Below are 112,276 nucleotides of genomic sequence, written 5' to 3' on the forward strand. Positions count from 1 at the left end.
TCGTCGGCCCGGTCTGCGAGAGCGGCGACACCTTCGCGCTCCAGCGCGCGCTGCCGGCGATGGCGCCGGACGATCTGGTGGCGATCCTGTCGGCGGGGGCTTACGGCGCGGTCATGTCCTCCACCTACAACACCCGCCCGCTGATCCCGGAGGTGCTGGTGAACGGCGACCGGTTCTCGGTCATCCGGCCGCGCGTGCCGGTGGAGGAGCTGCTGGCGCTGGACCGGGTGCCGGACTGGTTGAAGGACTGATCCGCGACGGTCGCCGGTCCGCAATAACGGCTGCACAGAACCACCCATAAGGCGTATGATTCCCCGCTCGAGAAACGGGCGGGGAACATCATGGAGTGGGACGCGGCCTATGCCATTGGTCAGAGCGCGGTGGACGGAGACCACCAGCGCCTGTTCCAGCTGTTCAACCAGTTCAGCGCGGCGATCGCCGCCGGGGAAACACGGGAATCCGCGAACCGCTTCCTGCGCGAGCTGGCCGATTACTCGGCCTATCACTTCCGCCGCGAAGAGGGGCTGATGCACGCGATCGGCTACCCCGACTACGCCAAGCACAAGAAGATGCACGACACGTTTGCCGACTTCGTCCGCCGGCAGTCCGATTCCGGTGTCCACGATCCGGAGGAGGTGCAGTTCCTCCAGAGCTACGTCGAGATGTGGCTGTGCGGCCATATCCTGGTGATGGACAAATGGTTCGGCGAATGGCTCGACGGACGGAGCGGAGCTTCGGGCGCGGCGGCCCCGACCGCTTGAGGACCGGAGCGAACCGCGCCTCTCGGCCGTTGGCCGCCACGCCGCCGGACGAGACATGGCCGGACCAGACATTGCCGGACGAGACATGGCCGGATGGGGCACGGCCGGACAGCTCACAAGCGACACGCCCCGCCTTCCGCGACGAGCCCGACCGCCCGCGGCCGTGAGGCGGAACGGGCGGCGCCCCTGCACCAAACGCCGGGTTGCCTTATTTTGGACATGGCGCAATGTTTCGTTAACCGACCGGCATGCCGGACCGCGACAGACGGCGCAGCCGAGCCTATATCCTGACGATGTTCCGGCGGCGGTTTCCCTTCCCGCCCGGTGCCTGACCTGACGGGAGAGCGGCATGAGCGACAGCAAGGACGGGTTCCGCTTCCCCCCGCGCAAGGAGGCGCCCCCCGCACCCGCACCGCGGGAACCCCGCCTGCGCATGGGACAGGCCCGCGCCGCCCTGCTCTGGGAACGGCTGTGGCCCGCGCTCTGGGCGCCCATCACCATCGCCGGGGCCTTCCTCGCCCTGGCCCTGATGAACGTCTTCCTGCTTCTGCCGGGCTGGCTGCACGCGCTGGTCCTTGTGCTGTTCGTCGCCGCCATCGGCTGGACGGGGTGGCGCGGGCTGCGCGCCTTCCGCCTGCCCGACGAGGACGCCGCCCGCCGCCGGCTGGAGCGCGACAGCGGTCTGGCGCACCGCCCCCTCCACGCGCTGCGCGACACGCCCGCCGGCAACGATCCCGTCGCCGCGGAGCTGTGGCGCCTGCACCAGGAGCGGGTGCGCGCCGCCATGCGGCGGCTGCGCGTCGCCATGCCGCCGTCCGACGGCCTCGCCGCCCGGGACCGCTACGCCCTGCGCGCGCTGGTGGCGCTGGTGCTGGTCGCCGCCGGCGGCGCGACCTGGGGCGACTGGAAGCCGCGCCTGGCCGCCGCCGTCACCCCGCATTTCGGCGGAACGGCCACGGCGTCGGTCGCGACCCTCGACCTCTGGGTGACGCCGCCCGAATACACCGGCCTGCCGCCGGTCTTCCTGAAGTCGGCCAACCCCGCCCACACGCCGAGCCTCGCCGACCCGGTGCCGGTTCCCAAGGGCAGCCTCGTCCTGGCCCGCGTCACCGGCGGCGGCGGCACGCCGTCGCTGGAGGCCGGCACCAAGTCCACCGCCTTCGAGGCGGTCGATTCCTCGACCTTCCAGATCCAGCAGCCCATCGAGGACGGCACCCGCATCGCCGTCACCCAGGGGTCCGGCGTGCTGGGCAGCTGGAACGTGCGGATCATCCCGGACAACCCGCCGACCATCGCCTACGCCAGCCCCCCGACCAAGGGAGAGCGCGGCGCGCTGCGGCTGGACTACACCGCGCAGGACGATTACGGGCTGGCCGAGGCCAAGGCCGTCGTCCGGCTGGACCTGCCGGAGGGCGAGGCCCCGGCGCTCGACCGCAGCCCGCTGGAGCTGCCACTCGCCCTGCCCGGCGTCCGCCCCCGCGAGGCGCGCAACGCCGCCTTCCACGACCTGACCGCCCACCCCTGGGCCGGGCTGAACGTCACCATCCGCCTGACCGCCCTCGACGGCGCCGGCCAGACCGGCAGCACGGAGGACGTGGCGATGGTCCTCCCGGAGCGCGTCTTCAACCACCCGGTCGCCCGCGCCATCGTCGAGGAGCGCAAGAAGCTGACCCTGCGGCCGCAGCAGCTCCGCATCGAGGTCGCCCGCGCCCTGGCCGAGATTTCCTCCCGGCCCAGCCAGTTCGGCGGCGATCTGGTGGCCTTCCTGGCGATGCGCACCGCGGTGAACCGCCTGCTGCTCGACGAGGAGGCGGCCTCCGTCCCCGCCGTCCAGCAACTGCTGTGGGAGACCGCGCTGCGCATCGAGGACGGCGGCCTGTCGCTGGCCGAGCGCGACCTGCGCGACGCCGAACGCCGTCTCGCCGAGGCGCTGGAGCGCGGCGCCGACGACCAGGAGCTGAAGAAGCTGATGGACGAGCTTCAGGCGGCGCTCGACAAGTTCCTCGACGCCATGGAGCAGCAGATGCGCGAGGCGCTGGAGCGCGGCGAGCAGATCCCCATGGTGCCGCCGGAAATGGCCGACCAGATGATGGACCGCCAGGACCTCCAGCGCATGATGGAGCAGATGCGGCAGATGGCCGAGACCGGCGCCCGCGACGCCGCCCGCCAGATGCTGTCCCAGCTCCAGCAGATGATGGAGCAGATGCGCAACGGCGCCATGGCCCAGATGCAGCAGCAGGGCCAGAACGAGGCGGCGCAGATGATGCGCGAGCTTCAGGAGTTGACGCAGCGGCAGCAGCAGTTGCTCGACCAGACCTTCCGCCAGTCGCAGGAGCAGATGGGCCGGCAGGACGGGCAGCAGGGTCAGCAGCAGGGGCCGCGCAACCGCCAGGGCCGTCCGCAGCAGGGGCAGCAAGGCCAGCAGGGCCAGTCCGGCAGCCCGCTGATGCAGCAGCAGGCCGAACAGCAGGAGGCGCTGCGCCGCCAGCTCGGCGAGCTGATGCGCCGCATGGGCGAACAGCAGGGCGGCGAGATTCCCCGCCCGCTGGGCCGCGCCGAACGGGCCATGCGCGACGCCGGCCAGGCGCTCCAGCAGGGGCAGCCCGGCTCCGCCGTGCCCCCGCAGACCCAGGCGATGGACGAGCTTCAACAGGGCATGCAGGCCATGGCCGAGCAGATGATGCAGCAGATGATGGGCCAACAGGGTCCGGCGATGAGCGGGCAGCAGCCCGGTCAGGCGCAGCAGCGCCAGGGCCAGGGCCGCAACCGCGACCCGCTGGGCCGCCGCCCCTCCGGCTTCGGCAACTACAACAACGAGGACGTGAAGATCCCCGAGGAGGCCGAACTCCAGCGCGCCCGCGAGATCCTCGACGAGCTGCGCCGCCGCTCCGGCCAGTATGGCCGCCCGCAGATGGAGCGCGAGTACATCGACCGGCTGCTGAAGCAGTTCTGACCGCCCGCTGAAGCAGTTTTAAGGCGGGGGGACCGGGCGGCTTTACCGGAGAGCGGCGCTGGTGCAGTATCCGCCGCGCAAGGCGCCGCCGCTTGCCCTTCCGGCACGGACGCCCCCGGACACAACGAACGTTTCCTCATGGTCGCGGTCCTTTCGAACCACGGGTCGGGCGGGCTGGCCCCGCAGCGCCCGGAACTGACGCTCGGCAGCAAGTTCCGCATGATCAACTGGGGGCTGGTGCTCCTGGTCTGCATCATCACGTCGGTCGGGGTCGCCCTGCTCTATTCGGCCGCCGGCGGCAACTGGCGGCCCTGGGCGCAGCCGCAGCTCGTGCGCGCCATCCCCGGCCTGATCCTCATGCTGATGATCGCGCTGGTCGACGTGCGGCACCTGATGAAGTCGGCCTACGCCATATTCCTGATCGTGCTCTGCCTGCTGGTGGCGGTGGAGCTGATGGGGCGCATCGGCATGGGCGCCCAGCGCTGGATCGACCTGGGCTTCTTCCAGCTCCAGCCGTCGGAACTGATGAAGCCGGCGCTCACCCTGGCACTGGCCCGCTATTTCCACGGCATCTCGCTCGACCAGATCGGCCGTCCGCTGCTGTTGATCCCGCCGCTGCTGCTGGTCTTCACCCCGGTGGCGCTGGTGCTGATGCAGCCGAACCTGGGCACTTCGCTGCTGCTGATCATGGGCAGCGGCGCCGTCTTTTTCGCCGCCGGGGTGCGCATCTGGAAGTTCCTGTTGGTCATCGGCGGCGGCCTGTCGGCCATCCCCGTCGCCTGGGAGTTCCTGCACGACTACCAGAAGCAGCGCGTCTACACCTTCCTCGACCCGGAGACCGACCCGCTGGGCGCCGGCTACAACATCCTCCAGTCCAAGATCGCGCTGGGTTCGGGCGGTCTGTTCGGCAAGGGCTTCATGTCCGGCTCGCAAAGCCAGCTGATGTTCCTGCCGGAGAAGCACACCGACTTCATCTTCGTGGTGCTGGCCGAGGAGTTCGGGATGGTCGGCGCGCTGATCCTGCTGGCGCTCTACCTGATGCTGTTCATCTACGGCGTGGTCATCGCGCTGAGCTGCCGCAGCCAGTTCGCCCGGCTGGTGGCGGTCGGCATGACCGCGCAGTTCTTCCTCTATGTGATGGTCAACGTGTCGATGGTCACCGGCCTGATCCCGGTGGTGGGCATCCCGCTGCCGCTGGTGTCCTACGGCGGGTCGGCGATGATGACGCTGATGATCGGCGTGGGGCTTCTGCTCAGCATGTCGGTCCACCGCGAGGTCCGCATCCCCAAGAGCGGCGTCACCGAGTTGTGACGCCGCTCTGCGGAAGACCCCGTCAGCCCTCCGAGACCTCGCCGTTCTCCTGGATCAGCACCTTGTCGATGCGCCGGCCGTCCATGTCGACGACCTCGAAACGCAGGCCGTTCCAGTGGAAATGTTCCGCGGCGATGGGCACATGGCCCAGCCGGTCCAACATGAAGCCGGCGATGGTGTGGTAATCGCCCTCGCCCTTCAACCCTCTCACGCCGACCAGCGACTCCACCTCCTCCACCGGGGTCATGCCGTCGACCAGCCAGGAGCCGTCCTCCCGCTGGACCGCGAAGCCGTCGCCTTCCTGCCCCTGTTCGGGCAACTCGCCGGCGATCGCCTCCATGATGTCGGTCACGGTGACGATGCCCTCGACGCTGCCATACTCGTCCACCACCACGGCCATGTGGATGCTGGCCTGCTTGAACAGCTCCAGCAGCCGCAGGACGGGGGTGCCGTCATGGACGATCAGCGGCTCCACCATTGCCTCGCGCAGGTCGAAGCGGCGACCCTGGAGCGCCTGGTTGAGCAGCGCCTTGCTGGACACGATGCCCTGCACCTCGTCCACGTCGCCGCGGCAGACCGGGAAGCGGGAATAGCCGCTGGCCTGGATCTCCTTGGCGATGGCGTCGGGCGGGTCGTCGAGATCGATCCAGACGAGGTCCGGCCGCGGCGTCATGATCGACCGCGCGGTGCGGTCTGACAGGCGGAACACGCCCTCGATCATCTGCCGCTCGGCGGGCTCAAACACGCCGCTCTGCGTGCCCTCCTTGATGAGGCTCTTGACCTCCTCCTCGGTGACGGTCTGCTCGCGCGCGGTGGGCAGGCGCAGCAGCTTCATCACGCCCTCGGTCGAGACGCCGAGCAGCCAGACCAGCGGCATGGCGACGCGCGACAGGACGCTCATCGGGCCGGCCACGCCGGCGGCGATGCGCTCCGCGTTGACCAGCGCCATGCGCTTGGGCACCAGCTCGCCGATGATCAGCGACAGGTAGGTGATCGCGGCGACGACCAGCGCGAAGGCCACCTGCTGCCCGTAGGGGGCGATCCAGGCGACGTTGGCGTCCAGGACCGTGCCCAGGCGGTCGGCCAGGGTCGCGCCGCCGTAGGCGCCGGCGATGATGCCGATCAGCGTGATGCCGACCTGCACGGTGGAGAGGAAGTTGCCGGGGTCCTCCGACAGTTTCAGCGCGGCACGGGCACCCTTGCTGCGCGTTTCCTCGGCCATCTGCTGAAGCCGCGCGCGTCGCGACGACACCAGCGCCATTTCCGACATCGCGAAAAAGGCGTTCAGCAGGATCAGCAAAATGATGACCAGAACTTCCCAGATCATGGCGGCGAGCCCGTGGGCGCTCCCTTTTAGGAAAACAATTTATGGAAGATCAGCATGCCGGCCTGCCCGAAACCGAACAGGACGGCGGCGACGATGACGATGGCGATCAGCCCGGCGACGAGGCCGGCGATGACGAAGGCCCCATCCTTCTCGATCAGCCCCAGCGCGATCAGCGCGATGGCGAAGGCCGGCGGCTGGTTGCCGAAGACGATGGGCAGGGCCAGGATCCCGGCGAGGATCATCACGGCCACGCCGAGCAGCCGCTCCGCCGTCGGGGCGGTCATCGCCGGCAAACGCGGGCGCAGATGCCGCTCCAGCCGGTCAACGTGGGGCTTCGCCTTGGCGATCACCCGCAGGAAGGCGTCGCGGTCGAGCGTGAGGGCGGCCAGCCGGCGCGGCAGCCAGGGGCGGTCGCGCCCGGCGGCGATCTGAGCGCCGATCAGCAGCATGGGCAGGCCGGTGGCCGTGGACAGGCCGGGCACCGGCAGGATGTTCGGAATGGACAGGATCAGAAGCAGGGCGCCGAAGGCACGGTCGCCCAGAATGCCCACGAGGTCGCCCAACGCGATCCGCGCGCCGTGATCATGGTTCAGGAAATCGTCCAGCACCGCCGAAGCGGGGTTCACCGGCGAAAAACCGGTGGTCGCGGCATCGCCGCGGTCAACGCCCTCCGGAGCCTGACAATCCGGGGACGTGTCGGGAGGTCGGCCGTCGCTCACGGCGCTCCCCAGGGAGGCCGCCCGAGCCGGCGGAGGGGTAAACCCATGAACCTTTCGCGTCGCAACATCGTAAGGGCTCCTTTTACAGCATCGCCGGTCGGCGCGCCAGCCCGTCTGTGGAATGCCCCGCTTCTCAAGGGGATGATGCCACCAATGGCAGATCCACCGTGAAGGTCGAACCGCGCCCCGGCGCCGAATCGGCGGTGATGCGCCCGCCATGCCCCTCGACGATGGAGCGGCAGATGTACAGGCCGAGGCCAACCGTCCCCTCCCCCTCGGTGCCCAGCCGGCCGGTGCGGGCGAAGGGCTGGAAGAGCTGCGCCAGCTCGGCCGGAGGAATGCCACGCCCGCCGTCGGACACACGCAGACGCACCCGGCCACCCTCCTCGCCCGCGGCCTCGCTGAGGGCGACACGGACCCGTCCGCCCCGGTCGGAGTATTTGACGGCGTTCGACAGAAGGTTGTTGAGAAGCTGATCCAGCTTGGCCGGGTCGATCTCGGCCATGGGCAACGGGCGTTCGGGCACGGACAGCTCGATAATGATGCACTTGCCCTCGGCCAACACGCGATTCATCGAGACGTTCCGCCGGACCAGCGCCGCCAGATCGGTCGGCCGCCGCGTCAGCCGCAGCCGCCCCGCCTGGAGCGCCGCCAGGGACAGCGCGTCCTCCACCATGTGGCGCATCGACAGGCTGGATTCCCGGATGCGCTCCAGGCAGGCGCGCTCCGCCGCCTCCAGCCGCCCGTCCAGCCGTTGCTCCAGCAGTTCCGCAAAGCCGACGACGACCTGGAGCGGCGTGCGCAGGTCGTGGGCCAGCATGCCCATCAGGCGGTTCTTCTGCTCGTTGCTGGCGGCCAACTCGGCGTTTGCCTTGGCAAGCGCCCGCTGGACGTTGGCGAGCTCGTTGTTGAGCAGGGTCATCTCGTCGAACAGCGCGTCGGCGGTGGTAATCTCCGGCTTGGGCACCGCCGCCCCAATGGGGGCGAGCCGCCGGGCCAGCCGTGGATTGAGCGCGTCCAGCGCCTCCATCAGCGCCGGGAGGCCGCCGGGCGCCGGCGTCACGGCCAGCACCATGCCCTCCGCGTCGCAAAGTCCGCTGACATGGAGCACCCCGGCAGGGTCGAGCCGGCTGGGCACGGGATGATCGAGCGCCCGGCCCGCCTTGCGCAGGCCGCTGAACAGATCCAGCGCCCCCGCCACCGCGTCCGGACCGAACAGGGCCGGAAAGGGCGTGCCGGGCTTTCCCGTCAATCCCGGCAGTCCGGCGCCCAGCCGGTGCAGGGCGCGCAGCCGCCCGTCGTGGTCGCAGGTCAGGACCAGCGCGTCCATCTCCCCTCCTTCACGCTGCGCTCATCAGGCCACGCCGGCGGCGCGGTCCGGGGCGGCCGGGCGGATCAGCCGCTCCGCAAGAGCGACGGCCTCCTGCGCGCCGGGCGCGAAAGCGTCGGCGCCCACCGTCCTCCACAAATCCGGGACGAGGTTGAAGGGGTAGCCGCCGACCAGCACCTGCGGCGGCCGCTCCCACGGTTCGGCGCGCACCGCGGCGATGAGGGCGGCCACCCGCCCGACATGGGCGGTGATGGTGGCCGACACCGCCAGGACCTGGGCGTTCCGCTCCCGCAGCGCGTGGACGATGCTGCTCGCAGGCGTGTTGGCGCCGAGATAGTGGCTGTCCCAGCCGGCCATCTCGAAGAAGTCGGCGACCATGCGGATGCCGATCTCGTGCTGCTCCCCGCTGACGCAGGTGGCGACCATCGACAGGCCGCGCCGCTCGGCGGCGAAGATCGCCGGGTAGAGCTGGCCCATGATCGCCTGGGTGGCGGCGGTGGCGAAATGCTCATGCGCCACGGTGATCGCGCGCGTCTGCCACAGCCGTCCGATCTCGCGCAGGGTCGGCTGGAACACATGCAGGTAAAGGTCGGGCACCGCCGCCCCGGTGGCGGTGGCCTCCGTCACCAGCGCCATCGCCCGGCGCCGGTCGCCGGCCAGCAGCGCGTCCATGTAGGAGCGCGCGAGCGCGCCGAGCGGCGCGTCCGGCCGGACGTAGGGCGGCGCCTCCCGCGGCAGGCCGGGCAAAGCAGACAGCCCCGCTTCAACGCAGGCGCGCACGCGCGCCGCCGTGGCGGGGTCGACCCGGACGGCCACCACGTCGCGCAGGATTTCCAGGCTTTCGCCCAACTCCCCGTCGGGAATGCCGATGCCGGCGAAGAGGATCTTGACCCAGGCCACATACTCGCGGAACAGGGCCGGGCTGTCGCTCGCCACCGCCTCCGCAAGATAGAGCAGGTGGAAACCGACATCCTCGACGCAGCGCTCCCGGCCGGCCTCGCCGTAGCGGGCGTAGAGCGCCGGCCAGCGCTCGAACTGGGTGGCGACGACGGCGCGCGCCAACTCCTCGCGGCGGTCCACGATGGGATTCGAGGCGATCCGTATCGGGCCCTGGGCAGGCCGGACGGTCCCCGGCATGGCACGGCGTCTCCGGTCAGGGGGTGTTCGGACAGGAAGGTGCGCCCTCCCATCCATTACCGCAACGCCTGACTGCACCAAATCGTCCCGTTTCCGGGACGCGGACGGTCCTTACGCCGCCATCCATCCGCAACCGTGAGCCCGCGGTCCGCCTGCATGGACCGGTTGGTTTGTTCACAAATCCCGGACAGCCGCGTCCTTACAGCAGGCCCCTGAATCCATCCAATAACGCATTCGGCGGTACAGGAGCCGGCCTGAAGAGGCCTTTCCCTCAATCCCTGCCTTTGCCAGGCCGCTCATTGAACAAACACCCACCCTTTAGACAGCAGGAGTTGCGGAGATGAAATTAATCTCGTCAAAGTCCAACATTGTCAGCAACATTGCCAAGTATCCCAACACGACAAAATACGTTGGATTCTATCCAGGAGTTTTTGCATCCCCTATCGGAAATGATACAATTGACCAACCTGATTATACACCAAAAGGCAACCCAAGCCTCCTTCATTTACTCAACATATTCTTTAAACAATGCGTTGGTGGATCCAAGGGGGTGTACGCGAATACATTCGACATAGACATAAGGAAAAAAGAGAATTTTACACAACTTTTGTTGAAAAATGCTTTTAACAAAATTCCTGGAATCGAAGATGACCTTAAAAAAATTTCAAATGCAGATGGCTTTTCCAGAATTTGTGCCGAACAAGGGTTATTCAATCCATTTGCGAAATACAATGTGCTCGATGCTGCCGCAGTCGAGGGCGCGTGCTTATCCAATAATACATTGTTTTCAATATTCCCATACAATTTTATGACGCAAAACCAACAAACAGCTCAGCAAAAAGCAGTAGAGCTTTTGGTGGATTTGCAGAAATGCCCGAACATCGAAAAATTAATATTATGCGGCCACAGCAACGGAGGAATCCTTATCTACTATATAGCCATGTACCTTGAGCTATTTATTGAAGAGGGGTGTCTGGATTTTATGATGACAACTGAGACGGATGCGGAAGGAAGACAGAAATTAAGCCCGAAAGGCACATTGAGGAAACTGACCTTTGTCGATCCGGCGCTCCGAGAAACACTAAAAAAAATCATCGATGCCGGCGAATTTTACCTTACATCGATCATGTCTCCCTTCAAAGGAAGTGAAAAGGCGAATTTGATCGACTTTTTGCTCAGCACTCCACTTGGGAAACTGGCGCTGGGAGGGGGAAACATGATCCGTTCACTTTCCGGATATGCGAACGAGGACTCTCTGCAGGTTCCTCGACATCTTCTGACCGAACAACCGCTGATTGACAAGATTATGGACACAAGCGGGTCACTCATTTTTCCTGATCCGACAATCGAAGGCATGCCTTATAGCACAAGCAGCATAGTTAACAGCATGTCGGAAAAGACAAAAGCCAAAAAAATCTGCATATATTCAGACAAACACATGACAGTCGATTCATACGCCCTGGTCTCACAGGAAGGTGGAGACGCACCTCCGTTTTATGTTATGCCAATCGGCGAAGCGAAAGGAGACGGAACCGTCGTGGCGACGTCTCAGATACTTGAAGGTGTGATGCCATCGAATTGTATTCCAATTGAAGAGAATTTCCGACACAACGAACTCATGCAAAATATGTCCACAATTCTGAAATATACGCCAGGCCTTGAGGATGAGTACAAAAATTATTTGGAGATCAAGAAAATTATTTCTGGTTTGGAGTAGAAGACATTGATCGGCCGAATCGTTGAGTGAACAAATGGACACTCGACGGAGGCACTCATTGTCAAGTCGCGGCTGAACAGAAATTCAGCCGCGACGCCATGCGCCACGCCGCCGGACGCAAAGCTCCAGGTGGGGCCTTTCTCAGCGCCCCTTCTGAAGAACGAAGGTCAACCGCTTCTGAAGGTCGGCCTTCGACACCGGCTTCACCAGATAGCCGGAGATGCCATAGGCGATGGCCCGCTTGACGGTGTCCGCCTCGCGATGGGCGGTGAGGACGATCACCGGAAGGTCGGCCAGCGGGTTGCCGGTGGCCGTGCGCAGCGCGTGCAGCAGGTCCAGCCCGCTCATCCGCGGCATCTCCAGGTCGCAGATGGCGAGGTCGACCTTTTCCGGATGGTCGCGCAGGATGGCCAGCGCCGACACGCCGTCCGACGCCTCCCACACTTGGCGAACCCTCAGATCCTGGAGCAGGCGGCTCATCAACCGGCGGGTGAAGTCATCGTCCTCGATCAGCAGGACGTGCAGGTCGCTGATGCTGCGGCTCAGCACCCCATCCTTCGCGGGTTCGTTCAGCATCGGCGCGGCCACCCCTATCCGTGTCGTTGCATTGGGGGAATGAAGGATTACGCTACATCGTCACGAACGACCAGAGAAGACGAAAAATGATGCGAATTTAGTAATTTATGCAACCTCAGGCAGGGCGATGCGGTGCGCCGTCGTGACCGATGGCGGCCTTGCGACGGGGGCCGTTGTCCGCACGGTCGGCGATCTGCTAAACCCGCGCAACCCGATGACTCATCGGGCCGACGGCCGGGGCCGCCCCTGGGCACGGCCCCGCACCCCGCCCGCGGTTCCGGAACGGCCAGCCACCATGCAACTCGACCTTCTCAAGCGACCGGACGGACGCACCGCCATCCTGATGCCGTCCGGATTCGTCCTCGACCTGCTGACTCCGGACGCCACGGGCATGCCGATCGAGGACATCGCCCAGTGCCTGTCGTCGCAGCCGCGCTGGGGCGGCGCGGCGCGGCCCTGGTACTCGGTCGCCGAGCATTCGGTGATGGTGTCGCGTCTGGTGCCGCCGCCCCTGGCCTACTCGGCCCTGATGCACGACTGCGAGGAGTTCCTCGGCGACTGGCCGTCCCCGGTGAAGGTGATGCTGGACCGCGACTACGTCAAACAGCGCCTTCATCCGGTCAAGGACGCGCTGCGTCGCTGGTTCGGCTTCAACGACGAGGTCCCGGCCATCAAGCAGGCCGACCTCGTCTGCATGGCGACCGAACTTCGCGACCTCCTGCCGCCCGCCTGGCTGGATTGGGGGCATCTGCCGCCCGCCCACCCGGACAGGATCGTGCCGGTCGGCCCCGATCGGGCCTACACGCTTTTCCTGGAGCGGTACGAGGAGTCGAAGCACCTCGCCCAGCCGCTCAATGCCAAGGCCGGGAGGGCCAAAGCCACGCGGAGCAGGCGCAAGACGCCGAACCCTTAGCCATCACGTCGAGCCCCCGCGCCGAAGAAGGCGTACGCGTGCCCCGTACGTCCCGCGACACCTCCCCGCGCCCGGCACCGCGGCAAGTATCATACAGTAACCTACCTGCCGTGCGTCCCCGGACGCTCCAAACTGGAGCGCACCGCAATTTCAGGGACAGGCGCATGACGGTGATCCAGCAGACGGCGATCCACCACGGTCCGGGAGAGGCGTAGCCATGGCCGTTCCCGCGATCCAGGCGGCTCTGGTCGGCGCCTACGTGCTGCGCCAGCGCCTCAAGGGCAACCGGCGCTTCCCGCTGGTGCTCATGATGGAGCCGCTGTTCCGCTGCAACCTTGCCTGCGCCGGCTGCGGGAAGATCGACTACCCCGACCCGATCCTGCGCCGCCGTCTGTCGGTGGAGGAGGCCCTGGGCGCGGTGGACGAATGCGGCGCCCCGGTGGTGTCCATCGCCGGGGGCGAGCCGCTGCTGCACCCCGAGATCCACACCATCGCCGCCGGAATCGTGGCGCGGCGTAAGTTCGTCTATCTCTGCACCAACGCCCTGCTGATGGAAAAGCGGCTCGACCGCTTCACCCCCAGCCCCTTCTTCACATGGTCGGTCCATCTCGACGGCGGTCGGGAGGAGCATGACAAGGCGGTCTGCCAGCCGGGGGTCTACGACCGGGCCGTGGCGGCGATCCGCGCCGCCAAGGCGCGCGGCTTCCGCGTCAACATCAACTGCACCCTGTTCGACGGGGCGGAGCCCGAGAAGGTCGCCGCCTTCCTTGACGAGGCCATGGAGGCCGGCATCGACGCCGTCACCGTGTCGCCCGGCTACGCCTACGAACGCGCGCCCGATCAGGAGCATTTCCTGAACCGCCGCAAGACCAAGGAGCTGTTCCGCGACATCTTCGCGCGGGGACGGGGCCGGAAATGGCGCTTCTCGCAATCGTCCCTGTTTCTGGACTTCCTGGCCGGCAACCGCAGCTATCGCTGCTCGCCCTGGGGCAACCCGACGCGCAACGTCTTCGGCTGGCAGCGCCCCTGCTATCTGCTGGGCGAGGGCTATGCCTCGACCTTCAAGGCGCTGATGGAGGAGACGGACTGGGACGCTTACGGCACCGGCAACTACGAGAAATGCGCCGATTGCATGGTCCACAGCGGCTATGAGCCGACCGCCGTGGAGGACACGCTGCGCAATCCCTTGTCGGCGCTGGCGGTCAGCCTGCGCGGGCCGCGCACCGACGGACCGATGGCGCCGGAGATCCCGCTGGACCGCCAACGCCCGGCGGAGGAAGTCTTCTCACGCCATGTCGCGGACACGCTGCGCCGGATCGAGGCCGAGCGGACCGCCGCCGAGTAGATCGGCGGGAAGGGCGCGGGCCGCCCGGCGCAGCGCCGCCAGGGCGTGGCCGAGGTCCAAGGCCAGCCGGCCCAGCGCGACGATCTGACGGGGGTCGGCGGCCAGGCGCGCCAGCACGGCGCCGGGGGCCATGCGCCCTCCTTCGTCCAGCCCGGCCAGCGCCGCCGCGGGCAGCGCCCGCCACGCCGGGTCGGCGACCGCGCGCAGCACGGCGAAGGGCCGCCCCCAGGCCAGGCAGGCCCGCGCGACGGCGAGGCTTTCCAGATCGACCGCCGCCGCGCCGCTCAGAGCGCGCAAGCGCGCCTTGTCCCCGACCGTCGCCGCGGGTGTCCGCACTCCGATCACCACGCCGGGACGGGCCTGCGGCACGGCGTTGCGCAGGCGGTCCCGCCAGGGCCGACAGGTTTCGAGAACGGCCCCGTCCTCATCGACGACCGCGTCCGCCAGGATCAGCGAACCTGGCCGCAGGCCGGGCGCCAGACCGCCCGCGATTCCGAAGCTGACGATCCCGCAGGCGCCGCCCTCCAGCAGGCGATGCGCCGCCACCGCGGCGGCGGCGTCCCCCGTGGCGCAGGCCACGGGCAGCGCGCCGCGCCGGGCGAGGCGGGCCTCCAACGCCATGCCCGTGAGGATCGCGGCGGCCATCACGCCTCCTTATGGCGATATCCAGTAACGCAGCGTCAACACCGTCTCCACCCCATCCTCCCCCACCGTCACGGCGGCGTCGCGGAAACTCGGCGGGGCCAGGAGGACGGCGGCGTCGTTGCCGAATCCAAACCCCTCCCGCGGGACGCCCAGAAGGTTGCGGTCCAGCTGACCGTTGCCGTTCTCGTCGTGGTAGGCGCGCAGCGCGTAGGTCCCCGGCGGCACGTCGGGCACGGAGACGCTCACCGAACCCTCCGCCGCCGGGGCGGTGACCCGGAAGGCGCAGCGCCCCGCCGGGTAGGCCGCCTCCTCGCAGACGGCGAGGACGATCTCCCCCTCGCCGTTGCGCACGCCCTGGACGCTCACGGTCAGAGCCGCGACCAGGACCGCCGCTGCCGCTCTCACACCCGCCCCATCACACCCTTAGGGCCCGGTAGCGGGCCAGCGCCCACAGCGGGAAGCTCGCCGCGTAGCCGTGGTACTTCAAATAGAAGACCCGCGGGAAACCCACGGCGGTGAAGGGCTCCTCGCTCCACAGCCCTTCGGCGTCGCGTGCGGACAGCAGATACTCCACGCCGCGGTCCACCGCCGGGTGATTGCCCTTGCCCGCCGCCATCAGCCCGAGCAGCGCCCAGGCGGTCTGCGAGGCGGTGGAGACCGGCCCCTCGCCGCGCGGGTTGCCCGCCCAGTAGCTGGCGCCGTCCTCGCCCCAGCCGCCGTCGGGGCGCTGGTGGGCGAGCAGCCATTGCGCGGCGCGCTGCACCGCCGGGGCCGTGTGCGGCACCCCGGCGGCGTTCAGCGCCTCCAGCGCCGACCAGGTGCCGTAGACGTAGTTGGTGCCCCAGCGCCCGAACCAGGCGCCGTCGCTCTCCTGCTCCCGCTCCAGGAAGGTCAGGCCGCGGCGGGTCGGCAGGGTGTCGCGCCCCTCGCCCAGCCGGGCCAGCATCATGACGCAGCGCGCCGTCACGTCGGCGGTCGGCGGGTCGAGCAGGGCGCCGTGGTCGGCGAAGGGGATGTGGTTCAGGAAGTCGTGCTGGTTCTCGGCGTCAAAGGCGCCCCAGCCGCCGTTGCGGCTCTGCATGCCGACGATCCAGTCGCGCGCGCGGCGGATCGGCTCGCCATAGCGCTCGGCGTCCAGCCGTTGCAGGGCCATCACCACCATGGCGGTGTCGTCGGTGTCCGGGTAATGGGCGTTGTTGTACTGGAAGGCCCAGCCGCCCGAGGCCAGCCCCGGACGCTGCCACGCCCAGTCGCCCTCCACGTCGAGAATCTGGCGGCCGATCAGCCAATCCGCGCCGCGCCGGGCGGCCGCGCGGGCCGGCTGGCTTCCGGTCTCCAGCAGGGCGTTGCAGATGATCGCGGTGTCCCAGACCGGCGACAGGCAGGGCTGGCAATAGACCCGTCCCGGCTGCCGCACCACCAGCCCGCGCAAGGCGCGGCGCGCCGTCGCCGCGTCGGGATGGTCGGGCGGGACGCCCAGGCAATGGAACATCAGCACGGCGTTGACCATCGCCGGGAAGATGGCCCCCAGCCCGTCCTCCCCGTTCAGCCGCTCGGTCACGAAGCGGACGGCGCGGTCGATGGCCGTCTGGCGTCCGTTGGCGGGCAGGCGCGGCTCCACCGCGTGCAGCGCCGCGTCGAGCGCCCGGAACAGCGTGGCCCAGCCGCCGCGGTTGTTGTTGCTGTGCCAGTTGCGCACCCGCTCCGGCGGTTCGGTGAACAGCTCGGCGATGCCAACGCCGCGCGGGTTGCGGGCGCGCAGCCGGTGCGCCATGACGACCAGAAGCGGCACCACCACCGTCCGCGACCAGTAGGAGATGCGGGAGATGTGGAAGGGCGACCAGGGCGGCAGGTTCATCACCTCCACCGGCATCGCCGGCACGGCGCGCCAGGGAATCTGCCCGAACTGGGCCAGCAGGATGCGGGTGAAGACGTTGCAGCGCGCCGCCCCGCCGCGCGCCAGGATCGCCTCGCGGGCGCGGCGCATATGCGGCGCGTCGGGGCTGTCCCCCGCCGCCTTCAGCGCGAAGTAGGCCTTCACGCTGCAGCTGATGTCCATGGCGCCGCCGAAGAACAGCGGCCAGCCGCCGTCCTTGCCCTGCCGCCCGCGGATGAAGGCCGCCAGGCCCGCCTCAAGCTCCGGGTCGATCTCGTCCAGGATGTGGTGCAGCAACAGATATTCGGACGGGATGGTGGCGTCGGCCTCCAACTCGAACACCCAGTGGCCGTCGGCCTGCTGGCGGCGGATCAGGGCGTCCGTGGCTTCGGCCACGGCGTCGCTCACGGCCTTGGCCGACGGCTCGGCCCGTTGGACCCGCAAGGTTGTGCTTGCGTTGTGGTCTTGCATCGGCGCTCCCGCTTTGCCCCGGTGTTCCCCGTGGGTGTTTCCCCATGGTGGAGGTATCTGGGTAACGAGGTGCCGTGGTTCGCCCATTGGTTGGAAGTAACATACAGTAGCGTACGTTGGGTGCCTCAGGTTGTCCTGGCAGACTGCGTACGCTTTCGAGGGAGACGTACAGCGTGACAGAACGGCAAGGTGTCCTGGGCCGGATGGCGGACCTCGGCCGCGCCATGATCGGGGGCCTGGGCGCCCTGTCCTGCCGAAGGCCGCGCGTGACCCTGGGCGTCTGGGTGCTGCTGTCCGTCCTGGCCGGCTGGTATTCCGCCGACAATCTGACGATGAGCACCAGCACGTCGGACATGATCTCGCCCGACACCGCCTTCCGCCAGCACACGGAGGAGTACCGGCAGGCCTTCCCCTTTGCCGACGACCAGATCGTCGTCGTCGTGGACAGCCCGTCCCCCGACCAGTCGGACGCCGCCGCCGTACGTCTGGCGGAGCGCATGTCCCTCCGTACGGACGTGCTGTCGTCGGTGGAGGTGCCGTCCGCCGACCCGTACTTCCGCCACTACGGCCTGCTCTTTCTCGACACGGAAAAATTGCAGGATCTGGCGACCCGGCTGGCCGGGGCGCAGGCGGCGCTGGGGGCGCTGAACGCCGCCCCGAACCTGCAGGGGCTGGCCGACCTGCTGGACCTGATCCTGACCCACGCGGACGAGGGGGCGCCGGCCACCCCCGCCGAACTGCTGAACCGGCTGGCGGTCAGCACCGCGACGGTGGCGGATAGGCGTCCAGTGCCGCTGTCCTGGACCGGGCTGGTGCAGGCCGCGGAGGAGGAGGACCGGGCGGCCAACCGCCGCTTCGTCCTGGCCCGGCCCATCCTGGACAACAGCTCCTTCGGGCGCGGGCGGCCCGCGGTGACCGCGGTGCACGAGGCCATCGGCGCGGTGATGGCGGAGCCGGTCGGCCAGGGGGTCGAGATGCGGGTCACGGGCGCCGTGCCGCTGCGCCAGACGGAGCTGGACACGGTGGCCAACAGCGCCGGGCTGGCCACCACCCTGTCCTTCATCCTGGTCTCGGCGGTGCTGATCGCCGGGATGCGGTCGGGGCGGCTGATCGCCTGCATCATGGTGGTGCTTCTGCTCGGCCTGACGCTGAGCGCCGGGGCGGCGGCGCTGACCGTGGGGCGGCTGAACCTGATCTCGGTCACCTGCGCGGTGATGTTCTTCGGGCTGGGCGACGATTACGGCGGGCATCTCGGCCTGCGCTACCAGGAGGAGCTGCGCCGCGGCCTGCCGCCGCTGGCCGCCGCCATCGAGGCGGTGCGGGCGGTCGGGCCGGCGCTGGTCCTCAGCACCCTGTGCGCCATCATCGGCTTCCTGTCCTTCGTGCCGACCGCCTATCTGGGGCTGGCGGAGTTCGGCGTGATCTCCGCCGTCGGCATGGTGGTGGCCCTGCTCATCAGCCTGAGCCTTCTGCCGGCCTTGATCGTCCTGCTGCACCCCGGCCCCGGCGTCCCGGCGCCGGAACGCGAGGACCGCGGCTTCGCCGGCTGGGTGAGCCGCCACCATCGCGCCATCCTCGGCCTGGCCGGAGCCAGCGCCGTCCTCTCCATGGCGGCGCTGCCGCTGGTGCGGCTGGACGTCAACCCGCTGAACCTGCAGGACGAGACGACGGAGGCCGTCGCCACCTACCGCGACCTGGCGACCACCCCGCGCACCTCGCCCTATTCCGTCAACATCCTGACCCCCGACCTCGCGGCGGCGCAGGCGCTGGCCGACCGGCTGCGCCGCCTGCCGGAATCCGGCGGCGTGCGGACCTTCGCCAGCTTCATCCCCAAGGACCAGGAGGCCAAGCTGCCCATCCTGGCCGACATGTCGCTGCTGCTCGGCCCCAGCCTGACCGCCCCGGCGGCCACGGCGGCGCTGGACCAGGGCGGGCTGGAGCGGGCCTTCGCCACGCTGAGGGGCGTGGTGGGAGGGTATCTGTCCGACAAGCGCGACGGGCCGCCCGAGCTGCGCGCCGCCGTGCAGGGATTCGCCAACGCCCTGGCCCGCATCCAGCCGGCGCAGCTCGCCACGCTCGACGCCGCCCTGACCGGGGGCGTGCCGCCGCTGCTCGACCGGCTGCGCGAGGGCATGGCGGTCGAGCGGCCGGTCACCGCCGCCGACGTGCCGGACAGCCTGAAGGACCGCTGGATCGCCGCGGACGGACGCGCCCGCGTCGAGGTGCTGCCCACCCACGACATCTCCGACAGCCGCGCGATGGCCGACTTCGCCGACGCGGTGCTGGCCGTCGCCCCCAACGCCACCGGCGCCCCGGTGACGGTGACGGAGGCGGCGCGGGTCGTCGGCTCCTCCTTCCTGGAGGCGACGGCGCTGACGCTGGTGCTGATGGTGCTGCTGCTGGTCGCCGTTCAGCGCTCGGTGACCGGGATGGTGCTGATCCTGGCGCCGCTGGTCCTGGCCGCCCTGTGGACGATGGCGACTGCCGGGCTGCTGGACATCCCCTTCAACTTCGCCAACGTGATCGTCATCCCGCTGCTGTTCGCGCTCGGCGTGTCGAGCAGCATCCACATGGTCACGCGCGGGCAGGATCTGGTGCGGGAGGGGGCGTCGGACAGCGACTTCGGCATCGAGCTTCTGGTGACCAGCACGCCGCGCGCCGTCCTGGTCAGCACGCTGACCACCAGCACCGCCTTCGCCACGCTGGCGCTGTCCAACCATCGCGGTCTCTCCAGCATGGGGGTGCTGCTGGCGGTGTCGATCACCTACACGGTCATCTCGTCGCTGGTGGTTCTGCCGGCGCTGATGATCCAGTGGCACCGCTGGCGGCTTCGTCGCAGACCAGCAGTCCCGGCGCGGTGACCGAGCCGACGATCAGCCGTCCGTTCCACGACAGGGCGACCGTGGCGGCGGGGAAGCGCCGACCGTCCTCGTCCAGCAGGACGTCCGTCCCGGCGGGGCCGACCGCCGCGATCCGCGTTGGTGCCGCCGCCCCGCCCGGCCAGCCGTAGCGGTGCAGCGCCAGCCGGAACGGCGACGGGTGCAGCGCCACCAGCAGCCGGCCGTCCGGGGCCGGCGTCAGGTTGTCCGGCCCGCCCGGAACGGCGATGCGTCGCGGCGGCGCCTGCGGGTCGGACAGGCGGAGGACGAGCAGCGCGTCCTCCCGCGTGGCGGCGACGGTCAGGCGGTCGTGGGCCGGGTCGGGGAGCAGGCCGTTGGCGAAGCCGATCCCGCCGGCCAGGACGCGGGCCTCGTTCTTCTCGACGAGGCCGACGAAGCCGTGGCGCCCGCCGAAAACATTGTCCCGGATCACCGCCCCCCAGCCGCAGCCGCCATGGCTGCTGGTGAAGAGGAAGCGCTCTCCGTCGAGGAAGGCGACGTCGTTGGCCTGGCAGAGCAGCGGACCGGCGGTGCTTCCCTGGTGGGTCAGGGCAACGCCGTCCAGGCGGTAACGCTCGACCGAGGCCGACCCGTCCCCGTGACGGCTGATGGCGAGCAGGGAGCGTGAGCCGTCCGGCTCCGCGCGCAGGTCGATGCCCGCCGGACGCAGGCCGGTGGCGAGGGAAGTGACGGTGACGGCGGTCGGCGCGTCGAGGGTGTGCAGGTCCAGAAGATAGAGGCCGCCCGTGGTTCCGGCCCGGCGGTCGTAGGCGGACAGCACCGCCTGACCGCGCGCGGCGTCGAGCGCCATGTCCTCGATGCCGATGACCGGAGCGCCGTCGGCGGTGACGGAGACGGTGCGGCAGGCGGAGTGGGCTGGAAGGGTGAGGAGGGTGAGGAGGAGTGCGGTTGCCCCCACCCTCCGCCGCTGGGCGGAGGAGGGCCAGATTCCCTTCCCCGCCCAGCGGAGGATGGTCAAGATAGGGGCGAGACTCCGCCATCCCGCGCCCCTCACGCCACACCGGCCCCCCAGCGGGCGACGAAGGGCGCCCATTCGCGGTCCACCCGCTCCCGCCCTTCGGCGGACAGGCGGTGGCGGTTCTTCGCGTAATCGCTCACCGCCCCCAGATAGGCCTCGAAGTTCGGGCGCGCCGCCGCGTATCCCGGAAGGTCCAGCGTCCGGTACAGCCGTTCCACCTCCGCCAGCGGATCGCGCTCGAAGCGTTCGAACGGCACCTCGGCGAAGCGGTCCGCCGGCAGGTCCGCCGTGTCGTCGATCAGCGCCTGCATGATGCGCGGGTAATGGTCCAGCACGACCCGCTCCACGTCGATGTGCCCGTGCGGCTGGAGCGCCAGCCGCGCCAGCAGCGTCCGGTAGAAGCCGACCGTGGACACGAACACCGCCCGCGGGTCGCGGTGGATGTGGATGAAGCGCGCGTCGGGCCAGATCTCCCGCATCATGGCGACCCGCGCGCTGTAGACCGGGTTCTTCAGCAGGATGCAGCGCCCGCCCTGGGCGATCGACACCTTCTCCAGGAAATAGAGGAAGCGGCGTTTCCAGGCCTCCCGCTCCGCCGCCGTGCAGCCGTCGAAATAGAGGCCGCGGCGCAGGTTCTCGTCGAACCGTTCCGGGAAATAGAGGCCATGGTAGAAGGAGACCGGCGACATGTTCGCCAGGGCGATCTCGTCCTCCTGCGGACTGTCGGCCTTGACCGGCACGTTGTCGATGTAGCGCCGCTCCGGCAGGGCGCGGGCCAGCAGCGGCCTCAGGACCGAGCCCAGACCCAGCATGTCCCAGGGCAGGCCGACCGCGAAGGGGTCGATGATGCCGAATTGCGGGTCGCGGCTCAGCACGTTGTAGAGATGGGTCGTGCCGCTGCGCCAATGGCCGAGGATGAAGACCGGCGGCGGCAGGCCGGTGCCCTTCCGCCGCCGCGCCGCCACCCAGCCGGCCTCGGCCAGCGAGAAGGGCGCGCGCCCCAGCGCCGAGGCCAGCGCCGCCAGCGCCGTCGGCCAGCCGCGCCCGCGCGGAGCGCCGTTGCGCGCCAGCACGGTCAGCAGCGTGACGGCGTCGCAGCCGTACAGCGGATGGTCCGGGATCGGCATCCACCCCCGTCGTCCCGTCATCGGCCTACCCATCCGGACACCTCCCTTCGACAGCGCCGCGCAGGAGGATAGACCGGGCCGGACGCTGTTACATCCCACACGGACGGTTGAATCCGCCTGCCCCGAACGGGCAGATTTCCACGACCAACGCAGGAGCATGGGAACGCCGCGATGATTGGTTCCATCTCACGCCGGACCTGGATGCGCGCCGCGCTCGCGCTGGCCGTGCTGGCGGCCGGCCTGCTGCCGGTCCCCGCCGTGGCGCAGCAGGCCGGGAACACCCCGGGCGCCCGCGCCACGGTGGCGCGGCTGAACGAGGCCATCCTGTCCCTGATGCGGGAGGCCGCCGGGCGGGAGCCGGCACGGGCGCGGCTCCAGCGTTTCCTGCCGGTGATGCTCGACACCTTCGACCTGGAGGCCGCGCTCCGCGTCGCCGCCGCTCCCTATTTCGACCAGTCGGCGGAGCCGGAGAAGCGGCAGGCGCTGGACGCCTTCGCCCGGCGCAGCGCCGCGCAGTATGTGGACCGCTTCGACAGCTACGACGGCCAGCGGATCGAGATCGTCGGCGAACGGCCGGCCCCGCGCGGGATGCTGCTGGTCGACACCGATCTGGTGCGCGCGGGCAAGACGCCGGTGCGGCTGAGCTACCTGTTGCGTCCGGAAGGCGACCGCTGGCGCATCCTCGACGTGCTGGCGAAGGGCACGGTCAGCCAACTCGCCACCCAGCGCTCGGAATTCCAGAACACGCTGCGCGGCGGCGGGCTGGCCGCCCTGACGCGCGACCTCAACAGCAACGCCGACCGCATCCTCGGCGGGGCGTGAGGGGAATGGGGGTCACGCTCGTCACCGGTGGCAGCGGTTTCATCGGCGGGCATCTGGTGGCGGCGCTGGCGGCGCGGGGCGAGCGGGTGCGCGTCCTCGACCTCCAGGACCCGCCGGACGGCCTGCCGCCGGACGTGGAGGTCCGGCACGGCTCCATCCTCGACGCGGCGGCGGTGGCCCGCGCGCTGGATGGGGTGGAGCGGGTCCATCATCTCGCCGCCGTGGCGACGCTGTGGGACCGCGACCCGACCGTCTTCGACCGGGTGAACCGGCAGGGCACGCGGGTGGTCCTGGACGCGGCGGCGCGGGCGCCGGGCGTGAAACGCTTCGTCCATTGCTCGACCGAGGCCGTGATGATCGGCCACCCGCCGCCGCGCCGCCTCGATGAGAGCGCCGATCCGGGGCTGGAGGCGCTGGCCGGTCCCTACTGCCGGTCGAAGTATCTGGCCGAGAAGGACGCGCTGGCCGCCGCGGCGCAAGGGCTGCCGGTGGTGGTGGTCAACCCCACGGCGCCCATCGGCCCCGGCGACCGGCTGCCCACCCCGCCGAACGCCATGCTGCGCCTGTTCCGGCGCGGCGGGCCGCGGCTGATCCTCGATTGCGTGCTGAACCTCGTGGACGTGCGCGACGTGGCGCAGGGCATGATCCTGGCCGCGGAACGCGGACGGATCGGCGAGCGCTACATCCTGGGGGGCGAGGACATCGGGTTGGGCGATCTGGCGGAGCGGATCGACCGGCTGTGCGGGAGGGTGCCGCTCCGCCGCCATCCCGTGCCTCCGGCTTTGGCGCTGGCGGCCGCGCGGGTGGAGGAATGGCTGTCCGACCATGTGACGCGCCGCCCGCCCACCGCGCCGGTGACCGGCGTCCGGCTGGCGCTGGGCGGCGGCGGCTTCGACAGCGGCAAGGCGATGCGGGAGCTGGGCTACACGGTGCGGCCGCTGGAGGCGAGTTTGCGGGCGGCGTTGGGGTAGCGGGTTGCCCCCACCCTTCCCACGGCTTCCCCGTGGGCCCCTTCCCTCCCCCGCTGTCGCAGGAGAGGGAGCTTGATCCCCTCCCCTGCGAAGCGGGGGAGGGTCAGGGTGGGGGCTCGTGGCAGCAACTTCCCCCACCCTCCTCCAAATCCCGCAGGATCGGGCAATCCGGCCGCTCGTCGCCGTGGCAGGCGTGCGCGAGGTGCTTCAGCGTGTCGCTCATCGCGCGCAGCTCGGCGATCTTCGCCTCCAGCTCCGCCACATGGTCGAGCGCCACGCGCTTCACCTCGGCGCTGGAGCGGCTGCGGTCCTGCCACAGCCCGACCAGGATCTGGATGCGCTCGATGCTGAAGCCCAGCGTCCGCGCCCGCTTGACGAAGCGCAGGACGTTCACGTCGCTCGACGAATAGACGCGGTAGCCCGACGCGGTCCGCCCGGCCTCGGGGATCAGGCCGATGGACTCGTAGTAGCGGATCAGCTTGGCGTTGACGCCGGAGGCCTTCGCCGCGTCCCCGATGGTCATGCCGCCCACGCTCATGGCTTCCACCCCCGCAGCGACAGCGCGTTCAGCACGACGCTGACCGAACTCAGCGCCATCGCCGCCCCGGCCAGCACCGGGCTGAGCAGGCCCGACGCCGCCAGCGGAATGCCGACCAGATTGTAGATGAAGGCCCAGAACAGACCCTGGCGGATCTTGGAATAGGTGCGGCGCGACACGTCGATGGAACCGGCGACCAGGGCCGGATCGCCGCGCATCAGCGTGACCCCGGCGGTGTGCATCGCCACGTCGGTGCCGGTCGCCATGGCGATGCCGACGTCGGCGGCGGCCAGCGCCGGGGCGTCGTTGATGCCGTCGCCGACCATGCCGACGACCTTGCCCTCCGCCTTCAGCGTCGCCACCACATCGGCCTTGCCGTCCGGAAGCACCTCGGCGAAGACGCGGTCGATGCCCAGGTCGGCGGCCACCGCGCGGGCGGCCCCGGCACCGTCGCCGGTGACCATCACCGTCTCCACCCCCTGCGCCTTCAGGGAGCGGACGGCGGCGCGGGCGCTCTCCTTCACCGTGTCGCCGAAGGCGACAAGGCCCAGCACGCGGCGCTCCGGCGCCGTCTCGGCCAGCCAGGACAGGGTGCGGCCGGCGGATTCCAGCGCCGCCGCCCGCGCCTCCAGCACCGCGTCGGACAGGCCGTTCTCCGCGATCAGCCGCTTGCTGCCCAGCAGCAGGGCGCGGCCCTCCACGCCGGCCGACACGCCGCGCCCGGCCAGCGCCTTGAACCCCTCCGGGGCGGGAGCGGCCACGCCCTGCTCCGCCGCACGGTCGCGGACGGCACGGGCCAGCGGGTGCTCGCTGCCGGTCTGGAGCGCCGCGGCGAGCCGCAGGAGCTTCTCGTCGTCGACGCCATCCGCGGGCACCAGATCGGTGACGCGGGGCTTGCCCTCGGTCAGCGTGCCGGTCTTGTCGAAGGCCACGGCGGTGATGGCGTGGGCGTGCTCCAGCGCCTCAGCGTCCTTGATGAGGATGCCGTGGCGGGCCGCAGCCCCGGTGCCGACCATGATGGCGGTCGGCGTGGCGAGGCCCAGCGCGCAGGGGCAGGCGATGACCAGCACCGACACCGCCGTGATGATCGCCGTCTCCGCGTTCCCCGTGCCGATCCACCAGCCGACGAGCGTCGCCGCGGCGATGCCCAGCACCACCGGCACGAAGACCGCCGCCACCTTGTCGACCAGCCGCTGGATCGGCGCCTTGGACGCCTGGGCGCCCTCGACCATGCGGACGATCTTGGCGAGCATCGTCTCGGCGCCCACCGCCACCGTCTCGACCAGCAGCAGCCCGTCCACGTTGATCGAGCCGCCGGTGACGCGCGAGCCCGGCGCCTTCTCCACCGGCAGGCTCTCGCCGGTCAGCATGGATTCGTCCACGCTGCCCGCCCCCTCCACGACACGCCCGTCCACGGGGATGCGCTCGCCGGGGCGGACCGCCACGCGGTCGCCGACGCGCACCTGGGCGATGGGCAGGTCCACCTCGACGCCGTCGCGGCGGACGCGGGCGGTGTCCGGGCGAAGCTGCATCAGCGCGCGGATCGCGGCCGCCGTCCGTCCCTTGGCGCGGGCCTCCAGCCACTTGCCGAGCAGCACGAAGGTGATGAGCACCGCCGACGCCTCGAAATAGAGGTGCGGCGTATGCCCCGGATGCGCCGTCAGCATCGTGTAGACGCTGAGGCCCCAGGCCGCGGAGGTGCCGAGCGCCACCAGCAGATCCATGTTGCCGGACCCGGCGCGCGCGGCCATGAAGCCGGCCCGGTAGAAGCGCCAGCCCAGCCAGAACTGCACCGGGGTCGCCAGCAGGAACTGCGCCCAGGGCGGCAGCATCAGGTTCAGCCCCAGCAGGTCCCCGGCCATGCCGAGAACCAGCGGCGCCGACAGCGCGGCGGCGATCAGCACATGGTGGAGGTCCCGCCGGTTGCGGTCCTGCGCCGGGTCCTCCGCCGCCGCGGACTCCGTCGCGGAGACGGAAGCGGCGGTGAAGCCGGTCATCTCCACCGCCTCGGCCAGCCGGGCGGCGTCCACCGTCCCGGCGTAGGCGGTGACGTGCGCCCGCTCCGTCGCGAGGTTGACGGCGGCGGATTCCACACCCGGCACGCGCAGCAACGCCTTTTCGACGCGCGCGACGCAGGAGGCGCAGGTCATCCCGCCGACCGTCAGGTCGAAGTCCTGCCTCTGCGGTTCGAAGCCGACGGTCTCGATGGCCTCCGCCACCGCCCGCGGATCGGGATCGCCCGCGAAGGCGACCCGCGCCCGCTCGGTGGCGAGGTTGACCGACACGCTGGTGACGCCCGGCAGACGCGACAGCGCCTTTTCAACCCGCCCCACGCAGGAGGCGCAGGTCATGCCGGAGATGCCGATGTCGAGGTCGGTGGTGGTGGCGGACATGATCGTCCTTTCTTCGTCGTCAACCGGCTTCCCCAGATAAGGCTTCCAATGATTGGAAGGTCAAGGGCGCCGAAAACCGTTACGCGACCGGCAGCCCTTCGGCCTCGAAGCCGGCCCTGTCGAGGGCCGTCCGCAAGGCGTCGGCGCTGGGCGTCCCGCCGACGCGGACGTCCTTCGACTCCAGGTCGATCCGCACATCCTCGACCCCGGCGACGGCGCCGAGCGCGCGGCGGACGGAGGCGGCGCAGCCGCCGCAGGTCATGCCGGGAACCTTGAACGCAATCATGACGAACTCCTTCCCATACGGTGGTGTTGCCATCAGCGTCCGCCTTCCAGTGATTGGAAGGTCAAGAGGAAATTCGCAGCCCCGGTCACTGCCGTGGTACCGCCGGAACCAACCGCTCCGGTCGCGCATTCATGGGGCATGGACATCACCCGCCAGCGCAGCTTTCTCCATGACGAAGCCCAATTCGCCCGCGCGCTGGCCCGTGCCGCGGCGGGGGCGATCATCTTCGCCCTGCCCCTGCTGATGACGATGGAGATGTGGGAGCTGGGCTTCTACATGGACCGCTTCCGGCTGGCCCTGTTCATTCTGGTGACGCTGCCGGTGCTGTTCGGCCTGTCCTACTTCGCCGGCTTCGAGGAAACCTTCTGCTGGCAGGACGACCTGATCGACGCGCTGTCGGCCTTCGCGGTCGGATTCCTGATGTCGGCGGCGCTGCTGACCGTCTTCGCCATCGTGCGCCTGGACCAGCCGTTGCCGGAGATCATCGGCAAGATCGCGCTCCAGTCCGTGCCGGCCAGCATCGGCGCCATGCTGGCGCGCAAGCAGCTCGGCCAGCAGGATGACGCCGACAGGGAGCGCCGCATCCGCTCCAGCTATCCGGGCGAGCTGTTCCTGATGGGGGCGGGGGCGCTGTTCGTCGGCTTCAACGTCGCCCCGACGGAGGAGATGATCCTGATCTCCTACAAGATGTCGCCCTGGCACGCGGTGGCGCTGGCGGTGCTGTCGCTGGGATTGCTGCACATCTTCGTCTACACGGTCGGCTTCGCGGGGCAGGAAAACGCCGGGGACGATGGGTTCCTGTCCGTCTTCCTGCGATTCTCGGTCGCCGGATACGGCATCGCCCTGCTCATCAGCCTCTATCTGCTGTGGACCTTCGAGCGGATCGCCGGCCTGTCGATGATGGAGCTGGTGACCGCCACGGTGGTGCTGGGCTTCCCGAGCGCGCTGGGCGCCGCCACCGCCCGCCTGATCGTGTGACGGGAGGGACGCCGATGGCCGACATCCGGGAAAACGACATCGCTTCGAGGGACGAGGACGGCAGCGCGTCGGTGTCGCGGCTGGCGTGGATCTCGTCGGGGCTGGGGCTCCTGCTGTTCCTGGGCTCGGTGGGGGTTCTGGGTTACGAGGGCATCACCCGCGGCAGCGGCCCCCCGGTGATCACCGCCACGGTGGAGGCGGTGGTTCCCGCCGGCCCGCGCTGGCTGGCCCACATCCAGATCACCAACGACGGCGGCAAGACCGGCGCGAAGGTCCAGGTGGAAGGGCAATTGATGGCGGGCGACGAGGCTTTGGAAACCTCCGTGGCCGAGTTCGACTATGTGCCCGCCGGCTCCGAGCAGAAGGGCGGCCTGTTCTTCGACCGCGACCCGCGGGCGCACGCGCTGCGCCTGCGCGTGCTGGGCTACGTGGAGCCCTGAACCAAGCGCCCGCTGGCCTGTTGTCCTGAAACCAGGACCACGAGGACACCGAGCATCCGATGACCCGCCTGACCATCGACGAGGCGCAGCAGCGCATCCGCCTTTTCCTGACCGGCGACATGGTGGAGGCGCTGCGCGCCGTGGATTACGAATCACCGCCGCTGGCCGAGCAGCCGTCCGGCCTGACGCTGGAGACGGCGCGGCGGGCGGCGGTGCGCTTCAGCCATGTCGAGGGGGCGTCCGACTGCCTGTACCGCGTCGACGCCTTCGACGAATCGCTGGTGATGCGGCTGCAGCTGAACGTCCGCCGCTTCGTGGCGATCTATCAGGTGCCGGTGGCCGATCCGGTGGCCAGCGCCACCATCTCCCCGCATTTCGAACGCTGGGCCATCGGCGCCGGCCACGCCGGCTGGACCATCGGCTGGCGCGACGGCACCGACCCCTGGCAACCCGACCGGCGCGTGGTGGAGACCTACTGCTACGCGATGCTGCCCGAGGATTTCCTCGACAACCCGCTGGAGCAGCTCTACTGGCGGACGGACCTCGTGCAGATGACCCGCGCCTTCATGCTGGAGGCCCGCCGCATGGGCATCCGCCTGGCGGTCCCGGAGGGGTTGTGAAGGTCCCCACGCTCCGCAGGGACCTTCCTCACCTCACGCCAGATCGAACAGCAGCACCTCGGCGCTGACGACGCCGTCCAGCGTCAGAGCGGTTTCGTTGCTGATCGCGGCGCCGTCGCCTTCCTTCAGGACCTCGCCGTTCAGCCGGACCTGACCGCGGGCGACCTGCACCCAGGCGTGGCGGCCCGGACGCAGCTCGTGGGTCACGCTGTCGCCCTCGTCCAGAAGCGTGGCGTAGAGGTCCACGTCCTGGTGGATGGTCACGCTGCCGTCCCGCCCGTCCCCGGAGCCGACGAGGCGCAGGCGGCCCTGCTTCTCCTCCCGCTCGAACGCCTTCTGCTCATAGCCGGGGACCATCCCCTCCTCGTTGGGCAGGATCCAGATCTGCAGGAAGTGCACCGGGTCCTTCTTGGACGCGTTGTACTCGCTGTGCCGGATGCCCGACCCGGCGCTCATCCGCTGCACGTCGCCGGGGCGGATGACCGAGCTGGTGCCCAGCGTGTCCTTGTGCTCCAGCGCGCCGTCGAGGACGTAGGACACGATCTCCATGTCGGCGTGCCCATGGGTGGGGAAGCCGGCGCCGGGGATCACGCGGTCGTCGTTGATAACGCGCAGCGCGCGGAAGCCCATATGGGCCGGGTCGTAGTAGTGGCCGAACGAGAAGCTGTGCTTGCTGTTCAGCCAGCCCATGTTGACGGCGCCCCGTTCGTCGCGGTTGCGGATCGTGATCATCTCTGGTCCTCCTCGTCCTGTGCGAGGCCCTGTGGCCCCTCGTCTGGAGAGGAATGTGCCCCCGTTTCCGCAAAACAACAATTGCCGGAGTTGCGGCTTATCTGTTCCATCACACGCAACAAACAGATATGATGGCGACCTCCTCCATCAGCTTGGCCGACCGGTATCATGCCCACCGTCCTGCCCGATGTTTCGCCGCTCCTCCTCGCCATGGACCTGACCGGAATCTTCATTTTCGGGCTGACGGGCGGGACGCTCGCCGTTCGGCATCGTCTGGACATCTTCGGCGTGATGGTGCTGGCGCTGGTCACGGCGCTGGCCGGCGGCGTGCTGCGCGACGTGCTGATCGGCGCGATCCCGCCGGCCACCATGCAGGACGAACGGTACCTGATCACGGCGCTGGCCTCGGGCCTGTTCGCCTTCTTCTTCCACCCCTTCATCAACCGGCTGGTCAAGCCGGTGATGGTGCTGGACGCGGCCGGTCTGGGCATCTTCGCGGTGGCCGGCTGCGGCAAGGCGCTGGCCTATGGGCTGGGCCCGCTGCCCGCGGTCCTGCTGGGCGTGCTGACCGCCTGCGGCGGCGGGCTGGTGCGCGACGTGCTGGTGGCCGAGGTGCCGCGCGTGCTGCGCGAGGAGATCTACGCGGTGGCCGCCCTGCTGGGTGCGGCGATCGTCATCGCCGGGGCCATGCTGGACCTGCCGAAGGCGCCGGTCGCCATCGCCGGGACGGCGGCGGCCTTCCTGCTGCGGGTGGTCAGCGTGCTGCGCGGCTGGAGCGCGCCGCGCGCCCCCGGTTCATGACATTCGGGGTGAACAACCTCAGGCTTCGGCTGTTGGAAGGGATATGAGCGACACCGTGACCGACAACCCGGCCATGAGCCGGTTCGAACTGGACGTGAACGGCCAGACGGTCTTCGCGACCTACCGCCGCCGCGGCACCATCCTGCACATCCCCTATGTGGAGGCGCCGCCGTCCCTGCGCGGCACCGGGGCCGCCGGGCGCCTGCTGGAGGGGGTGATGGCCATCGCCCGCGCCGAGGGGCTGACCATCGTCCCGATCTGCGGCTATGCCGCCAACTGGATGCACCGCCACCGCGAGCATCACGACCTGCTGGCCCGGTAGGTCTCACGACGGTCCCTGGGGCCGTTGCCCGTCCGTCGCCGCGAACACCTCCTTGGCCGCGAACAGCCCGTTGAGAGCGGCCGGGAACCCCGCATAGACCGCCATCTGGATGAGAATCTCGACGATCTCGTCGCGGGTCAGCCCGACGTTCAACCCGGCCTCGATGTGCACCTTGAGCTGGGGTGCCGCGTTGCCCATGGCGGCGAGCGCCGCGATGGTGGCGATCTCGCGCGACCGCAGATCGAGTCCGGGCCGCGAATAGATGTCGCCGAAGGGAAATTCGAACACATAGGTCGCGAAGTCCGGCGCGATGTCGGCAAGCGCCGCCACCACCTTGCGGCCGGCTTCGCCGTCGATTTCGGCGAGCGCCCGTCGCCCGCGCTCAAGCCGGCTTTCTTCGACCCCGGATTCGATCCTGGACAGGTGCGTCATCGTCAGTCTTCCTCTGTTCCGTTTCGACGTAACCGTCGATCTTGGTATCGAGGACGAGAAGACAGGCGTTCAGGTCGTCGACCTGGGCACGCACGCGCTCGCGGTGTCGCTCCAGCAACGCCCGCCGTTCCGCTTCGGTGCCGGCGCCCTCCTCACGAAGCGCCGCGTAGCGGAGCATGTCGCGGATCGGCATGCCGGTCGTCTTCAGACGGCCGAGAAACTCGATCCAGGTCAGGATCGAGGCGTCGTAATCGCGGTGGCGGGACTGGTTCCGGTCGGCATAGGGCAGCAGCCCGATCCGCTCATAGTAGCGGATGGTGTGGGCGGTCAGCCCCGTACGTCTCGCAAGCTCTCCGATCTTCATGCGCGTCTGCTTCTCATCACGATGCGCAGGACGCTACGGGTTCGAGCGCGCTCTAAGTCAAGAGGGATTCCATCGCCGCGACCGCCGAGGCGTCACAGGCCGAGATAGGCCTGCTTCACCGCAGGATCGGCCAGAAGCTCCTCGCCCGTGCCGGCCAGGACGACACGCCCGTTCTCCAGCACATAGGCGCGCTGCGCCAGCTTCAGCGAGGCGGCGACGTTCTGCTCCACCAGGATGATCGTCATGCCCTCGGCGGCGAGCGCGCGGATGGTGCGGAACAGCTCCTGCACCATGGTCGGGGAGAGGCCGAGCGACGGCTCGTCGAACATGATCAGGTCGGGCTTGCCCATCAGGCAGCGCCCGATGGCCAGCATCTGCTGCTCGCCGCCCGACAGGGTGCCGGCGGCCTGCTCCAGCCGCTCGTTCAGGCGGGGGAAGAGGGTCAGCACGCGCTCGAACGTGTCCTTCGCCCCGGCGCGGGCGCGCGGGATGACGGCGCCCATCTCCAGGTTCTCGCGGATGCTGAGCGTCGGGAAGATCTGCCGCCCCTCCGCCACCTGCCCGATACCGAGGTCGCAGACGACATGGCTGGGCAGGCCGGCGATGTCCTTGCCGCGGAAGCGGATGGTGCCGCGGGCCGGCTTCAGGATCCCGGAGATGGTGTGGATCAGCGAGGTCTTGCCCGCCCCGTTGGCCCCGACGATGGCGGTCGTCGTGCCCTCCGCCACCGCGATGGACACGCCGTCGAGCGCCTGGGCGTCGCCGTAGAAGAGGTCGAGGTCGGATACGGTCAGCATGCGGGGTCTTGCGTCGTGGCGGCCTTGGGAGAAGGGCCGCCACCTTAGCGCAGGCGCCGCCGGAACCGAACGGCTTTTACTTGAGGAAGAAGAGGATGCTCATCGCCAAGCCCACGGCGATGATGCCGCCGCGCAGGATGCGCGACGGGATCTTGCGCCCGACCCGCGCCCCGACATAGCCGCCGGCCACCGCCGCAACGGTCATCAGCGCGGCGTAGGACCAATCCACCGCCCCGCCGACCGCGTAGGTGGCGACCGCGATGGCCGTCAGCATGGTGGAGAACAGGTTCTTCAGCGCGTTCATGGCGTTCAGGTTGGTCATCCCGAACAGGCTCAGCTGCGCCAGCAGCAGGATGCCGAGACCGCCGTTGAAATAGCCGCCGTAGACCGACACCACGAACAGCGTGGCGAGCATCGCCCCCGTCCCGTGCAGCCCGACCGCCCGCAGCCGGGCCGCCAGCATGCCGCCGAAGGCGAACAGTGCGGTGGCGACCAGCAGCAGCCAGGGCACGATGCTGCGGAACACCGAATCCGGGGTGACCAGAAGCAGCGCCGCCCCGATCAGACCGCCGGTCAGGCTGACCACCGACAGCGTGACCAGCCCGATCCCGCCCACCGGCTCCAGGTCGTGGCGGTAGCCGTAGACGCCGCTGGCGTAGCCCGGCAGCAGCGCCACCGTGCCGGTGGCGTTCGCCGCCACCGGCGGAACCCCGGCGTAGATCAGCGCGGGAAGGGTGAGGAAGCTGCCGCCGCCGGCGACCGCGTTCATCGCCCCGGCCAGGAAGGCCGCGGCGAGCAGAAGAAGGGATGTCGTCACCATTGTTCGGATCGTTGTCTTTTCTTGTTGTTTTTCATCCCTCTCCCGCCCCGGGAGAGGGTGGCGCCACAGGCGCCGGGTGAGGATCGCACGAGGATCGATGCCTGATTCCCGGCAGCACCCTCACCCTCCCGCCGCTGTGCGGCGGGTTCCTCCCCCGCCTTGGACGGGAGAGAGGTTTGGAAGGTTATCCCCTGTTCCGCAACGCGCGGCGGATGATCTTTCCCGTGGTCGTCATCGGCAGGCTGTCCACGAACTCCACGGCGCGCGGGTATTCGTGAGCGGCCAGCCGCGTCTTCACATGGGCCTGGATCTCCGCCGCCAGTTCGTCGCTGGGGCGCACGCCGTCCTGGAGGACGATGAAGGCCTTCACGATCTCGGTGCGCAGGGGGTCGGGCACGCCGACCACCGCGGCCATGCGGACGGCGGGGTGGCCGATCAGGCAGTCCTCGATCTCGCCGGGGCCGATGCGGTAGCCCGCCGACGTGATCACGTCGTCGTCCCGCCCGACGAAGCGGATGTAGCCGTCCTCGTCCAGCTCGCCCTGGTCGCCGGTGACCAGCCAATCCCCGATGAACTTCGCCGCCGTGGCCTCCGGGTTGTTCCAGTATTGCAGGAACATCACCGGGTCCGGACGGCGCACGGCGATCAGGCCGATCTCGCCGGGAGGACGGCGGTTGCCCTGCCCGTCGATCACCGCCACGTCGTGGCCGGGCGCCGGGCGCCCCATGACGCCGGGCTTGGGCGGCATGACCGTGGCGCAGGAGGACACGATCATGTTGCACTCGGTCTGGCCATAGAACTCGTTGATGGTCAGCCCGAAAGTCTGGCGGCCCCAGTCGAGAAGCTCCGCCCCCAGCGTCTCGCCGCCGCTGGCGACGGAGCGCATGCTGTAGGTCCAGCGCGTCTGCGGGTCCTTCACCGCGCGCATCATCTTCAGCGCGGTCGGCGGCAGGAAGGCGTTGCGCACTTGGAAATCGGCGATCAGGCGGAAGGCCTCCTCCGCGTCGAACTTCTCGAAGCGGTGGGAGACGACGGTCACGCCATGATGCCAGGCGGGCATCAGCACGTCGAGCAGGCCGCCGATCCACGCCCAGTCCGCCGGGGTCCAGATGCGGTCGCCCGGCTGCGGGAACAGGTCGTGAGAGATCTCCACCCCCGGCAGATGGCCTAGCAGCACCCGGTGCGCGTGCAGAGCCCCCTTGGGCTGGCCGGTGGTGCCCGAGGTGTAGATGATCACCGCCGGGTCGTCCGCCGCCGTGTCCACCGGCGTGAAGTCCTCCGACGCCGCATTGACCAGCGCGTGCCAGTCCAGCTCGCCCTCCCCGGCCTCGTCGATGCGCAGGACGAGTTTCAGCTCGGGCAGGCGGTCGCGGATCTGGGCAATCTTGGCCGCGCCCACGGCGTCGGTCACCACCGCCCGCGCCCCGCAATTGCCGAGCCGGTATTCCAGCGCCTCCACCCCGAACAGCGAGAAGAGGGGAACGGCAACGCCGCCCATCTTGTAGACGGCGACGTGGCTGACCGCGGTTTCCGGCGCCTGGGGCAGCAGGATGCCCACCCGGTCGCCGCGCGCCACCCCGTGGGCGGCCAGCGCGTTGGCCAACCGGTTCGACAGACGGCGGATGTCGGCGAAGCTGTAGATCTCCACCGCGCCGTCGCGGCGCTTGTGGATCAGGGCGGTGCGGCCCGGGTCGCGCTCCGCCCACTTGTCGCAGACGTCCACGCCGATGTTGTAACGCTCCGGCACCGACCAGACGAAACGGTCGCGCAGGCCTTCGTAGCTGTCCGCTTCCGGCAGCATGCTTTTCCTCCCGACGGGTTCTTGCCGGCCGCTTGAACGCGGCCATTTGATTTCATCATAGGGGCAATGGCGGCGTTCCGTCACGCGGACGGAATAGTTTGCGGGGCTGCCATGTTCATCGGAGCAGGGTTCATCAGAGCAGGTTCCGTACCGTGGGGTTCACGATGAAGGCCAAGGGGATCGTTGCGGTTGTGTTGTCCGTGGGCCTGCTGGCCGGCTGCGCCAGCCCCTATGGCTACGGCGGCGGGTATGGGGCCAACTACGGGGGCGGCTACGGCTACGCTCCCGGCTATGGCAACAAGGCGGCGGCGGGCACGCTGCTCGGCGGCGTGGTGGGCGGCCTCGCCGGGTCGCGCTTCGGGGGCGGCACGGGAAAGCTGGTGGCGGTCGGCGTCGGCACGCTGCTGGGCGCCGCGCTGGGCAACGCCGCCGGCCAGTCGATGGACCGCGCCGACATCGCCTACGCGCAGCAGGCGGCGGGGCAGGCCTACATGGCGCCGACCGGCGCCACCGTGCAGTGGAACAACCCGCAGACCGGCAACTGGGGTAGCTACACCCCGACCCGCGACGGCACCGGCCCCTATGGCGAGTTGTGCCGGGAGTTCCAGACCAGCATCGTGGTCGGCGGGCAGCTCCAGCAGGGCTACGGCACCGCCTGCCGCCAGCCGGACGGAAGCTGGCGCATGGTGAGCTGACGCCGGCCCTTTCGACCACGCCCTTCAACCGAGCCGGGAAATGCTCTAGACAATCGGGCATGGCGACGATCAAGGACGTGCTGGCCGCGGCGCTGGCCCATCATCAGGCCGGGCGGCTGGCGCAGGCCGCCGCCGGCTATCAGGCCGTCCTCGACACCCTGCCCGGCCATCCCGACGCGCTGCACCTGCTGGGCGTCGTCTATCTCCAGGCCGGGCACCCGGCGGAGGCCGAGCCGCGCATCCGCGCCGCCCTCCGCGCCGACGCCACCGTCGCCGACTATCACGACAATCTGGGCAGCGCGCTGCGCGCCCTGGGACGGGCGGCGGAGGCGGCCGACGCCCACCGCGCGGCGATCCGCCTGCGACCGGCCTTCGCGCAGGCCCATTACAACCTCGGCAACGCGCTCGACACGCTGGGCCGGCTGACGGAGGCCGCGGACGCCTACCGGCAGGCCGCCGCGCTGCGCCCCGGCTACGCGCGGGCGCGCTTCAACCTCGGCAACACGCTGACGGCGCTTGGCCGGCTCGCCGAAGCGGACGACGCCTTCCGCGCGGCGCTGGCCGACGATCCCGGATTCGGCGAGGCGCACGCCAACCGCGCCTCGCTGATGTTGCAACGCGGCCGGGCGGCGGAGGCGGAGCGGGCCTTGCACCGCGCGCTGGCGCTGCGCCCCGACCACGCCACGGCGCTCGCCAACCTGTCCGCCGCCCGGTTGGCCCTCGACGCCCCCATGGACGCGGAACGGGCGGCCCGCCGCGCGGAATCCGCGCGGCCCGACTTCGCGGAGGCGGCGCTGCGGCGGGGCGACGCGCTGCACAAGCGCAACCGCCTGGCCGAGGCCGCCCGCGCCTACGCCCGCGCCGCCGCCCTGTGTCCCGATCTGGCCGAGGCCCACGCGAACCTCGCGCTGGTGCGCCAGACGCAGGGCGACCTGGACGCAGCCGAGGCCGGTTACCGCCGCGCGCTGGCCCTGCGGCCCGAACTGGCCGAGGTGCGCTCCAACCTCGCCTATCTGGAGCTGTTCCGTCCCGGCGTGACGCTGGCCCGCGTGCTGGAGGCGCACCGCGCCTGGGACGCCGTGCATGGCGCGCCGCTGCGGGCCGACTGGGCGCTGCGCCCCCCGGCGGTGCGTGAGGGTTCCCGCCCGCTGCGCGTCGGCATCCTGTCCGGCGACTTCCGCCGCCATCCGGCGGGCCAGTTCGCGGTTCGGGCGGTGGAGGCGCTGCCGGATTTCGGCGTCGCGCTGACCCTCTACGCCAACCAGTGGGAAACGGACGACCTCACCGACCGCTTCCGCGCCGCGGCGGCGCGCTGGGTGCCGGTCGCCGACCGGACCGACGCTGAACTTGCAACGCTGATCCGCGGCGACCGGCTGGACGCGCTGATCGACCTCGCCGGGCACAACGCCCGCGGGCGGCCGGGCGTCTTCGCGCGCAAGCCGGCGCCGGTGCAGGTGGCGTGGTCCGGCTACATGGCGACCACCGGCCTCGCGGCCATGGACGCTCTGGTCGCCGACGCCCACCATGTGCCGGAGGGAGCGGAGCGCTTCTACAGCGAGCGCATCCTGCGCATGCCCGGCGCCTTCATCGCCTACGACCCGCCGCCGGACGCGCCGGAGCCCGGCCCGCCGCCCTGCCTGACCGGGCAACCCGTCACCTTCGGCGCCTTCAACATCCTGACCAAGCTCACCGACGAGGTCCTGCACACCTGGGCCGCCCTGCTCGCCCGCGTTCCCGAGTCGCGCCTGCTGTTGAAGACCAAGGCGCTGTCCTGCCCGGAGACCGCCGCCCTTTGGCGCGGACGGCTGGCCGCAGCGGGGATCGCGCCGGAGCGGCTCATCCTGGCCGGGGCCACCGGCAGCCGGGAGCATATGGGCTGGTGCGCCCGCGTCGATGTGGCTCTGGACCCCTTCCCCTTCGCCGGCAGCACGACGACGCTGGAAACGCTGTGGATGGGGGTGCCGGTCGTCACCCTGCCCGGCGAGACCTTCTCCGGCCGTCATTCGTTGGCCTTCCTGAGCGTGGCCGGGGTGGAAGGATGCGTCGCCCGCGACCCGGCCGACTATGTGGACCTCGCCGCCGGCTGGGCCGCCGACCGGGCGCGGCTGGCCGAGCTGCGCCGCACCCTGCGCCCGCGCATGGCGGCCGGCTTGCTGTGCGACGGGCGACGCCTTGCCGAAGTCTTGGCCAGGTCTCTGCGGGATTTGACGCAAGGCCCCTAGCCTTTCCGGATAGGACGTCTCCATCCGCTAAATTGGGGGTTGTTCGTCCGCCGGATTTTCGTCACATGTTGTATATCAGATTGATCAAGGGTCGCGACGCCGCAGGGAGGTCCTGGATGCTGAACCTGTCGGCTGTCCGCACCGCCATCGAGGATGTGGAGCAAGCCATTGCCGCGATGCTGGCGCCGGAAGCGCTGACCGCCAAGACCGTGGCCGCCAACCGCCGGGCGCTGGCGCGGCTCTACACCGCCTACGCCCAGGGAATGCTGAAGCGGCACGGCATCGCCGTGGATCTCGACGACATTTGCGGGCAATGCTGCCGCGAGTGCCCGGACGGCCGCTGCGCCCGGCTTCCCTGCTGAGTCACTTCTCCCCGATGAAGCGGACCCAGGGAAAGTCCAGCACGTCGAACCAGCGCACCCGCAACCCGTCCCTCCGCCGCTCCAGCGCGTCGAGCACCGCGAAGGGAGCCGCCTGATCCAGCATCCAGAACCCGCGCCCGTCGCGCAGGAAATTCCCGATGTAGGCCGCGGTCAGCGCCAGGAAGGCCCGCCCCGCCGGGGTCGGCTGGAACCCGGCGAAGCAGACGGTGACCTCCCGCGTCGGGCCGCGCCAGCGGGCGTCGCGCAGCAGCCCGACGTCGCTCCCTTCCAGCAGCGCCACCAACCCGTCCAGGCCCCCGGCCAGCGTGCAGTCGGCGTCCAGATGCAGCAGGGGCCGCCCCCAGCGCGTCATCAGCTGGTGCCAGCGCAGGAAGCGGATGCAGGCGTAATAGGTGGTGCGCCGATGGTCGTCCCACCCCGTGAAGTCCACCACCTCCCGGCTGGCGCCCAGCGGCAGGCGCTCCCGCCGCCGGGCAAGGTCGGCCAGGGTCTCCGGCGAGGGGTTCACGACATGGACATGAACGGCCACGCCGCCACCCGCCGCCTCCACCGAATCGAGTAGGCCCGTGGCGAAGCGCCGGTAATAGCCGTCGTCGCAGGACACCGCCAGCAACGGCCCGCGGCCAGCCGGCGGCTCGGCCAGCAACTCCAGCGGCGGAAAGGCACCAAGCAGCGAGTCGGCGTCGGGCAACCCGTCGAGCGCATTGGCCCCGGCGCGCACCATCGACCACAGCCCCAGCTCGAAATCCGCCGCCACCTCGGCCGCGGTGAATCGCCGGGAGACGCGCCGCATGAAACGGGCGGCGAGGTCCGTCCGTCCCCGCCGGTAGAAGCGGTAGGCGACCACAGCCGCCGCCCGCGTGTCGCGCGGGTTGCGGCACAGGACCGTCATGGCGGTGCGGGCGGCGCGGTCCAGCAGCCATTCCGACGCCTGCCCGGCCTGGACGAGCGCCAGCGCCGCCCCGAGCAGCGCGTCCGCCGCCGCCCCGTGCCGCGGATCGGCGGCCAAGGCATGGGCCAGGGCGCCGACCGCGCGTTCCACCAAGTCCGGGTCGAGGCGCCGGGCGTGCGAAACGGGGCGGTCCAGCCCGGCGTCGGCGAGCGCGCTCACCGCGGCGTTGTGGAGCGCGTCGGGATGGGCGGGCGCCAGGGCAACCGCCTGCCGGCGCAGCCGCGCCGCGTCCTCCGTCAGGCCCAGCGCGGCCAGGGCGTTGGCGCGGTTGATGCGCGCCTCGGCAAAGTCGGGACGCCGGGTCAGCGCCAGGGCGAAGGCCGCCGCGGCGCCCGCCGCGTCCCCGCGCTCCAGCCGCAACGAACCCAGCGTGAAGGCGATCTGGGCATCGGCGGGGTCGAGCGCCGCCGCGCGGGCGAAGGCGCGCTCCGCCGCCTCGGGCTGCCCCGCCGCGCGCAGGGACCGCGCCAGATTGCCGAGGAAATCCGCGTCGCCCGGCAGCAGCGCCACGGCGCGGCGCAGCAGCGGAAGCGCCGCGCGCGGGCGTCCGCCCTGGCTTTCCAGGACGCCCAGCAGGTGAAGCGCGTCGGGATGGCCCGGCTGGCTGCGCAGGATGCTATGATAGAGGGGCCGGGCCGCGTCCAGCCGGCCCGCCTGATGGTGGCCGACCGCGGCGGCCAGGGCATCCCGAAGTGTCACCATGCCGCCTGTCTACACGCGCCGCCGGGCCGGAGTCCATGCGGCGCCGCGGTTGGGGGCGCCGCAAGTCGTCAATCGCCGTTGCTTAAGGAGAGACCATGGCCGACCGGCCGCTCGTCAGCGTCATCACGCCAAGCTGGGGACGGGAGGACATCCTACCGCTGTGCCACGCCCGCGTGCTGTCGCAGACCGTCCCCGACATCGAGTGGCTGGTGTTCGACGACAGCCCGCGCCCGTCCGCCTATCTCCAGCCGCTCGCCGGGCCGCGGCTGAAGTATTTCTACGCGCCGCGCCGCTACGCCATCGGGGAGAAGCGCAACATCCTGGCCGAGCACGCGCGCGGCGAGATCATCGTCCATTTCGACGACGACGACTTCTACGCCCCCCACTATGTGGAGCGGCTGCTCGGCTGGCTGGAGGCGGGGCACGACGCCGTGACCCTGTCCGGCTGGTTCCTGCACAGCGCGGTGCACGGAACCTTCGGCTATTGGGACACGGCGCGCGGCGGCTCCCACCATCGCTGGGGCCGGACGACGCGCCGCTATGTCGAGGCGCCGGACACGCCGCCGTCCGAGGACAATCTGCTGGGCTACGGCTTCTCCTACGCCTACCGGCGGTCGGTGTGGGAGGCGGTGCGCTTCCCGCCGGTCAACGCCTGCGAGGACGCGCCGTTCATGAAGGGCGCGCGGGAGCGCTTCCGCGTCGCCGCCTTTCCGGACGCCGAGGGGCTGTGCCTGCACACACTGCACGCCCGCAGCACCAGCCTGTGCCTGCCGCAATACGAGCTGCCGCCCCTGCTGCTGGAGCGGCTGTTCGGCCCGGAGATCATGGCTTACAAGGGGGCAGGGGCGGGTCAGACCTGAACGTCGAGATACATGCCGCGGCGGTAATTGCGCGGCAGCGTCAGGATGCCGTTCACCAGAAGGCTGGCCAGTTCGCGGACGCTGGGAATGCGCTGGCGCCCGCCGCCGACCTGCTCCGCCCGGTTGCGGACACCGACCGAACCGGGCGACGCGACGCGCCCGCCGCCGACCTCGGAGCGGATCGGTTCGTTGGAGCGGTCACCGGTGCGTCGCGTTTCAACCATGCCGGATATCTACAGCAAAGGCCGCCCCACCGGCAAGGCGGAGCCGGCCGCGTCCAACCGTTGTCGCGCGGAAGCGTCGATATCCCCCTCCCCTCCGGGGAGAGAGTGGTTAAGAGCCGGACAAGACCATCCCGATTCCCAACCGTCCCGTCGCTTGACAAACTGTTATATCACCGGTAACCGATGGGTCTCTAAACCTTACGGTTTGGATGGGAATGGGTGGTTCGGGGCGTCGGAGGGAAGTCCATAACAATAAGCGCCCCGATCCGCCTTTCCTCTCTCGGCGCAGCTCCCTACCGCAGCCACGCCGTCAGCGCCGTCAGCGCGCTCAGCACCAGCACATAGAGCGCCAGATCGAACAGCGGCGGGTGCCAGACCCAGCCGTAGAACCCCACCGCCCGCAGGCCGCGCCGCAGCAGGCCCGAGACGAACCAGGCCGCGATCGCCAGGATCAGCAGCGGGGGGATGAACAGCCCGTAGATGTCGATTTCGCCGATCATGCGGTCACCGGTTCGCGGAGCGATTCGCTGGAGGATTCGGGGGCGGCGAAGGTCAGGTGGGGGAACAGCGCGCGGCGCAGCCCGGCGAGCGCGATCACCGCGCGGTCACGCTCCGCCGACTGCGGCTCCGCCGACAGATTGGACAGGGCCGCGTCCATCATCGGCAACACCTCCGCCGGGGGCGTGCCGAGGCGGCGGCTGGAGAGGCCGCGGAAATGCTGCCCGACCGCGCCCAGCAGCCGCGCCACATGGGGCGCCGCCGGGCCGCCCAGCGCGCGGCGGGCGCGCTGCAGCTCCGCCAGGTTCAGCCCGACGCGCAGGTCGTTCACCGCGTCCGCCGCGGCCAGATCCTGCTGCGGACCGGCGAGCGCCAGCCGGGAGGAGAGCAGCCCGACGCGGTCGAGCATCCGGTTCTCGAAGCTGCCCACGGGAATGCCCGAACGGGCGGCGGTCATCGCCGCGATCTCCCGCCAGCCGGCGCGGAGCAGGCGCCGGGCGCTCCAGGCGGCGCCGACCGAGCGGCAGAGCTGGGTGACCAGCAGCGCCGTGGTGATCCCGACCACCTGGGCCACGTTGCTGTTCAGGAAGGACGCGAAGTCCCCCGACCCGAGGTCGAGCAGGCTGAGCGAGCCGACCACCCCCATCAGCAGGGCCATCGCCTTGCCCATGGTCGCCGGGCGGGCGATGAAGACCCCCAGCGTCAGGAAGGTCGGGGCGAGGCCCAGAACGAGCATGGGGAAGCTGTCGAAGGACGGCAGCACCACCAGCAGGTAGAAGGCGGCCAGCGGCACCGAGAGCAGCGTGAAGACGAGGAACAGCCGGATGCCCGGCGCCGGGTCGTCCAGCGAGGCGAAGAAGCAGCAGAAGACCGCCGTCATCATCGCCGCCGTCGATCCCGACGACCAGCCGGTGCCGATCCAGAAGGCGCAGACCACCGCGATCCCGAGCAGCGCCGCGAAGCCCGACCACAGCGCCATGCCGGCGTCCAGATGGAAGACGTCGCGCGAGCGGCGGCGGGTCAGCGGGTCGAGGCGTTCCGGCAGGCTGCTCTTGCCGTCGCGGATGTGCGCCCGCAGGTCGCGGCAGTCCTGGTGGATGTCCACCAGCGACCGCAGGCGGGTGAGCAGGTTGAGAATCGTCACCTCCTTCCAGCCGGTGCCCTCGCCGATGGGCGGCGACAGCCGGGCGATTTCCGCACGCAGGCGGTCGGCGCCACGCTCGGCGTCGTCGCCCCCGGCCGGTTCGCCGGCCACCCAACGGTCGAGATCGGCCAGCAGGGCGGAGACCTCGGCGGGCAGCTGGCCGCGCAGGGCGTCCAGCCGGTCCTCGATGCCCGCGGTCAACGGCAGCAGATAGGCCATGCGGTCCTGCATCGCCCGCACCGCCCGCGTCATCCAGCGCACCTCCGATGTGTCGTAGGGCAGGTGGGTCGCCATGACGCGCAGCTCGGTGATGTCGCGGGCAAGCCTCTGGCGCTCCTGCGCGTTGGCCACGCCCTCCGGCGCCGTCTCGCGCGACAGGGCCTCGCGCGTCCAGCGCTCCGCGTCGCGCAGCGTGGCGTCCAGCCGGCCGAGCAGCGCCGGCCCGACGCTCTGCGGGAAGACCACGCTGTGCACCACGGTGGCGCAGAGGATGCCGATCATGATCTCCTCGACGCGGGCCAGGCCGGTGTCGAAGATGGTCGAGGGGTCGGTCACCGCCGGGAAGCCGATCAGGCCGATGGTGTAGCCGGCCAGCATGAACAGATAGCTGCGCGGCGTGCGGTCGAGCAGCGAGATGAACAGGCAGACCGCCACCCACAGGCCGAGCGCCAGGGTCAGGACCTCCGGCGAATCGGCCAGCGCCGGCACCAGGGCGATGGCCCCGGCGCAGCCCAGCGCCGTTCCGGCGACGCGGAAGACCGCCTTCGACCGCACCGCGCCCGACAGCGGGCCGGAGACGATGTAGGCGGTCGCCATCGCCCAGAAGGGCCGCGGCAGCCCCATGGAGAAGGCGATGTAGAGCGCCGCCATGGCCGCCGCGAAGGCCTTGGCCGAGAACAGCGCCTCGCTCAGCGAGACCAGCTTCATTGCGGGAGTCTTCATTTCCTAGCCACCCGCTCGGCGGGCGCCCCCTGCTCCGTCTCCCGCACCACCTCGACGGTCACGGTGCGCCCGGCGACGAGGTCGCGGGGGTCGGGGACCTGCTCCAGCGCGACGCGCACGGGGATGCGCTGGGCCAGACGGACCCAGTTGAAGGTCGGGTTGACGTTGGGCAGCAGGCCGGTGCCTTCGGTGCGGTCGCGGTCGACGATGGCGTGGGTCACGCTGTCCACCCGGCCGGCCAGCCGCTCCGGCTCGCCCATGATGGTGACGCGGACCGGGTCGCCGACGCGGATGCGCGGCAGCTTGGTCTCCTCGAAATAGCCGACGACGTAGAAGGAGTGGCGGTCGATCACCGCGACCACCGGCTGGCCCGACGTCACGTAGTTGCCGGCCTTGAGCTGGAGGTTGGTGACGAAGCCGTCCACCGTCGCCCGCACCTCCGTCCGCTCCAGGTTGAAGCGGGCGAGGTCGAGCGCCGCCTCCATCTGGCGGGCGGCGGCGGCGGCCTTCGCCTGGGCGGAGACGACCTCCTGCCGCTGGGCGGTGGAGACGACATTGTTGCCGAGCTGCGCGTAGCGGTCGGCCTCGGCCTTGCGGAAGGACAGCTCTGCACGGGCGCTTTCCAGGTTGGCCTCGGCCTGGTCGACGGCGAGGCGGTAGCGGCTGGGGTCGACGACGAACAGGACGTCGCCCTTGCGGACCTCCTGGTTGTCGATGACCCGCACCTCGGTCACCAGACCGGCGACGTCGGAGGACACCTGCACCACGTCGGCCCGCACCCGCCCGTCGCGGGTCCAGGGCTCGTTCATGTAGTAATCCCACAGCCACCAGCCGCCGCCGACGGCGCCGAGCGTGATGACCAGCGTGACCGTGATCCGAATGAGGAGGGAGAAGAGTTTCACCGTGGTTCGTCCTTGCGCTCCACCGGCATGGCCGGGAGCGATCGTTCCATATCCCGCCGCTGCGGGACGCGCTGCTGTGTAGAACCCCCGTCAGCCCTTCATGGCTCGGGCGTTCGACTCAATCGCCGCCATGACGCGCACCGCGCCGGCGATCTCCGGGCCGGAGGCGCCCGCGAGCAGGCGGCGGCGCACGTCGTTCAGCGCGGCGTTCACGCGGGCCAGCAGGTCGCGGCCCTGGTCCGTCAGGTGCAGCGTCTTGGCCCGCCGGTCGTCCGGGGCCTCCCGCCGCTCGACCAGCTTCGCCGCCTCCAGGCTGTCGAGCAGCCGGACCAGCGACGGCCCCTCTACCCCCATCTCCTCGGCCAGCTCGCGCTGGCGCATTCCGTCGCCAAGTTCGTTGAGAAGCATCAGCGGCGAGATAACGGAGGAGGAAAAGCCGCTCTCCGCCAGCACCTTGTTCGCCTCCCGCCGCCACAGATGGGCGGCGCGGAACAGGTGGATGCCGAAGTTGGACGGAAAGTCCGGGGCGGGCGTGGACGGGTCGTTCGATTGCATGCCTATTTAATAGCTTTGCTATCTATTTCCGGCAAGGCGTCCCACCCCGCCACTCGGTCATTGCAGGCATGCGCGCATCCGCGGCGTCATGTGGTCGAGGAAGGCGCGGACCCGGTGCGGCACCCTTTCCCGCCCGGTGTAGACGGCGTGGATCTCCTCGCGGTCGACCAGCGCATCGTCGAGCACGCTGACCAGCCGCCCGGCGGCGAGGTCGTCGCGGATGTGATACTCGGCCAGCCGGGCCAGCCCCAGGCCGAGCAGGGCCATGTGGCGCACCGTCTCGCCGTTGTTGGCGACGATGCGCGTGTCGACCTCCCGGTCGACCAGCCGCCCACCGGACTTCAGCGGCCAGACCGCGGCGGCGCGGCGGAAGTTGAACCCCAGGCAGTCGTGGCGCTCCAGATCGGCGGCGCTCTCCGGCGTGCCCTTGCGCTCCAGATAGTCCGGCGAGGCCACGATGCGGCGCCGCACGTCGCCCAGCCGCACCGCCAGCAGCGCCGAATCGGACAGCCGCCCGGCGCGGAAGGCCACGTCGGCCCGCGCCGCGTAGAGGTCCACCACCTCGTCGGTCAGGGTCAGGTCCAGCCGGATGCCGGGATAGTCCCGCGTGAAGTCGGGCAGCAGCGGCAGCAGGCAATGCCGCCCGAACGGCACCGACACGCTGATGCGGATCGTCCCGGTGGGCGAGCGGGCGCCGCCCGCCACCTCCGCCTCCATGGCGTCGAGGTCGCCCAGCAGGCTTTCCGCCCGCTCGCGGTACAGTTCGCCCTCCGCGGTCAGGCGCAGCCGGCGGGTGGAGCGCTCGACCAGCCGCACGCCGAGCCGCTCCTCCAGCCGGGTCACCAGCTTGGCGGTGGAGGACGGTGTCATGCCGACCTCGCGCCCGGCGGCGCTGAAGCTGCCCAGCGCCGCGACGCGCAGGAAGACCCTCATGTCCCAGGCGCGGCTGTCGCTCATCGCACGGCCCTCTCATCGATCTTGTCATTCAATGACACAATCATGCGAAAACGGACGGCATTCCGCATCCCGGATTTTTGGCTCATCTGATGCGTCCTGCACAGCCTGCATGGATGGAGCCTTCAGTCATGCCACTCGCACTGCTGGCGCTGGCGATCAGCGCCTACGCCATCGGGACGACGGAATTCGTCGTCGTCGGCCTGCTGCCGACCGTCGCCACCGACCTGAACGTCAGCCTGCCGATGGCCGGCATGGTGGTCAGCGTCTACGCGCTGGGCGTCACCGTCGGCGCCCCGGTCCTGACCGCGCTGACCGGCGGCCTGCGGCGCAAGCCGCTGCTGCTCGGCCTGATGGGCCTTTTCATCGCCGGCAACCTGCTGGCCGGCGTCAGCCCCAATTACGAGACGCTGCTGGCCGCCCGCGTGCTCAGCGCCTTCGCCCACGGCGTCTTCTTCTCGGTCGGCGCGACCATCGCCGCCGACCTCGTGCCCGAGGACAAGCGGGCCTCGGCCATCGCCATGATGTTCTCCGGCCTGACCATCGCCATCGTCACCGGCGTGCCGATGGGCACCTGGATCGGCCAGCATTTCGGCTGGCGCGCCACCTTCCTGGCGGTCTCCGCGCTGGGCGTGATCGGCGTGCTGGGCGTCGCGGCCCTCGTCCCGGCGAAGCTCAGCCAGCCGCCCGCCGCCGGGCTGGCCACGCAGGTCCGCGTGCTGGCCAAGCCGCGCCTGTTGCTGGCCTTCGCCATCACGGCGCTGGGCTATGGCGGGACCTTCGTCGCCTTCACCTATCTGGCGCCGATCCTGGAGACGATCACCGGCTTCTCCAGCGGCACGGTCAGCCTCGTCCTGGTGCTCTACGGGGCGGCCATCGCGGTCGGCAACATGGTGGGCGGCAAGGTCGCCAACCGCAACCCGGTCCGCGCGCTGGCGTGGCTGTTCGCCCTTCAGGCGGTCGTGCTGATCGTCTTCACCTTCACCGCCTCCAGCCCCGTCCCGGCGCTCGTCACGCTGGCCGGCATGGGCGCGCTGGCCTTCGCCAACGTGCCGGGGCTCCAGCTCTACGTCGTGCAGCTGGCGCAGCGCCACGCGCCGGGCGCGGTGGACGTCGCCTCCGCCCTGAACATCGCCGCCTTCAACCTGGGCATCGCCGCCGGCGCCTTCTTCGGCGGACGGGTGGTTGACAGCGCGCTCGGCCTCGCGGCAACGCCGTGGGTGGGTGGGCTGTTCGTGCTGGGTGGGCTGGCGCTGACCCTGCTCAGCGGCGCGCTGGACCGCAGGGACGGGCGCCGCGGCGCCGCCGTCGCCCAGCCGGCTTGATGACAGTGAGAAGAACACCGCATTCGAGAGGATCGAGACCAATGCACAACGTCACCGCCAACGGCGCCTCCATCCCCGCCCTCGGCTTCGGCACCTTCCGCATGAGCGGCCCCGACGTGCTGCGCATGGTGCCGGAGGTCCTGAATCTCGGCTTCCGCCACATCGACACCGCCCAGATCTACGGCAACGAGAGCGAGGTCGGCGAGGCCATCAAGGCGTCAAGCCTGCCGCGCGGCGAGGTCTTCCTGACCACCAAGGTCTGGGTGAGCAACTACAAGGCCGAGGACTTCCACCGCTCGGTCGACGAGAGCCTGGCGAAGCTGCGGACCGATTACGTCGACCTGCTGCTGCTCCACTGGCCGAACGAGGCCGTCCCGCTCGCCGAGCAGATCGAGTCGCTGAACGCCGTCCGGGCCGCCGGCAAGACCCGGCACATCGGCGTCAGCAACTTCAACCGGGCGCTGCTGGACGAGGCCGTGCGCCTCAGCACGGCGCCCATCGCGACCAACCAGATCGAGTACCATCCCTATCTGGACCAGTCGGTGATGCTGGAGGCGGCGCGCCGCCATGGCCAGTCGGTCACCGCCTATTACGCCATGGCCGACGGCAAGGTCTTCAAGGACCCGGTTCTGACCGACATCGCCGCCCGGCTGGGCCGGAGCCCCGCCCAGGTGGTCCTGCGCTGGCTGGTCCAGCAGGAGGGGGTGATCGCCCTGTCGAAGACGGTCGGCGAGAAACGCGCCGCCGAGAACCTCGCCGTCCTCGACTTCGCGCTGTCGGAGGCGGACATGGCGGCCATCCATGGCCTCGCCCGCCCGGACGGGCGGATCGTCAGCCCGGACGGTCTGGCCCCCGCCTGGGACTGACGTGGCCAAGCAAGAAGCCCTCTCCCGTCCCGAGAGAGGGCGTCCTAATGCGGCACCATGGGCCAGAACAGCGCGATCGCCGTCGTTCCCAGCACGATGACGATCAGCGACAGCGGCAGGCCGAGGCGCGCGTAGTCGCTGAAGCGGTAGCCGCCCGGCCCCATGACCAGCGTGTTGCACTGGTGCCCGATGGGGGTGAGGAAGTCGCAGCCCGCCCCCACCGCCACCGCCATCAGGAAGGCGTCCGGCCGCAGGCCCAGATGGTTGGCGAGGCTGGCCGCGATGGGGGCCATCACCAGCACGGTGGCCGCGTTGTTCAGGAAGGGCGTCACCGCCATCGCCGCCACCAGCATCATGGCCAGCGCGCCGATCGGCGGCAGCCCCTGCGCGGCGACGGACAGCCAGCCGGCGATCAGTTCCGTCCCGCCGGTGGTGCGCAACGCCTCGCTGACCGGGATCAGGGCGCCCAGCAGCACAAGGATCGGCCATTCGATCGATTCGTAGGCCTCCTTCAGCGTGATCACCCGCAGCGCCGTCATGGCGACCGCGGCGCCGAAGAAGGCCAGCGTCACCGGGACGAGGCTGGTCGCCACCAGCCCGATGGTCACCGCCATCACGGCCAGCGCGATCCGCCGCTTGCGCCGCCGCCCGATGGACAGGTTGCGCTCCGCCAGCGGCAGGCAGCCGAGTTCGTTCAACGTGTCCCCCAGCCCCGCCGCCCGCGCCTGGAGCACCACCAGATCGCCCGGCTGGAAGCGGACCCGGCGCAGACGCTGGCGGATCGGCCGGCCGCGCCGGCTGAGCGCCAGCAGGTTGGCGCCGTAGCGCTCGCGCAGCTCCACATCCTCGACGCTGCTGCCGATCAGGGGGGAGCGCGGCTCCACCACCGCTTCGAGGACCGCCAGATCCTCGTCGCTCTGCACCCCCTCCAGCTCCTTCTCGTGCATCAGCTCCAGACCGGCGTGCTTCACGAGATCGCTCAACGCCTGGGTGTCGGCCTCCAGGACCAGCACGTCGCCGGCCAGAAGCACCCAATGGCCGGATGGAACGTGACGGCGGTGCCGCCCGCGGATGATCGCCGCGACCGTCACGTCGCCCTCGCCGTAGGCCTCCAGGTCGGCGACCGTCTTGCCGACGAAGGGCGACTTCTCCGGCAGAAGCGCCTCCGCCGTGTAGTCGTCGATGGAGAAGCCCCCGGCGCTGCCCGTGGCCGCCTGGCGCCCGGTGGGCAGCAGGCGGTAGCCGACCGCCAGGAAGACCACCCCCGCAACCGCGACGATCAGCCCGACCGGCGTGAAGTCGAACATGCCGAAGGGTTCGCCGACCATCTCGTTGCGCAGGCGGCTGACGATGATGTTGGGGGAGGTGCCGACCAGCGTCATCAGCCCGCCCAGCAGCGACCCGAAGGCCATCGGCATGAGCAGCAACGACACCTTCGTCCCGTTGCGCCGCGCCACCTGCATGGCGATGGGCATGAAGATGGCGAGCGCCCCGATGTTCTTGACCACCGCGGACAGCAGCGTCACCGCCCCGGTCAGCACGATGATCTGCGCCGGCACGGTCTTCATGCGGGCGCTGAGGGGGCGCATCACCTCCTCGACGATTCCGGAGCGGCCGACCGCGGCGCTGACCACCAGCGCCGAGCCGACAATGATGACGATGTCGTCGGAGAAGCCATTGAAGGCGTCCTTTGGCTTGACGATCCCGACGGCCACCGCCGCCAGCAGCGCCAGCATGGCGACGAGATCGTAGCGCAGCTTGTCCCAGATCAGCAGCGCGATCACCGCGCCGATGATGCCGAAGGCGAGTCCCTGGTCGAGCGTCATGCAGCCCTTTTTTGGGGAATTGTTGGTGCGTCGTTATTGGGATTTGCCGGAGGAGGAGCCCGAGGGAGCCGCCTCGCGCCCCTTGCCGGTCCCGCTGGAGCCGGTGTTGGCGTTCGACGGCGACCGGGCGTTCCGGACGAGTTCGCCGCAGTGTGGCTGCTCGTCGCTGCCTGGGTCAAGAAAAGGCAGGACGCTGGCCAGCGGAGTCAGCAGGACGCCCAACGCCACCGCCGCGGCGCCGCGGGCGGCCGATTCCGCCGCGTTCACCCCGATGTCCGGCGACCCCAGGGTGCCGCGGACATGGACCGGGACGTGGGTGGCGAAGATCTGGGGGCTCTTGGCGCGGCCCAGCACGGTCAGGTCCATCGCCTCGCTGCGCAGGTTGATCGTGCCGTCCGCCGTCACCAGCGTTTCCGGCGTGTCGAGCACCAGCGCGCGGCTTTCCACCAGCCCGTCCTTCACCGTCACGTCGGCGACCAGGCAGTTGAAGGGCAAGGGCTTGTCGCCGGACAGCACGACGCCCAGCGTTTCCAGGATGTTGGTCTTCAGCCCCTTCACCGCGTAGCTGGTGATCCGCCCGCCGTCCACCGCGACGCCCAGCTTCCCGTCCGACGCGCCCAGGATGTTGGCGACCGTGCTCCCCTGCCCCTTCAGCTGGATGCGCCCGCTGGCCGTGCCGCCCATCTCCTGCGCGAAGGCCGTCTCGCGGAACAGCCGGGCCAGCTTGATCTGCCGGACGTCCAGGTTCACGTCCAGCGCCGGGGTCTTGCGCCCGCCGTCCAGAACCGCCGTCCCGGCCACCCGGCCGCCGCCGACGCCGAGCGAGAGCGGGTCCAGCACCAGCCGGCCGTTCTCCAGCCTGGCCCGCGCGTCGAGCGCGTCCAGCGTGGAGAAGGGCGCCTCCACATGCTCGCCGCGGAACTTCACGTCCATGTCGGCGGTGCGCAGCTTCTCCAGCGGAACCTCGGTGGCCGGGATGATCCGCTCGCGCCCCTTGGTCGGGTAGTCGCCGCGGCCTTCCGGCGAGGCGCCGATGAAGCCCGCTAGATCGACCGCCGCCAGCTTGCGCGAGGTCAGGTCGCCGGTGATGCGCGGGCGCGGGCCGCCGAGATCCACCGCGACCTGCCCTGACAGGTCGCTTTCGCCGACCTTGCCGTTCATCCCCTCGAACCGCCAGACGTCGCCCTCGCGCCCGAGATGGCCGGAGATGGCGTAGGGCCGCGTCGTCGGCACGGGAATGCCCAGGATCGGGAAGACGTCGGCCAGATCGTCGCCGCGCAGCTCGACCGAGAGGTCGACGCCCTGGAGCAGCACCGGCTCGGCGATGGACCCCTCGATCTTGCCGCGGGTCTTGCCGATGGCGGTTTCCACCCGCAGGGGATAGGGCTTGGGATCGTCGCGCAGATACTCCAGCGAGCCGCCGGCGGCCGTCAGGGTGAAGGGCTTTCCGGCGAAGTCGCCCTTGCCGTCCAGCCGGACCTCCTGGTCGCCGTTGCCGCCGACCGCGGTGTTGATGCCGCTGTCGATGTCGATCTTGCGGATCGGGTCGCGGAAGCGCAGGCGCCCCTCCTCGACCACAAGCGTCTCGATGATCGGCAGGTCGGTGCGGTCCTCCGGCTTCACCGTTTCCTTCGCCGCCTCCTTGCGCGGGTCCGGCCCGCCGAAGTCCCAGTTGGCGGCACCCTCCCGGTTCTTCTCCAGAATCAGCTTGGGACCGGTGAGGCGGATCTCCGGAAACTCGAAATCGCCGCGCAGCAGCGGCCAGGGGCGGAGCTGAAGGTCGAGCACCCGCAACTCCGCCATCGTCCTGTCGTCGCTCCACTCCGCGTTGGCGACGCGCAGACCTTCGACGCGGATGCGCAGCGGGTCCCCCAACCGCACATCGAGATCGCCGTCAATGGCGACCTCGCGGTTCAGCGCCTTGGACGCCTGCCGGGCGATGAAGCCGCGGGCGTCGTTCCAGTCGAAGACAGCCAGGGCGATGCCGACCCCCGCCGCCGCCGTCACCACCAGCCCCAACAGGCCGTAGCCGATCCATTTCACCACGGCCATCCGACGCGCCCCCCTGCCTGCACCGCACCCTCTGGCTGAATAACGGGCAAAAGACCGGCGGTGTGGCGCCGTACCTCCAAAGGGCTTGGGAAAGGACGATCTTGTGCGGATTTAACGAAAAATTGAGCGAATCATGCTAGGGGTGGTACCGCGCGGCTTTCCACTTCCCTCCCGACCCGAGAACCATGCGTTCACTTACGAATTTTGCTCCCTCCACCTTCGAGGAGCGCGGCGCCTCCGTGGCCTTCACCACGCCGGTGCTGGCGCAGACGCGGGTGCGCAAGGACGACCGGGACAAGCTGGAGGTCCTGATCCCCAACCTGTCGGACGGGCACGGGGTCTATGTGGTGCCGTGGAAGGGCCTGCCGGTCGCCTTCCCGATGACGGTCCACGACCGCATGCTGCAGGACCTGATCCGCAAGGCGGACGGCTGCTCGCCGGACGACATCCGCAAGGCGGTGCTCCAGGCGGCGCGCTGCGGCCTCGCCGGGCCGCTGGCCGTCGAGGCGGCGGAGGCCGCGCTGCGCGACGAGGACGAGCAGCGGCTGCTCATCAACTACCAGCTCATCGTCGAGGTGCTGAAGGCGGTCGGGCTGGAATCCTCGGACATCCTGCGCGCCGGCCTCGGCTCCGAGAAGGGCGAGCAGTTGACCCGAAGCTACATGACCAAGGCGGCGCAGAGCCTCGCCCTGGAGCCGACCGAGCTGTACGCGCGGGTGGCGGAGCTTGCGACCTTCATGGAGCCGGTGGGCATCGTCACCTCGCCCAAGCCGGCGCGGCTGCGCCGTCTGGCGCGCGACCTGCTGCAGTTCCGCGACAGCATGACCGACTGGGCGAACGGCAGCGTGTCGGAGGCCGCCCCCATCGGCACCTTCTGCGCGGAGGTGGCGGAGCACACGCTCAACCAGGTCCGCAACGTGGTGAACCAGCTCGACCAGTCGGTGGCGGCCTTCGAACTGCTGCTGCGCCAGTGGGACACCAAGCGCACGCTGGTGCGCAAGTCGACCACCCGCCTGTCCTGGCTGCTCGACGGCTGGGATTTCATAATCACGAGCTGGGCGGAGGCCCAGACGCGCAGCAAGCACGAGCAGGACATGACCGTGCACGAGCTGTTCCGCGTGCTGCCCCTGCTGCCCAAGGACGAGGAGAAGTCCGACCACGCGCTGCTGGCCGACCGGCTTCTGGCCTCGAACCGCCGCACGGTGCGCGCCTATGTGGACTGGCGCAGCGGCCAGCTCGACATGGACCTCGTGATGCGGATCGAGGCGATCAAGGGGAAGGCGGCCTGACCATGACGACCGATCCCAAAGCCCTCCTCAGCCTCGGCAGCAAGCTTCTCGACATCGACGAGGCCCGCTTCCGGCAGGTGGTCGACCTGCTGCAGCAGATCGGCGACCATCCCGAGGTCCAGCACACCTTCTCGCTGATCCGTCCCCGTCTGGCGGAGGTGCGGCCCAAGCGGCGCCCGACCTTCAAGCGGCTGTTCTGCGAGCCGTTCGAGGATCTGTTCCAGCTGCCCGGCGGCGACCGGCCCGCCCCCATGAACAAGCTCGACCGCAGCGTGGTCAACGCCCTGTGGCCGCTGGTGGAGAACCAGATCGGCAAGGAGCGGCTGCGCGGCGTCGATGCCGCTCTGGGAGGGGCGCCGGGCGGCGCCCAGCAGGCGGAGAAGGCCCGCGCCTTCTGGTCGATGGCCGCCGCCGCCGTGGCCGACATCCGGGAGCAGACGGAAACGGGGCGCTTCGCCGACGATCTCGGGCTGCGGCTGAACCCCGACCGCGCCCGCACCATCGAGGACATCGCCCGCATTCTGACCATCGCCCAGCCGGTGGCCGAGTTGAAGGCCGTCCTGTCGCCCAAGCCGATCCAGAAGCTGCACAAGGACCATCTGGACGGCATCCAGGCCATCGGGCGGCAGGTCGCGCGCTCCCGGCCGGAGGCGCTGAAGCTGTTCATCCTTCTGGCCGCGGCCCGCCTGTCCGACCCGTCGATTCTGCTGGGCAGCCTGTGGGACATGGATCTGGGCCAGAAGTCCAGCGACCGCGCCGCCCTGTTCCTGGACCTCAGCGGCACGGTGGTGGCGCAGATCGAGGAGCGGTCGCGCGGCGCCGCCTCGGCCTCCGGCGGCACGGTGGACCGCATGGCCGCCGCCACCCTCGCGGTCGATCTGGTGGCCAGCCTGGAGGCCACGCGCAACGCCATGGAGCACAGCCGCAACAAGGACTTCGACCAGCGGCTGAAGACCATCCGGAACTCCGTGCACGACCTGGTGCGCAGCCAGGTGCTCGACGGCGCGGAGTCGGAAATCCTCACCGCGGTGGAAACGCTGGTTCCCGGCACCGACACGGCGCGGATGGCACAGGCGGAGAACCAGGCCCGCGCCCTGCGCAAATGCTCGACCATCGCCGACACGCTGGGCCTGCGCGGCGAGTTAAAGAGCGTGACCCAGCAGGCCACCGCCTCGCTGACCGGCACGGCGCGGCAATCGCTGGCCGACGGCGTCGGCGACGCGCGGACCGGCTACACCGCCATCCGCATGATCGAGCTGATTGCCGGACCGGCGGAGGCCAACCAGATCATGGACGACATCCTGAGGGGCGACCGCCGCTGAGTGGTGCTGGGGAGCGGTGCCGCTGAGTGAAGTTGGGGAGATCGCATGACGCATCGCGGAGGCTATGTCGGCTGGGCGCTGCCGGAGGCGGAGCGCGCCCGCCTCCTGACGCGGTTCCCGGCGCGCTACGCCCGCACCGTCGCCCATCACGTCACGCTGGCCCACGGAGTCCCGGCATCGCATCCGTTGCCCGCGGAGCGTGAGGGAGCGGTCCTGGGGCTGGCCGACGATGGCGAGGGCGTGCAGGCTTTGGTCGTCGCCATCGCCGGGACGCCCCATCGGCCCGGCGGCGGCACCTACCACGTCACATGGTCGCTGGGGCCGGGACGCCGGGCGGTGGAATCGAACGCGGTGATCACGCGCCTCGGCTGGACTGCGGTGGAGCCGGTTGCCGTCCGGCTGGAACCGCGCTTCTTCCCTTCCTAGGCTTCCCTTTCTACGCTCCGGGCCCGCCGCTGGCGTTGGCCTCCGCCGCCGCGCCGCGGTTCAGCGCCTGCTCGCGGTGGAAGACGAACAGGCCGCTGCCGATGATGAGCAGCGCGCCCACGATGATGCGCAGAGTCGGCGCCGTGCCCCAGACCAGCAGGTCCAGCAGCACCGCCCAGATGATCGAGACATACTGGAACGGCACGACGACCGCCGCCGGGCTGAGCTGGAGCGAGCGGTTCATCGCCGCGTGCCCGGCCAGCGCCGTGACGCCCAGCGCCCCCAGCAGCACGAAGTCCAGCCCCGGCGGCGGCACCCAGACCAGCGGCAGCGCCGCGCCGCCGAGCAGGCCGGTGCCGAAGGTCTGGAAGCTGACCAGCGACAGATTGCTCGAATCGCGCAGCAGCCGGGTGGAGATCAGGCCGGTGGAGAAGACCAGCGTGCCGAACAGGGCGACCAGCGACGGCACCGCGTCGAACTGGCCCGTCGGGTTCAGCACGATCACCACCCCGGCGAAGCCGACCACCACCGCGGCCCAGCGGCGCCAGCCCACCTTCTCGCCGAGCAGCGGCACCGACAGGGCGGTGACGATCAGCGGGGCGGCCATGTAGATGGTCATGACGTTGGCGAGCGGCAGCGAGCGCACCGCCCAGTAGAAGCAGGCGACCTCCCCCGCCACGCAGCCGACGCGCAGAAGATGCAACGGCAGCCGCTTCACCGCGAAGACCGACCGCACCCCCTCGCGCAGGATCAGCGGGGCCAGCAGCATCGCGCCGAACAGGCTGCGGATGGCCAGCAGCATCGCCACCGGATAGTCGGCGACCAGCCATTTGCCGAGCGCGTCGTTGAGGGTGAACAGCGACATGCCCAGCAGCATCAGCAGGATGCCCAGGCGGGTGTCGGTGGCGGCGGAGGACGGGGTGCTGGAGGCGATCATCTCGGTTCACGCAAAAAATCCCTCCCCCCGCGCGCGGCGGGGGAAGGGACGGGATCGGGGCGGCAAGATGACGGGTGCGCGCGGTTCAGACCACGCCCTTCTCCCGCAGGGCGGCGATGTCCGCCGCGCATAGGCCCAGCGCCTCTTCCAGCACGGCGTCGGTGTGCTGGCCGAGCGTCGGCGGGGCGACCGCGTGCTCGATGGGGGTCGCGGAATAGCGGATCGGGCTCGCCACCGTCGGCACCGTCCCGGCGGTCGGGTGCGGCAGGTCCTGGTGGATGTGGCGGGCCTGGACGTGGGGGTCGGCGAAGACCTGCGACACGTCGTTGATCGGCCCGCAGGGCACGCCCACCGCCTCCAGCGCCGACAGCCAGTCGCGGCTGGTGCGCTGCTCCAGCAGCAGCTCCAGGATCGGCACCAGCTCCTTGCGGTTGGCGACGCGGGCCGGGTTGGTGGCGTAGCGCGGGTCCTGCGCCAGCTCCGGTCGCCCGGCGACCTGACAGAACTTGGCGAACTGCCCGTCGTTGCCGACCGCCAGGATGATGTGGCCGTCCAGCGTGGCGAAGGCCTGATAGGGCACGATGTTCGGGTGCGCGTTGCCCAGCCGCTGCGGCGCCTTGCCGCCGACCAGATAGTTCATGGCCTGGTTCGCCAGCACCGCCACCTGCACGTCGAGCAGGGCGAGGTTCACCCACTGCCCCTCCCCCGTCCGGTCGCGGTGGGCCAGCGCGCCGAGCACGCCGATGGTGGCGTAGAGGCCGGTGAAGACGTCGGTCACCGCGACGCCGACCTTGACCGGCCCGCCGCCCGCCTCGGCATCCGGCTGGCCGGTGATGCTCATCAGCCCGCCCATGCCCTGGATCATGAAGTCGTAGCCGGCGCGCTTGGCGTAGGGGCCGTCCTGCCCGAATCCGGTGATCGAGCAGTAGACGAGGCCCGGGTTGATCGCCTTCAGGCTGTCATAGTCCAGCCCGTACTTGACTAGCCCGCCGACCTTGAAATTCTCGATGACGACGTCGGCCTGGGCGGCCAGCTTGCGCACCAGCTCCTGGCCTTCCGGGCGTTCGAAGTCGATGGTGATCGACCGCTTGCCGCGGTTGGTGGAGAGGAAATAGGCCGACTCCTCGCCGGCCCAGGGGGGACCCCAGGCGCGCGTGTCGTCCCCGGCGCCGGGCCGTTCGACCTTGATGACGTCGGCGCCGAGATCGGCCAGCGTCTGCGCCGCCCACGGCCCGGCGAGCACGCGGGAAAGTTCCAGGACACGGACATGGGAAAGCGGGCCGGGCATGGTGGGGTCCTTATGGAATAGCGCCTCGTTCCCTCTCCCGCCCCGGGAGAGGGTGCCCGCGTCAGCGGGCGGGTGAGGGTCGTACGAGGATCAAAGCGCTGATCCTCGGCGGCACCCTCACCCTTCCCACGCCAGCGGCGTGGGCCCCTTCCCCCTCCCGAGGCGGGAGAGGGACAACCTCAACCTCACGCGAAGGCCTGGATGCCGGTGATGGCGCGGCCCAGGATCAGGGCGTGGATGTCGTGCGTGCCCTCGTAGGTGTTGACCGCCTCCAGGTTCATCACGTGGCGGATGACGTGGAACTCGTCGGCGATGCCGTTGCCGCCGTGCATGTCACGGGCGACGCGGGCGATCTCCAGGGCCTTGCCGCAGTTGTTGCGCTTGATGAGCGAGATCATCTCCGGCGCCGCCTTGCCCTCGTCGAGCAGACGGCCGACCTGCAGCGCGGCCTGCAGGCCGAGCGCGATCTCCGTCTGCATGTTGGCGAGCTTGAGCTGCGGGATCTGGTTCGCGGCCAGCGGGCGGCCGAACTGCTTGCGGTCGATCTGGTACTGGCGGGCGGCGTGGAAGCAGAACTCCGCGGCACCCATGGCGCCCCAGGCGATGCCGTAGCGGGCGCGGTTCAGGCACCCGAACGGGCCGACGATGCCCTCGATGTTCGGCAGGCGGTTCTCCTCCGGCACGAACACCTCGTCCATGACGATCTCGCCGGTGGCCGAGGCGCGCAGCGAGAACTTGCCCTCGATCTTCGGCGCCGACAGGCCCTTCATGCCCTTTTCGAGCACGAAGCCGTTCATCTTGCCCTCGTCGGTCTTCGCCCAGACGACGAAGACGTCGGCGACCGGCGAGTTGGTGATCCACATCTTTGCGCCGCTGAGGATGTAGCCGTCCGCGACCTTCTTCGCGCGGGTCTTCATGCCGGCGGGGTCGGAGCCGGCGTCCGGCTCGGTCAGGCCGAAGCAGCCGATCCATTCGCCGGTGGCAAGCTTGGGCAGGTACTTCTCGCGCTGGGCCTCGCTGCCGTAGGCGTAGATCGGGTGCATGACCAGCGAGGACTGCACCGACATGGCGGAGCGGTAGCCGCTGTCCACCCGCTCGACCTCGCGGGCCACCAGACCGTAGGAGACGTAGTTGACCCCGGCGCAGCCGTAGCCGTCGATGGTGGAGCCGAGGAAGCCCAGCTCGCCCATCTCGTTCATGATCTCGCGGTGGAAGATCTCGTGCCGGTTGGCCTCGGTCACGCGCGGCAGCAGCTTGTCCTGGCAATAGCTGCGCGCGGCGTCGCGGATCATCCGCTCGTCCTCGGTCAGCTGCTCGTCGAGGAGCAGCGGGTCCTCCCAGGCGAAGGAAGCGAGCTTGGCGGAGGCGGCTCCGGTCTTGGCGGCCATGTCTGAAATCTCCCCTGGCAGGATGTCCAAGGCCGCCCGTCTGCGGGCGGCCTTGGACATCCTGCCGAATTATTGAGCTGCAGGTTTCGCCCGATTGGGCGAAACCTGCATGGGTCCGATGCGCCCCAACATGGCGCGGTCGCTTTCATGGTTCAAATACATTTATCAGGGGACTTTAATATGATCCTGATATAAGACACTGGCATGGATCTGCGCCATCTCCGCCATTTCGTCGCCGTCGCCGAAGAGCTGCATTTCAGCCGCGCCGCCGCCCGGCTGGGCATCGGGCAGCCGCCGCTCAGCCAGTCGATCCAGGCGCTGGAGGCCGAGCTGGGCGCCCGCCTGTTCGAGCGCACCAAGCGCCGGGTCGAGCTGACCGAACCGGGGCAGCTGCTGCTCGGCGAGGCGCGGGAGATTCTGGCGCGGGCGGAGCGCGCCGCCGTGCTGACCCGCCGCGCCGCCAAGGGGGAGGTCGGCGAACTGCGCGTCGGCTTCACCGCGGCGGCTCCCTTCCTGCCCATGGTGCCGCGGATCATCGACGCCTACCGCCGCGCCCACCCCGACGTGCATCTGACCCTGGTCGAGCTGCCGTCCAAGCAGCAGTTGACGGCGCTGGCCGAGCGTCGGCTCGATGTCGGCTTCATCCGCGAGCCGCGCTTCGTCCCCGAGCCCGAGTCCTTCCGCTTCCACGACGTGGTGCGCGAGCCGCTGCTGGCGGTGATGCGCGCCGACCACCCGCTGGCCGGGCGGGAGGTCGTGCCGCTGGCCGCCCTGCGCGACGAGCCCTTCGTCTTCTACCCCGCCGATTTCGGAACCAGCACGCACGAGCAGGTCTTCGCGCTGTGCGCCGCCGCCGGATTCCGCCCCAACGTGACCCAGGACGCGCGCGAGGCCTTCACCATCATCGGGCTGATCGCCGCCGGGCTGGGCGTGTCGATATTGCCCGGCCAGCTTCGGCAGGTGGCGCTGGAGGGGGTGGTGTACCGGCCGCTCGACACGCCGGACGCCGTCACCACCCTGCAACTGGCGCAACGGAGCAACGAAAGCTCACCCCTGGTGAAAAAATTCACCGGTCTGGTGGAGCGGATTGTTCCGTTTGTTCCGCCCATCCCCGGCGCGTGAGCGGCGACTCGGGAAAAATCGCCCGTCCGGACCCCAAGCCTCCCAAAGTCTGGGTTTTCAAGCGGTCAAGGAAGGAGCAAACTCCCGTTCAAACCGCGTGCACGGCCTTCGCAGATGCACAAAATTTCGCCAGACCCGTGCCGAACCGTTGAATTGATCACAATGCAAGCATCGGGCTTGTCGAATTTATTAAACGGGTATACCGTCTGACCCATTGCATAGGTCCTGTGTCGGGAACGCAACCCTGACCCCGGACCGCGCTCGGGACACCTCGGACGGGGGGAGGATGATGGACGGCGGCATGGTCACGACCGCACAGGCACTGGTGCGCTTCGTCGGGGTCCAGAAGACCTATGACGGCGAGCATCTCGTGGTGAAGAACCTCGACCTCGACATCAAGAAGGGCGAGTTCGTCACCCTGCTCGGCCCGTCGGGCTCGGGCAAGACGACCACGCTGATGATGCTGGCCGGCTTCGAGGTCCCCACCCACGGCGAGATCTATCTCGCCGACCGGCCGATCAAGAACATGCCGCCGCACAAGCGCGACATCGGCATGGTCTTCCAGAACTACGCGCTGTTCCCCCACCTGACGATCGAGGAGAACGTCGCCTTCCCGCTGACCGTGCGCAAGATGCCGCGGTCCGAGGTGAAGGAGCGGGTGCGGTCGGCGCTGCGCATGATCAAGCTGGAGAATCTGGCGCACCGCCATCCCGGCCAGCTGTCGGGCGGCCAGCAGCAGCGCGTGGCCCTGGCCCGCGCGCTGGTCTTCAACCCGCAGCTCGTCCTGATGGACGAGCCGCTGGGGGCCCTGGACAAGCGGCTGCGCGAGCATATGCAGCTCGAGATCAAGCAGTTGCACGAGACGATGGGCATCACCGTCGTCTACGTCACCCACGACCAGAGCGAGGCGCTGACCATGTCGGACCGCATCGCTGTGTTCAACGACGGCATCGTGCAGCAGATCGACAAGCCGGACGCGCTGTACGAGCGCCCGGTCAACAGCTTCGTCGCCAACTTCATCGGCGAGAACAACGTGCTGGCCGGAACCGTTGAGAATATCGAACAGGGCTTCTGCCGGGTGGCGCTGGCGTCGGGCGGTTCGGTCGTGGCCCAGGCGGTGAACGTCGCCGGGGCCGGGGCCGCCACCGCGCTGTCGGTCCGGCCGGAGCGCATCAGCATCCTGACCGACGGGCAGGCGCCGGACGGCATGAACGCCCTGCCCGCCCAGGTGCAGGACACCATCTACCTCGGCGACCACGCGCTGGCCGTGCTGAAGGTCGCCGGCAACGGGGAATTCATGGTCAAGCTGCCGCCGGGCGCCCATGCGGGCCTCAGCCACGGCCAGAGCGTGTCCATCGGCTTCCGCCCCGAGGACTGCCGGGCGCTCGATCCCGTGTGATCGGCAGCACCCGTCCGTCCGGTCTCTCCGGGAGGGGGGACCGGGGGCGCGCACCACCTCCTGACGCAACCACACATAATGAAGGAACGGGGACGATGTCGAAGCTTAAGGTGGCAGTTGGGTTCCTTGCGACGTTCACCGCCGGTGTGGCGCTGGCCACTGCCGCGCAGGCCCGCGACCTGACGGTCGTGTCCTGGGGCGGCGCCTACCAGGAAGCCCAGAAGAAGGTCTATTTCGAGCCGTTCAAGAAGACCGGCACCCCGATGAACGACGAGTCCTGGGACGGCGGCATCGGCGTGCTGCGCGCCAAGGTCCAGGGCGGCGCGGCGACCTGGGACGTCGTCCAGGTGGAGAGCGAGGAGCTGGCCGTCGGCTGCGAAGAGGGCCTGTTCGAGACGATGGAGTTCAACCGGATCGGCGGCGAGCAGGCCTACCTGCCGCAGACCGTCGATGCCTGCGGCGTCGGCGCGATCGTGTACGACTTCGTCCTCGGCTACGACAAGGACAAGCTGAAGGACGCGCCGAAGAGCTGGGCCGACTTCTTCGACACCACCAAGTATCCGGGCAAGCGCGGCCTGCGCCAGGGCGCCAAGACGACCCTTGAGATCGCCCTGATGGCCGACGGCGTCGCGCCGAAGGACGTCTACAAGGTCCTGGGCACCGAAGAGGGCCTGGAGCGCGCCTTCAAGAAGCTGGACACCATCAAGAACGACATCGTGTGGTGGAAGGCCGGCGCCCAGCCGCCGCAGCTGCTGGCCTCGGGCGAGGTGGCGATGACCTCGGTCTACAACGGCCGCATCGACGCCGCCAACAAGGCCGAGAAGAAGAACTTCGGCATGGTGTGGAACGGCGCGCTCTACACCATCGACAGCTGGGTCATCCTGAAGGGCAGCCCGAACAAGGAGGCCGCCTACAAGTTCCTCGACTTCGTCGGCAAGGCGGAGAACCAGGCGAAGCTGTCCGAGAACATCGCCTACGGCACCTCCAACAAGGACGCCCCGTCCAAGCTGGCCCCGGCGGTTCTGACGGACCTGCCGACCGCTCCGGAGAACATGAAGAACGCGGTCGAGATCAGCGTTCCCTTCTGGCTGGAGAACATCGACCGCCTGACCGAGCGCTTCAACAAGTGGGCGGCGAAGTAAGCCGCTTCCGTCTCTGAGTGGTTGCGACGGGCCCCCACCCCGGCCCTCCCCCGCTTCGCAGGGGAGGGAGATTGGTCCCCTCCCCTGCGTGAGCGGGGGAGGATTAGGGTGGGGGCCCTCCTCGACCACCCCGCACACGTCTCTACCGCATTTTCGAAATAGGCCGCCCATGACAGCCGCGTTCGTCGCCGGCGCCGATGCGTCGTCCGAGGTGCCTCTCAAGCGCCGCTTGAAACGGGCGGAGCGGGCGCGCCGGCTCAAGGCCCTGGCGCTGATCCTGCCGCTCCTCCTCTTCCTGCTCTTCACCTTCCTCGGTCCCATCGCCGGCATGCTCTGGCGGTCGGTCGACGACTGGGAGGTGCGTCAAGTCCTGCCCCACACCGTCGCGGCCCTGGCCGACTGGGACGGCAAGGACGTTCCGGGCGAGCCGGCCTTCGCCGCGCTGGCCGGCGACATCCGCACGGCGCGCGACGCCGGCACCGTCGCCATCGCGTCCAAGCGGCTGAACTACGCGCTGAACGGCTTCCGCACCATCATGGCGGGCACCGCGCGCAACCTGAAGACCCTGCCGGAGCCGGGCACCGCCAAGGACACGCTGATCGGCATCAACCCGGCCTGGGGCGAGCGCGCCACCTGGGCGGCGATCAAGGGCGCCAGCGGGCCGCTCACCAGCTTCTACCTGCTGGGCGCGCTCGACCTGACGCGCAACGTCGATGGCGCCATCGTCGCCGCTCCCGAGGAGCAGGCGATCTACCGCGACGTCTTCGGGCGCACCTTCACCATCAGCTTCGGCGTCACCGCGCTGTGCCTGATCCTGGGCTTCCCGGTCGCCTACATGCTGGCGACGCTGCCCACTGGCCAGTCGAACCTGCTGATGATCTTCGTGCTGCTGCCCTTCTGGACCTCGCTCCTGGTGCGCACCTGCGCCTGGATCGTCGTGCTGCAGAGCGAGGGCATCGTCAACGACAGCCTGCGCTGGATCGGCCTGATCGACGAGCCGCTGCGGCTGATCTACAACCGCTTCGGCGTCTATGTGGCGATGACGCATGTGCTGCTGCCCTTCATGATCCTGCCGCTCTACAGCAGCATGCGGTCGATCTCGCCCGCCTACATGAGGGCCGCGGCGTCGCTGGGCGCCTCGCCGGTCACTGCCTTCCTGCGCATCTACCTGCCGCAGACCGTGCCCGGCATCGGGGCGGGCAGCCTGCTCGTCTTCATCCTGGCCATCGGCTACTACATCACGCCGGCGCTGGTGGGTGGTGCTGCCGACCAGATGATCAGCTATTTCATCGCCTTCTACACGACGGAAACCGTCAACTGGGGTCTGGCCTCGGCGCTGGGCGCGGTGCTTCTGCTCGCGACGCTGCTGCTGGCCGTCGTCTATGGAAAGCTGGTCCACGGCCAGCAGGTCACGGGAGGGATGAAGAATTGAGCGACAATCACGCCCCCCGCACCGCCAGCCAGCGCGTCGCCTGGATCACCACGGTGGTCGTCGCCTCGCTGGTGCTGGTCTTCCTGATGGCGCCGATCCTGGCGATCATGCCGCTGTCCTTCAGCTCCGGCTCCTACCTGACCTACCCGCTGCCCGGCCTCTCGCTGCGCTGGTACGAGGACTTCCTGAACTCCCCGCGCTGGGTGTCGTCGCTGAAGAACAGCGTCATCATCGGGGTGGCCTCGACCATCCTGTCGATGGTGCTGGGCACGCTGGCCTCGCTCGGCCTCGCCCAGTGGAAGAGCAAGTTCAAGCCGCTGGTGCTGGCCATCGTGCTGTCGCCGGTGGTGGTGCCGGGCGTCATCACCGCGGTCGGCCTGTATTTCTTCTTCGCACCGATCGGGCTGACCGGCAGCTACGCCGGGCTGATCCTGGCCCACACCGCGCTGTCCACGCCCTTCGTGGTCATCACGGTCAGCGCGACGCTGCAGAGCTTCGACATGAATCTGGCGCGGGCCGCCGCCTCGCTCGGCGCCTCGCCCCTCTATGCCTTCCGCCGGGTGATCCTGCCGCTGATCCTGCCGGGTCTGGCGTCGGGCGCCCTGTTCGCCTTCGCCACCAGCTTCGACGAGGTGGTGGTGGTGCTGTTCATGGCGGGACCGGAGCAGCGCACCCTGCCCCGCGAGATGTTCAGCGGCATCCGCGAGAACATCAGCCCGACCATCACGGCGGCGGCGGTGATCCTGACGACCATCTCGGTCATCCTGCTCGCCACGCTGGAGGCGCTGCGCCGGCGCAACGAGCGGCTGAAGGGCAACCTGCGCTGACCTGAACAAGCCGGGCGGCCCCGATGGGCGCCCGGCCCTTCCTCAAATCCGGTGGAGTGATGTCACAGGTACGGCGGGGTGCAGGCGCTGATGATTTCGCATTCCTCGTCGCCGAGGTTGCGGAAGCGGTGCGGGATGCGGCTGTCGAACAGATAGGCGTCGCCGGGGCCGAGGATCTCCTTGCGGTCGCCGACCGTCAGCTCGATCCGGCCCTTGATGACGATGCCGCCCTCCTCCGATTCGTGCTGGAGCATGGTGCGGCCGCCGGTGTCGGCGCCGGGGGCGTACTTCTCGTGCAGCACCTGGAGGTTGCGGCCGCGCAGGTCGCCCACCTGCCGGAAGGAGATGGAGCCGACCCGGCTCTTCACCAGCCCGGTCAGCTCGACCAGATCGCCGCCCTTGAAGAAGATCTGCTCGCGCGGCGGCAGGTCGTCGGAGGAGAAGAACTCCGCCAGGGTCATCGGAATGCCCTGGAGCACCTTGCGCAGCGAGGAGACGGAGGGGCTGCACCGGTTCTGCTCGATCAGCGAGATGGTGCCGTTGGTCACGCCCGCCCGTTGCGCCAACTGGCGCTGGGACAGTCCGTGCGCTTCGCGAACCTGCTTCAGGCGCGCGCCCACGTTGAAATCGACAGCGTCCACATCCATGGATCGGTTCCTCGCTCCTGACCGGAAGGCATACCGGATTCGCGTGTGTGCGTCATCAAAAACTCAACACCCGATTAGGGTTGTTTAATTTATTAAACATGGGTACGCTCCCTTCACATAGCAAATCGAGGCTGATTCCCATGCTGTCGCTGAACGACCAGAGCCTTCTTCGGACACAAGCCTATGTGAACGGCGCGTGGCGCGACGCCTTCTCCGGCAAGACCTTCGCGGTGACCAACCCGGCGACGGGCGAGGAACTGGCCCGGGTCGCCGACGTCGGCGCGGAAGAGACGCGGCAGGCCATCAACGCCGCCGACGCCGCCCTGCCCGCCTGGCGCGCCAAGACCGCGAAGGAGCGCGCGGCGATCCTGCGCCGCTGGTTCGAGCTGATCATGGCGGCGCAGGAGGATCTGGCCGTCCTGATGACGCTGGAGCAGGGCAAGCCGCTGGCCGAGGCCCGCGGCGAGGTCGCCTACGGCGCCAGCTTCATCGAGTGGTTCGCCGAGGAGGGCAAGCGGGTCTACGGCGACGTGATCCCCAGCTTCGCCGGCAACAAGCGCATCGTCGTCCTGAAGGAGCCGATCGGCGTCGTCGCGGCGATCACCCCGTGGAACTTCCCCAACGCGATGATCACCCGCAAGGTCGGCCCAGCGCTGGCCGCCGGCTGCACCATCGTCGTCAAGCCGGCGGAGGACACCCCGCTGTCCGCCCTGGCGCTGGCCGAGCTGGCCGAGCGCGCCGGCGTCCCGGCCGGGGTGTTTAACATCGTCACCGGGTCTGACCCCGTCGCCATCGGCGGCGAGCTGACCGCCAGCCCGATCGTGCGCAAGCTGTCCTTCACCGGCTCGACCGAGGTCGGCAAGATCCTGATGCGCCAGTCCGCCGACACGGTGAAGAAGGTGTCGCTGGAGCTGGGCGGCAACGCGCCCTTCATCGTGTTCGACGACGCCGACCTGGACGAGGCGGTCAAGGGCGCCTTGGCGTCCAAGTACCGCAACTCCGGCCAGACCTGCGTCTGCGCGAACCGCCTGCTGGTCCAGGCCGGCGTCTACGACGCCTTCGCCGCCAAGCTGGCCGAGGCGGTGAAGCAGATCCGCGTCGGCAACGGCATGGAGGCCGGGGTCACCCAGGGCCCGATGATCAACGGCCAGGCCGTCGAGAAGGTCGAGGAGCTGATGGGCGACGCGCTGGCCAAGGGCGCCACGGTCGCGCTCGGCGGCAAGCGCCACGGCCTGGGCGGCACCTTCTTCGAGCCGACGATCCTGACCGGCGTCACCACCGAGATGCGCGTGGCCCGCGAGGAGATCTTCGGCCCGGTGGCCCCGCTGTTCAAGTTCGAGACGGAGGCCGACGCCATCCGCATGGCCAACGACACCGAATTCGGTCTGGCCGCCTATTTCTACAGCCGGGACATCGGCCGGGTGTGGCGCGTGGCCGAGCAGCTCGAATACGGGATGGTCGGCATCAACGAAGGCATCCTGTCGACCGAGGTCGCGCCGTTCGGCGGCATCAAGCAGTCGGGCATCGGGCGGGAAGGCTCCAAGTACGGTGTGGAGGACTTCCTGGAGATCAAGTACCTGTGCGTCGGCCTGGGCGCCTGACGCCATCCTTTCCAATCGGGGGTTTGAGATGAGCAACCAGTCCTTCCAGGATCGTCGCAACGCCGCCGTTCCGCGCGGCCTTGCCAACGCCATGCCGGTCTATGTCGACCGCGCCGAGAACGCCGAGCTGTGGGACGTCGAGGGCAACCGCTTCATCGACTTCGCCGGCGGCATCGCGGTGCTGAACACCGGCCACCGCCATCCGAAGATCATCGAGGCGGTGAAGGCCCAGCTCGACCGCTTCACCCACACCTGCGCGATGGTCACGCCCTACGAGTCCTTCGTGACCCTGGCGGAGCGGCTGAACGCGCTGGTTCCGGGCTCCACGCCGAAGAAGACCGCCTTCTTCACCACGGGCGCCGAAGCCGTCGAGAACGCCGTGAAGATCGCCCGCGCCCACACGGGCCGTCCGGGCGTGATCGCCTTCTCCGGCGCCTTCCACGGCCGCACGCTGCTGGCGATGGCGCTGACCGGCAAGGTCGTTCCCTACAAGGTCGGCTTCGGTCCCTTCCCGGCCGAGGTCTACCACGCGCCCTTCCCCAACGCCTACCGCGGGGTCAGCGTCCAGGACAGCCTGAAGGCGCTAGAGTCCCTGTTCAAGTCGGACGTCGACGCCACCCGCGTCGCCGCGATCATCGTGGAGCCGGTGCAGGGTGAGGGCGGCTTCAACATCGCCCCGCCGGAGTTCCTGCAGGCCCTGCGCAAGATCTGCGACGACAACGGCATCCTGCTGATCATCGACGAGATTCAGACCGGCTTCGCCCGCACCGGCAAGATGTTCGCCATCGAGCATTCCGGCGTCGAGCCCGACCTGATGACCATGGCGAAGAGCTTGGCCGGCGGTTTCCCGCTGTCGGCGGTCACCGGCAAGGCGGAGATCATGGACGCCCCGATCCCCGGCGGCATCGGCGGCACCTACGCCGGCAGCCCGCTGGCGACCACCGCGGCGCTGGCCGTGCTGGACGTCATCGAGGAGGAGAAGCTGATCCAGCGCTCCAACGACCTGGGCGAGCGCATCGCCGGCCGCTTCCGCACCATGGCCCAGCGCAACACGCTGTCGGTGATCGGCGACGTGCGCAACCTGGGCGGCATGATCGCCATGGAGCTGGTGAAGGACCGCGGCACCAAGGAGCCGGCGCCGGAGCTGACCAAGGCACTGGTCGCCAAGGCGGCGGAGAAGGGCCTCGTCCTGCTGTCCTGCGGCACCTACGGCAACGTGATCCGCATCCTGGTCCCGCTGACCGCGTCGGACGCGCTGGTGGACGAGGGTCTGGACATCATCGAGCGCTCCCTGGAGGAGCTGGTCTCGGCCTGATCCTTTCACGAAGTCCCCCGCCTGCACGCCCTCCTTCCCGCAAGGGAAGGAGGGTTTCTTTTTGTGCGCCCGCCCGCCCGCGCTTTAGGATGAGGACGCGGGGCGGAGGGGCTAGCGCATGGCCGGCGGGATCGACATCGTCATCATCAAGAAGAACGGGCTGGGCGACGCCGGGGCCAGCGTCTTCGGCGAGGTCGCGGAAACACTGCGCTTCGCGCTGCGCCGCCTGGGCATCGACGCGGAGATCGTGTGGAACCGCGTCGGCCGGCGGCGGCGCGCGATCGTGCTGGGCGGGCACGACCTGACTCCGGAGGAAGGCGACCGCCTGCCCAGCGGCACCATCCTGTACAATCTGGAGCAGATCGCCACGCTCCACCCGCGCAACGCCCATTACCTGGACCTGCTGCGCCGCTGCCGGGTGTGGGACTACAGCCCGCGCAACATCGCCGATCTGGCCCGCCAGGGCATCCGGGCGCGCCTCGTTCCCATCGGGCATGTCGACGAGATGACCCGCATCGCCACAGCACCGCCCCCGGCATCGACGTGCTCTTCTACGGCGCGGTGAATCCGCGCCGCCGCGCCATCCTCGACGCGCTGGGCGAGCGCGGCCTGACCGTGGTCAGCCTCCAGCATTATTACGGAGAGCTGCGCGACCGCTTCGTCGCCGACGCCAAGCTGGTGTTGAACCTGCATTACCACGAGGCGGGCATCTTCGAGATCGTCCGCGTCTCGCATCTGCTGTCGAACCGCAAGGCGGTGCTGGCCGAGCGCCACCCCGACACCGAGATCGACCCCGACCTGCTGGACGCCATGGCCTTCGCCCCCTACGACGGGCTGGTCGAGGCCGCCTGCGCGCTGGTCGCCGACGGTGAGCGGCGGGAGGCGCTGGCCGAGGCCGGATACCGGCGCATGAGGGACCGGGACGCGGTGGCGCTGATGCGCGGCGCCGCCGCGGACCTCGGTGTTTCAAACAGTGAAGCCGGCGCCCTCACCGGCTCCTGACGCGCCCGCTCACAGCTCGACGACCGGCGCGAAGCCGCCGAAGATCATCCGCTTGCCGTCGAAGGGCATCGGGTTGTTCTCCGGGCTGAACCGCTCGTCGGTCTTCATCAGCTCCTCGATCCGCCCCATGCCGGCGTCCCGCGTCGCCTTGTCCGGCCATTCGATCCAGGAGAAGGCGACCGTCTCGTCCTCCGTCGCCTGCACGGCCCGGCGGAAATCGGTGAGCTTGCCGTTGGGCACGTCGTCGCCCCAGCATTCGATGATGCGCGTCGCGCCAAGCTCCTTGAACAGAACGTCGACCTTGTTCGCGTGGTCGATGAAGGCCTGCTTGTTGGCCGTCGGAACCGCGATGACGAACCCGTCGATGTAAGCCATGCCCTTCCTCCCTTTTGTCTGAAAGCCCTGCCCCGCCGTCAGGCCGCCGCGCCCGCGTTCTTCGCGCCCTCGTAGTTCAGCATCCAGGGCGTGCCGAAGCGGTCGGTGAACATGGCGAAGCGCTCGGCCCAGAAGGTTTCGCCCGGCGGCATCTCCACGGCGCGGGCGTTCTTCGCCAGCGCACCGAAAACCCGGTCGAATTCGGCGAGCGACGGCGGGGCGATCTGCACCCGGAATCCCTGCGGCGTGCTGTACATGCTGTCCGGCGAGTCGGAGGCCATCACCGTGGTCGCCCCCAGCTTCACCATCATGTTCATCACAAGGTGATCGCCGCCGGGCATACGGCTGCCCGCATCCGGGGCGTCGCTGTTGCGGAACACATAGACGACCTCGCCGCCGAGGGTCTCGGCGTAGTGGGTCATCGCTTCCAGGCAGGTCCCGTTGAAGAACAGGTAGATCGTCGGTTCCATGGTCTCGTTTCCTCCCGGTTCGCTTGTTTCTGAGTCAGAGCGTCTTGGGTCAAAGCGTCTGGGCGAGGGCTTCGAGCTGGTCGGTCGCTTTGCCCCAGCCTTCGTGGAAGCCCATCTTCTCATGCTCGTCGCGCGCCTCGGCGCTCCAGTGCATGGCGCGCGCGGTGTAGAGGGTCCGGCCGTCGCCCGCGTCCTCGAACCGCACCTCGGCGGTCATGAAGGCCCGGCCCGACGGCCGCCAGCCGGGGCGGAAGGCGTCGGTGAAGACCAGACGCCGCCCCTCCTCCACATCGAGGAAAACGCCGGGGTCGCCGAAGGATTCGCCGTTCGGGCCGTTCATCCGCGTGAAGAACTCGCCGCCCGGCCGCAGGTCCATCCGCGCCTCGGACACGAACCAGGGCTTGGGGCAGAACCACTGTTTCAGCAGCTCGGGTTCGGTCCAGCAGCGCCACAGCGCGCCGCGCGGCGCGTCGAGGCTGCGGGTCAGAACGAGGTCGCGCTCACCTTCCGTCATGGGGTGTCCCTTTCGAACGGGTCTGTGAAAAGAGCAGCGTGAGATAGCGTTTCAGGTGATCGACGCTGTCCAGCGCGTCCTCGCGCCCGCCCGTCGCCTTGGCGAGGATGAAGGCGCCCTGGAGCACGGCCTGGGTGTGCCGTGCGAGGCTCGCCGGGGTCCAGTCGGCCACGATGCCGCGCGCCGCCATGGCCGCCGCGATGTCCGGTTCGAGCGTCGCCGCGTGGCCGAAGATGCTGGCGGCGCAGGCGTTGCGGATCGCCGGGTGCGACCCGTAGACCTCCTGCGTCATGGTCCCGACGAGGCAGGTGAACTCGGCGGGATCGCCGTCGATGATCGCCTTGCGGAACTCGACATAGCCGAACAGCCGGTCGAGCGGGTCGTCGAGCCGGTGGTACGGCGCGTTCGCGAAGAAGGCCGAGGTGGTTTCCGCCCAATAGGCGGCGGCGGCGACGCCGAGCGCTTCCTTGGTCTCGAAATGGTGGAAGAACGCGCCCTTGGTGACCCCCGCTGCCTTGCAGAGATCATCGACGGAGGTCGCCGCGAAGCCCTTGGCCCGGATGACGTCCCGCGCCGCTTCGAGAAGCCGGGTGCGGGCATCGCCGCGTTCGGGGTGGTGTTTGGCGGGTCTCGGCATGGGCCGAAACATACCGAACGGTTGGTACGGGAGTCAAGCGTGGAGAGGTGCCGCCACTCCATCCAGCGCGGCAGTCTCAGCGCGCCAAGCGAGCAGGGACCAGCAGTGGTCATTCTCCAACAATGTTACGGGGCGCTGCGTGATCACTTCGTAGCCGATGCAAGCTTTGCTCTGGCATGAGCCACGACGCAGAAACCCGCGACGCTTAAGGAGCGGCAAAAACAATCAACAATGCGTATTGCGATGACAATGAGCATATTATATACTTTTCAAAATGATTGATAATCCTTTTGGTTGCAGTCACCTGCGCGGGGAGGGAGGCACACATCTTCAGTTGAGGAAGGACTGCAGTAATATTTAATCACTTACTCGCAGAAATTCATGAGAACTTCTGCGTCCTTGGCACCCCTGACATTGCTGTCATAAGCAGACCAATATTCTGGAAATATTTTGGAGAAAAAAATGGCTCTCGATAGAATTCATCTCAGAAAGTTACTAAAAATACTATTTCTTGCCCCTAACAAACGTCGATCCGCCATTCTCTCCGACATTCGAGAAGAAATTGCTCGCGACGCTGGCATTTTATCATCCGGAGGCGATTTCTATGCACCGTTCTGGGCAGATGCACGAAATCATGCATTTGGAATAAGAGACCTTCATAATTCGATAGACATGAGGATTGCTAGCAATGATCGGCGCAGGAATCTATATCCTTCTCTCCGTGATGGATTTCTGCTCTGGTGGAATGATCGTCGGCGTTGGACCAATGAACCTTTTCATCCCGGTCATTCATTAAAGGCACACTTTTCCTTTCCAGGCTTAGCTGCAATCGTAAAAATAGACAGCGTTCTGTCTGTTCGCGATGGGCTTGGAACCGAACATGCTGTCTACCCTTACTTTTCACCAGAACCAATTTTAACTGAAGAAGCTGCTCGCCTTGGACTGTGGTTATTGTCGAGAGCATTGCCTTCAGTTCCATCCAATGAGGTACATATTTTAGATGTGATTCGAGGACATGCCTTTGCAATTGATCGCCCTCCACTTCGCGGCGACGAGGAAGAAATTTTCCGTTACCGCTACGCACAACTTCTCGAAGAGCGCGCATTTTTATTGGAGCAATACTCATAGCCGAAGCCTTTCAGAGGCCCCTACAGCGACACCATTAACAACAGAGCAAATAATTGTAAGTTTTCCGTAAAAATTTTAGATCTTACCGAGGAAATTTTATGATGCCTTGAAGCAAATCTTAGGAAGACACCCCACGAACGCCACAATATTGCAGACCACCCAAAGAACCTCCCTACCCAAGATGCACGCAAAAATCTAAGTAGAAGGCTTTACTACATAGCAGAGACCGAAACTGCCTTCACTCAACAAACGGAATACGTTTGCTCCTAAAGCTTAACTTAGAGGTCCTTCTTACCGCCACATCACGAAAAGCGCCACGTTTATGCGGACTACACAATTTACTCGGCGTAGCCGCATGGCTGGAGTGTGGGGGAAATTACGCACTCAACAACGGCCCCGTCCGCCGCAGCGTCGTCCCCGCCACCTTGGCGATCCGCTTGCCCGCCAGGGTAAAGCGGGTCGCGCTGTGGGCGTAGAGCACTCCCGCCGATTCGCTGCGCACCGGGGTCACCTCGCCGGTCAGCGGGTCGAGGATGTCGGCGACCACGGCGCCGGCCTCGACGCGGTCGCCCGCCTTGTGGTGGAAGACCACCACGCCGCCCACCGGGGCGGTCAGCGGTTCCGACGATTCCAGCGGGGTCGGTGCGCACAGCGGCTCCGGCAGGGCCGGCGGCTCGCCGGACAGGACTCCGACGTGGGTGAGGAAGCCGGCGATGGCCTGGGCGTCCGCTTCGCCCTGGGCGTGCTCCACGTCGGCCTGCCCGCGCAGTTCCACGGTCACGGAATGGCAGCCGAAGGGGATCGGGCGGTCGGGCCAGCGCTTGGCAAGCTCGTTCCAGGGGCGGCTGACCGCCTCGTCGAAGGGGTCGCCGCCGGATTCCTCGGCCAGGAAGACCGCCCGCGCGCCCAGCAGCCGCTGCAACGGGGCGAAGGCCTCCGCCGAGGGCGTCAGGGTGTAGAGGTGCATCACCGCTTCCAGGTCGCAATGCAGGTCCAGCACCCAATCGGCCTGGAGCGCCAGCTCCAGAAGACGGTGCTTCATGTGCTCCGTCTCGGTGCGCGGGGTGCGTTCGGCCAGGGCTTCGGCCAGGGCGGCGCGGATGGCGGTCTTGTTGGCCTCGCCGTCGTCGGTCAGCCGGTCGGCCACGCGCTCGGCCACCGCCTCGGTCAGGTGGGGGTAGTCGCGGTTGAAGTTCTTGCCGTCGTCCTGGTCGAAGCGGCCCAGGTGATGGTCCATCAGCGACTGGCCCAGACCCACCGGGTTGGCGACCGGGACGAGGATCACCTCCCCGGCGATCCGCCCCTCGGCCTCCAGAGCGGTCAGGATGCGGCGCAGCTTGTCGGCCACCAGCATCGCCGGGATCTCGTCGGCGTGCAGCGACGCCTGGATGTAGGCGCAGGGACGCGCGCCCGCCGTGCCGAAGCGCTGGACGGTCAGGGTCCGCCGGGTGCCGGGGGTGGCGGACGGGAGGTCGATGATGGCGCTGTGCATGGCGGATCGCTGCCGGATAAATGAGAAGCCCGCCCCACCGTGGCGAAGGCCGGGGCGGGCCGCAAGCGCGTTTTAAGGAGGGGTGGTTCCCGTCAGCACGGCGTCGAACTGCTCCAGCGCCCAATCGACCTGCTCGCGGGTGATGACCAGCGGCGGGGCGATGCGGATGGTGTGGTCGTGGGTGTCCTTCGCCAGGACGCCGCACGCCCGCAGCGCTTCGCAATAGCGGCGCGCCCCGCCCGCCTCCGGGTGAAGCTCCACCGCCAGCATCAGGCCGCGCCCGCGCGCTTCGCGGATCACGTTGCTGCGGATGGCGCCGAGTTGCTCCAGGAAATAGGCGCCCTGGGCGGCGGCGTTGTCGATCATGCCCTCCTCCACCAGCACCCGCATGGCGGCGCGGGCGACGGCGCAGGCCAGCGGGTTGCCGCCGAAGGTGCTGCCGTGCTGGCCGGGCTTCAGAACGCCCAGCACCTCGGAGTTCGACAGCACCGCCGACACCGGGTAGAAGCCGCCGGACAGCGCCTTGCCGATCAAGGTGACGTCGGCCTCCACCCCCTCATGCTCCTCGGCCAGCAGCTTGCCGGTGCGGCCCAGACCGGTCTGGATTTCGTCCAGGATCATCACGACGTTGCGCTCCGTGCACAGGTCGCGCACCCGGCGCAGATAGCCGGCGGGCGGGATGACCACGCCGGCCTCGCCCTGGATCGGCTCCAGCAGGACGGCCACCGTGTTGGCGGTCATCGCCGCCTCCAGCGCCGCCGCGTCGCCGAAGGGCACGGTGCGGAAGCCCGGCGTAAAGGGGCCGAAGCCGCCGCGGGCGTCCGGGTCGGTGCTGAAGCTGACGATGGAGATGGTGCGGCCGTGAAAATTGTCGGAGCAGACGATGATCTCCGCCTGGTTCTCCGGCACGCCGCGCACCTCGTAGCCCCATTTGCGCACCGTCTTGATCGCCGACTCCACCGCCTCCGCCCCGCTGTTCATCGGCAGGATCTTGTGCGAGCCGGTCAGCGCCGCCAGCTCTTCGTAGAACAGCGCCAGCTGGTCGTTGCGGAAGGCGCGGGAGGTCAGGGTCAGCTTCGACGCCTGTTGCACCATCGCCTCCAGAATCTTCGGGTGGCAATGGCCCTGGTTGACGGCGGAATAGGCCGACAGGCAGTCGAGGTAGCGGTTGCCCTCGGTGTCCCAGACAAACACGCCCTCGCCGCGCGCCAGCACGACGTCCAGCGGCTTGTAATTGTGGGCGCCCAGGCGGTGTTCGGTCCCGATCAGGTCGGCGGCGTGCTGAAGCATGGCGTTCTCTCCGGGAGTTGTTTCTTCTTCAGACGGCTTGGCCGCCGATCTGCGACTGGGTGACGGCGGGGTCAATGATGCGGCGCCCGAACAGGCTGGCCACCAGATCGACCAGCAGGAGGGCGCTCTTGCCCCGCTCGTCGAGGAAGGGGTTCAGCTCCACCACGTCCAGCGAGCCGACGACGCCCGCGTCGTGCAGCATCTCCATGATCAGGTGCGCCTCGCGGTAGGTCGCCCCGCCCAGCACCGCCGTGCCCACCGCGGGCGCGATGGCGGGGTCGAGGAAATCCACGTCCAGGCTGACGTGCAGATGGCCGCCGGCCTGCCGCACCCGCTCGATGATGCGGCGCATGTGGACGCCGACGCCGTGCTCGTCGATCAGCCGCATGTCCACCACGTCCACCCCGCGGGCGCGCAGCAGGCGCCGCTCGCCGGGATCGAGGGAGCGGATGCCGAAGAGGTGGACGTGCGCCGGGTTCACGGTGGCGCGCTGCTCCGGCGGGAAGACCTCGTCGAAGCCGTCCTCCCCGCACAGCAGGGCCACCGGCATCCCGTGCATGTTGCCGGACGGCGAGGTGTGGGGGGTGTTGAAGTCGCCGTGGGCGTCCAGCCACAGCACGAACAGCGGCTTGCCGGCCTCCCGGCAATGGCGGGCCACCCCGGTAACCGAGCCCATGGACAGGCTGTGGTCGCCACCCAGGAACACCGGCACGCCGCCGCCCCGCATCATGGCGTAGGAGCGGTCGGCCAGCGCCCGCGACCAGGCGGTGATCTCCGCCAGACGGACCGTGGCGGCGTCGCCCGCGCACCACGGATCGGGCGTCAGGTCACCGAGGTCGCGCACCTCGTGCCCCAGTTCGCGCAGGGCGCGGACCAGCCCCGCCGTGCGCAGCGCCGCCGGTCCCATCAGGGCGCCGGGATGGCCGGCCCCCGCCTCGATGGGAACGCCGATGATCTCCACGAAGCGCGGATCGTCCCGATCCTCCGACGCCTGCGACGCCATGCCGTCCCTCTCCCTGTGCGATCGTGCCTCCCATGACTATCGGGGGCGGCGCGGGCGGCAGAAAGACGGAAAAGTGCCAAGGAACGGCGGCGTTTTTGACAGTTTGACAAGCCCGATTTATCATTCCGGCATGGACGACCTGGATCACCGCCTGCTGGGCCTGCTGCGCGCCGACGCGCGCCAGCCCGTCGCCGGCCTCGCAGCCGCGCTGAAGGTGTCGCGCGCGACCGTGCGCGCCCGCATCGACCGTCTGGTCGAGAGCGGGGTCATCGCCGGCTTCACGGTTCTGCTGCGCAAGGACCTGCGGCCCGCCATGGTCCGGGCCATCACGATGATCGAGGTGGAGGGCCGCGCCGCCGAAACGGTCATCGCCCGCCTGCACGGCTTTCCGGAGGTGCGGACCGTCTACACCACCAACGGGCGCTGGGACGTCGTCGCTGAAATCGAAACGGAGTCGCTGGAGGCCTTCGACGACACGCTGCGCCGCGTCCGGCAGATCGCCGGCATCGCCTCCACCGAGACCAGCATCCTGCTCTCCGCCCGCAAGGCGGTGCTGTAGCCTACCCGCCGGGAGATCAGCCCCCCAGGCCGGCCAGCACGCCGCCCAGGAGCGGTTGGCCGAACAGCGCGCCCAACGCGAAGCCGACAATCAGCCCCACCGCCGCCGCGACCAGCGCCAGGCCGCTGCCGCCACCCTTCGGCGCATCCGCTCCCGCGCCGCGCCCGTTGTTGCCGCCCGTGGACTCGTCGCCCTCGTCCGGCGCCGCCGCGCGGCGGGCGCTGTAGGAGGCGTCGGTGTCGGCGTGCCACGCGCGGATGCGGTCCTGCGCCGGCTTCAGCTGCTCGTCGGTCGGGGAGGAGCCGCGGCCATGGACGATCTCCCAGCCCAGCGCCAGGAAGCGCGTGGTCGTCCGCCCCTCCGGGCTGAAGATCGCGGCGGGCATCCGGCGGTAGGTCGCCTTCACCACGTCCACGTCGTAGGGCACCGCCGTGCGGAACATCAGCTCCGGGAACTCGGAGCGCAGCAGGGTCAGCGATTCGCGCCCGACCTCATCGTTGGTGATCGACAGCATCAGGATGCCGGCCACCGACAGGTTGGGGTTCATGCCCTTCTGGATGTGCTCGACCACCGACAGGGTGCGCTTCAGCCCGTCCAGCGCGTAGCGCCCCGGAAAGACCGGAAGCACCAGCCGGTCCGACGCCGCCAGCGCGCCCGCCGCCAGATGGCCGAGCGCCGGCGGGCAGTCGATCACCACGTAGTCCGGCGGGTTGCGCGAAAAGTGCAGCGCCTTGCGCAGGCCGCGCTGCGAGCCGCCGCGGGCGTCCAGCGCGTGCTCCAGCGAGTAGAGCTTGCGCGCCCCGACGATCATCGACAGCCCGTCGAAGCTGGTCGGGGTGATGGCGTCCTCGACGAAGGTGTCCTGGCTCAGCAGGTCGTTGATGCCGACGCGCGCCTTCTCCCGCAGCAGGAAATTGCTGGTGGCGCTGCTCTGCGGATCGAAGTCGATCAGGACGACGCTCTTGCCCAGCGCGGCCAGCGCGAGTGCGAGGTTCACCGAGGTGGTCGTCTTGCCGACGCCGCCCTTCTGGTTGTACACCGCCAGGATGGTCGGCTGCCGCGTCTCCGGCGCGTCGAAGACGTCTTCGTGGCTGGTCATGTCCATTCCGCTTCGTCGTTTTCGCGGGTGTTCGTCCTGCGGGCCAAGAGCCGCCGAAAGCGGCGCACTATAGCCAAGCGGGCGGGCCGATGTCTTCCCGCAGATGCGCCGCCGCCCCTTAAAGGTAACAGGTTCAGCGTGCCTTGAAGGCGGCCAGCTGGCCGGGAAGCGGCGCCATGGTCAGGCGGACGCGCACGATCTCCCACCGCCCGGCGGCGTCGGGATGGATGCCGTCGCAGGGGCGGCGGTCGAGAATCTCGAAGGACAGGCTGGACAGGCCGTCCTCCTCCGGGATCGTCCCGCCGGCCCAGTTGGCCTGGAAGACGCGCTTGTTGACCCGCGAGATGGGCGACGCCGAGGCGTCGGGATTGAAGCCCTCGTTGTCGTGGTCCAGCGGCTCGAACCGGCCGGGCCGCCGCGCGGTGGGGATGCGGCGGGAACGGATGCGCAGCGACAGGTCGAAATCCTCGTAGCCCCAGCCCCAATAGGCGTTGGAATAGCCGTCGATCCGCCGGAACACGTCGTTGGGCATCAGCAGGACGCCCCCCATCGTGCTCTCCAGGTCGGTGGTCACCGTCTGGTCCGAGCGGCCGGGCGCCACCGGCCGCTGCTCCGCCCCGAAGGACAGGATGGGGGTCGGCCGGTCCACCCAGGAGTAATCGGCGTCGATGGGCAGATAGTCGATGTCGTGCAGGCAGGTGTAACCGCTCTCCGCCTCGCCCAGAAGGAAGCCGACATTCTTGACGGCGCCCCGGTTGAAGGGCAGCCCGGCCTCCTGCTCGACGATGGTGACTCGGTAGTCGATGGGATCGGCGAGCGTTGCGAAGTAAGCGCCGACCCGCGGCACGAAGTCCCGCAGATGGGCCGCGCGGTCGCGGTAGGGCACGACGATGTGAAGCCGCCGGTCCGTGGTCGTCATCGCGCGTCTCCTGCCGGTGCGAAGCATTGCCAGATCGCCCGGTAGGCGTCCTCCAGATCGCGGGCGAAGCGGTCGCCGTCGAACAGCGGGCTGGCCGTCCGCGCCGCCGCCAGCCGCGCCTTCAGCCCGGCCAGCCGCTGCGGATCGCGGGCAAGGTCGAGGGCCAGCGCCTCGTAGGCCTCCAGCGAGTCGGTGATCAGCTCCGGCAGCCCCACCGTGTCGAGCAGGCTGGCCGCCACCCGCCCGGCGAAGGTCGCCCCGCGGCAGGTCACCACCGGAAGCCCGGTCCACAGCGCGTCGCTGGCCGTGGTGTGGGCGTTGTAGGGCAGCGTGTCGAGGAACAGGTCGGCCAGCCGGTGCCGCGCCAGATGCTCCGCCAGCGGGCGCGGCGGCGCGAAGACGAGGCGTTCCGGCGCCACCCCGCGGGCCGCCGCCTCGCGCCGCAGGTTGCCGGCCACCAGCGGATTGCCGGCGTAGAGCCACAGCACGCTCCCCGGCACGGCGCGCAGCAGGCGCGCCCAGACGTCGAACAGCGCGGGCGTCAGCTTGTAGGGGCTGTTGAAGCAGCAGAAGACGACGCCGTCCTCCGGCAGGCCGCAATCGGCGCGCGACGGGGTGCGCTCCGCGATGGCCCTGTGGCGGTCGTTGGGCTGGTAGCAATGGGGGAGCCGCACCACCGCCTCGCTGTAGAAGCCCTCCTCGCCCGGCGGGATGGTCACCGCGTCGGCCAGGATCACGTCGATGAAATCCGCCCCCATGGTGCCGGGATAGCCCAGCCAGTTCACCTGAACCGGGGCGGGCCGCGCCGCCGGGATCGCCGTGCGGGCGAAGGCCGTGTAGCCCTTCAGGTCCACCAGGATGTCGATGCCGTCGGCGGCGATGGTCCGCGCGGCGTCGAGGTCGGAGCGGTGGCGCAGGTCCACGAAGCGCTCCACCGCGGCGGTCAGGCGGCGGCGCATCGGGCTGCCGTCGTCGATGCCGGTGGAATAGGCGGTGACGGCGAAGCGGGTCCGATCGTGCCGCTCCAGAAGCTCCGCCATCAGATAGGCCGTGGCGTGCTCGTGGAAGTCGGCGGAGAGATAGCCGATGCGCAGGCGTCCGTCACCGGCCACGGCCGTCCGCGCCACCGCGGGGATTCCTTGCGCCTTCTGCCGCGCCCAGCGCTCCGCCGCCGCCCGGTGGTCCGCAGGGGTCGCGTCCACCGCCAGCAGGCCGAAGGGCGGCACGCCCAGCGCCCCGGCGCGCATCCGCCCGATCAGGTCGCGTTCCAGCGCCGGCAGGTCGCGCCAGTCGCAGGCGTGCCTCTGCTGCTGCACCAGCTGCGCCAGCGCCGGGTTGTAGGCGGGGGCGAGCCGGCGGACGCGGCGGAGGGCCTCGATGGACGGCGCGATGCGGTCGGCCAAGGTCGCCGCGGCGGCCAGATCCTCCCACCCCGCCGGATCGCCGGGGTCGAGCGCCACCGCCCGGCGCAGCGCGTCGAGCGCGGCGTCCGGCCGCAAGGCGGCGGTCAGCGTCTGGCCGAGAACCCGCCACGCCGCGCCATGCTCCGGATGCCGCCCGATCGCGCCGTGCAGCACCCCCTGGGCGCCCGCCGTGTCGTGCAGGCCAAGCAGTTCCACCGCCAGATCGACCGCCGCCGCCGCGGAATCGGGCTGGAGCCCGAGAACAGCCCGGTATTCGCTTACCGCCGCCTCCCGCCGCCCGGCGGCGGCCAGAGCGTTGGCGAGGTTGTGGCGCAGGGCGGGATCGTCCGGCGCCAGCCGCACCGCCACCGTGTTCGCGGACACCGCGTCGGGCCAGCGGCCGGCCGCGTGGGCGGCGTTGCCCAGCAGCATCCAGCCATGCCGGTCCGCCGGGTTCAGCGCCGCCATGCGTCCGCCGATCCGCCACGCCTCGTCCGAACGCCCGGACGCCAACAGGAGGCCGCCGAGATTGTTCAGGGACACCGCGTGCTCCGGGTTGCGCGACAGCGCCGCCCGGTAGGCGGCCTCGGCCTCGCCGATCCGGCCCAGCCCTTCGAGCGCGACCGCCAGATTCTTCCAGGTGCCGGCGTCCTCCGGCCGGTGGCGCAGGGCCTCGCGGTAGGCGGCTTCGGCCTCGCCGACGCGGCCTTGCTCCTGAAGCGCCACGCCGAGGTTGTTCCACACCGCGCCGACGCCGGGACAGGCGGCCAGGACGGTGCGGTAGTGCGGCTCGGCCTCCGCCGGGCGCCCCTGGGCGTGGAGGGACAGAGCCACCCCGTGATGAGCGTCGAGGGAGTCGGGCGCCAGTTTCAGCGCCGCGGCGTAGACCGCCCCCGCCGGCCCCCATTGCGACAGCCCCGCCAGCAGGCTGCCGAAATCAAGATAGACGTCCACGTCCTTGCGCAGCGCCAGCGCCTGCTGGAACAGCGCCACGGCGTCCCGCACGCGGCCCTCGCGCTGGGCGGCGACGGCCTGCCGGTGCAGGGCGGCGGCCCGTTCGGCGGTTTCGGGAAGATCCATCCGTCCCCCTCAGTCCCGCTGGCGGGTGTGCAGCAGGATGCGCGGAATCGCCGCCGGGCGGCGGTCGTCGCCCCATTGCGAGATGTCGGGGATCGTGCTCACCCCGCGGCGGCGGGCGAGCAGGCTGAGGATGCTCTGGTCGTGGCGGTGGTCGCGGAATTCCGGGTAGTTCGGCTTGCCGCACTCGTTCGGCGCGTCGGTGAGGATGCGCTCGTCCTGGGCGAAGCGCAGCCATTCGGAGACGAAGGCGATGGTCTCCGGCGTCCGTTCGCAGACGATGAAACTCGCCAGGATCTGGGTGGCGTCGGTGTATTCGGCGCGGTCCAGCCGCATGAAATGGAAGCAGTCGCGCTTGGTCCAGCCGCGGTTCTTGAACTCGTCCTGCAGCGTGAACAGCAGGATGGGCAGGTCGCGCCGTTCCCGGCACAGGTCGATCACCGGGTCGGCGCGGTGCACGAAATGGGCGCCGCTGTCGCAGTAGAACAGCACGTCGCCGTCCTTCAGATGGTCGCGCAGCAGGGTCCAGATGGCCCAGGGCTTCCACAGCCAGTAGCCCGCGCCGCGCGGCTGGTCGAGGATGAAGCGGTTGCGCTCCACGAAGGCCGGATCGATGTGGCTTCGCCCCAGCATGGCCACGGAGTCGAAGCCGCCGACCTCCAGCCCGCTGCGCGCGTTGCGCTGCTGCGCCGCCAGAAAGGCCCCGTCCGCGTAATTCAGCAACACCCGCGCCATCGCTTCCCCTCCCCTTCCGGCCCTTACAGCCGGCTCTCGATCCAGTCGGCGAGGCGGTAGGCGTCGAAATGGAACTCCTCCGTCCCCAGGAAGGGCGCCACGGCGCGGTGGGCGCAATAGGCGTCGTAATCGTCATCCACCGCCAGGATGTGCTCCACCGCCTCCTCGTCCGAGGCGAAGCGCGACACGTCGATGAAGCTGCCGGCCGCCACCTCGCGCTCCACATCCGGGTCACCCCAATAGAGCGGCACCGCCCCGGCCTGGAAGACGTCCAGGATCTTTTCGGTCAGATAACCGGGGTGGCTGGCGTTCTCGAAGGCGAAGGCGAAGCGGTAGCGTTCGAAGACGCGGATCTTCGACAGCCAGCCCATCCTGACGACGCTGCCGGTGTTGTTCAGGTGCCAGCCCACCGAATCGACGCGCCGCCGCCCGTCGAGCGCCGGGAAGAAGCGGTTGCGGCGCTCCCCGTTCGGGTTCTTGTAGAGGAAGGCGCAGAAGCCGCGCTCCGCGAAGGCGGCCCGCGTCGGCGGCGCCGGCGGCAGCACGGGGGAGCAGAAATGCGGCACCGCCCCCTCCCGCATGTGCTCGTAGGCGTGCATGACGTAGAGCGGCAGCCGGTAATGGCGCGGGTCATCGATGCGGTCGAAGGACACCGCCATGTCGAAACCGTCCAGCGGCGGACGGACGTTCTCCCCGGTGAAGAACAGGGTGCGGCGGCTGCGCGCCTCGCGATGCCGCCCGCCGAAGACCGACACGATGGCGAGGTCGCTGTCGTCCTCGACCACCGACAGGTCGAAGCGGCTGGACAGGATCTCGATGAAGAAGTTCGTGCCCTTGTCGAACTCCGGCCAGAAGTCGTGGAAGGCCAGCTTCAGCCGCGGCTTGCCGCCACGACGCCCGCGGTACGGGCCGTGAAGCAGGAAACGGTCGAGCCGCTCCGGGTCGCCGCCGGGTTGAGCGAGGAAGTCCTCAAGAAACGCGCTTGTCCGCTGATCGAGCATCCCGCCATCCGCGCCGGATCGTTGCGCGACGCACGATACGGTCGCCGCGGCGCGAACGCCACCGCCTTCTGTGTTCCTCCACCGGAGCGGACAGAACCGTCCGGACAACAAAAAACGCCCCGCGGATGACGGAGCGTTCGAAACACCACGATCCCACAAGGGGGATGGAGTGGTGCCCAGGGACGGAGTCGAACCGCCGACACGGGGATTTTCAGTCCCCTGCTCTACCAACTGAGCTACCTGGGCACCGACGCCGCGGTGGAGGCCGCGGCGCGTCGAGGCGCGCTTTGTAGGCAAATTCGCCGGGCCTGTCCAGCCCTAAAATGCAGAAATCCGCAGCCCCGTCACTCCCGCTCGTCGGTCTCTTCGGCATCCGGGCGGTCGGGGCTTTCGATGCGGTAGACGCCGCCCAGCCAGCGCGACAGATCCACGTCGGCGCAGCGCTTGGAGCAGAAGGGCTTGGTCTCCTCCACCGCCGGGCGGCCGCAGATCGGGCAGGCTTTCTCAACAGGCTTCCGGTTGTCGTTCATCGCTCAATCCTCCGCCGCGCCGGCGCGGATGGAGTCCGTCCGGCCGGTTCCCAGCAAGTCGGCCAGGGCCGTGCCGCGCCGGGCGCGGGTCATCTCCACCAGCCCCAGCTTGGACAGTCCATAGACCTGGGTCTGCGCCGGGTCGTCCTCCACCGCGCGGGACAGGGCGTTCAGCAGCCGTTCGGCGTCGCCGCGGTTGCGCATGTTGACGAAATCGACGACGACGATTCCCCCGGCGTTGCGCAGGCGCAGTTGCCGGGCGATCTCCGCCGCCGCCTCCAGATTGACGTCCAGCGGGTTGCCGCGTTCCCCCGCGTTGACGTCCACGACTGTCATCGCCTCCGTCCGCTCGATGACCAGCGACCCGCCGCCCGACAACGGCACCCGCGTGCCGAGCAGCGTTTCGATTTCAGCGTCCAGGTCGCGCAGGTCGAACAGCCGCTGCCGGCCATCGGACGGCGCGGCCAACAGCCGGGCGTCGAACGGCTCCACCCGTCCCTCAAGGTCCGGCGCGCGGTCGGCGCACCAGTCGGCGAGGTCGCGGGCCAAGGCCGCGTCGTCCACGATAATCCGCGAGGGAGCCGCCGCCCCATGCTCGATCAGGGCGCGGCGCGTCGCGTCGGGGCCGGGCAGCAGCAGCGCGGGTCCGCCGCCCCGCTCCGCGGCGTCGCGGATCGAACGCCACGCCAGATGCAGCGCGTCCGACTCCGCGGCCAGCAGCCCGTCCGGCGCCGTGGCGGCGCCCGCCCGGACGATCCAGCCGGCGCCGGGAGCGATGTCCTGGATGCGGCGGGCCAGCTCGGCGCGCTCCGGCCCGCTGCCCAGACGCTTCGACACCGCCACGTCGCGGCCCAGCGGCGCGTGCACCAGGAAACGGCCCGGCAGAGTGACGTCCATGGTCAGGGACGGCCCCTTGGCCCCGGTGGCGTCGGCCTTGACCTGCACCAGCACGGTCTGGCCGGTGCGCAGCAAATTTCCGATCCGCTCGCCCTTGGCCTTCGGGCGCCCCTTCGGCCCCCGGGCGTCCAGGGCGGAGAGCAGGCCCGACTTGCCGGTGCCGAGATCGACGAAGGCGCCGTCCAGCCCCGTCGCGATGCGCTCCACCCGGCCGAGGAACACATGCCCCAGCAGGGAGGGCCGCCCGGCATGGTCGATGTAGAGGTCGGTCAGCCGGCCGCCGGTCAGCACGGCGGCCCGCGTCAGCGGACCGTCACGATCGATCAGAATCTCCGATGCGGCGCCGACGGCGGGGCCCGTCACGGCAGCGGGAACCCCGCGCCGCGCAGCAGCGCGGCCACCTCGAACAGGGGCAGCCCGACCACGTTGCTGTAGGAGCCGCCGATCCAGCGGACATGGGCCGCCGCCCGGCCCTGGATCGCGTAGCCGCCGGCCTTGCCCTGCCATTCGCCGCAGGCGATGTAGGACTCGGTCTCCTCGTGGGACAGCGCCTTGAAGGTCACGTCGGTGCGCACCAGCCGATCCGACCGGCGCAACGCGTCGCCATCACGCGCGGGCGACAGCAGCACGACTCCGCCGAACACCCGGTGCCGCCGCCCGGACAGCAGGGAGAGGCAGGCGCGCGCCTGCTTCTCCTCCTCCGCCTTGGGCAGGATGCGGCGGCCGCAGGCGACCACCGTGTCGGCGGCCAGCACGAAGGCGCCGGGATGGCGCGCGGCCACGGCGGCGGCCTTCTCGCCGGCCAGACGCAGCGCGTGCTGGGGCGGAAGCTCCCGCGGCAGGGGCGACTCGTCGATGTCTGCGGGGTCGACCGCGTCGGGCACCACGCCGATCTGGCGCAACAGGTCGAGCCGGCGGGGCGAGGCGGACGCCAGCACGAGCCGGTGGATGGTTTCGGTGCTCATAACGCGGGAAGGATGGCCGACGGTGGAAACCGGTTCAACGCGGGAAACCGGTTCAATCACTTGAACCGGAACGTGATCCGGCCCTTGGTCAGGTCGTAGGGCGTCATCTCGACGTTGACGCGGTCACCGGCCAGCACGCGGATGCGGTTCTTGCGCATCTTGCCGGAGGTGTGCGCCAGCACTTCATGCTCGTTGTCGAGCTTCACCCGGAACATCGCGTTCGGCAGCAGCTCGACGACGGTCCCGGAGAACTCGATCAGATCTTCCTTAGCCATAGCCCCTTAAGTCCGTAACAGTTTCGAGGCAATAACTGACCTCCCGAAGCCGCCCGGTCAAGGGGGATTCCACCGGGGGCGGTGAGCCTCCGGCGTGGGGGTTGGCCAAAGCCTTCCAGATGGGACGGAAACAGCCGGCGGTTCAGCCGAACGGGTTTCCGTCGCCGTTTTCATACTCCGACGCGCCGTCCGCGTCCATGCCCGCGGTGCCGCCAAGCGCCGCCGATTGGAAAGAACTGAGCGGCGACGGGCCGCCGTCGAGCCGGACACGGGGTTCCGCGGCCTGCGCGATGCGCTCGAACATCTCCTTCTGGTCGGTGTCCATGCGCCGCGTGAGCCGCGCAACGGTCTCCGACGCCGTCAGCGTCCGGCCCGTGGCGCGGTCGTAGAACAGGCCCCGGTTGCTCCGCGCCGCGGCGGGCAGAAGCTCCGCGGCGGCGGCCCTGGGCGACGACTCGGCGGCGCGGAGCAGCTTGGCGGCCCCGCCCACGCCCAGCACATAGGCGATGCGGCTCTCGGTCTCCGACACCGGGCGCTTCAGCCGCTCCTCCAGCCGGTCGCGGCCCTCCGACAGGTAGCGCGCGGCCATGCCGGCGGAGAGGTCGACGTCGTGGCGCAGCGCCAGGATCTGGCGGCGCACCGCCGGGTCCTTGACCGAGGGGATGCCGTTGCGGCTCTGGATCGCGCTCGCCAACTCGCCCTGGCCGTAGGCGGAGCCGTGGCGGCGGAACAGGTCGAGCCAGGTGCGCTCCAGGAACTGGAACGGGCCCGCGGCGGAGCTGGAGCGGTTGCGGGCCGCCGGGTCCAGCCCGCTCTCCTGGGTCGCCTGGGCCAGGATGGCGGTGAAGCTGTGCCCCGACAGGCCGGCGACCTGCTGGGCCGCCAGAACCACCCGCCCGGCGGCCGGGCTGTTCGCCAGCGCGGCGCCGATCACCGTCGATTGGGTCCCCGACGCAGCCGTCGTCGTTGCGGCGGCACCAGGAGCGGCGTCCGGCTTGCGGGCGGGAAACGGCACGCGGGTCCCGTCGGCGAGCTGGATCGGCGCCTCCGGCTTCGTCGCCGGCAGCGGCGGCACCTTCTGCCCGTTGGCCAGCCGCCCGCGGACGACCGGCTGGACCTCGGCCAGCGCGCTCTGGAACGACCCGCCCGACGCGGCGCCCGTGGAGGACGACGAAACGGAAGACGGGGCCGGAACATCCGGCTTGCGCTCGGGAAGCGGGGCGAGTGGAGGCAGCGCGACCTTCATGGAACACCGGAACCGTCAGACCGGAACCGCTCGCGCGGAACCTTTCGTCGCAGCTTTAGCACAAAGGCCTTAATTTTTCTTAATCATTGCCGAAATCGGCGGGGCGGGATCAATCCACGGGCGTGTCGACCGTCCGGACGCTTCCGGGATCGACCGCCGTCCGCCGCCCTTCGCCGTTCCAATGATCGACGGCGGCCAGAAGCTTGTTCTTCTCCAAGGGCTTGGCGAGATGGTCGTCCATCCCGGCCTGCCGGCAGCGCTCCACCTCCACGGCCAGCACGCCCGCCGACAGGGCCAGGATCGGGATGCGCCCCAGCGCACCGGGAAGCGCCCGGATGCGCCGCGTCGCCTCCAGTCCGTCCATCACCGGCATCTGAACGTCCATCAGGACGAGGTCGTAGGTCCGCTCCTGAACGGCGTTCAGGGCGGCGGCGCCGTCGGGCACGGCGTCCACATGGTGGCCGGCCCGGGTCAGCATGGCGATGACCAGATCGCGGTTCATCGCCAGATCCTCGGCCAGCAGGATTCGCGCGCCGCGGCTGGACGGCTGGTGGTCGGGCAGCGCGCCGCCGTCGTGGTCGTCCCGTTCCGGGGCGCTGGCGGGCTTCAACGGCAGGCTGAACCAGAAGGTGCTGCCGACGCCGGGGCGGCTTTCCACGCCGATCTCGCCACCCATCAGCTCCACCAGACGGCGGCAGATGGCCAGCCCCAGCCCGGTGCCGCCGCGCCCGCGGTCGAGCTGGCTGAAGCGCTGGAACAGCTCGCGCTGGCGCTCCTCGGGCACGCCGATGCCGGTGTCGTTGACGGTGAAGGTGTAGCGGCGGGGACCCGACTCGTCGCCCATCGCCTTGACGGTCAGGCGGACGCTGCCGGTGTCGGTGAATTTCACCGCATTGCCCAGCAGGTTCAGCAGGATCTGGCGCACCCGGTCGGGATCGCCCATCACATACCCGCGCGCCGCCGCCGAGACGGCGGTGTGGATCTCCAGCCCCTTCTGCTCGGCGGCCAGCCGCACGATGGCCTGGCAGCGGTCGGCCAGATCGTCCAGCCGGAACGGCACGCAGACCAGATCGAGCTTGCCCGCCTCCAGCTTCGACAGGTCCAGCACGTCGTTGATGACGGTCAGCAGGGAGCGCCCGGCCTCCCGGACCTGGGAGGCGTAGCGCCGCTGCTCGGCCGTCAGGGGCGTTTCCAGGAGCATGTCGGCGAAGCCGATCACGCCGTTCATCGGCGTGCGGATCTCATGGCTCATGGTCGCCAGGAAATCCTCCTTGGCGCGGCTGCCGGCGCGGGCCTCCTCCATGGCGGCGCGCAACTCCTGCTCGCGCCGCTTCAGCCGGCCCGACATGTCGTTGAAGGCGTTGGCGACCAGGCGGATCTCGTCGGGCGCGCCGCGCGCTTCCACCACGGTCCCGACGTCGCCGGCGCCGATCCGGGTCGCCGCCTGGCTGAGAACGCGCATCCAGCGCAGGACCGAGGCGTGGAGCAGCGACCAGAGCGCCGCCACGCTGAGCAGGCCGGCGATGCCGAGCAGGACCAGCCCGCGCAGCAGGTCGCGCTGGGCATCCGCCACGATCGGCCCGGTCGGCATGCCCACGGCGAAGACCGTGTTGGTTTCCGGCGAGTGGCGGAAGGCCCAGATGCGGTTCAGCCCGTCGGCGCTTTCACCCTCGAACGCGCCGTTGTTCTCGGCCAGCATGCGCCGGATGTGCGGGAAATCCGCCATGCTGCGCCCGATCCAGCCTTCCGGATCGGGCTGACGGGCGATCACCACGCCGTTGCGGTCCAGCACGAGGATGCGCGCGTCGTCCTGCTTCGTCACCTTCACGAGGTCGGTCAGCCAGGCGAGATCAATGGCGACGCCCAGCATCCGCTCGACCTCGCCGTTCACCAGCACCGGCTGCACCGCCAGGATCAGCGGCTTCCCCGAGCGCTTGCCGATCACCACGTCGCTCAGCACGAAGGACCGGGTGTCCAGCGCCCGCTGGAAATACTCGCGGTCGCGCAGGCTCATCCCCGAGCCGGGCCCGGTCGTGTCGCAGATGAGGAGGCCGTTCGGGTCGGTCACCCACACGCCGGTCGTCCAGCGGTGCTGCCGCGGCATCGGCGCCAGCGTGGCGACGCAGGCGTCCGTGTTGCCGTGGGTGGCGTCGCGGACCGCCGGCACCAGGGCAAGCACGCTCAGCAGGTTCCGCGCCTCACCGATCAGGTCGCGCTGGCGCTCCACCCCATCCTCGGTCAGGTGACGCGCCAGTTCCCGGGCGCTGCTCAGGCGCTGGTCGAGCTGCTGGTCGAAGAAGTACAGCGCCCCGGCCAGCGGCAGGGCCAGGGACGCCAGAACGACGACCATCAGACGCAGCCGGAGACTCCGCAGGCCGGTGGCACGAATCAGGCGGGACTGCAAACCGGCGGGCATCAGGCGGAGAACCTCTCAGGGGCCGCTAGAGTCTGGGGGGAGGAGCGCACGTCGTTCGATGATTCATCTCAATACCACCTCAACCCATCCTTGAAAAAGGACTTCCCAATATCCCGCCGCCGAACCCGCGGATGATCACACGGTCGGACCGCGGGACAGCGGGAAGCGCTCCTTGATCTTGCCCAGCAGCCCATCGCGCACCTTGCGGTAGGCGTCCAGCATGGCCTCGCGGTTGCCGTCCACCAGGGTGGGGTCGAAGGTGTTCCAGAACTCCACCTCGCAGGCCATCGTGCGGGTCATCTCAATGGCGCGGTGCTGCGCCTCCGGCGACAGCGACACGATCAGGTCGAAGTTCGTGTCCTCCAGATCCTCGAAGCTGCGGCAACGGTGGCGGGACAGGTCGATGCCCATCTCCTCCATCACCGCCACGGCGAAGGGATCGACCTCGTCCCCCTCGCGCACGCCGACCGAATCGACATAGACGCGCGTGCCATGGAAATGCCGCATGATCGCCGCCGCCATCGGGGAGCGGATCATGTTGTAGGTGCAGGCGAACAACACGCTCGTCACGGGGAGCGGTTGCAGCACCGGGGCCATGCGCCGCCCGACCCCGTCAGCCGCGGATGTGGAGGACGCAGATCAGCGTGAACAGCCGCCGCGCCGTCTGGAGATCCATCTCGACCTTTCCGGCCAGCCGTTCGCGCAGCATCTCCGATCCTTCGTTGTGCAGGCCGCGGCGCCCCATGTCGATCGCCTCAATCTGCGAGGGGGTGGAGCGCTTGATCGCCTGATAATAGCTTTCGCAGATCAGGAAATAGTCCCGGACGATCGACCGGAAGCCGGTCACCGGCAGGGTGATCTTGTCCAGCGCGCTGTCGTCGTCGCGGCGGACGTCGAAGACCAGACGGTTGTCCTCGATCGACAGATGCAGGTGATAGGGACCGTCGTCGGCGTGGTCGCAGGGGAAGAACTCGTTGTCTTCGAGCAGGTCGAAGATGGCAACCGCGCGCTCGTGCTCCACCTCCGGCTTGCGCCGGATCACGGTCTTCTCATCGAGCGTCACATGGACGATGCGGCGGTTGCCCTTCGTGCTCACCCTTGACCTCCACCCGGCAGGCGCAGCGCCACCGACAGCGCGTGCGCGTCCAGACCCTCCGACCGGGCCAGCGTCACCGCCGCCGGGCCGATCGCCTTCACGCTCTCCGCGTCGCAGGCGACGAAGGTCGTCCGCTTCATGAAATCCAGCACGTTCAGGCCCGACGAGAAGCGCGCGGACCGCGCCGTCGGCAGGACGTGGTTCGGACCGGCGACGTAATCGCCGATGGCCTCCGGCGTGTGGCGGCCGAGGAAGATGGCCCCGGCGTTGCGCACCTTCGCCGCCAGCGCGTCGGGGTCCTCCACCGCCAGCTCCAGATGCTCCGGAGCCAGACGGTCGATCAGGGCCGGCGACTCGGCCAGCAGGTCGCGCACCACGATGATCGCGCCGTGCTCCCGCCAGCTTTCCCCGGCGATGGCGGCGCGGGGCAGCGTCTCCAGATGCTTGTCCACCGCCGCCGCCACCGCGTCGGCGAAGGCCGGGTCGTCGGTGATCAGGATCGACTGGGCCGAGGTGTCGTGCTCGGCCTGGGACAGCAGGTCCATGGCGATCCAGGCCGGGTCGTTCCGGTTGTCGGCGACCACCAGGATCTCCGACGGGCCGGCGATGCTGTCGATGCCGACCGTGCCGTAGACCAGCCGCTTGGCGGCGGCGACGAAGGCGTTGCCGGGGCCGACGATCTTGTCCACCGGCGCGATGGTCTCGGTGCCGTAGGCGAGCGCGGCCACGGCCTGGGCGCCGCCGATGCGGTAGATCTCGGTGATGCCGCAGCGCTTGGCGGCGGCCAGGACCAGCGGGTTGATCGCCCCGTCCGGAGTCGGCACCACCATGACGATGCGCTCCACCCCGGCGACCTTGGCCGGCAGCGCGTTCATCAGGACGGAGCTGGGGTAGGACGCGGTTCCGCCCGGCACATAGAGGCCGGCGGCCCCGACCGCCGTCCAGCGGGCGCCCAGCCGCACGCCCTGGGCGTCGCGGTAGTCGGTGGTCTCCGGCACCTGGAGCCGGTGGAAGCTCTCGATCCGCTCCGCCGCGGTGTCGAGCGCGCGCAGCAGCTCGTCGCTGCACTTGCCGACCGCCGCGTCCACCTCCTCCTGGGAGATGCGCAGGGTTTCGGGCGTCAGCGTCTGGCGGTCCCAGCGGGCGGTGTAATCGATCAGCGCCGCGTCGCCGCGCTTGCGCACCGCGTCGATGACGCCGGCGACCAGGGCCTGGACGTCCTCGCTGGTCTCGCGCTTGGCGTGCAGCAGCCCCTCGAAGCCTTCGGCAAAGCGGGGGTCCTGGGCATCAAGCCTGACGGGCATTCACAGCCTCCCGGAAGCGGTCGATCCAGCCGGAGATTTCCTCGGGCCGCGTCTTGAAGGCGGCCCGGTTGACGATGAGACGGGAGGTGACGTCGGCGATGTGCTCGATCTCCACCAGCCCGTTCGCCTTCAGCGTCGAGCCGGTGGACACCAGATCGACGATGCGGCGGCACAGGCCGAGGGTCGGGGCAAGTTCCATGGCGCCGTTCAGTTTCACGCACTCCGCCTGCACCCCGCGCGCCGCGAAATGCTTCCTGGTGACCTCCGGGTATTTGGTCGCGACGCGCACGTGGCTCCAACGCGACGGATCGTCGCTCTCCCCCAGTGCGACCGGTTCGGCGACCGACAGGCGGCACTTTCCGATGCCGAGGTCGAGCGGCGCGTAGATTTCCGGATAGTCGAATTCCATCAGCACGTCGTTGCCGGCCACGCCCAGATGGGCGGCGCCGAAGGCGACGAAGGTCGCCACGTCGAAGGACCGGACGCGGATGATGCTGAGATTCGGGATGTTGGTCGCAAAGCGCAGGAGCCGGCTGTCCGCGTCGTCGAACGCCGCTTCCGGCTCGATGCCGGCGTGGGCGAGCAACGGGCGCAGCTCCTTCAGGATGCGTCCCTTGGGCAGGGCCAGAACCAGCGGCTGACCGGCCGGCACAGTCGACGATTCATCGGCCAACGCGCTGGGCGCCGGCGCGCCAAGAGCACGGGTATCGGCGGGCAAAGAACTCTCCTCGGGCTGAACCGCTGCCCGGATATACCACATTCCGCGCCGCCGTCACGGTCTTAGGAGGCATAGTGGAGCGCAGAGCGGCCCTGTCCGTCGATGAAATGGGGAACTCGCTCCACCCGGACCGGTTGGACTCGCCTTTCCAGAAAAGGACAGACGCCATGGCACAGGACCGTTCCAACCAGCCGGTCAATCCCAGGGGGCCGCAGATCCCCGGCGACCCCAGCAGCACGGGCGGCCCCGCGCCGAACGCCGACCCGCGCCGCTCCGACGACGCGCCGACCGGCGTCTCCGAACGGCTTCAGGCCGAAAAGGAAGGCCGCCACCCGAAAACCACGACGCCGGACGGCAAGCCATACGCCGATGCGATGGACCCGGACCGGCACGAGAAGGGCAGCGCCACCATCGGCACGCCGGGCGGCTCGGTCTGACGACGCCTTCGACGGCCGCGCCCGCCGGTCAGTTGACCACCCGCCAGCTTCCGTCCGGCTGGCGGCAGGCGGTGCCGTAACCGGGCTGCGCCAGGCCGCCGACCATCACCGTCGTCTGGTATTCCCGGCAGAGCTGGCCGTTGCGCGCCGTGTAGGCCGGGCCGGTCGGGGTGGCGGCGATGGTGGCCGGCGCCGGCTCGGTGAAGACCACCACGGGCGGCGGCGCCGGCTGCACATACACCACCGGGGGCGGGGCCGGCATCACATAGACCGGAGTCCCATAGCCCGGCGGATAGCCGTGGAAATGCCGGTAGGGCGGCGGATAGTCGGGATAGACCGGCCCGCCGAAGGACAGGAACACCGACGACCGCGCCTGCGCCGGACCGGACAGGGCCGTCAGCCCGACCGCCAGAGCCAAACCGAAGACCACGCCACCGCAAACCGCACCGACGCGCCCGGACATGGGACAGCACTCCAGCAGGAAATCCGCTGCAAATAATAGCCCTAAAGCTTGAGCCCCGCCACACCGTCGAGGATGGCGCCTTCGGACAGCGAGCGCCGGTCCACCTTCGCCCCGAACATGCGGGCGTTGGTCAGGTCCGTCCTGTTCAGGTCGCAGCCGGACAGGTTGGCGAAGGACAGGTCGGCCCCCGCGAAGCTCACCTCGCGCAGACAGGCGCCGCGCAGGTCGGCGTAGCGGAGCCGGGCGCCCGAAAGATCGGATTGCATCGACCGCTTCTCGTCGAAATAGAGCGGGCGCAGGTTCGCCTTGCGCAGGTCGGCGTTGTTCAGCCTGGCAAGCCGCAGATTGACTCCGCGCAGGTCGCCGCCCACCAGCTTGGCGAGCCGCAGGTCGCCCTTCTCCAGGACCGCGGCCTGAAGCTGCACGCTGGTCAGGTCCAGACCGTAGAGCGTCGCTCCCACCGCCCGCAGCATGGTCAGGCAGGTGTGGGCCAGCGACGGGGCGTGCCGCAGGTCGAAGCCCGACAGGTCGAGCGCCCTTCCCTCCGCCCCGCTCGACCCGACCCAGCGGATGTGGTCGTGCAGAAGCTCGTCCAGCGGACGCCCGAGTTCGGCGACGACGCGGCCCACCGGATCGTCGGTCAGGGCGTCCTCCATGTCGGCGTCGGCCAGCTCGGTCATCACCATGGTGGCGCCGGTCAGCACCGCGCCGCGCAGGCAGGCGCCACGCAGGTCCGCTCCCGACAGGTCCGCCCCCTCCAGGTTCGATCCCGTGAAGTTGGCCCCGCGCATGGTGGCGCGCACCAGCTTGCACCCGCGCATCAGCGCGTCGGTGAAGTCGGTGTGGATGGCCATGGCCCCGGACAGCCGGGCGTTGGTCAGGTTGGCGCCCGACAGGTCGGCCCCTGACGCCTCCGTCGGCTGGGATTCCACCTTGATGATGCGCAGGCTGCCGTCGCGGTCCTTTTCCGCCAGCGAGCCGTCGCGCAGGTCGGCCTCGAACAGGTTGGCGCCGATCAGGATGGAGCCGCGCAGGCAGGCCCCCCGCAGGTCCGCCTTGATCAGGCTGGCGTTCTCCAGGTTGGCCAGCCGCAGGTCGGTGGCGAACATCGACGCGCAGTCGAGCCGTGCCCCGGCCAGATTGGCGCCGCGCAGGCTGGCCCCGGCGAAATCGGCGTGGGCGAGGTCACGCCCGGCGAGGTCCAGTCCGCTCAGGTCGAAAAAGGACAGCGTCGCCCGCGCCCCGCCGATGCGGGCGTTCCGGAACATCTCGTGCCGGCGCACCACCGCGTCAAGCTGGACCTGATCCAGACGGGTGAGAGGACGCTGCTGCATGGCCGTGTTCGCCTCCGATCACGGTTTCAGAGTACCTTTTGTGCCCTTCACGAATGATTAAAGCGGAATGCCTTCCGCTCTGGACCGCGCCGGCGGTCCCGGCCGCGCGTGCGGCCGAGGCCCGGCCGGCATAGGAAGCCATATGAGTCCGAAGCGAATGAGAATTCGCTCTGATGCAGCCCGCGATAGGCCGTTCCTCCCGTCAAGGACGGCGCCTTGCGGCGGTCACGCCGCCGACGACCGGCTGTGGCGGACCGGCTGGCGTTCCGTTCCCAGGGCGTTCAGCGCGTCGCGCAGCACGTCGGGGGTGACGGGCTTGTGCAGCAGGCGGCAGCCCGCGGCCACCGCCTCGCGGATTCGTTCGGGGGCGGTGTCGCCGGTCAGGATGATCCCGGGGATCGGCCGCCCCTCCTGCTCCGCCGCGCGGGTGACCGTCTCGGCGCCGGTCAGCGGCCCCGGCAGGCGGAAGTCGGACAGGATGACGTCGGGACAGCGCGGCGCCGCGCGCAGCGCCGCCAGCGCCGCCGGCCCGTCCGCCGCCACCAGAACGTCGTGCCCCCAGCTTTCCAGAAGAAGCTGCATCCCGGCGCTCTGCACCGGGTCGTCCTCCACGATCAGGATCAGCCGGGTGTCGGAATCCTCCGCCCGGCCGGCGGGGACCGGGACCACCGCGTCCGACCGCGATTCGCTGGCCGCCAGCGGAACCATGATCGAGAAGACGGAGCCATGGCCGGGGCGCGAGCGGACCTCCACCGCGTGGCCCAGCAGCGCGGCTTTGCGGCGCACCTTGGGAAGCCCCAGCCCCAGGCCGCGGCGGCGGTCGCGCTCCGGGTTGCCCAGCTGCACGAAGTCTTCGAAGATGGCGTCCAGATGCTCCGCCGCGATGCCGGAACCGGTGTCCCACACCTCGATGCGCAGCCATTGCCCGCGCCGCCGGCAGCCGACCACGATGCCGCCCGCGGGGGTGTAGGCGATGGCGTTGCGCAGCAGGTCGCCCAGCATCCGCGTCAGCAGCGTGGCGTCGGTGCGGACCATCGCGGGGCAGCCGCGCACCCGCAGGTCCAACGCCTTGTCCGCCGCCAGCCCACGGAACTCCGCGGCCACGCTGTCCAGCACCGTGGCGAGCGGCACATCGGCGATGTTCGGGCGGACCACCCCGGCGTCCAGCGTGGCGACCTCCAGCAGCGCGTGCAGCAGCTTCTCCCCGCTGTCCAGCGCCTCGCCCATCTTCTCGGCGATGGAGCGCTCGCGCGGTTCCTTCAGCCGCTCCATCAGCAGATGGTGGAACAGGCGCAGCGCCTGGAAGGGCTGGCGCAGGTCGTGGTTGGCCGCCGACAGGAAGCGCGCCTTGGCCTGGTTGGCGCGCTCCTTCTCGGCCAGGGCGCGGACGAGCTTCTGGTTGAGGGAGCGCAGGTCGGCGGTGCGCTCCTCCACCCGCTGTTCCAGCCGGGCGTTGGCGTCGCGCAGAGCGTCGCGCGCCGCCGCCTCGCGCCGCAGGCTGGCCCAGCCGAGGGCGGCCAGACCGAACAGCGCGACGACGCTGACTCCGACCATCATGAAGCCGTGCTGCAAACGGCCGCTCCACGGCTCCAGGACGACGTCGCGCGGCAGGGCGACCGCCGCGACCGCCGGGAAGTCGCGCATCCGCTTCAGGCCGATGACCGCGCCCTCCCCGCCGACCGTCCAGTCGCTCTCGCCGCTTTCCTCTCCCGGCTCCAGCGTCGGCAGCGGACCGACCCCGTCGCCGCCGAGCCCCGCCAGCCGCGTGCCGTCCAGGCGGAACAGCCCGGCCACGTTGTGCCGCCCGTCGCTGAAGACGTCGAGCACCGTGTGCAGGCTGGAGGAGGGAAGCGCCAGCAGGACCGCCCCCTCCAGGATGCCCTCGCGCCCCAGGATGCGGCGGACCATCAGGATGGAATCCAGCCCGTCCACCTGTCCGTGCAACAGTTCGAGAGCGCCCCCCGGGCCCCGGAACAGGCTCGCGGTGCCGCCGTCGGGATGGATGGAGGGGCCGAAGACCGTGCGGCCGCCGGAGTCCAGGATGGACAGCGCGCCGAACCGCGACGCCGCCAGTGCCTCGCCCAGGGCGTGGTCGGGGAGCGACGCGAAGCCGCCCTCCTCCAGCCGGTCGGCGACCCGCGCCAGGACGGCGGCCCCGCCGTCCAGCACCGCGTCGGCGTGCCCTTCGAGGAAGGCCGCCGCCTGCCGGGTGCCGCGTTCCGCGCGGTCGAGCGTGCTGACGTAATCGACGAGCGACAGCGCCCCCCAGGCCACACCGCCAAGCAGCGTCATCACCAGGACGATGGCGGCCAGGATGGCCTTCGGGTGGAAGTTCAGCAAGGCGTTGACCGGGAACCGGATCATGGGCGGGGGCGTCTTGGTGAGGCGGGGCGGATATGGCGTCGCCGGTCCGCCGGATGCACGGTGCCGTGGGTCACCGGCGAAGCCTGCGCCCGGGGCGATGCTCGATGGGTGGGAAGCGGACTCAATGGTTCACGGGCGGTTTACGGGTCGCCGGACGGCGCATCCCGCGTCGGGCGAAAGGGCCACAGAGGAATGGTCGCCGACTCCGCCCTTCGTTGATCTTTCCACGTCTTCACCTTCGAAGACCCGGCGATGGCATGGAAAGACGAAAGTTGTCATTTGCGTTACACCCGCTTCCTCAGCCTTTTGCCGAAAAGCTCCCGGACATCCTCCAGAAGTTTATTTGCCTTTATTGTCTTGAACCGATGATAGCATGCGATAGTTATCGGCGCGACTCGCCATGACGACTATGACCATACTCATACCGAACCCACTCTTTGGGTGAGGTGGCACGAAATGCTTCGGCCAAGAGTTGAGGATTCGGCATTCATCGGAAATTGTGCCGATGACGGGATCACCCGGGCGGCCTGCGCGTTCCTGTGCTGCTTCATGCCGCAACGCGCCCACACGAGGTTCAACCGTGAAGAAGCCGCCGTTCGCTCCTAAGGTTTTCCGCCAGTCCCGCATCCGGGAAGGTCTTCCCTACCCTCTCGGCGCCACATGGGACGGGCTGGGCGTCAACTTCGCGCTGTTTTCCGCCAACGCCACCAAGGTGGAGCTGTGCCTGTTCGACCAGGACGGACGCCGCGAGCTGGAACGGATCGAGCTGCCCGAATACACCGACGAGGTGTGGCACGGCTATCTGCCGGACGCCCGGCCGGGCACCGTCTACGGGTACCGCGTGCACGGGCCGTACGAGCCCAAGGCGGGCCACCGCTTCAACCCGAACAAGCTGCTGCTCGACCCCTACGCCAAGCACATGGTCGGGCCGCTGCGCTGGTCGGACGCGCATTTCGGCTACCGCGTCGGCTCGCCGCGCGGCGACCTGTCCTTCGACCGTCGCGACAGCGCCCCCGGCATGCCGAAATGCGTGGTGATCGACCCGGCCTTCACCTGGGGCCACGACCGCCACCCGGCGATCCCCTGGGAGAAGTCGATCTTCTACGAGACCCACGTGCGCGGCTACACCATGCGGCACCCGGCGGTGCCGCCGCAGTACCGCGGCACCTTCGCCGGCCTCGCCCAGCAGGAGGTGGTGGAGTACATCCGCTCTCTGGGTGTCACGGCGGTGGAGCTTCTGCCGGTCCACGCCTTCGTGGATGACCGCTACCTGCTGGAAAAGGGGCTGCGCAACTACTGGGGCTACAACAGCATCTCCTTCTTCGCGCCCGACCCGCGCTACATGGCGACCGGCGCGATCCACGAATTCAAGGAGATGGTCGCCCGCCTGCACGACGCCGGGATCGAGGTCATCCTCGACGTGGTCTACAACCACACCGCCGAAGGCAACGAGATGGGGCCGACGCTGTCCTTCAAGGGCATCGACAACGCCTCCTACTACCGGCTGGCGCCGGACCCGCGCTACTACATCAACGACACCGGCACCGGCAACACGCTGAACCTCGTCCATTCGCGCGTCCTCCAGATGGTCACCGATTCCCTGCGCTACTGGGTGACCGAGATGCATGTCGACGGCTTCCGCTTCGACCTCGCCACCATCCTGGCGCGGGAGACCTACGGCTTCGACCACAGCGGCGGCTTCCTCGACGCCTGCCGCCAGGACCCGGTGCTGTCGCGCGTCAAGCTGATCGCCGAGCCGTGGGATTGCGGCCCCGGCGGCTATCAGGTCGGCGGCTTCCCGCCGGGCTGGGCGGAGTGGAACGACAAGTTCCGCGACACCGTGCGCTCCTACTGGAAGGGCGACGAGGGCAAGCTGCCCGAGCTGGCGACCCGCATGGCCGCCTCGGCGGACGTGTTCAACCGGCGCGGGCGCAAGCCCTGGGCGAGCGTCAACTTCGTCACCGCCCATGACGGCTTCACGCTGCACGACCTCGTCTCCTACAACGACAAGCACAACGACGCGAACGGCGAGGACAACCGCGACGGCCATTCGCACAACATCTCCTGGAACCACGGGGCGGAGGGGCCGACCGACGATCCGGAGATCAACGCCCTGCGCTTCCGCCAGATGCGCAACCTGCTGGCCACGCTGCTGCTGTCCCAGGGCACGCCGATGATCCTGGCCGGCGACGAGTTCGCGCGCAGCCAGAACGGCAACAACAACGCCTATTGCCAGGACAACGAGATCAGCTGGATCGACTGGGAAGGCGTCAGCGACGAGGGCTGGGCGCTGACCGATTTCGTCCGCCACCTGATCGGGCTGCGGCAGAGCCATCCGCTGCTGCGCCGCGGCCGCTTCTTCACCGGCGCCTACAACCCCGACCTGGAGGTGAAGGACCTCACCTGGATCACCCCCGCCGGCGAGGAGAAGACCACCGAGCAATGGCAGGACCCCATGGCGCGCTGCCTGGGGATGCTGCTGGACGGGCGGGCGCAGGCCACCGGCATCAAGAAGGCGGCGTCGGACGCCACGCTGCTGCTCATCATCAACGCCTACCACGACGTGGTGCCCTTCAAGCTGCCGGAGGTCGCCGGCGGCAGCCGCTGGCTGACCCTGGTGGACACCACGGAGCCCGACCGGCTGGAGGTCGCCACCGCCCAGACCGGCGACGAGATCCCGGTCAACGGGCGCTCCCTGCTGCTGTTCGAGCTGATGCCCGACCGCCGCTCCGACATGGGGCTGAAGGCCGCCGCGCGGGCTCTGCGCGCCGCCTCCGGGCCTGGAGAGCCGGTCGCCGCCATCACGCCGGACAGCATCGCGTCGGGGTCCAGCCCCGCCGAGACGGTGCAGCAGCCAGGCGAGTGATCGCCGGGCCCGGGTAAGCCCTGAGGAGGGAACGGTGCGGCAGGACGCCGCACCGACCGCCCCGCTTTTCATATACAATTTTAGGCAAATAAGCGATATCCAGACGGCGGACTGTCCGCGCCGCTCCATTGCTTGTGTCTGCAGCGCCGCAAGGACATCAGGAGATCTGGGCATGTGTCATGGCGACTACATCCGGTTCCTGGTCGCGGTCGAGGCCGACCCGGCCCTGCGCGCGGCGCTGCGGCGGGCGTCGCGCGGGCTGGTGACCCTGGGCGATCTGGTGGATTTCGCCGCCGGCCACGGATACCGCTTCACGGAGGCGGACATTCCCCTGGCCGCGGCCCAGCCCGTCGGCTGCGGAACCCATTGATTTGGCCGGGATCCGACTCAACTGGAATCTGACTCAGCCGGGGCCTGACCCAGCCGGGAACGGTCACGGCGGCGGAGCGGTGGTGCTGCAACTGCCGCGGATCGTCAGCATGATCCCGTCGTCGGACTGGAAGATGTCCTTGTCGGCGTCGCGCGGAATGGGAATTTTCTGGCGGCGGCAGAAGAGCAGGAGGATGCCGAGCGTCTTGCTGGGCATGAAGGCGACGTCCCGCACCTTCGCGGCCCCCTGCTGCACCATGACCACCACGCCCCCGTCCGATTTCGGAACGACGGAGGCGATCAGCCCCAAGGGAAGATCGGTCTGATTCGGCACCTTCTGGTACCAGCCGAAGGCTTTCTTGAGGGCCGAGTTCGTGAAGACAAGGTGACGCGTTTCGAAAATCATTCCGGACCAGTTTCAGGCCCGGCCGCCCTCCAGTTCCGGGTTCAACCGGAACGTGATCGCACGCCCCAGCTTGGAGTCCCGCAGAAGGATCTGCTTGGTCTCCAGCAGCTTGATGGCCCGGTTGACGTTGGGCCGCTGCATGCCGAGCGCGTCAGCCAGTTCGGACTGGAGCACCGGCACGGGACGGTCGAAGTGGAGCCGCCGGCTCAGGTAGGTGAACACACGAAGCGCCTCCAGGGTGATGTCCCGATCGGTCGAAACGGTCCTGGAGAGGAGGTCATGATGCTGCATGGCGGCCTCGGAACGCAAGTTGGCTCGGCGTCGCAGTGCGGCTGTGCACGCGCCGGGCGGATAATTTCGCCTGCTCCGCAGGTTACCCCGTCTTTGTTGTCCGAATGTGTCTCCTGCGTTTCCAAATTGACACAAAGCCGCGCCATTTGTGACGCTCCGGCTGGAACCCTTCCCTCGCCCTCCCGTTCCCGGAGGGAGACACCGTCATGTCAGGAGGAGGGACCATGCATCGGCTCGTACTGCTGCGGCACGGTCAGAGCGTCTGGAACCGCTCGGATCTGTTCACCGGCTGGACCGACGTCGACCTGACCGAACAGGGGGTGGCCGAAACCCGCCACGCCGCCGGCCTCCTGAAGCAGGCCGGATTCGATTTTGACGTGGCCTTCACCTCCGTCCTCAAGCGGGCGATCAAGACGCTCGACATCGTGCTGGAGGAGATGGACCGGATGTGGCTGCCGGTGCACAAGCACTGGCGCCTGAACGAGCGCCATTACGGCGCGCTCCAGGGGCTGAACAAGACGGAGACGGCGGCCCGGCACGGCGCCGATCAGGTCTTCCTATGGCGGCGGAGCTGGGATGTCCCGCCCCCGCCCGTCGAGCCCGAGGACCCGTGCTCCGCGGTGTCGGACCGCCGTTACGCCGGGCTCGGCCGCGCCAACCTGCCCCGCGGCGAAAGCCTGAAGGACACCACGGACCGGGTGATCCCCTTCTGGGAGGAAGGCATCTGCCCCGCCCTGCGGCTGGGCGCGCGGGTGCTGGTGTCGGCCCACGGCAACAGCCTCCGCGGCCTCGTCAAGCATCTCGACAAGGTGCCCGACCAGGACATCCCGCTGTTCGAGATCCCGACCAGCCGCCCGCTGGTCTACGAATTGGGCGCCGATCTGGTCCCGCTGCGCCGCTACTTCCTGACCGACGGCGGCGGAACCGAGGAGATCACCTGGACCCGCCGGGACGACGCCGGTCCGAGCGGCGTCGCGGCGGCGTGACCGAACGATCCCTCTCCCGCCCCGGGAGAGGGAAGGGGCCTGCGCAAAGCGCGGGAAGGGTGAGGGTCCAGCCAAGGATCAGCCCCTGATCCTCGCACAACCCTCACCCGGCCCTTCGGGCCACCCTCTCCCGGGACGGGAGAGGGAACGAACTCATCCCCCCGCGGGCCGACGCCCGCGATGCCCCGCCCCGCCCTTGCCACGCTTGCGGCCGGGCAGCGGGTGGTGGAACTGCGGGTGGCCGCCCTCCGCCGGGGCCGCTCCCCTGTCCGGGCCGCGCGCCCCGTCCGGGCGGCGCCCGCGCCGATCGCCCTGACGCTCGCCCTGCCGCTCCTCGACCCGCCCGGCGTAGCAGCTGTCGCAGACCCGGAAACGGTGGTTCGCCTTCAGACGCGTGCCGCAGACCGGGCAGGCGCGGGCCAGCGAGCGTTCGGCCAGCGTGCGCTCGATGAAGGCGTTCAGCATGGCCCGGCGCTCCTGGCACAGGTCCATGTCCGGGTAGGCGTCGGGGAAGCGGTAGGCCAACCACGCGTAGGCGGTCAGCTCCTTCACCGCGCGCTCGGCCTTCTCCAGCTCGACGTCGGTGCCGACGCGGTGATGGAAGCGCTCGGCGGCGTCGGGGGCGGAGTTGCGGATCCCCTTGCCCTGGTTGGTCGCCCACAGCGCCAGCAGGCGCAAATTGTTCTGGTCGCGCACGTCGATGGGGCAGCGCGCCAGCATGTCGCGCACCGCCAGCGGCAGCTTCGCCCGGTCCACCGCGGCGGCGGCCTGGATGCGCTGCTCCAGGTCGGTCATGCGGAAGGTCTGATTGGCGCGCAGCAGCTCCTGCCCCGCCGTGCGCAGCACCTTGGCGAGGCTGTCGGTGTCCAGCTCCCGCGCGATGGCCTCGACGTGGGTCAGATTGGGGCTGATCCAGGCCCGCGGGTCCTCCGGCGGCACCGGCGGGGTGGTCAGCGCCCGGCGCACCGGGTTGATGTTCTCCCCCTCCAACACCGCGACGCGGCCTTCCTCGTGCATGCCGAAGCGCCCCGCCCGCCCGCCGATCTGACGGATTTCGGAGGAGTTGAGGTCGCGCTCCTCCCGTCCGTCGTACTTGCGGGTGGTCGACAGGACGACGCGGGCGACCGGCAGGTTCAGCCCCATGCCGATGGCGTCGGTCGCCACCAGCACGTCCGCCGTGCCGTCGCGGAAGCGCCGCGCCTCGGCCCGGCGCACCTCCGGCGACAGGGCGCCGTAGATCACCGCCACCGTGTGGTCGCGGGCCAGCAGCTCGCGCCGCAGCCCCATCACGTCCTTGCGCGAGAAGGCGATCACCGCGTCGCCGCGGCGGACATTCTCCAGCGGCACCCGCTCCTCCTGCACGCGCAGCGGCGACTTGCGGGTGAACTCCACGACCTCCAGCTCCTCCCCCAGCGCGGTGGCGAGGCGCTGCACGTAGGGGATGGCGTCGGCGGAGCCGGTCATCAGGATTTCCGGGGCGGCCACGCCGGCCACCGCCTGGGTCCAGGCCCAGCCGCGGTCGGGGTCGCCGATCATCTGGATCTCGTCGATGACGCAGGCGCCCCAGACCTTGGACGTGTTGACCATCTCGATGGTCGAGGAGGTGAAGGAGGCGCCGGGCCGCACGTCGCGCTCCTCGCCGGTCACCAGACTGCACGCCCGCCCGCGGGTCTCCAGCGCCTCCTGCCCCTCCAGCGCCAGCAGGCGCAGCGGGGCGAGGTAGCAGCCGCTCTGCGCCTCGGCCAGCCGGTCCATGGCGGCGTGTGTCTTGCCGGAGTTGGTCGGACCGACGAACAGCCGCAGCTTGCGCACCATGGCGCGGGCCGTGGCGAAGCTGTCGAGATAGACGCCGAGGCCGGAGGCGTTCTCCAGCCGCTCCCGCCGGACCTTCAGGCCGGCGCGGGCGGCGGCGGTGGAGAAGGCCTCCTCCAGCGCGTCCAGCAGGGTCTGCAGGCGCGGGATGCGCCCGCCGAAGCCGATCACCCGGCCCAGCTCGTCGGCGAAGCCCTTGGGCCGCCACGCCTCGCCGAAGCCGTTGGCGCGCTGCGCCATGGAGGCGAACCAGCCGTCCACCCGGCCGCGCGCCTTCTCGATGGCGGCGGAGGACAGGCAGGCCGCCTTGACCCGCTTGCCCAGCGCCTTCGCCTGGGGACGGCCGAAGCCCTCCTCCGCGGTCATCAGGCCCCACAGCTCGGCCTCGATGTCGGGCAGCGGGCCGAGCGCCACGCGGAACCGCAGCTTCAACTTCCGGTCGGTTCCGGGAACGACCACCTCATGGACGACGGCGACCGACCAGCGGGCCGGCGTGCTGTCGGCGTCCACCTCGATCCCGTCGCCGCGCACCACCGCGGCGATGGCGCGCAGCGCGTCGCGGCGGTCGAATTCGTCGGCGGTGCCCGGTTGGCGGGGGGTGGTCTCGTCGTTGCTCATGAACTGGTCTTCTTCCATCGCCGGCCCCGGAGAGATCGGCCTAATTGTTCAAGGGGCTGGTTGGGGCTGGCGGTCTTGGGAGGCTGTGCCGCACCTCGAACAGTGCCGCGCCGCGGGGCGGGCGCCCACCCCCTATTCTGCACACCGGCGCCCCATGGGCGTACCTATATGGTCGGAGCCATAGGATAGGGCAAGCCGATTCAGGGGTTCCCCCGGCGTGGCCGGGCTAATTCGCCTGAACTTTCCCCTCTCCCATCCCACCGCTGCGAAAAAGGGGCGGTGCCGGCCACATCATTCCCTGTTGTCCGGCGGTCGCGTCGAAAGGGGTACCCGGTAACGGTCTTGCCGGCTGCCACCAATCGAAAGTGTTAGCAAGCAATATCGTCTTACTGCACCGCAAACCGTCGGGCATCATCGTTGCACAGACAACGTAACCGTCGTCGCTTCGCAGATTTGGTTAGGAGATGTGCATGCCGACCCCTCGTGACGTCCTGGCACTGATCGAGAGAATACGGTGTATTTCTTGCGAGGACGAACGCCATGCATTGATAAAGACATTGTCAGCCGTTGAGCGCCCGACCATCCTGTCGTTTCTCAACGCTCACGGCGTGAATCTCTGCGCGGGGTCTTCCACCGCGTGGTCGGCCTTCCGCGCCTCCGACGTCCTGTTGCGGGACGGGGTGGCGCTGGAGACCGCGCTGCCGTGGCTCGACCAGCCGGTCGGCCTGAACATGAACGGCACCGACTTCATCCCGCTTCTCCTCCGCCACCTGTCCCCCCGTCGGGTCGCCGTCTACGGCACCGCGGCGCCCTGGCTGGACGAGGGGATTGAGCGGCTGAAGGAGCGGACCCCGCACGACTACGTCGATGCCCAGCACGGGTTCCATTCCGTGGAGCATTACATCGCCCGTGCGCGGGAGCTTCAGCCCGACGTCATCATTCTGGCCATGGGCATGCCCCGCCAGGAGGAGGTCGCGGCGCAGCTCAAGCGCGCGCTGGACCATAAGGTGCTGATCGTCAACGGCGGCGCCATCATCGATTTCCTCGCCGGGCGCTTCACCCGGGCCCCCGCCGCCCTCCAGCGCATCGGGCTGGAATGGGCGTTCCGGCTGGTCCAGGAGCCCCGCCGCCTGTTTCGCCGCTATTGCGTCGGCGCTTTCGGCTTCGCCCACACCGTCATGCTTATGCGCCGTGCCGCCATGCGTTCGTCCAGCGCCCCAGCACCAGCGCCCATGCATAAGGAGCTTTGAGACGTGGAAAATCTGCCCCAAGTCAATCATGGCGGCCACCACGGCGGTCCGCCGGCTCCGGTTCCGGCATGGCCCGCCGCCCCCGGCCCGTCCCGGCGCAGCGAGTTCGAATCCCAGACCCCGTCCATGGGTCCCGACTTCCGCTTCATCCTGCGGGTGCTGGCCAGCCACAAGTGGCTGATCGCGGCCATCGTGGTGGTGCTGACCGGCCTGTCGGCGCTGGGCGTCTCCACGCTCAAGGACCAGTACACCTCCGAAGCCCTTCTGCTGGTCGACAACCGGCAGGTCCGCGTCGTCCGCGAGGTCGAGCAGGTGGTGGGCGCGATCCCCACCGAGGACGCCGCCATCCTGAGCGAGATCGAAATCCTGAAGTCGCCGCAGGTGCTGAACCAGGTGGTGAACGATCTCCAGCTCGCCCAGCATCCGGAATTCAACCCGCCGGCTCAGGAGGACGAGACCCTTCCGCTCGTCGAGCGCGCGGTGGCCTACGGCCGCGACCTCGCCGGGCGCTTCTGGGAAGGCGCCCCGCCGGCCCCGGTCGCCTGGCTGCTGAGCCACGGCGACGAGGTGGCGCAGGACATCCGGGCGCGCGAGGCGCACGCGGCGCTGGGCAACGACCAGATCATCGCGCGCATCCACCGCAAGCTCGACGTCGCCATCGTCGGCCGGTCGCGCGTGATCCAGGTGCGCTTCACCTCCAAGGAGCCGCAGCTGAGCCGCGACGTGGTGGACGGCATCGTCCGCCGCTACATGGAAACCCGCCAGCAGATGGACCGCGACCTGTCGACCAGCGCGATCTCCTGGCTGCAGGACCGCATCGTCCTGCTGCGCAAGGAGGTGGCCGAGGCCGACGCCAAGGTCGAAGAAGCCCGCGTCAAGGGCGGCCTGCTGAAGGGCGGCACCGGCCTGATGGCCCAGAACGAGCTTGAGCAGACCCGCCTGCGCCTGAGCGAGGCCTCGGCCATCCGCGCCCGCTCGGTCGCCCAGGCCGACACGCTGGAGCGCAACCTGAAGGCCGGCAACTGGAACGCCATCGGCGGCAGCATCGCCTCCCCGGTCGTCGCCCAGCTCCGCGCCACGGTCGCCGCCATCTCCACGGAAATGGCCCAGCTCTCCCGCCAGTACGGGCCGAAGCACCCGCGCATCGTCGAGCTTCAGGGCCGCCTGAACGAGGCCAACGCCTCGCTCCAGCAGGAAATCCGCCGCGAGATCAACGGCGTCCGCGAGGCCGCCCAGGTCGCGGTCGAGCAGGAGACCGCGCTCCGCTCCATGATCACCCGCATGGAGGGCAGCTACGCCACCATGCAGGAGCAGGCCATCCCGCTGCGCACCCTGGAATCCGAGGCGACCGCCAAGCGCCAGCTTCTCGACAGCCTGCTGGGCCGTCTGGAAGAGGTCGAGGCCCAGAAGGACAGCCGCGCCTTCCCGGCCGCCGTCAAGCTGGTCTCCGCGCCGCAGGTGCCGCACGAGCCGTCGGGTCCCTTCCGCATCCTCCTGCTGCTGGCCGGCTTCGTCGCCGCCCTCGCTCTGGCCATCTTCAGCGTCTTCGGTCTGGAGCTTCTCCAGCGCCGCATCCACACCCCGGACGCCGTGCGCCGCATCCTGGGCGTCGGCACCGTCCACATCGTGCCGCACCACAGCGACCGCGGGGCCAAGGGCCGGCTCTACAAGATCTTCCAGCGCCACCCCTTCTCGCTGTTCAGCGAATCCCTGCGCGCCCTGTTCCGCAACCATCTGTCGGATCTCGGTCCGGTCGGCGCTCTGGCGGTGACCTCGGCCCGCCCGCAGGACGGCAAGACCTCGCTGACGCTCGCCGTCGCCCAGGTCGCCAGCCAGGCCGGTCGCCGGGTGGTGGTGGTGGACACCGACTTCCGCCGCTCCCGCATGGAAGGGCTGTTCGACCTGTCCACCAAGAAGGGCCTGTCGGACTGGATCGCCGGTGACGCCACGCTGGATGAGATCGTCCACACCTCCGACGACGTGCCGTTCGCCATGGTTCCGGCGGGCAAGCTGAACCCGATGACGCTGGACCGCTTCAACGTCGACAGCCTCGTGCAGCTGATGGCCGGCCTGTCGCCCAGCTTCGATCTGGTGGTGTTCGACACCGCCCCGGCGCTGGCCGTGTCGGACGCCCGCATCGTCTGCGGCGCCGCCTCCAAGGTGCTGTTCGTCACCCGCTGGGGCCACACCACGGCGAGCGACCTCGACGCGGTGGCCGACCTGGGTCCGATCGACCACAGCAAGTTCGTCTGCGTGATGACCGACGTGAACCTGAAGAAGGCCGCCAGCAAGGGCTACCAGGGTCCGTACAACAGCTACGTCGCCACGCGGAAATACTACGGCGACCAGACCCTGCGCGCCGCGCCGTAAGCGACGTCTCCTCCCTCTCCCGTCCCGGGAGAGGGGGCCCGCGAAGCGGGCGGGTGAGGGTACCGCGAGGATCACAGCCTTATCCTTGGCGGCACCCTCACCCTTCCCGCGCATCGCGCGGGCCCCTTCCCTCTCCCGGGACGGGAGAGGGAATTTTCATTTCATTCCAAACCACACGAGGCCCGACGCCCATGGCCCAGACCTCGCCAAAAGCCCTTTCCTTCACGCGCCGCGACGCGCTGCGCGCCGCCGCCGCGGCCGCGGTGCTGGCAAGCTGCAAAGCCGCCGCCGGCCCGTCCATTGCCGAAGCGGCGTCCGCCGCCATGCCCAACCCCACCTTGCGCGACGCCTGCCGGGCCGCCGGCATCCTCCACGGCGCCGCCCGCGACCATCTGATCGAGCCGGAAGACCCCATGCTCGACACGCTGATGGCGCGGGAATGCGACGTGGTGACGCCCGAGAACGGCGGCAAATGGGCCGTCTTCCAGCCGCAGGAGGGCAATTTCGACTGGGGCCGCTTCGACGCCGGGGTCGAACTGGCGCGCCGCATCGGCGCCAAGCCCAACTGGCACTGCGCCCTGTGGCAGCACATGGGCATGCCGGACTACATGACGCTGCCGGCCAGCCGCCAGCGCGCGCTGGGCATCGCGGAGAGCGCCTATTTCTCGGCCGACGGCACGCTGTCCGAGGACAATTACTGGCCGCGCTTCACCGCCATGGTCGCGGCGGTCAAGCAGCGCTACGGCGACACTTTCTACCGCATCGACGTGATGAACGAGGCCTTCTTCTGGGAGACCGAGCGCAGCCACCCGCAGGAGCAGGACCGCTACGGCTTCCGCAAGGGCATGTGGTGGGTGGTGGCCGGCGGCGCCAAGGGACCGGAGTGGCTGGACCCCTTCTTTCATCACATCCGCAGGGAATTTCCCTCCGCCAAGCTGGTCATCAACGAGTTCGGCATCGAGATCGACGAGGGCTGGCAGCAGCGCAAGCGCGCCTATTTCCAGACCTGGCTGACCGACGCGGTCAAGCGCGGCGTGCCGATCGACGGGGTGGGGCTGCAGAGCCACCTGATGGCCGGCAAACCCTATGACCGCGAGGGCATGAAGGGCTTCCTGCGGACCATGGACCGGCTGAGCCTGCCCATCCACGTCACCGAGTTCGATGTGAACGAGAAGCACCTGCCGCGCTCCTGGTCGCGGTCGGAGAAGGACCGCGCCATGGCCTTCCTGGCCGGGCAGTATCTGGGCGACATCGCCGGCAACGCCCGGCTGGCCGAGCTGTGCTGGTGGCACCTGCGCTCCGACCTCAACTACATCTCCCGGGAGATGCCGGAGCTGAAACCCCACCCCTCCCCCTACGACGCCGCGTCCCGCCCGCTGCCGCTGTACGAGGCGTCGGTGCAGGCTCTGCGCGGGCGCAACCGGTCGGGGTGAGGCGGATCGGGGCGGCCCCGGTCGGCAGGCGGCGCGGTACCCCTTCCGACTCCGCTACCCCGCCCGATCGCGCGGCCCGACCCGCCGTCCGCGCCTGTAAGGATTTCCGACAGCGCCCTTAAATTAGCGGAACAGCAGCGTTTCTCCCAACGAGGTGATCTGTGGACACGTTGACGTCGGATGAGCTGGTCGCCCGCTACAAGCGGAAGTTCGGTCTGGCCCCGAACTACCCCCTCAGCGAAACCATGGTCCGCCAGCATTGGGACCTGGAGCGCCAGCTCGCCCGCGAGCTGCTGGACTCCCGCCGCGAAGAGCGCTGGACGGTGTTCGAGCGCAACTACACCACCCTCTACAGCGAGTGCCCCTGGCTGAACGACGCGGTGGACACGGCTGCGCAGAACGACGAGCTGGACTTCCGCCATTTCCTGACGCTGCTCAAGGGCGCGCGCGACGTCTACGAGGTCGGGTCGGGCAAGGGCCGGCTGCTCAGCTACCTCGCCCGCCACGGCCACCGCTGCGTCGCCACCGAGATCACCCGCGAGCGCGGGGAGCGCTGGACCGACGAACGCTCCAACGTGACATGGCGCTGCTGCGACGGCGTCAACCTCGCCGAGTTCGAGCCGCGCGGCCATTACGACGCCGTCGTCTCCACCCACGTCATCGAGCATCTCCACCCCGAGGACGTGTCCGTGCACCTGTCCAACGTGCACGCCATCCTCAAGCCGGGCGGCCGCTACGTGCTCAGCATGCCGCACAAGCACGCCGGGCCGATGGACCTGTCGGAGGTCTTCGGGCTGGACGAGCCGATCTGCATGCATCTGCGCGAATACACCTGGAGCGAGACCGAGCGCGCGCTGCGCGAGGCCGGCTTCACCCGGATGGAGGCGGTCTACATCGCCCCCATGGCGGTCCGCCGGCGGATGCACATCCACGGGTCCGGGCGCGGATACCTCGCCTATGTGAAGGCGGTGGAAGCCGTCATGGGAGCGATGCCGTTAACCCTGCGCCGCAAGCTCGGCAAGCTCGGACAGCTCTACCTGTTCCGCCCGGAAGTCTTCATGGTGGCTCACAAAAGTCACGAGGGCTGAGGCGGCGGCTTTCGGAAACCATTCTGTAACAAGACTTTACACTTCTCCCTCCCCGTGGCCGCAAGGCCCCACTGTGGCGCGGAAACCGCAGCAAAGGCGGTTTTTCGCGCCTCATTCTTTTCACAGCCAATCGTGGCTTTTGAGCAGCATTTCCCTAAAATCCGAAATACCTCGTTAACCATTTGGCCCGCACCTTTGCTCCACCGAAAATGGAGAGAGGTTACTTCCAATGGCAACGACCACCACGGGTCTCGTCGACACGACCTTCGTCGTCAACGCCTCGGGGCAGGCTGCCGGCGGGATCTGGCCGCAGTTCCGGCTGCTCCTGGATGGTGTCAACCTCGGCCAGGCGACGGTCAGCTCGACCAGCGCCGGCCGTTACACCTTCAAGGCCCAGGTCGCTCCGGACCAGGCTCACAAGCTGCAGATCGTCTACTTCAACGATGGCTACGTGAACGGGCAGGACCGCAATCTGCTCGTCAAGTCGCTGGAAGTGAACGGCAAGTCCGTCGCCTCCACCAGCTCGCTGGTCAGCTACGACCGCGGCGCCTCCGACGGCAAGGACGTGATTCCCGGCCAGGAAGGCATGTGGTGGGACGGTTCGCTCGATTTCGCGCTGACCAAGGACTATTTCCCGGTCCCGACGCCGCCGGCCCCCGCCGGCAACACCCAGGTCATCCTGAACCTGCAGGGCAACGCCGCGGCCGGCGTCAACGCGCATTTCAACCTGCTGATCGACGGCAAGAAGGTCGGCGAGGGCATGGCCGGCGCGTCGGCCAAGGACTACGCCTTCTCGATCAACGCCACGGCGGATCAGGCGCACAAGGTCCAGATCCAGTACGACAACGACGCCACGATCAACGGCCAGGACCGCAACCTGCTGGTCAACAAGATCACCATCAACGGCAAGTCGGTCATGCCCACCGACAGCATCGTCACCTATGACAAGGGCGCGCTCGACGGCAAGGACGTGGTCAAGGGCCAGTCCGGCATGTGGTGGAACGGCACGCTGGTCGTCGACGCCGACAAGAGCTTCTTCCCCGGCGCCGCCAACCCGACCAACCCCACCACGCCGACCACCCCGCCGGCCCCCACCCCGACCAAGCCGACCCTGTCGGTCAGCGACGTCTCGGTGACCGAGCCGACCGGCAAGACCACCGGCATCGCGCCGGGCTTCCTGCACACCGAGGGCGGCCAGATCATGGACAGCAGCGGCAAGGCCGTGAAGCTGACCGGCGTGAACTGGTTCGGGGCCGAGGGCTACGCCTTCGCGCCGCAGGGGCTGTGGATGGACAGCTACCAGAGCCACATGAACCAGATGAAGGATCTGGGCTTCAACACCATCCGCCTGCCCTACTCCGACGCGATGCTCGACAACGGCCGCATGCCGACCGGCATCGACTATTCGAAGAACCCCGACCTGCGCGGCAAGACCTCGCTGGAGGTCTTCGACAAGATCATCGACTACGCCGACAAGATCGGCATGAAGATCATCCTCGACCACCACCGCTCCGGCGACGGCGCGTCGGCCAACGAGAACGGGCTCTGGTACACCAGCCAGTACCCGGAATCGAAGATGATCGAAAACTGGAAGATGCTGGCGACCCGTTACAAGGGC

Annotated in this window: 104 protein-coding genes and 1 tRNA gene (2 of these 105 cut by a window edge); 44 read left to right on the top strand and 61 right to left on the bottom strand. The window is 69.4% G+C overall.

Going from position 1 to position 112,276, the window contains the following annotated elements; translation table 11 throughout:
- The 4 genes from lysA to rodA all read left to right on the top strand — a co-directional run.
- On the top strand, positions 1–251 hold the 3' end of the coding sequence (gene lysA, locus ABVN73_RS19185) for a diaminopimelate decarboxylase (RefSeq protein WP_353859847.1). Its footprint begins 1,015 nt before the window's first position; 251 of the gene's 1,266 nt are visible here — the last part of the coding sequence; its start codon lies beyond the left edge, outside the window; the stop codon is at positions 249–251.
- A 90-nt stretch (positions 252–341) separates the two neighbouring features.
- Positions 342–761, top strand: a complete 420-nt coding sequence (locus ABVN73_RS19190; protein ID WP_353859848.1) for a hemerythrin family protein — start codon at positions 342–344, stop codon at positions 759–761.
- Between the two features lie 349 nt (positions 762–1,110).
- Positions 1,111–3,714: a TIGR02302 family protein gene (locus ABVN73_RS19195; protein ID WP_353859849.1), complete on the top strand. Its 2,604-nt coding sequence runs from the start codon at positions 1,111–1,113 to the stop codon at positions 3,712–3,714.
- Between the two features lie 138 nt (positions 3,715–3,852).
- Positions 3,853–5,025 (top strand): rod shape-determining protein RodA, encoded by a 1,173-nt coding sequence (gene rodA, locus ABVN73_RS19200; RefSeq protein ID WP_353859850.1) that lies wholly within the window; start codon positions 3,853–3,855, stop codon positions 5,023–5,025.
- Between the two features lie 22 nt (positions 5,026–5,047).
- Here rodA and ABVN73_RS19205 read toward each other — a convergent pair whose 3' ends face one another.
- From ABVN73_RS19205 to ABVN73_RS19220, 4 genes are all read right to left on the bottom strand, one after another.
- Entirely contained in the window at positions 5,048–6,352 is a 1,305-nt protein-coding gene (locus tag ABVN73_RS19205; protein ID WP_353859851.1) for a hemolysin family protein, read from the bottom strand.
- A gap of 26 nt (positions 6,353–6,378) precedes the next feature.
- A complete protein-coding gene (locus ABVN73_RS19210; RefSeq protein WP_353859852.1) occupies positions 6,379–6,978 on the bottom strand; it encodes an exopolysaccharide biosynthesis protein in 600 nt (199 codons plus the stop codon).
- Positions 6,979–7,204: 226 nt separating this feature from the next.
- Positions 7,205–8,401: a HAMP domain-containing sensor histidine kinase gene (locus ABVN73_RS19215; protein ID WP_353859853.1), complete on the bottom strand. Its 1,197-nt coding sequence runs from the start codon at positions 8,399–8,401 to the stop codon at positions 7,205–7,207.
- A 24-nt stretch (positions 8,402–8,425) separates the two neighbouring features.
- Complete coding sequence (locus ABVN73_RS19220) at positions 8,426–9,538, bottom strand: cobalamin-dependent protein (protein WP_353859854.1); 1,113 nt, start codon at positions 9,536–9,538, stop codon at positions 8,426–8,428.
- 340 nt (positions 9,539–9,878) lie between these two features.
- Here ABVN73_RS19220 and ABVN73_RS19225 point away from each other — a divergent pair, with 340 nt between their 5' ends.
- Complete coding sequence (locus ABVN73_RS19225) at positions 9,879–11,255, top strand: hypothetical protein (RefSeq protein WP_353859855.1); 1,377 nt, start codon at positions 9,879–9,881, stop codon at positions 11,253–11,255.
- 141 nt (positions 11,256–11,396) lie between these two features.
- Here ABVN73_RS19225 and ABVN73_RS19230 read toward each other — a convergent pair whose 3' ends face one another.
- The gene (locus ABVN73_RS19230; protein ID WP_353859856.1) at positions 11,397–11,831 is read right to left on the bottom strand and encodes a response regulator; all 435 of its coding nucleotides are present in this window, start codon (positions 11,829–11,831) and stop codon (positions 11,397–11,399) included.
- Positions 11,832–12,126: 295 nt separating this feature from the next.
- Here ABVN73_RS19230 and ABVN73_RS19235 point away from each other — a divergent pair, with 295 nt between their 5' ends.
- Together ABVN73_RS19235 and hpnH are read left to right on the top strand one after the other, a co-directional pair.
- Positions 12,127–12,744 (top strand): hydrolase, encoded by a 618-nt coding sequence (locus ABVN73_RS19235; RefSeq protein ID WP_353859857.1) that lies wholly within the window; start codon positions 12,127–12,129, stop codon positions 12,742–12,744.
- 217 nt (positions 12,745–12,961) lie between these two features.
- The gene (hpnH, locus tag ABVN73_RS19240) at positions 12,962–14,089 is read left to right on the top strand and encodes an adenosyl-hopene transferase HpnH (RefSeq protein ID WP_353859858.1); all 1,128 of its coding nucleotides are present in this window, start codon (positions 12,962–12,964) and stop codon (positions 14,087–14,089) included.
- Here hpnH and ABVN73_RS19245 read toward each other — a convergent pair.
- Genes ABVN73_RS19245 through shc form a run of 3 tightly spaced genes read right to left on the bottom strand, consistent with a single transcriptional unit; the run spans position 14,030 to position 17,081 of the window.
- Positions 14,030–14,734, bottom strand: a complete 705-nt coding sequence (locus ABVN73_RS19245) for a hypothetical protein (protein ID WP_353859859.1) — start codon at positions 14,732–14,734, stop codon at positions 14,030–14,032. The two genes, hpnH and ABVN73_RS19245, sit on opposite strands and share 60 nt — an antisense overlap.
- Positions 14,735–14,743: 9 nt before the next feature.
- The gene (locus ABVN73_RS19250; protein WP_353859860.1) at positions 14,744–15,139 is read right to left on the bottom strand and encodes a DUF2141 domain-containing protein; all 396 of its coding nucleotides are present in this window, start codon (positions 15,137–15,139) and stop codon (positions 14,744–14,746) included.
- A 10-nt stretch (positions 15,140–15,149) separates the two neighbouring features.
- Positions 15,150–17,081 carry a squalene--hopene cyclase gene (shc, locus tag ABVN73_RS19255; protein WP_353859861.1) on the bottom strand — a complete coding sequence of 644 codons (1,932 nt, stop codon included), beginning with the start codon at positions 17,079–17,081 and terminating at the stop codon, positions 15,150–15,152.
- A gap of 173 nt (positions 17,082–17,254) precedes the next feature.
- Here shc and ABVN73_RS19260 point away from each other — a divergent pair, with 173 nt between their 5' ends.
- Positions 17,255–19,942 carry an MMPL family transporter gene (locus ABVN73_RS19260; RefSeq protein ID WP_353859862.1) on the top strand — a complete coding sequence of 896 codons (2,688 nt, stop codon included), beginning with the start codon at positions 17,255–17,257 and terminating at the stop codon, positions 19,940–19,942.
- Here the strand turns inward: ABVN73_RS19260 and ABVN73_RS19265 are convergent.
- Together ABVN73_RS19265 and ABVN73_RS19270 are read right to left on the bottom strand one after the other, a co-directional pair.
- Positions 19,854–20,939 (bottom strand): hypothetical protein, encoded by a 1,086-nt coding sequence (locus tag ABVN73_RS19265; RefSeq protein WP_353859863.1) that lies wholly within the window; start codon positions 20,937–20,939, stop codon positions 19,854–19,856. The genes ABVN73_RS19260 and ABVN73_RS19265 overlap by 89 nt on opposite strands.
- Positions 20,940–20,971: 32 nt before the next feature.
- Positions 20,972–22,066, bottom strand: a complete 1,095-nt coding sequence (locus ABVN73_RS19270; protein ID WP_353859864.1) for a sulfotransferase — start codon at positions 22,064–22,066, stop codon at positions 20,972–20,974.
- Between the two features lie 171 nt (positions 22,067–22,237).
- On the opposite strand from ABVN73_RS19270, the gene ABVN73_RS19275 reads away from it, so the two are divergent.
- Together ABVN73_RS19275 and ABVN73_RS19280 are read left to right on the top strand one after the other, a co-directional pair.
- Positions 22,238–22,888, top strand: coding sequence for an ABC transporter substrate-binding protein (locus ABVN73_RS19275; RefSeq protein ID WP_353859865.1), 651 nt, complete (start codon positions 22,238–22,240; stop codon positions 22,886–22,888).
- A 5-nt stretch (positions 22,889–22,893) separates the two neighbouring features.
- Complete coding sequence (locus ABVN73_RS19280; RefSeq protein WP_353859866.1) at positions 22,894–23,859, top strand: NAD-dependent epimerase/dehydratase family protein; 966 nt, start codon at positions 22,894–22,896, stop codon at positions 23,857–23,859.
- Between the two features lie 103 nt (positions 23,860–23,962).
- Here ABVN73_RS19280 and cueR read toward each other — a convergent pair whose 3' ends face one another.
- The 3 genes from cueR to ABVN73_RS19295 form a co-directional block, all read right to left on the bottom strand.
- On the bottom strand, positions 23,963–24,382 hold the full coding sequence (gene cueR, locus ABVN73_RS19285; RefSeq protein ID WP_353860828.1) for a Cu(I)-responsive transcriptional regulator: 420 nt from the start codon (positions 24,380–24,382) through the stop codon (positions 23,963–23,965).
- A gap of 11 nt (positions 24,383–24,393) precedes the next feature.
- A complete protein-coding gene (locus ABVN73_RS19290; protein ID WP_353859867.1) occupies positions 24,394–26,790 on the bottom strand; it encodes a heavy metal translocating P-type ATPase in 2,397 nt (798 codons plus the stop codon).
- A 79-nt stretch (positions 26,791–26,869) separates the two neighbouring features.
- Positions 26,870–27,076 carry a heavy metal-associated domain-containing protein gene (locus tag ABVN73_RS19295; protein WP_353859868.1) on the bottom strand — a complete coding sequence of 69 codons (207 nt, stop codon included), beginning with the start codon at positions 27,074–27,076 and terminating at the stop codon, positions 26,870–26,872.
- A 138-nt stretch (positions 27,077–27,214) separates the two neighbouring features.
- On the opposite strand from ABVN73_RS19295, the gene ABVN73_RS19300 reads away from it, so the two are divergent.
- The 3 genes from ABVN73_RS19300 to ABVN73_RS19310 are packed head-to-tail and all read left to right on the top strand — an operon-like array spanning position 27,215 to position 29,114.
- Positions 27,215–28,054 carry a TIGR02587 family membrane protein gene (locus ABVN73_RS19300; protein WP_353859869.1) on the top strand — a complete coding sequence of 280 codons (840 nt, stop codon included), beginning with the start codon at positions 27,215–27,217 and terminating at the stop codon, positions 28,052–28,054.
- 14 nt (positions 28,055–28,068) lie between these two features.
- Positions 28,069–28,494 (top strand): hypothetical protein, encoded by a 426-nt coding sequence (locus ABVN73_RS19305; protein WP_353859870.1) that lies wholly within the window; start codon positions 28,069–28,071, stop codon positions 28,492–28,494.
- Between the two features lie 59 nt (positions 28,495–28,553).
- Positions 28,554–29,114 carry a hypothetical protein gene (locus ABVN73_RS19310; RefSeq protein WP_353859871.1) on the top strand — a complete coding sequence of 187 codons (561 nt, stop codon included), beginning with the start codon at positions 28,554–28,556 and terminating at the stop codon, positions 29,112–29,114.
- A 33-nt stretch (positions 29,115–29,147) separates the two neighbouring features.
- On the opposite strand, the gene ABVN73_RS19315 is transcribed toward ABVN73_RS19310, so the two are convergent.
- Positions 29,148–29,846: a pirin family protein gene (locus ABVN73_RS19315; protein ID WP_353859872.1), complete on the bottom strand. Its 699-nt coding sequence runs from the start codon at positions 29,844–29,846 to the stop codon at positions 29,148–29,150.
- Positions 29,847–30,014: 168 nt separating this feature from the next.
- On the opposite strand from ABVN73_RS19315, the gene ABVN73_RS19320 reads away from it, so the two are divergent.
- Positions 30,015–30,647 (top strand): trimeric intracellular cation channel family protein, encoded by a 633-nt coding sequence (locus ABVN73_RS19320; RefSeq protein WP_353859873.1) that lies wholly within the window; start codon positions 30,015–30,017, stop codon positions 30,645–30,647.
- 43 nt (positions 30,648–30,690) lie between these two features.
- Positions 30,691–30,969: a GNAT family N-acetyltransferase gene (locus ABVN73_RS19325; RefSeq protein ID WP_035678432.1), complete on the top strand. Its 279-nt coding sequence runs from the start codon at positions 30,691–30,693 to the stop codon at positions 30,967–30,969.
- Positions 30,970–30,972: 3 nt separating this feature from the next.
- On the opposite strand, the gene ABVN73_RS19330 is transcribed toward ABVN73_RS19325, so the two are convergent.
- From ABVN73_RS19330 to ABVN73_RS19350, 5 genes are all read right to left on the bottom strand, one after another.
- A complete protein-coding gene (locus tag ABVN73_RS19330) occupies positions 30,973–31,401 on the bottom strand; it encodes a carboxymuconolactone decarboxylase family protein (RefSeq protein WP_353859874.1) in 429 nt (142 codons plus the stop codon).
- Complete coding sequence (locus ABVN73_RS19335) at positions 31,352–31,765, bottom strand: MerR family transcriptional regulator (protein WP_353859875.1); 414 nt, start codon at positions 31,763–31,765, stop codon at positions 31,352–31,354. The genes ABVN73_RS19330 and ABVN73_RS19335 overlap by 50 nt, the downstream gene beginning before the upstream one ends.
- A 92-nt stretch (positions 31,766–31,857) precedes the next feature.
- Entirely contained in the window at positions 31,858–32,562 is a 705-nt protein-coding gene (locus ABVN73_RS19340) for an ABC transporter ATP-binding protein (protein WP_353859876.1), read from the bottom strand.
- Positions 32,563–32,638: 76 nt separating this feature from the next.
- Entirely contained in the window at positions 32,639–33,382 is a 744-nt protein-coding gene (locus ABVN73_RS19345; RefSeq protein ID WP_353859877.1) for a sulfite exporter TauE/SafE family protein, read from the bottom strand.
- A gap of 184 nt (positions 33,383–33,566) precedes the next feature.
- Entirely contained in the window at positions 33,567–35,183 is a 1,617-nt protein-coding gene (locus tag ABVN73_RS19350) for an acyl-CoA synthetase (RefSeq protein ID WP_353859878.1), read from the bottom strand.
- 152 nt (positions 35,184–35,335) lie between these two features.
- On the opposite strand from ABVN73_RS19350, the gene ABVN73_RS19355 reads away from it, so the two are divergent.
- From ABVN73_RS19355 to ABVN73_RS19365, 3 genes are all read left to right on the top strand, one after another.
- Positions 35,336–35,878, top strand: coding sequence for an RT0821/Lpp0805 family surface protein (locus ABVN73_RS19355; protein WP_353859879.1), 543 nt, complete (start codon positions 35,336–35,338; stop codon positions 35,876–35,878).
- 59 nt (positions 35,879–35,937) lie between these two features.
- Positions 35,938–38,100: a tetratricopeptide repeat protein gene (locus tag ABVN73_RS19360; RefSeq protein WP_353859880.1), complete on the top strand. Its 2,163-nt coding sequence runs from the start codon at positions 35,938–35,940 to the stop codon at positions 38,098–38,100.
- Positions 38,101–38,216: 116 nt separating this feature from the next.
- Positions 38,217–38,462, top strand: a complete 246-nt coding sequence (locus ABVN73_RS19365) for a hypothetical protein (protein WP_353859881.1) — start codon at positions 38,217–38,219, stop codon at positions 38,460–38,462.
- A gap of 1 nt (position 38,463) precedes the next feature.
- On the opposite strand, the gene ABVN73_RS19370 is transcribed toward ABVN73_RS19365, so the two are convergent.
- The gene (locus ABVN73_RS19370; protein WP_353859882.1) at positions 38,464–40,137 is read right to left on the bottom strand and encodes a tetratricopeptide repeat protein; all 1,674 of its coding nucleotides are present in this window, start codon (positions 40,135–40,137) and stop codon (positions 38,464–38,466) included.
- 95 nt (positions 40,138–40,232) lie between these two features.
- On the opposite strand from ABVN73_RS19370, the gene ABVN73_RS19375 reads away from it, so the two are divergent.
- A complete protein-coding gene (locus ABVN73_RS19375) occupies positions 40,233–40,997 on the top strand; it encodes a glycosyltransferase family 2 protein (protein WP_353859883.1) in 765 nt (254 codons plus the stop codon).
- Here ABVN73_RS19375 and ABVN73_RS19380 read toward each other — a convergent pair.
- From ABVN73_RS19380 to ABVN73_RS19405, 6 genes are all read right to left on the bottom strand, one after another.
- Positions 40,988–41,221, bottom strand: coding sequence for a hypothetical protein (locus tag ABVN73_RS19380; protein ID WP_174450161.1), 234 nt, complete (start codon positions 41,219–41,221; stop codon positions 40,988–40,990). The two genes, ABVN73_RS19375 and ABVN73_RS19380, sit on opposite strands and share 10 nt — an antisense overlap.
- A gap of 293 nt (positions 41,222–41,514) precedes the next feature.
- Positions 41,515–41,721: a DUF1656 domain-containing protein gene (locus ABVN73_RS19385; RefSeq protein ID WP_014198238.1), complete on the bottom strand. Its 207-nt coding sequence runs from the start codon at positions 41,719–41,721 to the stop codon at positions 41,515–41,517.
- Positions 41,718–43,805, bottom strand: coding sequence for an FUSC family protein (locus ABVN73_RS19390; RefSeq protein WP_353859884.1), 2,088 nt, complete (start codon positions 43,803–43,805; stop codon positions 41,718–41,720). Before ABVN73_RS19390 ends, ABVN73_RS19385 begins: the two co-directional genes overlap by 4 nt.
- Positions 43,802–44,707, bottom strand: coding sequence for an HlyD family secretion protein (locus tag ABVN73_RS19395; protein ID WP_353859885.1), 906 nt, complete (start codon positions 44,705–44,707; stop codon positions 43,802–43,804). Before ABVN73_RS19395 ends, ABVN73_RS19390 begins: the two co-directional genes overlap by 4 nt.
- 90 nt (positions 44,708–44,797) lie before the next feature.
- Positions 44,798–45,262: a MarR family transcriptional regulator gene (locus tag ABVN73_RS19400; RefSeq protein ID WP_353859886.1), complete on the bottom strand. Its 465-nt coding sequence runs from the start codon at positions 45,260–45,262 to the stop codon at positions 44,798–44,800.
- Between the two features lie 57 nt (positions 45,263–45,319).
- Positions 45,320–46,219: a LysR substrate-binding domain-containing protein gene (locus ABVN73_RS19405; RefSeq protein ID WP_353859887.1), complete on the bottom strand. Its 900-nt coding sequence runs from the start codon at positions 46,217–46,219 to the stop codon at positions 45,320–45,322.
- Positions 46,220–46,347: 128 nt separating this feature from the next.
- On the opposite strand from ABVN73_RS19405, the gene ABVN73_RS19410 reads away from it, so the two are divergent.
- Both ABVN73_RS19410 and ABVN73_RS19415 read left to right on the top strand, forming a co-directional pair.
- The gene (locus tag ABVN73_RS19410; protein WP_353859888.1) at positions 46,348–47,541 is read left to right on the top strand and encodes an MFS transporter; all 1,194 of its coding nucleotides are present in this window, start codon (positions 46,348–46,350) and stop codon (positions 47,539–47,541) included.
- Positions 47,542–47,582: 41 nt separating this feature from the next.
- Positions 47,583–48,407, top strand: a complete 825-nt coding sequence (locus ABVN73_RS19415) for an aldo/keto reductase (RefSeq protein ID WP_353859889.1) — start codon at positions 47,583–47,585, stop codon at positions 48,405–48,407.
- Positions 48,408–48,451: 44 nt separating this feature from the next.
- On the opposite strand, the gene ABVN73_RS19420 is transcribed toward ABVN73_RS19415, so the two are convergent.
- Both ABVN73_RS19420 and ABVN73_RS19425 read right to left on the bottom strand, forming a co-directional pair.
- The gene (locus ABVN73_RS19420) at positions 48,452–50,233 is read right to left on the bottom strand and encodes an SLC13 family permease (protein ID WP_353859890.1); all 1,782 of its coding nucleotides are present in this window, start codon (positions 50,231–50,233) and stop codon (positions 48,452–48,454) included.
- A 33-nt stretch (positions 50,234–50,266) separates the two neighbouring features.
- Positions 50,267–52,285, bottom strand: a complete 2,019-nt coding sequence (locus ABVN73_RS19425; RefSeq protein WP_353859891.1) for an AsmA family protein — start codon at positions 52,283–52,285, stop codon at positions 50,267–50,269.
- A 185-nt stretch (positions 52,286–52,470) separates the two neighbouring features.
- Between ABVN73_RS19425 and ABVN73_RS19430 the strand changes: the two genes are divergently transcribed.
- From ABVN73_RS19430 to ABVN73_RS19440, 3 genes are read left to right on the top strand one after another with little or no spacing between them, the layout of a single operon-like run.
- Positions 52,471–53,574 carry a hypothetical protein gene (locus ABVN73_RS19430; protein ID WP_353859892.1) on the top strand — a complete coding sequence of 368 codons (1,104 nt, stop codon included), beginning with the start codon at positions 52,471–52,473 and terminating at the stop codon, positions 53,572–53,574.
- A gap of 2 nt (positions 53,575–53,576) precedes the next feature.
- Complete coding sequence (locus ABVN73_RS19435; RefSeq protein ID WP_353859893.1) at positions 53,577–54,896, top strand: hypothetical protein; 1,320 nt, start codon at positions 53,577–53,579, stop codon at positions 54,894–54,896.
- 45 nt (positions 54,897–54,941) lie between these two features.
- The gene (locus tag ABVN73_RS19440; RefSeq protein ID WP_353859894.1) at positions 54,942–55,322 is read left to right on the top strand and encodes a hypothetical protein; all 381 of its coding nucleotides are present in this window, start codon (positions 54,942–54,944) and stop codon (positions 55,320–55,322) included.
- Between the two features lie 10 nt (positions 55,323–55,332).
- On the opposite strand, the gene ABVN73_RS19445 is transcribed toward ABVN73_RS19440, so the two are convergent.
- The 3 genes from ABVN73_RS19445 to ABVN73_RS19455 form a co-directional block, all read right to left on the bottom strand.
- Positions 55,333–56,259, bottom strand: coding sequence for a DMT family transporter (locus ABVN73_RS19445; protein ID WP_353859895.1), 927 nt, complete (start codon positions 56,257–56,259; stop codon positions 55,333–55,335).
- An 85-nt stretch (positions 56,260–56,344) separates the two neighbouring features.
- Complete coding sequence (locus tag ABVN73_RS19450; RefSeq protein WP_353859896.1) at positions 56,345–57,547, bottom strand: CaiB/BaiF CoA-transferase family protein; 1,203 nt, start codon at positions 57,545–57,547, stop codon at positions 56,345–56,347.
- A 185-nt stretch (positions 57,548–57,732) separates the two neighbouring features.
- Positions 57,733–58,935: an acyl-CoA dehydrogenase gene (locus ABVN73_RS19455; RefSeq protein WP_353859897.1), complete on the bottom strand. Its 1,203-nt coding sequence runs from the start codon at positions 58,933–58,935 to the stop codon at positions 57,733–57,735.
- Between the two features lie 204 nt (positions 58,936–59,139).
- Here ABVN73_RS19455 and ABVN73_RS19460 point away from each other — a divergent pair, with 204 nt between their 5' ends.
- From ABVN73_RS19460 to ABVN73_RS19480, 5 genes are all read left to right on the top strand, one after another.
- Positions 59,140–60,057: a LysR substrate-binding domain-containing protein gene (locus ABVN73_RS19460; protein WP_353859898.1), complete on the top strand. Its 918-nt coding sequence runs from the start codon at positions 59,140–59,142 to the stop codon at positions 60,055–60,057.
- 289 nt (positions 60,058–60,346) lie between these two features.
- Positions 60,347–61,456, top strand: coding sequence for an ABC transporter ATP-binding protein (locus ABVN73_RS19465; RefSeq protein WP_094306940.1), 1,110 nt, complete (start codon positions 60,347–60,349; stop codon positions 61,454–61,456).
- A 95-nt stretch (positions 61,457–61,551) separates the two neighbouring features.
- Positions 61,552–62,598 carry an ABC transporter substrate-binding protein gene (locus tag ABVN73_RS19470; RefSeq protein ID WP_353859899.1) on the top strand — a complete coding sequence of 349 codons (1,047 nt, stop codon included), beginning with the start codon at positions 61,552–61,554 and terminating at the stop codon, positions 62,596–62,598.
- A gap of 169 nt (positions 62,599–62,767) precedes the next feature.
- Entirely contained in the window at positions 62,768–64,030 is a 1,263-nt protein-coding gene (locus ABVN73_RS19475) for an ABC transporter permease (protein ID WP_109072375.1), read from the top strand.
- Positions 64,027–64,857, top strand: coding sequence for an ABC transporter permease (locus ABVN73_RS19480; RefSeq protein WP_353859900.1), 831 nt, complete (start codon positions 64,027–64,029; stop codon positions 64,855–64,857). The genes ABVN73_RS19475 and ABVN73_RS19480 overlap by 4 nt, the downstream gene beginning before the upstream one ends.
- 62 nt (positions 64,858–64,919) lie before the next feature.
- On the opposite strand, the gene ABVN73_RS19485 is transcribed toward ABVN73_RS19480, so the two are convergent.
- On the bottom strand, positions 64,920–65,504 hold the full coding sequence (locus ABVN73_RS19485; protein WP_094306922.1) for a cupin domain-containing protein: 585 nt from the start codon (positions 65,502–65,504) through the stop codon (positions 64,920–64,922).
- A 140-nt stretch (positions 65,505–65,644) separates the two neighbouring features.
- On the opposite strand from ABVN73_RS19485, the gene gabD reads away from it, so the two are divergent.
- From gabD to ABVN73_RS19505, 4 genes are all read left to right on the top strand, one after another.
- A complete protein-coding gene (gene gabD / locus ABVN73_RS19490) occupies positions 65,645–67,105 on the top strand; it encodes an NADP-dependent succinate-semialdehyde dehydrogenase (RefSeq protein WP_200486469.1) in 1,461 nt (486 codons plus the stop codon).
- Between the two features lie 28 nt (positions 67,106–67,133).
- Complete coding sequence (gene gabT, locus ABVN73_RS19495; protein WP_114857998.1) at positions 67,134–68,420, top strand: 4-aminobutyrate--2-oxoglutarate transaminase; 1,287 nt, start codon at positions 67,134–67,136, stop codon at positions 68,418–68,420.
- A 118-nt stretch (positions 68,421–68,538) separates the two neighbouring features.
- Positions 68,539–68,985 (top strand): hypothetical protein, encoded by a 447-nt coding sequence (locus ABVN73_RS19500; protein WP_353859901.1) that lies wholly within the window; start codon positions 68,539–68,541, stop codon positions 68,983–68,985.
- Entirely contained in the window at positions 68,964–69,422 is a 459-nt protein-coding gene (locus tag ABVN73_RS19505; RefSeq protein WP_353859902.1) for a hypothetical protein, read from the top strand. Before ABVN73_RS19500 ends, ABVN73_RS19505 begins: the two co-directional genes overlap by 22 nt.
- Positions 69,423–69,431: 9 nt before the next feature.
- Here the strand turns inward: ABVN73_RS19505 and ABVN73_RS19510 are convergent, their stop codons facing one another.
- From ABVN73_RS19510 to ABVN73_RS19525, 4 genes are read right to left on the bottom strand one after another with little or no spacing between them, the layout of a single operon-like run.
- A complete protein-coding gene (locus ABVN73_RS19510; protein WP_353859903.1) occupies positions 69,432–69,797 on the bottom strand; it encodes a DUF1428 domain-containing protein in 366 nt (121 codons plus the stop codon).
- A gap of 38 nt (positions 69,798–69,835) precedes the next feature.
- Positions 69,836–70,267, bottom strand: a complete 432-nt coding sequence (locus tag ABVN73_RS19515; RefSeq protein ID WP_353859904.1) for a VOC family protein — start codon at positions 70,265–70,267, stop codon at positions 69,836–69,838.
- A 49-nt stretch (positions 70,268–70,316) separates the two neighbouring features.
- Positions 70,317–70,781: an SRPBCC family protein gene (locus ABVN73_RS19520; protein ID WP_353859905.1), complete on the bottom strand. Its 465-nt coding sequence runs from the start codon at positions 70,779–70,781 to the stop codon at positions 70,317–70,319.
- Positions 70,768–71,418 (bottom strand): TetR/AcrR family transcriptional regulator, encoded by a 651-nt coding sequence (locus ABVN73_RS19525; RefSeq protein ID WP_353859906.1) that lies wholly within the window; start codon positions 71,416–71,418, stop codon positions 70,768–70,770. The genes ABVN73_RS19520 and ABVN73_RS19525 overlap by 14 nt, the downstream gene beginning before the upstream one ends.
- Before the next feature lie 462 nt (positions 71,419–71,880).
- On the opposite strand from ABVN73_RS19525, the gene ABVN73_RS19530 reads away from it, so the two are divergent.
- Positions 71,881–72,546, top strand: a complete 666-nt coding sequence (locus tag ABVN73_RS19530) for a hypothetical protein (protein ID WP_353859907.1) — start codon at positions 71,881–71,883, stop codon at positions 72,544–72,546.
- A 376-nt stretch (positions 72,547–72,922) separates the two neighbouring features.
- Here ABVN73_RS19530 and ABVN73_RS19535 read toward each other — a convergent pair whose 3' ends face one another.
- From ABVN73_RS19535 to rocF, 3 genes are all read right to left on the bottom strand, one after another.
- Entirely contained in the window at positions 72,923–74,038 is a 1,116-nt protein-coding gene (locus ABVN73_RS19535) for a M14 family metallopeptidase (RefSeq protein ID WP_353859908.1), read from the bottom strand.
- Between the two features lie 72 nt (positions 74,039–74,110).
- A complete protein-coding gene (gene rocD, locus ABVN73_RS19540) occupies positions 74,111–75,328 on the bottom strand; it encodes an ornithine--oxo-acid transaminase (RefSeq protein WP_353859909.1) in 1,218 nt (405 codons plus the stop codon).
- Positions 75,329–75,356: 28 nt separating this feature from the next.
- Complete coding sequence (rocF, locus tag ABVN73_RS19545) at positions 75,357–76,331, bottom strand: arginase (protein WP_353859910.1); 975 nt, start codon at positions 76,329–76,331, stop codon at positions 75,357–75,359.
- 130 nt (positions 76,332–76,461) lie between these two features.
- Here rocF and ABVN73_RS19550 point away from each other — a divergent pair, with 130 nt between their 5' ends.
- A complete protein-coding gene (locus ABVN73_RS19550; RefSeq protein ID WP_014198205.1) occupies positions 76,462–76,890 on the top strand; it encodes an Lrp/AsnC family transcriptional regulator in 429 nt (142 codons plus the stop codon).
- Between the two features lie 16 nt (positions 76,891–76,906).
- Here the strand turns inward: ABVN73_RS19550 and ABVN73_RS19555 are convergent, their stop codons facing one another.
- The 16 genes from ABVN73_RS19555 to hisG form a co-directional block, all read right to left on the bottom strand.
- Positions 76,907–77,989 carry an AAA family ATPase gene (locus ABVN73_RS19555; RefSeq protein WP_353859911.1) on the bottom strand — a complete coding sequence of 361 codons (1,083 nt, stop codon included), beginning with the start codon at positions 77,987–77,989 and terminating at the stop codon, positions 76,907–76,909.
- A 133-nt stretch (positions 77,990–78,122) separates the two neighbouring features.
- The gene (locus ABVN73_RS19560; protein WP_353859912.1) at positions 78,123–78,908 is read right to left on the bottom strand and encodes a galactosyltransferase-related protein; all 786 of its coding nucleotides are present in this window, start codon (positions 78,906–78,908) and stop codon (positions 78,123–78,125) included.
- The gene (locus ABVN73_RS19565; RefSeq protein ID WP_353859913.1) at positions 78,905–81,391 is read right to left on the bottom strand and encodes a tetratricopeptide repeat protein; all 2,487 of its coding nucleotides are present in this window, start codon (positions 81,389–81,391) and stop codon (positions 78,905–78,907) included. The genes ABVN73_RS19560 and ABVN73_RS19565 overlap by 4 nt, the downstream gene beginning before the upstream one ends.
- A 9-nt stretch (positions 81,392–81,400) precedes the next feature.
- Positions 81,401–82,123 (bottom strand): hypothetical protein, encoded by a 723-nt coding sequence (locus ABVN73_RS19570; protein ID WP_353859914.1) that lies wholly within the window; start codon positions 82,121–82,123, stop codon positions 81,401–81,403.
- A 23-nt stretch (positions 82,124–82,146) separates the two neighbouring features.
- Positions 82,147–83,124, bottom strand: coding sequence for a glycosyltransferase family 10 (locus tag ABVN73_RS19575; RefSeq protein ID WP_353859915.1), 978 nt, complete (start codon positions 83,122–83,124; stop codon positions 82,147–82,149).
- Between the two features lie 170 nt (positions 83,125–83,294).
- Positions 83,295–83,370 (bottom strand) — tRNA-Phe (locus tag ABVN73_RS19580).
- 98 nt (positions 83,371–83,468) lie between these two features.
- Positions 83,469–83,654, bottom strand: a complete 186-nt coding sequence (yacG, locus tag ABVN73_RS19585) for a DNA gyrase inhibitor YacG (RefSeq protein WP_353859916.1) — start codon at positions 83,652–83,654, stop codon at positions 83,469–83,471.
- A 3-nt stretch (positions 83,655–83,657) separates the two neighbouring features.
- The gene (locus tag ABVN73_RS19590; RefSeq protein WP_353859917.1) at positions 83,658–84,914 is read right to left on the bottom strand and encodes a ribonuclease E/G; all 1,257 of its coding nucleotides are present in this window, start codon (positions 84,912–84,914) and stop codon (positions 83,658–83,660) included.
- Positions 84,911–85,516, bottom strand: a complete 606-nt coding sequence (locus tag ABVN73_RS19595) for a Maf family protein (protein ID WP_353859918.1) — start codon at positions 85,514–85,516, stop codon at positions 84,911–84,913. Before ABVN73_RS19595 ends, ABVN73_RS19590 begins: the two co-directional genes overlap by 4 nt.
- Before the next feature lie 56 nt (positions 85,517–85,572).
- The gene (gene infA / locus ABVN73_RS19600; RefSeq protein ID WP_014198195.1) at positions 85,573–85,791 is read right to left on the bottom strand and encodes a translation initiation factor IF-1; all 219 of its coding nucleotides are present in this window, start codon (positions 85,789–85,791) and stop codon (positions 85,573–85,575) included.
- 142 nt (positions 85,792–85,933) lie between these two features.
- Positions 85,934–87,037 (bottom strand): lytic transglycosylase domain-containing protein, encoded by a 1,104-nt coding sequence (locus ABVN73_RS19605; protein WP_353859919.1) that lies wholly within the window; start codon positions 87,035–87,037, stop codon positions 85,934–85,936.
- Between the two features lie 109 nt (positions 87,038–87,146).
- Complete coding sequence (locus ABVN73_RS19610) at positions 87,147–89,453, bottom strand: ATP-binding protein (protein WP_353859920.1); 2,307 nt, start codon at positions 89,451–89,453, stop codon at positions 87,147–87,149.
- Between the two features lie 135 nt (positions 89,454–89,588).
- Positions 89,589–90,050: a low molecular weight phosphatase family protein gene (locus tag ABVN73_RS19615; RefSeq protein WP_109070989.1), complete on the bottom strand. Its 462-nt coding sequence runs from the start codon at positions 90,048–90,050 to the stop codon at positions 89,589–89,591.
- Positions 90,051–90,066: 16 nt separating this feature from the next.
- Positions 90,067–90,549 (bottom strand): UPF0262 family protein, encoded by a 483-nt coding sequence (locus ABVN73_RS19620; RefSeq protein ID WP_353859921.1) that lies wholly within the window; start codon positions 90,547–90,549, stop codon positions 90,067–90,069.
- The gene (hisD, locus tag ABVN73_RS19625; RefSeq protein ID WP_353859922.1) at positions 90,546–91,853 is read right to left on the bottom strand and encodes a histidinol dehydrogenase; all 1,308 of its coding nucleotides are present in this window, start codon (positions 91,851–91,853) and stop codon (positions 90,546–90,548) included. The genes ABVN73_RS19620 and hisD overlap by 4 nt, the downstream gene beginning before the upstream one ends.
- A complete protein-coding gene (gene hisG / locus ABVN73_RS19630) occupies positions 91,837–92,571 on the bottom strand; it encodes an ATP phosphoribosyltransferase (protein ID WP_353859923.1) in 735 nt (244 codons plus the stop codon). The genes hisD and hisG overlap by 17 nt, the downstream gene beginning before the upstream one ends.
- Before the next feature lie 167 nt (positions 92,572–92,738).
- Between hisG and ABVN73_RS19635 the strand changes: the two genes are divergently transcribed.
- Positions 92,739–93,008: a hypothetical protein gene (locus tag ABVN73_RS19635; RefSeq protein ID WP_353859924.1), complete on the top strand. Its 270-nt coding sequence runs from the start codon at positions 92,739–92,741 to the stop codon at positions 93,006–93,008.
- Positions 93,009–93,036: 28 nt separating this feature from the next.
- Here the strand turns inward: ABVN73_RS19635 and ABVN73_RS19640 are convergent, their stop codons facing one another.
- The 3 genes from ABVN73_RS19640 to ABVN73_RS19650 form a co-directional block, all read right to left on the bottom strand.
- Positions 93,037–93,471, bottom strand: coding sequence for a hypothetical protein (locus ABVN73_RS19640; protein WP_353859925.1), 435 nt, complete (start codon positions 93,469–93,471; stop codon positions 93,037–93,039).
- Between the two features lie 41 nt (positions 93,472–93,512).
- The gene (locus ABVN73_RS19645; RefSeq protein WP_353859926.1) at positions 93,513–94,805 is read right to left on the bottom strand and encodes a pentapeptide repeat-containing protein; all 1,293 of its coding nucleotides are present in this window, start codon (positions 94,803–94,805) and stop codon (positions 93,513–93,515) included.
- 225 nt (positions 94,806–95,030) lie between these two features.
- Entirely contained in the window at positions 95,031–97,169 is a 2,139-nt protein-coding gene (locus tag ABVN73_RS19650; protein WP_353859927.1) for an ATP-binding protein, read from the bottom strand.
- 580 nt (positions 97,170–97,749) lie between these two features.
- Between ABVN73_RS19650 and glgX the strand changes: the two genes are divergently transcribed.
- Positions 97,750–100,035, top strand: a complete 2,286-nt coding sequence (gene glgX / locus ABVN73_RS19655; RefSeq protein ID WP_353859928.1) for a glycogen debranching protein GlgX — start codon at positions 97,750–97,752, stop codon at positions 100,033–100,035.
- A 172-nt stretch (positions 100,036–100,207) separates the two neighbouring features.
- Positions 100,208–100,405, top strand: a complete 198-nt coding sequence (locus tag ABVN73_RS19660; RefSeq protein ID WP_353859929.1) for a Nif11-like leader peptide family natural product precursor — start codon at positions 100,208–100,210, stop codon at positions 100,403–100,405.
- 63 nt (positions 100,406–100,468) lie between these two features.
- Here ABVN73_RS19660 and ABVN73_RS19665 read toward each other — a convergent pair whose 3' ends face one another.
- Positions 100,469–100,810, bottom strand: coding sequence for a hypothetical protein (locus ABVN73_RS19665; protein WP_040134552.1), 342 nt, complete (start codon positions 100,808–100,810; stop codon positions 100,469–100,471).
- 12 nt (positions 100,811–100,822) lie between these two features.
- Entirely contained in the window at positions 100,823–101,101 is a 279-nt protein-coding gene (locus ABVN73_RS19670) for a helix-turn-helix domain-containing protein (protein ID WP_236778250.1), read from the bottom strand.
- A gap of 224 nt (positions 101,102–101,325) precedes the next feature.
- On the opposite strand from ABVN73_RS19670, the gene gpmA reads away from it, so the two are divergent.
- A complete protein-coding gene (gpmA, locus tag ABVN73_RS19675) occupies positions 101,326–102,087 on the top strand; it encodes a 2,3-diphosphoglycerate-dependent phosphoglycerate mutase (protein WP_353859930.1) in 762 nt (253 codons plus the stop codon).
- Between the two features lie 153 nt (positions 102,088–102,240).
- Here gpmA and ABVN73_RS19680 read toward each other — a convergent pair whose 3' ends face one another.
- A complete protein-coding gene (locus ABVN73_RS19680; RefSeq protein WP_353859931.1) occupies positions 102,241–104,517 on the bottom strand; it encodes a helicase-related protein in 2,277 nt (758 codons plus the stop codon).
- Between the two features lie 557 nt (positions 104,518–105,074).
- Here ABVN73_RS19680 and ABVN73_RS19685 point away from each other — a divergent pair.
- The 5 genes from ABVN73_RS19685 to ABVN73_RS19705 form a co-directional block, all read left to right on the top strand.
- Entirely contained in the window at positions 105,075–105,767 is a 693-nt protein-coding gene (locus ABVN73_RS19685; protein WP_353859932.1) for a WecB/TagA/CpsF family glycosyltransferase, read from the top strand.
- A gap of 3 nt (positions 105,768–105,770) precedes the next feature.
- Positions 105,771–108,137, top strand: a complete 2,367-nt coding sequence (locus ABVN73_RS19690; RefSeq protein WP_353859933.1) for a polysaccharide biosynthesis tyrosine autokinase — start codon at positions 105,771–105,773, stop codon at positions 108,135–108,137.
- A gap of 191 nt (positions 108,138–108,328) precedes the next feature.
- Positions 108,329–109,570, top strand: coding sequence for an endo-1,4-beta-xylanase (locus ABVN73_RS19695; RefSeq protein ID WP_353859934.1), 1,242 nt, complete (start codon positions 108,329–108,331; stop codon positions 109,568–109,570).
- 161 nt (positions 109,571–109,731) lie between these two features.
- On the top strand, positions 109,732–110,658 hold the full coding sequence (locus ABVN73_RS19700) for a class I SAM-dependent methyltransferase (protein ID WP_353859935.1): 927 nt from the start codon (positions 109,732–109,734) through the stop codon (positions 110,656–110,658).
- 229 nt (positions 110,659–110,887) lie between these two features.
- A protein-coding gene (locus ABVN73_RS19705) for a carbohydrate-binding domain-containing protein (protein WP_353859936.1) crosses the window boundary here: on the top strand, positions 110,888–112,276 show its 5' portion. It continues 1,098 nt past the right edge of the window; only the first 1,389 of its 2,487 coding nucleotides appear in the window; the start codon lies at positions 110,888–110,890; the stop codon falls past the right edge of the window.

Origin of the sequence: Azospirillum formosense (genome assembly GCF_040500525.1) — a bacterium.
Taxonomy (GTDB): Bacteria; Pseudomonadota; Alphaproteobacteria; order Azospirillales; family Azospirillaceae; genus Azospirillum; species Azospirillum formosense_A.

What these genes read in the sequence shown, in the direction of transcription:
- ABVN73_RS19325 (WP_035678432.1), top strand. Translation starts at nt 30,691, where the DNA reads ATGAGCGACACCGTGACCGACAACCCGGCCATGAGCCGGTTCGAACTG.
- infA (WP_014198195.1), bottom strand. Translation starts at nt 85,791, where the DNA reads ATGGCTAAGGAAGATCTGATCGAGTTCTCCGGGACCGTCGTCGAGCTG.
- ABVN73_RS19460 (WP_353859898.1), top strand. Translation starts at nt 59,140, where the DNA reads ATGGATCTGCGCCATCTCCGCCATTTCGTCGCCGTCGCCGAAGAGCTG.
- rocD (WP_353859909.1), bottom strand. Translation starts at nt 75,328, where the DNA reads ATGCTTCAGCACGCCGCCGACCTGATCGGGACCGAACACCGCCTGGGC.
- ABVN73_RS19205 (WP_353859851.1), bottom strand. Translation starts at nt 6,352, where the DNA reads ATGATCTGGGAAGTTCTGGTCATCATTTTGCTGATCCTGCTGAACGCC.
- ABVN73_RS19215 (WP_353859853.1), bottom strand. Translation starts at nt 8,401, where the DNA reads ATGGACGCGCTGGTCCTGACCTGCGACCACGACGGGCGGCTGCGCGCC.
- ABVN73_RS19415 (WP_353859889.1), top strand. Translation starts at nt 47,583, where the DNA reads ATGCACAACGTCACCGCCAACGGCGCCTCCATCCCCGCCCTCGGCTTC.
- hpnH (WP_353859858.1), top strand. Translation starts at nt 12,962, where the DNA reads ATGGCCGTTCCCGCGATCCAGGCGGCTCTGGTCGGCGCCTACGTGCTG.
- ABVN73_RS19510 (WP_353859903.1), bottom strand. Translation starts at nt 69,797, where the DNA reads ATGGCTTACATCGACGGGTTCGTCATCGCGGTTCCGACGGCCAACAAG.
- ABVN73_RS19555 (WP_353859911.1), bottom strand. Translation starts at nt 77,989, where the DNA reads ATGACCAGCCACGAAGACGTCTTCGACGCGCCGGAGACGCGGCAGCCG.
- ABVN73_RS19340 (WP_353859876.1), bottom strand. Translation starts at nt 32,562, where the DNA reads ATGCTGACCGTATCCGACCTCGACCTCTTCTACGGCGACGCCCAGGCG.
- ABVN73_RS19595 (WP_353859918.1), bottom strand. Translation starts at nt 85,516, where the DNA reads ATGAGCACCGAAACCATCCACCGGCTCGTGCTGGCGTCCGCCTCGCCC.
- ABVN73_RS19345 (WP_353859877.1), bottom strand. Translation starts at nt 33,382, where the DNA reads ATGGTGACGACATCCCTTCTTCTGCTCGCCGCGGCCTTCCTGGCCGGG.
- ABVN73_RS19575 (WP_353859915.1), bottom strand. Translation starts at nt 83,124, where the DNA reads ATGCTCGATCAGCGGACAAGCGCGTTTCTTGAGGACTTCCTCGCTCAA.
- ABVN73_RS19370 (WP_353859882.1), bottom strand. Translation starts at nt 40,137, where the DNA reads ATGGTGACACTTCGGGATGCCCTGGCCGCCGCGGTCGGCCACCATCAG.
- ABVN73_RS19650 (WP_353859927.1), bottom strand. Translation starts at nt 97,169, where the DNA reads ATGATCCGGTTCCCGGTCAACGCCTTGCTGAACTTCCACCCGAAGGCC.
- ABVN73_RS19665 (WP_040134552.1), bottom strand. Translation starts at nt 100,810, where the DNA reads ATGATTTTCGAAACGCGTCACCTTGTCTTCACGAACTCGGCCCTCAAG.
- ABVN73_RS19465 (WP_094306940.1), top strand. Translation starts at nt 60,347, where the DNA reads ATGGACGGCGGCATGGTCACGACCGCACAGGCACTGGTGCGCTTCGTC.
- ABVN73_RS19385 (WP_014198238.1), bottom strand. Translation starts at nt 41,721, where the DNA reads ATGATCGGCGAAATCGACATCTACGGGCTGTTCATCCCCCCGCTGCTG.
- ABVN73_RS19315 (WP_353859872.1), bottom strand. Translation starts at nt 29,846, where the DNA reads ATGATCACGATCCGCAACCGCGACGAACGGGGCGCCGTCAACATGGGC.
- ABVN73_RS19195 (WP_353859849.1), top strand. Translation starts at nt 1,111, where the DNA reads ATGAGCGACAGCAAGGACGGGTTCCGCTTCCCCCCGCGCAAGGAGGCG.
- ABVN73_RS19375 (WP_353859883.1), top strand. Translation starts at nt 40,233, where the DNA reads ATGGCCGACCGGCCGCTCGTCAGCGTCATCACGCCAAGCTGGGGACGG.
- rocF (WP_353859910.1), bottom strand. Translation starts at nt 76,331, where the DNA reads ATGGCGTCGCAGGCGTCGGAGGATCGGGACGATCCGCGCTTCGTGGAG.
- ABVN73_RS19230 (WP_353859856.1), bottom strand. Translation starts at nt 11,831, where the DNA reads ATGCTGAACGAACCCGCGAAGGATGGGGTGCTGAGCCGCAGCATCAGC.
- ABVN73_RS19670 (WP_236778250.1), bottom strand. Translation starts at nt 101,101, where the DNA reads ATGCAGCATCATGACCTCCTCTCCAGGACCGTTTCGACCGATCGGGAC.
- ABVN73_RS19455 (WP_353859897.1), bottom strand. Translation starts at nt 58,935, where the DNA reads ATGGCCGCCAAGACCGGAGCCGCCTCCGCCAAGCTCGCTTCCTTCGCC.
- ABVN73_RS19440 (WP_353859894.1), top strand. Translation starts at nt 54,942, where the DNA reads ATGACGCATCGCGGAGGCTATGTCGGCTGGGCGCTGCCGGAGGCGGAG.
- ABVN73_RS19520 (WP_353859905.1), bottom strand. Translation starts at nt 70,781, where the DNA reads ATGACGGAAGGTGAGCGCGACCTCGTTCTGACCCGCAGCCTCGACGCG.
- ABVN73_RS19515 (WP_353859904.1), bottom strand. Translation starts at nt 70,267, where the DNA reads ATGGAACCGACGATCTACCTGTTCTTCAACGGGACCTGCCTGGAAGCG.
- ABVN73_RS19430 (WP_353859892.1), top strand. Translation starts at nt 52,471, where the DNA reads ATGCGTTCACTTACGAATTTTGCTCCCTCCACCTTCGAGGAGCGCGGC.
- hisD (WP_353859922.1), bottom strand. Translation starts at nt 91,853, where the DNA reads ATGCCCGTCAGGCTTGATGCCCAGGACCCCCGCTTTGCCGAAGGCTTC.
- ABVN73_RS19410 (WP_353859888.1), top strand. Translation starts at nt 46,348, where the DNA reads ATGCCACTCGCACTGCTGGCGCTGGCGATCAGCGCCTACGCCATCGGG.
- ABVN73_RS19335 (WP_353859875.1), bottom strand. Translation starts at nt 31,765, where the DNA reads ATGAAGATCGGAGAGCTTGCGAGACGTACGGGGCTGACCGCCCACACC.
- ABVN73_RS19280 (WP_353859866.1), top strand. Translation starts at nt 22,894, where the DNA reads ATGGGGGTCACGCTCGTCACCGGTGGCAGCGGTTTCATCGGCGGGCAT.
- ABVN73_RS19660 (WP_353859929.1), top strand. Translation starts at nt 100,208, where the DNA reads ATGTGTCATGGCGACTACATCCGGTTCCTGGTCGCGGTCGAGGCCGAC.
- gabT (WP_114857998.1), top strand. Translation starts at nt 67,134, where the DNA reads ATGAGCAACCAGTCCTTCCAGGATCGTCGCAACGCCGCCGTTCCGCGC.
- ABVN73_RS19425 (WP_353859891.1), bottom strand. Translation starts at nt 52,285, where the DNA reads ATGGCCGTGGTGAAATGGATCGGCTACGGCCTGTTGGGGCTGGTGGTG.
- ABVN73_RS19365 (WP_353859881.1), top strand. Translation starts at nt 38,217, where the DNA reads ATGCTGAACCTGTCGGCTGTCCGCACCGCCATCGAGGATGTGGAGCAA.
- ABVN73_RS19220 (WP_353859854.1), bottom strand. Translation starts at nt 9,538, where the DNA reads ATGCCGGGGACCGTCCGGCCTGCCCAGGGCCCGATACGGATCGCCTCG.
- ABVN73_RS19565 (WP_353859913.1), bottom strand. Translation starts at nt 81,391, where the DNA reads ATGGATCTTCCCGAAACCGCCGAACGGGCCGCCGCCCTGCACCGGCAG.
- ABVN73_RS19235 (WP_353859857.1), top strand. Translation starts at nt 12,127, where the DNA reads ATGCAACTCGACCTTCTCAAGCGACCGGACGGACGCACCGCCATCCTG.
- ABVN73_RS19615 (WP_109070989.1), bottom strand. Translation starts at nt 90,050, where the DNA reads ATGGCCCCGGTGCTGCAACCGCTCCCCGTGACGAGCGTGTTGTTCGCC.
- ABVN73_RS19305 (WP_353859870.1), top strand. Translation starts at nt 28,069, where the DNA reads ATGGCCGACATCCGGGAAAACGACATCGCTTCGAGGGACGAGGACGGC.
- ABVN73_RS19695 (WP_353859934.1), top strand. Translation starts at nt 108,329, where the DNA reads ATGGCCCAGACCTCGCCAAAAGCCCTTTCCTTCACGCGCCGCGACGCG.
- ABVN73_RS19360 (WP_353859880.1), top strand. Translation starts at nt 35,938, where the DNA reads ATGGCGACGATCAAGGACGTGCTGGCCGCGGCGCTGGCCCATCATCAG.
- ABVN73_RS19645 (WP_353859926.1), bottom strand. Translation starts at nt 94,805, where the DNA reads ATGCAGCAGCGTCCTCTCACCCGTCTGGATCAGGTCCAGCTTGACGCG.
- gpmA (WP_353859930.1), top strand. Translation starts at nt 101,326, where the DNA reads ATGCATCGGCTCGTACTGCTGCGGCACGGTCAGAGCGTCTGGAACCGC.
- ABVN73_RS19320 (WP_353859873.1), top strand. Translation starts at nt 30,015, where the DNA reads ATGCCCACCGTCCTGCCCGATGTTTCGCCGCTCCTCCTCGCCATGGAC.
- ABVN73_RS19275 (WP_353859865.1), top strand. Translation starts at nt 22,238, where the DNA reads ATGATTGGTTCCATCTCACGCCGGACCTGGATGCGCGCCGCGCTCGCG.
- ABVN73_RS19525 (WP_353859906.1), bottom strand. Translation starts at nt 71,418, where the DNA reads ATGCCGAGACCCGCCAAACACCACCCCGAACGCGGCGATGCCCGCACC.
- ABVN73_RS19270 (WP_353859864.1), bottom strand. Translation starts at nt 22,066, where the DNA reads ATGCCGATCCCGGACCATCCGCTGTACGGCTGCGACGCCGTCACGCTG.
- ABVN73_RS19450 (WP_353859896.1), bottom strand. Translation starts at nt 57,547, where the DNA reads ATGCCCGGCCCGCTTTCCCATGTCCGTGTCCTGGAACTTTCCCGCGTG.
- ABVN73_RS19300 (WP_353859869.1), top strand. Translation starts at nt 27,215, where the DNA reads ATGGACATCACCCGCCAGCGCAGCTTTCTCCATGACGAAGCCCAATTC.
- cueR (WP_353860828.1), bottom strand. Translation starts at nt 24,382, where the DNA reads ATGACCATCGGGGACGCGGCGAAGGCCTCCGGCGTCAACGCCAAGCTG.
- ABVN73_RS19245 (WP_353859859.1), bottom strand. Translation starts at nt 14,734, where the DNA reads ATGGCCGCCGCGATCCTCACGGGCATGGCGTTGGAGGCCCGCCTCGCC.
- ABVN73_RS19295 (WP_353859868.1), bottom strand. Translation starts at nt 27,076, where the DNA reads ATGATTGCGTTCAAGGTTCCCGGCATGACCTGCGGCGGCTGCGCCGCC.
- ABVN73_RS19635 (WP_353859924.1), top strand. Translation starts at nt 92,739, where the DNA reads ATGGCACAGGACCGTTCCAACCAGCCGGTCAATCCCAGGGGGCCGCAG.
- gabD (WP_200486469.1), top strand. Translation starts at nt 65,645, where the DNA reads ATGCTGTCGCTGAACGACCAGAGCCTTCTTCGGACACAAGCCTATGTG.
- ABVN73_RS19680 (WP_353859931.1), bottom strand. Translation starts at nt 104,517, where the DNA reads ATGAGCAACGACGAGACCACCCCCCGCCAACCGGGCACCGCCGACGAA.
- yacG (WP_353859916.1), bottom strand. Translation starts at nt 83,654, where the DNA reads ATGAACGACAACCGGAAGCCTGTTGAGAAAGCCTGCCCGATCTGCGGC.
- ABVN73_RS19475 (WP_109072375.1), top strand. Translation starts at nt 62,768, where the DNA reads ATGACAGCCGCGTTCGTCGCCGGCGCCGATGCGTCGTCCGAGGTGCCT.
- ABVN73_RS19605 (WP_353859919.1), bottom strand. Translation starts at nt 87,037, where the DNA reads ATGAAGGTCGCGCTGCCTCCACTCGCCCCGCTTCCCGAGCGCAAGCCG.
- ABVN73_RS19640 (WP_353859925.1), bottom strand. Translation starts at nt 93,471, where the DNA reads ATGTCCGGGCGCGTCGGTGCGGTTTGCGGTGGCGTGGTCTTCGGTTTG.
- ABVN73_RS19390 (WP_353859884.1), bottom strand. Translation starts at nt 43,805, where the DNA reads ATGAAGACTCCCGCAATGAAGCTGGTCTCGCTGAGCGAGGCGCTGTTC.
- rodA (WP_353859850.1), top strand. Translation starts at nt 3,853, where the DNA reads ATGGTCGCGGTCCTTTCGAACCACGGGTCGGGCGGGCTGGCCCCGCAG.
- shc (WP_353859861.1), bottom strand. Translation starts at nt 17,081, where the DNA reads ATGCAAGACCACAACGCAAGCACAACCTTGCGGGTCCAACGGGCCGAG.
- ABVN73_RS19405 (WP_353859887.1), bottom strand. Translation starts at nt 46,219, where the DNA reads ATGAGCGACAGCCGCGCCTGGGACATGAGGGTCTTCCTGCGCGTCGCG.
- ABVN73_RS19550 (WP_014198205.1), top strand. Translation starts at nt 76,462, where the DNA reads ATGGACGACCTGGATCACCGCCTGCTGGGCCTGCTGCGCGCCGACGCG.
- ABVN73_RS19500 (WP_353859901.1), top strand. Translation starts at nt 68,539, where the DNA reads ATGGCCGGCGGGATCGACATCGTCATCATCAAGAAGAACGGGCTGGGC.
- ABVN73_RS19470 (WP_353859899.1), top strand. Translation starts at nt 61,552, where the DNA reads ATGTCGAAGCTTAAGGTGGCAGTTGGGTTCCTTGCGACGTTCACCGCC.
- ABVN73_RS19350 (WP_353859878.1), bottom strand. Translation starts at nt 35,183, where the DNA reads ATGCTGCCGGAAGCGGACAGCTACGAAGGCCTGCGCGACCGTTTCGTC.
- ABVN73_RS19560 (WP_353859912.1), bottom strand. Translation starts at nt 78,908, where the DNA reads ATGACGACCACGGACCGGCGGCTTCACATCGTCGTGCCCTACCGCGAC.
- ABVN73_RS19225 (WP_353859855.1), top strand. Translation starts at nt 9,879, where the DNA reads ATGAAATTAATCTCGTCAAAGTCCAACATTGTCAGCAACATTGCCAAG.
- ABVN73_RS19190 (WP_353859848.1), top strand. Translation starts at nt 342, where the DNA reads ATGGAGTGGGACGCGGCCTATGCCATTGGTCAGAGCGCGGTGGACGGA.
- ABVN73_RS19610 (WP_353859920.1), bottom strand. Translation starts at nt 89,453, where the DNA reads ATGCCCGCCGGTTTGCAGTCCCGCCTGATTCGTGCCACCGGCCTGCGG.
- ABVN73_RS19535 (WP_353859908.1), bottom strand. Translation starts at nt 74,038, where the DNA reads ATGCACAGCGCCATCATCGACCTCCCGTCCGCCACCCCCGGCACCCGG.
- ABVN73_RS19435 (WP_353859893.1), top strand. Translation starts at nt 53,577, where the DNA reads ATGACGACCGATCCCAAAGCCCTCCTCAGCCTCGGCAGCAAGCTTCTC.
- ABVN73_RS19445 (WP_353859895.1), bottom strand. Translation starts at nt 56,259, where the DNA reads ATGATCGCCTCCAGCACCCCGTCCTCCGCCGCCACCGACACCCGCCTG.
- ABVN73_RS19290 (WP_353859867.1), bottom strand. Translation starts at nt 26,790, where the DNA reads ATGTCCGCCACCACCACCGACCTCGACATCGGCATCTCCGGCATGACC.
- ABVN73_RS19530 (WP_353859907.1), top strand. Translation starts at nt 71,881, where the DNA reads ATGGCTCTCGATAGAATTCATCTCAGAAAGTTACTAAAAATACTATTT.
- ABVN73_RS19330 (WP_353859874.1), bottom strand. Translation starts at nt 31,401, where the DNA reads ATGACGCACCTGTCCAGGATCGAATCCGGGGTCGAAGAAAGCCGGCTT.
- ABVN73_RS19420 (WP_353859890.1), bottom strand. Translation starts at nt 50,233, where the DNA reads ATGACGCTCGACCAGGGACTCGCCTTCGGCATCATCGGCGCGGTGATC.
- ABVN73_RS19485 (WP_094306922.1), bottom strand. Translation starts at nt 65,504, where the DNA reads ATGGATGTGGACGCTGTCGATTTCAACGTGGGCGCGCGCCTGAAGCAG.
- ABVN73_RS19310 (WP_353859871.1), top strand. Translation starts at nt 28,554, where the DNA reads ATGACCCGCCTGACCATCGACGAGGCGCAGCAGCGCATCCGCCTTTTC.
- ABVN73_RS19400 (WP_353859886.1), bottom strand. Translation starts at nt 45,262, where the DNA reads ATGCAATCGAACGACCCGTCCACGCCCGCCCCGGACTTTCCGTCCAAC.
- ABVN73_RS19380 (WP_174450161.1), bottom strand. Translation starts at nt 41,221, where the DNA reads ATGGTTGAAACGCGACGCACCGGTGACCGCTCCAACGAACCGATCCGC.
- ABVN73_RS19570 (WP_353859914.1), bottom strand. Translation starts at nt 82,123, where the DNA reads ATGGCGCGGGTGTTGCTGAATTACGCGGACGGGGCCTTTCTGGCGGCG.